91 protein-coding genes and 1 rRNA gene are annotated in these 104,036 nt (G+C 33.6%); 41 read left to right on the top strand and 51 right to left on the bottom strand.

Annotation, left to right across the window (positions count from 1 at the left end):
* Together EOD40_RS18005 and EOD40_RS16920 are read left to right on the top strand one after the other, a co-directional pair.
* A partial coding sequence (locus EOD40_RS18005; RefSeq protein ID WP_164905502.1) for a hypothetical protein occupies positions 1-1,712 on the top strand: 1,712 nt, incomplete at its 5' end.
* A gap of 165 nt (positions 1,713-1,877) precedes the next feature.
* Positions 1,878-2,396: a hypothetical protein gene (locus EOD40_RS16920; RefSeq protein ID WP_128197567.1), complete on the top strand. Its 519-nt coding sequence runs from the start codon at positions 1,878-1,880 to the stop codon at positions 2,394-2,396.
* A 52-nt stretch (positions 2,397-2,448) separates the two neighbouring features.
* On the opposite strand, the gene EOD40_RS16925 is transcribed toward EOD40_RS16920, so the two are convergent.
* Entirely contained in the window at positions 2,449-3,399 is a 951-nt protein-coding gene (locus EOD40_RS16925; protein WP_128197569.1) for a TerC family protein, read from the bottom strand.
* Between the two features lie 126 nt (positions 3,400-3,525).
* Positions 3,526-4,539, bottom strand: a complete 1,014-nt coding sequence (locus EOD40_RS16930; RefSeq protein ID WP_128197570.1) for a glutamine synthetase beta-grasp domain-containing protein — start codon at positions 4,537-4,539, stop codon at positions 3,526-3,528.
* A gap of 275 nt (positions 4,540-4,814) precedes the next feature.
* On the opposite strand from EOD40_RS16930, the gene EOD40_RS16935 reads away from it, so the two are divergent.
* Positions 4,815-7,004 (top strand): glutamine synthetase III family protein, encoded by a 2,190-nt coding sequence (locus tag EOD40_RS16935; protein ID WP_128197572.1) that lies wholly within the window; start codon positions 4,815-4,817, stop codon positions 7,002-7,004.
* Between the two features lie 110 nt (positions 7,005-7,114).
* Here EOD40_RS16935 and EOD40_RS16940 read toward each other — a convergent pair whose 3' ends face one another.
* Entirely contained in the window at positions 7,115-7,387 is a 273-nt protein-coding gene (locus EOD40_RS16940) for a DUF4242 domain-containing protein (RefSeq protein WP_128197574.1), read from the bottom strand.
* A 282-nt stretch (positions 7,388-7,669) separates the two neighbouring features.
* Here EOD40_RS16940 and EOD40_RS16945 point away from each other — a divergent pair, with 282 nt between their 5' ends.
* Together EOD40_RS16945 and EOD40_RS16950 are read left to right on the top strand one after the other, a co-directional pair.
* Entirely contained in the window at positions 7,670-8,848 is a 1,179-nt protein-coding gene (locus EOD40_RS16945) for an AIR synthase related protein (RefSeq protein ID WP_128197711.1), read from the top strand.
* 97 nt (positions 8,849-8,945) lie between these two features.
* Positions 8,946-9,308 carry a hypothetical protein gene (locus tag EOD40_RS16950; RefSeq protein WP_128197575.1) on the top strand — a complete coding sequence of 121 codons (363 nt, stop codon included), beginning with the start codon at positions 8,946-8,948 and terminating at the stop codon, positions 9,306-9,308.
* 47 nt (positions 9,309-9,355) lie between these two features.
* On the opposite strand, the gene EOD40_RS16955 is transcribed toward EOD40_RS16950, so the two are convergent.
* Together EOD40_RS16955 and EOD40_RS16960 are read right to left on the bottom strand one after the other, a co-directional pair.
* Positions 9,356-10,828, bottom strand: coding sequence for a PAS domain-containing protein (locus EOD40_RS16955; protein ID WP_128197577.1), 1,473 nt, complete (start codon positions 10,826-10,828; stop codon positions 9,356-9,358).
* A 131-nt stretch (positions 10,829-10,959) separates the two neighbouring features.
* The gene (locus EOD40_RS16960; protein WP_128197579.1) at positions 10,960-12,855 is read right to left on the bottom strand and encodes a heavy metal translocating P-type ATPase; all 1,896 of its coding nucleotides are present in this window, start codon (positions 12,853-12,855) and stop codon (positions 10,960-10,962) included.
* A 332-nt stretch (positions 12,856-13,187) separates the two neighbouring features.
* Between EOD40_RS16960 and EOD40_RS16965 the strand changes: the two genes are divergently transcribed.
* Positions 13,188-13,628: a hypothetical protein gene (locus EOD40_RS16965; protein WP_128197580.1), complete on the top strand. Its 441-nt coding sequence runs from the start codon at positions 13,188-13,190 to the stop codon at positions 13,626-13,628.
* A 59-nt stretch (positions 13,629-13,687) separates the two neighbouring features.
* On the opposite strand, the gene EOD40_RS16970 is transcribed toward EOD40_RS16965, so the two are convergent.
* The 8 genes from EOD40_RS16970 to EOD40_RS17005 form a co-directional block, all read right to left on the bottom strand.
* Positions 13,688-13,999 carry a hypothetical protein gene (locus EOD40_RS16970; RefSeq protein WP_128197582.1) on the bottom strand — a complete coding sequence of 104 codons (312 nt, stop codon included), beginning with the start codon at positions 13,997-13,999 and terminating at the stop codon, positions 13,688-13,690.
* Positions 13,996-14,394: a hypothetical protein gene (locus tag EOD40_RS18010; protein WP_164905503.1), complete on the bottom strand. Its 399-nt coding sequence runs from the start codon at positions 14,392-14,394 to the stop codon at positions 13,996-13,998. Before EOD40_RS18010 ends, EOD40_RS16970 begins: the two co-directional genes overlap by 4 nt.
* A gap of 290 nt (positions 14,395-14,684) precedes the next feature.
* On the bottom strand, positions 14,685-15,839 hold the full coding sequence (locus EOD40_RS16980) for a peptidylprolyl isomerase (protein ID WP_128197585.1): 1,155 nt from the start codon (positions 15,837-15,839) through the stop codon (positions 14,685-14,687).
* 29 nt (positions 15,840-15,868) lie between these two features.
* Positions 15,869-16,987: a peptidylprolyl isomerase gene (locus EOD40_RS16985; RefSeq protein WP_128197587.1), complete on the bottom strand. Its 1,119-nt coding sequence runs from the start codon at positions 16,985-16,987 to the stop codon at positions 15,869-15,871.
* 17 nt (positions 16,988-17,004) lie between these two features.
* Positions 17,005-17,676 carry a gliding motility-associated peptidyl-prolyl isomerase GldI gene (gldI, locus tag EOD40_RS16990; protein WP_128197589.1) on the bottom strand — a complete coding sequence of 224 codons (672 nt, stop codon included), beginning with the start codon at positions 17,674-17,676 and terminating at the stop codon, positions 17,005-17,007.
* Between the two features lie 4 nt (positions 17,677-17,680).
* On the bottom strand, positions 17,681-18,685 hold the full coding sequence (locus tag EOD40_RS16995) for a DHH family phosphoesterase (protein ID WP_128197590.1): 1,005 nt from the start codon (positions 18,683-18,685) through the stop codon (positions 17,681-17,683).
* A gap of 68 nt (positions 18,686-18,753) precedes the next feature.
* A complete protein-coding gene (locus EOD40_RS17000; protein ID WP_128197592.1) occupies positions 18,754-20,001 on the bottom strand; it encodes a voltage-gated chloride channel family protein in 1,248 nt (415 codons plus the stop codon).
* A gap of 95 nt (positions 20,002-20,096) precedes the next feature.
* Positions 20,097-20,483: a RidA family protein gene (locus tag EOD40_RS17005; protein WP_128197594.1), complete on the bottom strand. Its 387-nt coding sequence runs from the start codon at positions 20,481-20,483 to the stop codon at positions 20,097-20,099.
* Between the two features lie 236 nt (positions 20,484-20,719).
* On the opposite strand from EOD40_RS17005, the gene EOD40_RS17010 reads away from it, so the two are divergent.
* The 12 genes from EOD40_RS17010 (at position 20,720) to EOD40_RS17065 (ending at position 35,212) form a co-directional block, all read left to right on the top strand.
* Positions 20,720-21,337, top strand: a complete 618-nt coding sequence (locus EOD40_RS17010) for a hypothetical protein (RefSeq protein ID WP_128197595.1) — start codon at positions 20,720-20,722, stop codon at positions 21,335-21,337.
* Between the two features lie 134 nt (positions 21,338-21,471).
* Positions 21,472-22,164, top strand: a complete 693-nt coding sequence (locus tag EOD40_RS17015; protein WP_128197597.1) for a hypothetical protein — start codon at positions 21,472-21,474, stop codon at positions 22,162-22,164.
* Between the two features lie 124 nt (positions 22,165-22,288).
* Positions 22,289-23,818, top strand: a complete 1,530-nt coding sequence (guaA, locus tag EOD40_RS17020) for a glutamine-hydrolyzing GMP synthase (RefSeq protein ID WP_128197599.1) — start codon at positions 22,289-22,291, stop codon at positions 23,816-23,818.
* A 115-nt stretch (positions 23,819-23,933) separates the two neighbouring features.
* On the top strand, positions 23,934-25,844 hold the full coding sequence (locus EOD40_RS17025; RefSeq protein WP_128197601.1) for an amino acid ABC transporter substrate-binding protein: 1,911 nt from the start codon (positions 23,934-23,936) through the stop codon (positions 25,842-25,844).
* A 14-nt stretch (positions 25,845-25,858) separates the two neighbouring features.
* Positions 25,859-26,092: a DUF3820 family protein gene (locus EOD40_RS17030; RefSeq protein WP_128197603.1), complete on the top strand. Its 234-nt coding sequence runs from the start codon at positions 25,859-25,861 to the stop codon at positions 26,090-26,092.
* Positions 26,093-26,235: 143 nt separating this feature from the next.
* Positions 26,236-27,852, top strand: a complete 1,617-nt coding sequence (locus tag EOD40_RS17035) for a CTP synthase (RefSeq protein WP_128197605.1) — start codon at positions 26,236-26,238, stop codon at positions 27,850-27,852.
* A 63-nt stretch (positions 27,853-27,915) separates the two neighbouring features.
* Positions 27,916-29,808: a membrane protein insertase YidC gene (gene yidC / locus EOD40_RS17040; protein ID WP_128197606.1), complete on the top strand. Its 1,893-nt coding sequence runs from the start codon at positions 27,916-27,918 to the stop codon at positions 29,806-29,808.
* 97 nt (positions 29,809-29,905) lie between these two features.
* Positions 29,906-30,619, top strand: coding sequence for a toxin-antitoxin system YwqK family antitoxin (locus EOD40_RS17045; RefSeq protein ID WP_128197608.1), 714 nt, complete (start codon positions 29,906-29,908; stop codon positions 30,617-30,619).
* A gap of 328 nt (positions 30,620-30,947) precedes the next feature.
* The gene (gene mnmA, locus EOD40_RS17050; RefSeq protein ID WP_128197610.1) at positions 30,948-32,135 is read left to right on the top strand and encodes a tRNA 2-thiouridine(34) synthase MnmA; all 1,188 of its coding nucleotides are present in this window, start codon (positions 30,948-30,950) and stop codon (positions 32,133-32,135) included.
* Positions 32,136-32,221: 86 nt separating this feature from the next.
* Positions 32,222-33,838 carry a S8 family serine peptidase gene (locus EOD40_RS17055; RefSeq protein WP_128197611.1) on the top strand — a complete coding sequence of 539 codons (1,617 nt, stop codon included), beginning with the start codon at positions 32,222-32,224 and terminating at the stop codon, positions 33,836-33,838.
* Positions 33,839-33,843: 5 nt separating this feature from the next.
* Positions 33,844-34,788, top strand: a complete 945-nt coding sequence (locus EOD40_RS17060) for an NAD(P)H-dependent flavin oxidoreductase (protein WP_128197613.1) — start codon at positions 33,844-33,846, stop codon at positions 34,786-34,788.
* 10 nt (positions 34,789-34,798) lie between these two features.
* A complete protein-coding gene (locus EOD40_RS17065) occupies positions 34,799-35,212 on the top strand; it encodes a hypothetical protein (RefSeq protein ID WP_128197615.1) in 414 nt (137 codons plus the stop codon).
* A gap of 65 nt (positions 35,213-35,277) precedes the next feature.
* Here the strand turns inward: EOD40_RS17065 and EOD40_RS17070 are convergent, their stop codons facing one another.
* The 4 genes from EOD40_RS17070 to EOD40_RS17085 form a co-directional block, all read right to left on the bottom strand.
* Positions 35,278-37,248 carry a DUF3857 domain-containing protein gene (locus tag EOD40_RS17070; RefSeq protein ID WP_128197617.1) on the bottom strand — a complete coding sequence of 657 codons (1,971 nt, stop codon included), beginning with the start codon at positions 37,246-37,248 and terminating at the stop codon, positions 35,278-35,280.
* Positions 37,245-39,182 (bottom strand): DUF3857 domain-containing protein, encoded by a 1,938-nt coding sequence (locus tag EOD40_RS17075; RefSeq protein ID WP_164905504.1) that lies wholly within the window; start codon positions 39,180-39,182, stop codon positions 37,245-37,247. Before EOD40_RS17075 ends, EOD40_RS17070 begins: the two co-directional genes overlap by 4 nt.
* Complete coding sequence (locus EOD40_RS17080) at positions 39,157-42,411, bottom strand: toxin-antitoxin system YwqK family antitoxin (RefSeq protein WP_128197620.1); 3,255 nt, start codon at positions 42,409-42,411, stop codon at positions 39,157-39,159. Before EOD40_RS17080 ends, EOD40_RS17075 begins: the two co-directional genes overlap by 26 nt.
* Before the next feature lie 68 nt (positions 42,412-42,479).
* Positions 42,480-42,917 carry a DUF4268 domain-containing protein gene (locus EOD40_RS17085; protein WP_128197622.1) on the bottom strand — a complete coding sequence of 146 codons (438 nt, stop codon included), beginning with the start codon at positions 42,915-42,917 and terminating at the stop codon, positions 42,480-42,482.
* An 87-nt stretch (positions 42,918-43,004) separates the two neighbouring features.
* Here EOD40_RS17085 and EOD40_RS17090 point away from each other — a divergent pair, with 87 nt between their 5' ends.
* From EOD40_RS17090 to EOD40_RS17100, 3 genes are all read left to right on the top strand, one after another.
* Entirely contained in the window at positions 43,005-43,658 is a 654-nt protein-coding gene (locus EOD40_RS17090; RefSeq protein WP_128197624.1) for an NUDIX hydrolase, read from the top strand.
* An 80-nt stretch (positions 43,659-43,738) separates the two neighbouring features.
* Complete coding sequence (locus EOD40_RS17095; RefSeq protein WP_128197625.1) at positions 43,739-44,560, top strand: lysophospholipid acyltransferase family protein; 822 nt, start codon at positions 43,739-43,741, stop codon at positions 44,558-44,560.
* A 315-nt stretch (positions 44,561-44,875) separates the two neighbouring features.
* Positions 44,876-46,084, top strand: coding sequence for a 3-oxoacyl-[acyl-carrier-protein] synthase III C-terminal domain-containing protein (locus EOD40_RS17100; protein WP_128197627.1), 1,209 nt, complete (start codon positions 44,876-44,878; stop codon positions 46,082-46,084).
* Between the two features lie 10 nt (positions 46,085-46,094).
* On the opposite strand, the gene EOD40_RS17105 is transcribed toward EOD40_RS17100, so the two are convergent.
* On the bottom strand, positions 46,095-47,186 hold the full coding sequence (locus EOD40_RS17105; RefSeq protein WP_128197628.1) for a DUF3810 domain-containing protein: 1,092 nt from the start codon (positions 47,184-47,186) through the stop codon (positions 46,095-46,097).
* 106 nt (positions 47,187-47,292) lie between these two features.
* Between EOD40_RS17105 and EOD40_RS17110 the strand changes: the two genes are divergently transcribed.
* Positions 47,293-48,756, top strand: coding sequence for an aminoacyl-histidine dipeptidase (locus EOD40_RS17110; RefSeq protein WP_128197630.1), 1,464 nt, complete (start codon positions 47,293-47,295; stop codon positions 48,754-48,756).
* Between the two features lie 315 nt (positions 48,757-49,071).
* On the opposite strand, the gene EOD40_RS17120 is transcribed toward EOD40_RS17110, so the two are convergent.
* The 12 genes from EOD40_RS17120 to EOD40_RS17175 all read right to left on the bottom strand — a co-directional run bounded on the left by EOD40_RS17120 (position 49,072) and on the right by EOD40_RS17175 (position 60,253).
* The gene (locus EOD40_RS17120; protein WP_128197632.1) at positions 49,072-49,599 is read right to left on the bottom strand and encodes a hypothetical protein; all 528 of its coding nucleotides are present in this window, start codon (positions 49,597-49,599) and stop codon (positions 49,072-49,074) included.
* A 138-nt stretch (positions 49,600-49,737) separates the two neighbouring features.
* Positions 49,738-50,505, bottom strand: a complete 768-nt coding sequence (locus EOD40_RS17125; protein WP_128197634.1) for a carboxypeptidase-like regulatory domain-containing protein — start codon at positions 50,503-50,505, stop codon at positions 49,738-49,740.
* 89 nt (positions 50,506-50,594) lie between these two features.
* A complete protein-coding gene (locus EOD40_RS17130) occupies positions 50,595-52,460 on the bottom strand; it encodes a DEAD/DEAH box helicase (RefSeq protein ID WP_128197635.1) in 1,866 nt (621 codons plus the stop codon).
* A gap of 205 nt (positions 52,461-52,665) precedes the next feature.
* The gene (locus EOD40_RS17135; protein ID WP_128197637.1) at positions 52,666-53,244 is read right to left on the bottom strand and encodes a non-canonical purine NTP diphosphatase; all 579 of its coding nucleotides are present in this window, start codon (positions 53,242-53,244) and stop codon (positions 52,666-52,668) included.
* A 711-nt stretch (positions 53,245-53,955) separates the two neighbouring features.
* Complete coding sequence (locus tag EOD40_RS17140) at positions 53,956-55,464, bottom strand: FMN-binding glutamate synthase family protein (RefSeq protein ID WP_128197639.1); 1,509 nt, start codon at positions 55,462-55,464, stop codon at positions 53,956-53,958.
* A 162-nt stretch (positions 55,465-55,626) separates the two neighbouring features.
* Positions 55,627-56,424, bottom strand: a complete 798-nt coding sequence (locus tag EOD40_RS17145) for an NYN domain-containing protein (RefSeq protein ID WP_128197641.1) — start codon at positions 56,422-56,424, stop codon at positions 55,627-55,629.
* Positions 56,425-56,567: 143 nt separating this feature from the next.
* The gene (locus EOD40_RS17150; RefSeq protein WP_164905505.1) at positions 56,568-57,368 is read right to left on the bottom strand and encodes a polysaccharide deacetylase family protein; all 801 of its coding nucleotides are present in this window, start codon (positions 57,366-57,368) and stop codon (positions 56,568-56,570) included.
* A 162-nt stretch (positions 57,369-57,530) separates the two neighbouring features.
* On the bottom strand, positions 57,531-57,881 hold the full coding sequence (locus tag EOD40_RS17155) for a DUF2200 domain-containing protein (protein ID WP_128197645.1): 351 nt from the start codon (positions 57,879-57,881) through the stop codon (positions 57,531-57,533).
* Positions 57,882-57,962: 81 nt separating this feature from the next.
* Positions 57,963-58,364, bottom strand: a complete 402-nt coding sequence (locus EOD40_RS17160) for an OsmC family protein (protein ID WP_128197646.1) — start codon at positions 58,362-58,364, stop codon at positions 57,963-57,965.
* A 148-nt stretch (positions 58,365-58,512) separates the two neighbouring features.
* Positions 58,513-59,049: a YfiT family bacillithiol transferase gene (locus tag EOD40_RS17165; RefSeq protein WP_128197648.1), complete on the bottom strand. Its 537-nt coding sequence runs from the start codon at positions 59,047-59,049 to the stop codon at positions 58,513-58,515.
* A 154-nt stretch (positions 59,050-59,203) separates the two neighbouring features.
* The gene (locus EOD40_RS17170; RefSeq protein WP_128197650.1) at positions 59,204-59,614 is read right to left on the bottom strand and encodes an Imm51 family immunity protein; all 411 of its coding nucleotides are present in this window, start codon (positions 59,612-59,614) and stop codon (positions 59,204-59,206) included.
* 111 nt (positions 59,615-59,725) lie between these two features.
* Positions 59,726-60,253, bottom strand: coding sequence for a hypothetical protein (locus EOD40_RS17175; RefSeq protein ID WP_128197651.1), 528 nt, complete (start codon positions 60,251-60,253; stop codon positions 59,726-59,728).
* A 325-nt stretch (positions 60,254-60,578) separates the two neighbouring features.
* Here EOD40_RS17175 and EOD40_RS17180 point away from each other — a divergent pair, with 325 nt between their 5' ends.
* The gene (locus EOD40_RS17180) at positions 60,579-61,841 is read left to right on the top strand and encodes an aminotransferase class I/II-fold pyridoxal phosphate-dependent enzyme (RefSeq protein ID WP_128197713.1); all 1,263 of its coding nucleotides are present in this window, start codon (positions 60,579-60,581) and stop codon (positions 61,839-61,841) included.
* Positions 61,842-62,020: 179 nt separating this feature from the next.
* Here EOD40_RS17180 and EOD40_RS17185 read toward each other — a convergent pair whose 3' ends face one another.
* Complete coding sequence (locus tag EOD40_RS17185) at positions 62,021-63,139, bottom strand: GTP cyclohydrolase (protein ID WP_128197653.1); 1,119 nt, start codon at positions 63,137-63,139, stop codon at positions 62,021-62,023.
* 12 nt (positions 63,140-63,151) lie between these two features.
* On the bottom strand, positions 63,152-64,105 hold the full coding sequence (locus tag EOD40_RS17190; RefSeq protein WP_128197655.1) for a transporter: 954 nt from the start codon (positions 64,103-64,105) through the stop codon (positions 63,152-63,154).
* A gap of 120 nt (positions 64,106-64,225) precedes the next feature.
* Here EOD40_RS17190 and EOD40_RS17195 point away from each other — a divergent pair, with 120 nt between their 5' ends.
* The 5 genes from EOD40_RS17195 (at position 64,226) to EOD40_RS17215 (ending at position 70,227) form a co-directional block, all read left to right on the top strand.
* A complete protein-coding gene (locus tag EOD40_RS17195) occupies positions 64,226-64,507 on the top strand; it encodes a DUF4834 family protein (RefSeq protein WP_128197656.1) in 282 nt (93 codons plus the stop codon).
* A 44-nt stretch (positions 64,508-64,551) separates the two neighbouring features.
* Positions 64,552-66,984 carry a YfhO family protein gene (locus tag EOD40_RS17200; protein ID WP_128197658.1) on the top strand — a complete coding sequence of 811 codons (2,433 nt, stop codon included), beginning with the start codon at positions 64,552-64,554 and terminating at the stop codon, positions 66,982-66,984.
* A gap of 35 nt (positions 66,985-67,019) precedes the next feature.
* Positions 67,020-68,312 (top strand): glycosyltransferase family 4 protein, encoded by a 1,293-nt coding sequence (locus EOD40_RS17205; protein ID WP_128197660.1) that lies wholly within the window; start codon positions 67,020-67,022, stop codon positions 68,310-68,312.
* A gap of 14 nt (positions 68,313-68,326) precedes the next feature.
* Complete coding sequence (locus EOD40_RS17210; protein WP_128197661.1) at positions 68,327-69,796, top strand: lipopolysaccharide biosynthesis protein; 1,470 nt, start codon at positions 68,327-68,329, stop codon at positions 69,794-69,796.
* A gap of 137 nt (positions 69,797-69,933) precedes the next feature.
* A complete protein-coding gene (locus EOD40_RS17215) occupies positions 69,934-70,227 on the top strand; it encodes a hypothetical protein (RefSeq protein ID WP_128197663.1) in 294 nt (97 codons plus the stop codon).
* 60 nt (positions 70,228-70,287) lie between these two features.
* Here the strand turns inward: EOD40_RS17215 and uvrA are convergent, their stop codons facing one another.
* Complete coding sequence (gene uvrA, locus EOD40_RS17220; protein ID WP_128197665.1) at positions 70,288-73,095, bottom strand: excinuclease ABC subunit UvrA; 2,808 nt, start codon at positions 73,093-73,095, stop codon at positions 70,288-70,290.
* Between the two features lie 284 nt (positions 73,096-73,379).
* On the opposite strand from uvrA, the gene EOD40_RS17225 reads away from it, so the two are divergent.
* Together EOD40_RS17225 and EOD40_RS18015 are read left to right on the top strand one after the other, a co-directional pair.
* Positions 73,380-73,964 carry an RNA polymerase sigma factor gene (locus EOD40_RS17225; protein ID WP_128197715.1) on the top strand — a complete coding sequence of 195 codons (585 nt, stop codon included), beginning with the start codon at positions 73,380-73,382 and terminating at the stop codon, positions 73,962-73,964.
* Positions 73,965-74,019: 55 nt separating this feature from the next.
* Complete coding sequence (locus EOD40_RS18015) at positions 74,020-74,163, top strand: hypothetical protein (protein WP_164905506.1); 144 nt, start codon at positions 74,020-74,022, stop codon at positions 74,161-74,163.
* Positions 74,164-74,223: 60 nt separating this feature from the next.
* On the opposite strand, the gene EOD40_RS17230 is transcribed toward EOD40_RS18015, so the two are convergent.
* Positions 74,224-74,871, bottom strand: a complete 648-nt coding sequence (locus tag EOD40_RS17230) for an endonuclease III domain-containing protein (RefSeq protein ID WP_128197667.1) — start codon at positions 74,869-74,871, stop codon at positions 74,224-74,226.
* A gap of 132 nt (positions 74,872-75,003) precedes the next feature.
* Between EOD40_RS17230 and bcp the strand changes: the two genes are divergently transcribed.
* The gene (bcp, locus tag EOD40_RS17235; protein WP_128197668.1) at positions 75,004-75,456 is read left to right on the top strand and encodes a thioredoxin-dependent thiol peroxidase; all 453 of its coding nucleotides are present in this window, start codon (positions 75,004-75,006) and stop codon (positions 75,454-75,456) included.
* A 177-nt stretch (positions 75,457-75,633) separates the two neighbouring features.
* Here the strand turns inward: bcp and EOD40_RS17240 are convergent, their stop codons facing one another.
* The 4 genes from EOD40_RS17240 to EOD40_RS17255 form a co-directional block, all read right to left on the bottom strand.
* Positions 75,634-76,386 (bottom strand): DUF2971 domain-containing protein, encoded by a 753-nt coding sequence (locus EOD40_RS17240; RefSeq protein ID WP_128197670.1) that lies wholly within the window; start codon positions 76,384-76,386, stop codon positions 75,634-75,636.
* Positions 76,387-76,552: 166 nt separating this feature from the next.
* Positions 76,553-77,152 carry a hypothetical protein gene (locus EOD40_RS17245; RefSeq protein WP_128197672.1) on the bottom strand — a complete coding sequence of 200 codons (600 nt, stop codon included), beginning with the start codon at positions 77,150-77,152 and terminating at the stop codon, positions 76,553-76,555.
* Between the two features lie 37 nt (positions 77,153-77,189).
* On the bottom strand, positions 77,190-77,708 hold the full coding sequence (locus EOD40_RS17250) for a YcxB family protein (RefSeq protein ID WP_128197674.1): 519 nt from the start codon (positions 77,706-77,708) through the stop codon (positions 77,190-77,192).
* Between the two features lie 151 nt (positions 77,709-77,859).
* A complete protein-coding gene (locus tag EOD40_RS17255; RefSeq protein ID WP_128197675.1) occupies positions 77,860-79,314 on the bottom strand; it encodes a TonB-dependent receptor in 1,455 nt (484 codons plus the stop codon).
* A gap of 101 nt (positions 79,315-79,415) precedes the next feature.
* Between EOD40_RS17255 and EOD40_RS17260 the strand changes: the two genes are divergently transcribed.
* Positions 79,416-80,180 carry an MBL fold metallo-hydrolase gene (locus tag EOD40_RS17260; protein ID WP_128197677.1) on the top strand — a complete coding sequence of 255 codons (765 nt, stop codon included), beginning with the start codon at positions 79,416-79,418 and terminating at the stop codon, positions 80,178-80,180.
* Between the two features lie 10 nt (positions 80,181-80,190).
* Positions 80,191-80,691 carry a hypothetical protein gene (locus EOD40_RS17265; RefSeq protein WP_128197678.1) on the top strand — a complete coding sequence of 167 codons (501 nt, stop codon included), beginning with the start codon at positions 80,191-80,193 and terminating at the stop codon, positions 80,689-80,691.
* A 235-nt stretch (positions 80,692-80,926) separates the two neighbouring features.
* Here EOD40_RS17265 and EOD40_RS17270 read toward each other — a convergent pair whose 3' ends face one another.
* The 5 genes from EOD40_RS17270 to EOD40_RS17290 form a co-directional block, all read right to left on the bottom strand.
* Positions 80,927-81,880, bottom strand: a complete 954-nt coding sequence (locus tag EOD40_RS17270; RefSeq protein ID WP_128197680.1) for a transketolase family protein — start codon at positions 81,878-81,880, stop codon at positions 80,927-80,929.
* A gap of 120 nt (positions 81,881-82,000) precedes the next feature.
* Positions 82,001-82,855 carry a transketolase gene (locus EOD40_RS17275; RefSeq protein WP_128197682.1) on the bottom strand — a complete coding sequence of 285 codons (855 nt, stop codon included), beginning with the start codon at positions 82,853-82,855 and terminating at the stop codon, positions 82,001-82,003.
* Between the two features lie 425 nt (positions 82,856-83,280).
* Positions 83,281-83,838, bottom strand: coding sequence for an RBBP9/YdeN family alpha/beta hydrolase (locus EOD40_RS17280; RefSeq protein WP_128197684.1), 558 nt, complete (start codon positions 83,836-83,838; stop codon positions 83,281-83,283).
* A 194-nt stretch (positions 83,839-84,032) separates the two neighbouring features.
* Complete coding sequence (locus EOD40_RS17285; protein WP_128197686.1) at positions 84,033-84,542, bottom strand: hypothetical protein; 510 nt, start codon at positions 84,540-84,542, stop codon at positions 84,033-84,035.
* Between the two features lie 507 nt (positions 84,543-85,049).
* Positions 85,050-86,612, bottom strand: a complete 1,563-nt coding sequence (locus tag EOD40_RS17290) for a protein adenylyltransferase SelO (RefSeq protein ID WP_128197688.1) — start codon at positions 86,610-86,612, stop codon at positions 85,050-85,052.
* A 412-nt stretch (positions 86,613-87,024) separates the two neighbouring features.
* On the opposite strand from EOD40_RS17290, the gene tgt reads away from it, so the two are divergent.
* The 7 genes from tgt to EOD40_RS17325 all read left to right on the top strand — a co-directional run bounded on the left by tgt (position 87,025) and on the right by EOD40_RS17325 (position 96,379).
* On the top strand, positions 87,025-88,155 hold the full coding sequence (gene tgt / locus EOD40_RS17295; RefSeq protein ID WP_071183659.1) for a tRNA guanosine(34) transglycosylase Tgt: 1,131 nt from the start codon (positions 87,025-87,027) through the stop codon (positions 88,153-88,155).
* 112 nt (positions 88,156-88,267) lie between these two features.
* On the top strand, positions 88,268-89,356 hold the full coding sequence (locus EOD40_RS17300) for an LptF/LptG family permease (RefSeq protein ID WP_128197690.1): 1,089 nt from the start codon (positions 88,268-88,270) through the stop codon (positions 89,354-89,356).
* Complete coding sequence (locus tag EOD40_RS17305; RefSeq protein ID WP_128197691.1) at positions 89,343-90,242, top strand: DMT family transporter; 900 nt, start codon at positions 89,343-89,345, stop codon at positions 90,240-90,242. The genes EOD40_RS17300 and EOD40_RS17305 overlap by 14 nt, the downstream gene beginning before the upstream one ends.
* A gap of 80 nt (positions 90,243-90,322) precedes the next feature.
* Positions 90,323-92,257: an LTA synthase family protein gene (locus EOD40_RS17310; RefSeq protein ID WP_128197693.1), complete on the top strand. Its 1,935-nt coding sequence runs from the start codon at positions 90,323-90,325 to the stop codon at positions 92,255-92,257.
* A gap of 184 nt (positions 92,258-92,441) precedes the next feature.
* Positions 92,442-93,395 (top strand): acetyl-CoA carboxylase carboxyltransferase subunit alpha, encoded by a 954-nt coding sequence (locus tag EOD40_RS17315; RefSeq protein WP_128197695.1) that lies wholly within the window; start codon positions 92,442-92,444, stop codon positions 93,393-93,395.
* A 142-nt stretch (positions 93,396-93,537) separates the two neighbouring features.
* Complete coding sequence (gene dnaB / locus EOD40_RS17320; protein WP_128197697.1) at positions 93,538-95,082, top strand: replicative DNA helicase; 1,545 nt, start codon at positions 93,538-93,540, stop codon at positions 95,080-95,082.
* Positions 95,083-95,116: 34 nt separating this feature from the next.
* Entirely contained in the window at positions 95,117-96,379 is a 1,263-nt protein-coding gene (locus tag EOD40_RS17325; protein WP_128197698.1) for an asparagine synthetase B, read from the top strand.
* Here the strand turns inward: EOD40_RS17325 and EOD40_RS17330 are convergent, their stop codons facing one another.
* From EOD40_RS17330 to thrS, 8 genes are all read right to left on the bottom strand, one after another.
* A complete protein-coding gene (locus tag EOD40_RS17330; RefSeq protein ID WP_128197700.1) occupies positions 96,380-96,784 on the bottom strand; it encodes a hypothetical protein in 405 nt (134 codons plus the stop codon).
* 29 nt (positions 96,785-96,813) lie between these two features.
* Positions 96,814-97,098, bottom strand: a complete 285-nt coding sequence (locus tag EOD40_RS17335) for a hypothetical protein (protein ID WP_128197702.1) — start codon at positions 97,096-97,098, stop codon at positions 96,814-96,816.
* Positions 97,099-97,231: 133 nt separating this feature from the next.
* On the bottom strand, positions 97,232-97,900 hold the full coding sequence (locus EOD40_RS17340) for a response regulator (protein ID WP_128197704.1): 669 nt from the start codon (positions 97,898-97,900) through the stop codon (positions 97,232-97,234).
* A gap of 8 nt (positions 97,901-97,908) precedes the next feature.
* On the bottom strand, positions 97,909-99,639 hold the full coding sequence (locus EOD40_RS17345; RefSeq protein WP_128197706.1) for a tetratricopeptide repeat-containing sensor histidine kinase: 1,731 nt from the start codon (positions 99,637-99,639) through the stop codon (positions 97,909-97,911).
* 148 nt (positions 99,640-99,787) lie between these two features.
* Positions 99,788-100,132: a 50S ribosomal protein L20 gene (gene rplT, locus EOD40_RS17350; protein WP_035633036.1), complete on the bottom strand. Its 345-nt coding sequence runs from the start codon at positions 100,130-100,132 to the stop codon at positions 99,788-99,790.
* A gap of 100 nt (positions 100,133-100,232) precedes the next feature.
* A complete protein-coding gene (rpmI, locus tag EOD40_RS17355; RefSeq protein WP_011921545.1) occupies positions 100,233-100,430 on the bottom strand; it encodes a 50S ribosomal protein L35 in 198 nt (65 codons plus the stop codon).
* Between the two features lie 100 nt (positions 100,431-100,530).
* Positions 100,531-101,082, bottom strand: coding sequence for a translation initiation factor IF-3 (infC, locus tag EOD40_RS17360; protein WP_128197708.1), 552 nt, complete (start codon positions 101,080-101,082; stop codon positions 100,531-100,533).
* 22 nt (positions 101,083-101,104) lie between these two features.
* On the bottom strand, positions 101,105-103,051 hold the full coding sequence (gene thrS, locus EOD40_RS17365; protein ID WP_128197709.1) for a threonine--tRNA ligase: 1,947 nt from the start codon (positions 103,049-103,051) through the stop codon (positions 101,105-101,107).
* A gap of 882 nt (positions 103,052-103,933) precedes the next feature.
* Between thrS and EOD40_RS17370 the strand changes: the two genes are divergently transcribed.
* Positions 103,934-104,036, top strand: a 16S ribosomal RNA gene (locus EOD40_RS17370); the annotation flags it as partial.

The raw sequence follows: 104,036 nt of genomic DNA on the forward strand, positions 1-104,036 counted from the left end.
AAGCAGGTACAGGTTCGGCTCTATCATGGACTGGTTTAAATGCAGGAACAAACTATAATGTGGTTTCTACAGGTGCTGCTCCAACGAATTGTCCGGGTTCAAGCAATAGTGTGAATATTGTTGAGGTTGCTAATCCAGTTGCTCTTGTATTAACCGGAAGTTCTATTTGTGCTTCTAATCCAGGCACAGGCACAGTTAGTTCTAGTACTTCACAATCAGGAGTAAGCTATCAGTTAAGAATAGGTACGACTAACGTACAAGCACCACAAGCAGGTACAGGTGCTGCTCTTACATGGACAGGTCTAAATGCAGGTGCAGCTTATAATGTGGTTTCTACAGGTGCCGCTCCAACCAACTGTCCAGGTTCAAGTAACAGTGTCAATATAACTGAGATTGCTAATCCAGTGGCTCTAGTCTTGACAGGAAGTTCAATTTGTGCTTCTGCACAAGGAACAGGAACGGTAAGTTCTAGTACTTCACAATCAGGAGTGAGTTATCAGTTAAGAATAGGTACGACTAATGTTCAGGCTCCAAAAGGAGGTACAGGTTCGGCTCTATCATGGACTGGTCTAAATGCAGGAACAAACTACAATGTTGTTTCTACAGGTGCCGCTCCAACAAACTGTCCGGGTTCAAGCAATAGTGTGGATGTCGCTACTGAAGTTTGTGGTGGTCCATTATGTACTTATACTCAAGGTTATTATGGTAATGATAGAGGTAAATCATGTGCGCCTGATCCTAATAATCCTGGCGAATTTAAGCTATATACCACCCAAGAACTTATAGCAAGAGCTTTAGGATCTTATCCTGGAATTCCAGGAACAATGGTAATAGGTTCAGGGTTAAATAATGTGAAACTTAGTAACACTCAGGCAGATATATTGGCTATAATAGACAAATTACCTGGAGGAGGAGGAGGTAGTTATGCATTAACAGGTAGTTACTTTATAAGTGATCCATTTTTCCCAGCCAGCTATTTGACTAAAAAAGGAACTCTTAATAATACTTTATTGGCTCAAACGATCACTTTAGGTCTTAATATAGGCATTAATGGAGCTCTTAGTGATTTTGAATTACAAGCTGGTGTGTTAGTTACCGCGGATGCTGAAGGAGGTTGTGGATCTGATATTGCAAAAACTCGTCAATGTATTTATGATGAATTTGGTAATTTTGTTAAGGTTATTAATGACTACCATTATTATGAAATTCCAAGTAATGTGATTACTGAATTAAATGGTAATGCAACTGTGCAAGGATTATTTGCATTGGCAAATAAAGCTTTAGGAGGAGATCTAGTTGGTGTGCCTCTTGAGACTATAGCAGATGTGGTTGATAAAATCAATAATGCTTTTGATGGTTGTAAAATCTTTATAGGTTATGATGTGCCAAGATGTAACGGGGATACTTCTTCTATTACTGCTTCTGTGACTACAGCAAAAATAGCTGAAACTGCCGGTTTTATATCTTATCCAGTTCCGATTGATGGTCAATTGTTAGTTCAATGTACTTTTGGTTATACTTCTGATGTGACAATTGAAGTGTTTGATAGTAAAAATCAATTGGTTTATACTAAAGCACAAGCCAAATGTTCTAATGGTACGGTAATTACATTAGACTATAATTTTAATAGCGAACAACAACAGATTTTCTATATAAGATTGACTACTAGTCAAGGATCTACAACTCATGATGTAATATCCGCGGCTAAATAGCTTAAATAGTAAATCTAATTTAATGGAGCACCCGTTTTATAGCGGGTGCTTTTTTATTGGTAGTAGTTTTATAATTGATGTAAAGTAGAAATCTTGATTAAAAATAAACTTTGGCACAATTAATGAATAACTGATTTTAAACCTTAACCATTTAAATTTATTACCATGAAAAAAATAATCACACTTTTCGCATTTGTTAGCTTTTTAGCTATTTCTAGTTGTACTACTGAGGATAACTTTCAAGAAGATAATGATACTATTCCCGAAGCTTTCGAAATAAAGAATGTTAATTTAGCTAAGGTGGCTAATAATGAGTATAATTTTAAAAGTACTTTTCAGTATGAGATTGGAGGGAATTTATATGATGATGAAACTGTTTTGATTTATCGATTAACAACTTTGATTAATTCGACTACTCCGGTTTGGCAATTAATTCCAAGAACTATTTATTTTGATAATGGACAGGAATTGGATTATGATTATGATTTTAGTAAAGTAGATTTTATAATTACTGCCAGAGGAACTTATAATTTGTTAGATACACCCGGATATATCAATAATCAGACTTTTAGAGTAGTAATTGTTCCTTCGGTTTTAGCAGCTTCTATGGATACCAGTAATTATAATGAAGTAATGAATACTTTGAAAATTAGTGAAAGTCAGGTTCAAAAAGTAAAATTGTAAGCTTAATAGAAATATAAAAAAAAGGAAATCTCTTGATTTCCTTTTTTTGTTTTTATGCTTTTTGGCTTCGTTTTTCCTTTTGTATTGAAGCAATAATTCCTGATAATAGAGCAACTGCAATAAATGATAAGGAAGCCCATTCCGGCAGATTGATAAAATCGTGTAACAACATTTTTAGTCCTACAAAGCTTAATATGGCAATCAGGCTGTACTCCAGATAACTGAATTTTTCGAGCATATTGGCTAAAAAGAAATACATAGAACGTAATCCTAAGATGGCAAAAATATTCGAACTAAATACAAGAAAAGGATCTGAAGTTATCGCTAAAATAGCCGGTACACTATCTAGTGCAAAAATGACATCCATTACTTCAATAAGAATTAAGGTAACAAATAAAGGAGTGGCGGTATTGATGTTTTTAATTTTTATAAAAAAATGCTCACCGTCAATTTTTGTTGTAATAGGTGTTAGTTTTCTTAAGAATTTGTATATCATTGAATTATGAGGGTCGTATTCGTGATCCTCTTTTGTAAAGAACATTTTGATGGCTGTGTAAATTAAAAACGCACCAAATAAATAAGCTGTCCAAGCGAATTTGTTGATGATCAAGACGCCAAAATAGATCATAAGACCTCTGAAAATAATAGCACCAATGATTCCCCAAAATAATACGCGGTGTTGGTATTTTTTAGGAATTCTGAAAGAAGAAAAGATAATCGCAATTACAAAAATGTTATCGATACTAAGGGAGAGTTCGATTAGATAACCCGTAATGAATTTCATTGAAGCTACCAGAGGTTTTAATTTGTCTGGATTTTCGACATAATTATTTTGGTATAGCCAATAGACTACTGCCGAAAACAGGAAAGATAATGAAACCCAAATTCCAGTCCATTTCCCGGCTTCTTTTGAGCTGATTTCATGTGGGGTTTTGTTGAGAATTCCTAAGTCTAAAGCCAGAAATAATAAAATAGCACTTATAAAGCAAATCCAAACTATCATGGTGTCAGTTTTGTGTTTTTACAAAGATACTTTTTTGTGTTTTACTTTTAATAAAGGAATTTGACTTATGACATAAAAAAAAGTGCTTTCATTTCTGAAAGCACTTTTGAATTGTATAAAAAGGAATTACAATGCAGATTTAACTGTTTTGATAATTCTTGCAGCGATTTTGTATGGGTCACCGTTTGAAGCTGGTCTTCTGTCTTCTAACCATCCTTTCCATCCTTTTTGAACAGTCATTAAAGGAATACGGATAGAACATCCTCTGTCAGATACTCCGTAAGAGAAGTCATTGATAGAAGCAGTTTCATGTTTACCAGTTAAACGTTGCTCGTTGTAAGCTCCGTAAACAGCAATGTGCTCTTTAGTTACAGGACGGAAAGCCTCACAGATTCTTTCGTAAATTTCCTGAGAACCACATGTTCTTAATACTTCGTTAGAGAAGTTAGCGTGCATACCTGAACCATTCCAGTCAGTATCACCTAGTGGTTTTGGGTGGTATTCAATATAGTAACCATATTTCTCAGTCAAACGGTCTAATAAGTAACGAGCAACCCAGATTTCGTCTCCAGCTTTTTTAGCTCCTTTAGCGAATAATTGGAATTCCCATTGTCCACAAGCAACCTCTTGGTTGATTCCTTCAAAGTTGATTCCTGCAGCGATACATAAATCAGCGTGCTCTTCAACTAAATTTCTTCCGTGTGTGTTTTTTCCACCTACTGAACAGTAGTACATCCCTTGTGGTGCAGGGTATCCTCCTACAGGGAAACCTAATGGTAATAAAGTTTTAGTATCCATGATGAAATACTCTTGTTCGAAACCAAACCAGAAATCTCCATCATCGTCGATAGTAGCTCTTCCGTTTGATGAGTGAGGAGTACCGTCAGCATTCATAACTTCAGTCATTACTAACCATCCGTTGATACGAGTTGGATCTGGATAGATAGCAACTGGTACTAATAAACAATCAGAAGATCCACCTTCAGCTTGTCTTGTAGATGAACCATCAAAAGACCAGTTTCCGATTTCTTCTAAAGTTCCTTTAAAATTTTCGTGCTCTTCAACTTTAGTTTTACTTCTAAGATTTTGAGTTGGTTCGTATCCATCTAACCAAAGGTACTCTAACTTTATTTTTGCCATAATAATATAAATTAATTTTCTTGATTTAAATTGAGTTGCAAATATAGAATATTTTTTTTAGTGCTGAAAACCTTGGGGTGTCTTTTGTTTGAATGGATGTTATTTTTCACATTACTATATTTTGGTAGGGGGTATATTTAAAAAATAGCAATTTTGGAGCTAAATAAAATATAATTTGATAATGGCTTAGCGGGCTATTTTAGTGTAAGATTCTTTATCTTTGTGTTTTTAAATTATAAACATTGATTATTAACAGTTTAAAAAATACCTTAATAATGTCAACAATACGTTTTCAGGCGCTAAGAGAGGCTTCAAATAGAAAAGCAATTCATTTTGAAGAGGCAAATAGAAAATCAACCATTTTTGGTTCGAATGTGTTTAATGAAAAAGCAATGAAGCAATATTTGACTTCAGATGCTTATAAAGCTGTGCAGGGAGCAATCCAACACGGTACTAAAATAGATAGAAAACTGGCTGATTATATTGCCATGGGTATGAAAGAGTGGGCTTTAACTAAGGGAGTTACACATTATACGCATTGGTTTCAACCACTTACAGGAACTACTGCTGAAAAGCATGACGCTTTTTTTGAAACTTCTTATGATGGAAGTGATCCGGTAGAGAAATTTGGAGGTGCCCAGTTAGTGCAACAAGAACCAGATGCGTCCAGTTTTCCTAACGGAGGTATTAGAAATACTTTTGAAGCCAGAGGCTATACAGCCTGGGATCCAACTTCACCGGCTTTTATTTACGGTACTACTTTGTGTATTCCTACTGTTTTTATTTCTTATACAGGAGAAGCTCTAGATAATAAAATTCCTTTGTTAAGAGCTTTGGCTGTTATGGATGAAGCGGCTACTGAGGTTTGTCGTTATTTTGATAAAAATGTAAAAAAAGTTACAGCAACCTTAGGTTGGGAACAAGAATATTTTTTGGTAGATAAGGCTTTGGCTCATTCCCGTCCTGATTTGATGATGACAGGAAGAACTTTGCTAGGACACACTTCTGCAAAGGGGCAACAATTAGATGATCATTATTTTGGTTCTATTCCTACTCGTGCGTTGACTTATATGCGTGATTTGGAACAAGAATGTATGTTGCTTGGAATTCCGGTTAAAACCCGTCATAATGAGGTGGCGCCTAATCAATTTGAATTGGCACCGATTTTTGAAGAAACTAATTTAGCAGTGGATCATAACTGTCTTCTGATGGATATTATGCAAAAAGTCGCCGAACGTCATGACTTTAAAGTGTTGCTACATGAAAAACCTTTTAAAGGAGTGAATGGTTCCGGGAAGCACAATAACTGGTCATTGGCAACTGATACCGGAGTGAATCTTTTGAGTCCAAGTAAAACGCCAATGAGTAATTTGCAGTTCCTGACTTTCTTTATCAATACCATCAAAGCGGTAAATGATTACGAAGAATTGTTGCGTGCTTCAATTGCAACGGCTAGTAATGACCATCGTTTAGGAGCAAATGAAGCGCCACCGGCAATTATTTCTGTATTTATTGGAGAACAATTAACGAAGGTTTTGGCCGAATTAGAAAGTGTAACCACAGGTAAATTATCGCCAGAAGAAAAAACCGATTTGAAATTAAATGTAGTTGGGAAAATTCCAGAGGTAATTTTAGATAATACCGATAGAAACAGAACTTCTCCATTTGCGTTTACAGGAAATAAATTTGAGTTCAGAGCAGTAGGTTCTTCGGCAAACTGCTCGAATGCGATGACAACTTTAAATACTATTGTTGCTAAGCAATTAAGAGATTTTAAAGTAGAAGTGGATGCTTTGATTGATTCAAAAGCAATGAAAAAAGACGATGCAATTTTTAATGTCTTGAGAGAATATATCAAGGTTTCTAAAGATATTCTTTTTGAAGGTGACGGTTATAGCGAAGCTTGGGAAAAAGAAGCTAAGAAAAGAGGATTGAGTAATTTTAAAACAACACCTGAAGCCCTAAAAGCGAGAGCATCAAAACAAGCGCTTGATTTGTTTTCTGAATTAGGAATTATGAATCATGTGGAAGTAGAAGCACGCTACGAAATTGAATTGGAGGAGTACACTAAGAAAATCCAAATTGAAAGCAGGGTTTTAGGAGATATTTCGAAAAATCATGTTATCCCAACAGCCATTCGTTATCAAAACACTTTGATTGAAAATGTAAAAGGTTTGAAAGATATTTTTGGAAAAGAATTTGAATCGATTGCTAAAGAGCAAATTGGTTTGATAAAAGAAATTTCTACTCATATCGAAGGTATTAATGCAAAAGTAGAGGAGATGCGTAACGAAAGAAAAAATGCGAATGCTCTTGATAACGCTCAAAAAACAGCAGAAGCTTATTGTAATAAAGTAAAACCTTATTTTGAAATCATTAGAAATCACTGTGATAAATTAGAGTTGTTAGTTGATAATGAATTATGGACACTAACTAAATACAGAGAATTATTGTTTACTAAGTAATTAAGATATAGTTTATTGTAGAAAATGCCTATTCGTTTTGGATAGGCATTTTTTAATTTGTTGTTAAGGATTTGTTTTTTTTGTGAAACTGATTTCATTGATAATGTGATTCATTCAGAAGTCGTTGGGTCAATAATTGTGGATACTTTGCTTACCGAATTCGCCGGAAATCCGCCTAGTTTGGCATGCTCGCGAACCATTTCTTCATTCTTGGCAATGTAAACACAATAGATTTTGTCTGTTGTTACAAAACTGTTTACCCATTGGATTTCAGGTCCCATTTTGTTCAATACCTCGCAGGAAGTTTGTGAAATACCTTTGAGCTGTTCTGCGTTAAGGTTGCCTGCGCCAGGTAAGTCTCTTTCAATTACATATTTTGGCATCTTTTAAAAATTTAGTTTCCTACTCTTTTGGCTTTTCGGAATAGCCCCGTTTTTTATCGTGGTCGCTGGTTTCCACTTTATTGTGTTTTGAAATCTGATTTTTTTATATATCGAATTGGTTTTTAGTATTCTATATTAAATTTAGTGAAATAAAATGGGATTCTGAATAATGATTGCAGATTTTAGAAAACGCATAGAAGAATGGGACGGGATAAACCCAAAAAAATAATTATCTTTGCCGCAAAACCAAGTTGCTCCATTGCAACTACACAATTACAATTCATGAGTTCAGATACTTCAAAAAGATATGCGCAACGTGGTGTTTCGGCATCCAAAGAAGATGTACATAATGCTATAAAAAATATAGATAAAGGATTGTTTCCTCAGGCATTTTGTAAAATTGTCCCTGATTATCTAACCCAAGACGATGATTATTGTCTTATTATGCACGCCGATGGAGCGGGAACTAAATCCTCATTGGCTTACATGTATTGGAAAGAAACAGGGGATATTTCGGTTTGGAAAGGAATTGCCCAGGATGCATTAATCATGAATATTGACGATTTATTATGTGTAGGAGCAACGGATAATATTTTACTTTCTTCAACAATTGGAAGAAATAAAAACCTAATTCCTGCCGAAGTAATTTCGGCAATTATCAACGGAACTGAAGAATTAATTCAAGAGTTGGCTTCTTTTGGAGTGAGTATTCATTCTACTGGTGGAGAAACTGCCGATGTAGGTGATATCGTTCGAACAATTATTGTTGATTCTACTGTTACGGCTCGAATGAAACGTTCTAAGGTAATTGATAATGCAAATATTAAAGCAGGTGATGTAATCGTTGGATTGGAATCTTTCGGTCAGGCTTCTTATGAAAAAAGCTATAATGGCGGAATGGGAAGTAACGGATTAACATCGGCTCGTCATGATGTTTTTGGGAAATATTTGGCAACAAAATATCCTGAAAGTTACGATGCTGCAGTTCCTGAAGAATTAATTTATTCAGGTCAGGTACAATTGACCGATGCGGTGGAGAATTCTCCAATTGATGCCGGACAATTAGTGCTTTCGCCAACACGTACTTATGCACCAATTATCAAGAAAATTTTAGATCAATATTCTTCGAATGAAATTCACGGAATGGTGCACTGTAGTGGTGGAGCGCAAACTAAGATTTTACATTTTGTAGATAATTTACATATTATAAAAGACAATTTATTTGCAGTTCCTCCATTGTTCAAATTAATTCAGGAACAATCAAAAACGGATTGGAAAGAAATGTATCAGGTTTTCAACTGTGGACATCGTATGGAAATTTATGTTCCTGAAGCCGTTGCACAGGATATTATTGCTATTTCAAAATCGTTCAATGTTAATGCGCAAATTGTAGGTCGTGTTGAAGCTGCTGATACTAAGAAATTGACTATTTCCAGCGAATACGGTACTTTCGAATATTAATATAGGCTAGAAGCTAATCCCGCTATCGCTATATCTTTATCTTTTTAAAGAAAAAATATAAAGGATGTCGCTACTATCGGGGCTAAAAAATAAAAAGATGTACGAATTACTTTTTTGGAATTATTTAGAAGGTGTTTATTTAAACCATCAAGAGGTTTATGAAGCTATCGATGAGCAAGAAACTATCGAGGGTTTAGAAGAACTTCCTGTTGCGGTTATTATCAACCGAATTGCTTCGGTGTTTTCTAAATGGGAAAGAGTAGATGAGAACAGTTGGAAAAATAATGATGGAGTAGGTGCTTTTCAAGTGAAAACAACTCCTCAAACCGTTCAAATAGATTGTTACGGAACAGAAGGCAAAACAATGGATGTTTTAGTAGGTGTCATGGAAGAATTCAAATGTCCACTTTATGATCCACAAATTCCTGCCCGTTACGACGAAATGTACGAGGAAGAATAAAAAGAATACAAAAGCGTTAAGTTTTAAAACTTAACGCTTTTTTTATGCTATTCTAATGGTTTTTTCTTGTCTTTGTCTCCTTCTTTCTCTTCGTTTTTAAAACCAATGAGTTTGCGGTATTTGGTTTCTGTTTCTTCGAGTTCTTCTTCCATTTTTTTGTATTTGCTAATGTCTTTAATGGTTATAACGGCAGCTACAATATTGTTGTCCTGGTCGATTAAAGGACGGCCGCTAATGAGAACTCTTCTTTTTTCGCGCGAAGCAGGATCCCAAAGCACCACATCTACATCATCGGTTACTTCTCCATTGAAGGCGCGTTCCATAGGTAAATTTTGAGCAGGAAAGATGGTTTTTTCGTCTGGAAAGTAGAGCTCGAAATGAGTGGTGAGATCCATCGAAATTTTATCGTCTTCTTCAATTCCAAAAATATCATTGGCCATATAATTAGCAAGAATAACCTTTTTGTCGGCATTGGCTACAATAACACCTTCGCCAATGTTTTCTACAATCACACGTAGTTTTTCTTCGTTTTCATAGAGTTCATCAACGGCTTTTTGTTGTTCTAGTCCTAATTCAACGGTTTCGGTAATATCGCGGGCTGCTGAATAGATGATTCCTTCTTTCAGATCAATATTACTGTTCCAGTCCAGCCATCGGTAAGAACCGTCTTTATGGCGGACTCTGTTTTTAAAACTAATCACAGTTTTTCCTTTTAGTATTTCGGTTAATACTTGGTCAGAAGTAGTGCGGTCATCAGGATGGGTAAGATCCATGAATTTGATTTCATCCATGTCCTTTTGTGTGTAGCCTAAGGTATTGGTAAAAGCAGCATTTATTTTAATAAAATGGTCGTTTTTGGCCACGGTAAAAATGTCGAAAGACATATTAAAGAAAGCATCTGTTGCTTTTAGGGAATCTTCGAGTTTTTTCCTTTCGGTTATATCGGTTGATATGCCTCCGATGGCATAAATCCTTCCTGTGGAATCATACAAAGGGAATTTAACTGCTATATAGGTATGAGCGCCGTCTTTTTGCTGAATATTTTCTTCTGATTTTAGTTCGACTAATTTCTTAGCTACTTCTAAATCCGAACTTCGATAGCTTTCGGCAATTTCTTTAGGTAGAAAATCAAGATCGGTTTTACCAATAATTCGTTCGTTAGTTGTTCCAAATAATTCGCCAAAATTCTTGTTGATTAATAAATATTCGCCATTTAGTTTTTTTATGAAAATAGGATTTGAAGTGTTGTCAATAATAGATTGCAGTAGTTGTTTGTTTTCTTCTAATAGTTTTTGGGCTGCTTCTTTAGCTTTTAATTGGCTTCTAATGATAAAATAAACCACAATTAACAGCAGAATAGAAAGTGCAAACAAACCTATTTCGATGGCTTCGAGTTTTGCATCTATTGTAATATCCCGTTCTGAATTTATTCGGGCTAAAAAAATCCACGCAGCTGCAATGACAATTACAACATTAATGATAAATCCTAGAAATATTTTTTTTCCAAAAGAGATATTCATGGTTTTCTTATTTTGATTGAAGACTCTAAAAGACTGTTTTTGATTTTTTGCAATAGGAAAGTTAGTGAATAATGTCTTGATTGTTAGTCTTATTCTTCTTTTTTTCTGCTGAAAGTGTTGAAAAATAGTTTTTAAGCTTTGGTATTTTCAAATCGCATTAGATTCAAACTAAACAAAACTACTATTAAGGTTACACCCACATCGGCAGCAATGGCTAAGACTAAATTGCTGTATCCAAAAAAGGCAAGGAGAATAAAAACAAGTTTGGTAGCTACAGCACCAATGGTGTTGATTTTTATTTGTTTGATGGTTTTTTTGCTTAATCGAATTAGAAATGGAATTAATGAAAGTTGATCGTTCATTAAAGCAATATTCGCAGTTTCTATGGCGGTGTCGCTGCCTGCTGCTCCCATGGCTATTCCTACGGTGCTTAAGGCTAGTGCAGGAGCGTCATTTATTCCGTCGCCTACCATAGCTACTTTGTCATATTGTTGTAAAAGAGCCTTCATTTCTTCTGATTTTTCTTCAGGTAGTAAACCACCAAATACCTTTGTGATGCCTACTTGTCTTGCGACATAATGGGCTGCTTTTTCGCTGTCGCCTGTTAGCATAATCACGGCTATGTTTTGTTCCTGTAATTCTTGTATTGCAGAGAAACTATCTGGTTTGATTTTGTCTGTAAGACCAATAATTCCTGCTACGCCTTTACCAAAACTCACCAATACACTTGTTTTTCCTTCGGTAGCTAATTGTGCTTCTATTGCTTCTACTTCTTCGGTAATATCGTGGTATTCTCTAATGAATTCCAGTTTGCCCACAAGTACGGTATCTACTTGGCAAATTTCACATCTTGCAGTAGCTCCTTTACCGATGATACTTTTAAAATCCCTGGCAGTATGAGGCTCAAAACCTTCATTTTTAGTTGCAGTGATTATGGCTTGGGCCAAAGGATGTTCAGAGAATAATTCGGCTCCGGCGGCACAAGAGAGTAATTCTTTTCGGCTGGTTCCTATCAGCGGAAAAACATCTGAAACCACAGGGGTTCCATAGGTAATGGTTCTGGTTTTGTCTACGGCAATTGCTTTAATTTCGGCTAAGGCTTCAATGTATTTTCCGCCTTTTATCAAAGCGCCTTTTGAAGAAGCATTACCAATAGCGGCATAAATGGCAACAGGAGTTGAAATAACTAAAGCACAGGGACAGGCAATAACTAATAGTGTAATGGCTTGTTTTAACCAATGATTAAAATCCTGATCCATCACAAAAACGGGAAACACAAAAATTATGATGACTAATCCAATGATTATAGGAGTATATAATTTAGAAAACCGCTGGATGAATTTTTGGGTTTCACTTTTGGCTGCTCCAGCTTCAAATGTAAGTTGGATAATTTTAGCAAAAGTGGTATCGTTTGCCAGTTTGGTGGTTATTATTTCGATAAAACCATTGGTGTTGAGCGTGCCGGCAAATACAGTGTCGCCTGCTTGTTTTTCTTTTGCAATAGGTTCGCCGGTAATAGCCGATTCGTCAATTATACTTTCTCCAAAAGTAATTTTTCCGTCCAGAGGAATAATATTGCCGGTTTTGACCTGGATGACAGTGCCAATTTCAATTTCGTTAATAGAAACTTCTTTATTTAGTTTTTTTACAAATGCTGTTTTGGGTACGCTTTGAATTAATTCGTCCAGCGCCGATTTTGAATTTTCCAGTCCAATGTCTTCTAAGCGTTCGCCTAAAACATAAAGAACAATTACAACTGCTGCTTCGGGATATTCGCCTAAATATAAGGCTGCAGTAACCGCAATGGTCATTAGTAAATTGATGCTGCTAAAGTTGAGTTTAACAATAGCCTGAAGTCCGTTAAGGATAACCTCATGCCCAATGATAATAATGAAAAGAGTAAAAATAAATGGTGCATAAGGCATTGGCAAATGAATTCCTAAAAGCGATAGTATTTCTAAAACGATTACGACACCAACTGATAAGAGCAGGAAAATAAACTTTTTATCTTTGAAAGGTAGGTTCATAAGAATTAATTTTTTTTTCGAAAACCAATTTAGACAGGGCATGGTATTTTCGATTTTTTAAAGCAAAATTGTTGTTATCATTAAAGTAACATTACATATTAAATTTACTGAAAAATTATCTTATCCAGTTTGGCTTTAGTAAAATCTTAAGATTATAAACGACTAAAGATGCCCGAGATGTGAAAAAGTTTGCGAACTTTGCGCAAAAATTAGAGATATGAAATCGCCACTAAGAATAAGTTTGCGAAAGCAAACACTGCTAAGTAAAAAGGCGATAACATACCTGCCTGTCGGCAGACAGGTCTGATCGCTAAAAAATAAATTTTACATATATGAAAATAAACCTTAAAAACGGAATTGATAAACTCATTTTCGGTATGAAACAAAAAGATGTTGAAGCCGTTTATGGAAAGCCAGATAGAAATTATAAAGACGAAGATGAGAATGTTATTTTTGTGTATAATAAGTTCAAAATGCGTTTGACTTTTTACAAAGAGGAAGATTTTAAAATGGGTTATATTGTAGCCTCTAGTGCCGATTTGGAATTGTTTGGCAATAAATTGATTGGAAGAAATATCAAAGATGTTAAAAAAGATTTAGCTCAAAAAAGCATTACTAAATTCACACAGGAAGAATTTGATACTTTTGAAAACTATTTTAACGAAGACAATTGGTTATTGTTTCAAACAGAGTTTGAAGAGGTAGTGAAACTTGAAGTAGGAGCTATCATCAATGATAAAGATGAATTTGACTGGAAGTTTGGAAAAAAATAGCTTGCTGTTTAAAAAATATTAAAAGCCCTTTCATTCTTTGGAGTGAAAGGGCTTTTGTTTTAGTTATTATAGCTATGTTTTTCGAGTTCAATTTTTGATAAATCGACTAAGTTTAAAAATGACTTAGCATATTTATTGGCAATTGGTTCTAAAATTTCTTCTACGTTCAAGTTTCTGTTTTTCTTGACAAGCTTTGTTAGATTAATACTTACTTGTCTTTGAAAACTCCTGAATTCACGGTTAAATTTAGGATAGTCTTCAGGTTTTAAGCTGTTCTTCTTTTCGTTAAACGAGGTTTTTTCAATTAGATTTGCTTTATGAATTAAGAATAGCTTCTCACATTCTTCAGAAAAAAAATCTTGAATTCTCATATTTTCTTTTTTTTAATAAGGCTTTTAAAATGTTTAGTGAAAATAGAAAAAGAATTTTTATCAATGAAAAAGGGCTTGGCTTTTTTTTCTTTTTTTTGAGTGTGTTTGATTTTTTTTGTTTCCACGGTCTTAATTTTTTCTTTTTCTTTCTTTTTTTCCAAATGTTTAAACCAACCACCATTTTTAGCAATATCTTTTCCGAAATCGGTTAAAATACATTTGTTGCTTTCTATTCTGATTAGGTTTTCGTTTTCCATGAGTTGGAAAAGTTCCATTATTTTTCCAAGTTTTTTACCGTTTTTATCTTTAAATTCCGAGAATTTCAAAGATTGGCTTTTGGACTGAAATATAAGTTCCAGATTGATGTCTATTATTTCATTAATTTGATGAAACATATAATTTATAAATTTTCGATTTATAATATATTTTAGCAGTTTTCAGTATTGAGCCAAGTTGAGGAATAATACTCATCTCTGAAATACTCAGAATATTTTGTCAAATATATAAAAATAAGTTTGTTTAAATAAGAAAAGTTGTATTTTTTAATTTGTTTTGCTATTGAAAAAGCTTACAATCGAATTTTGATAGTGTTGAGTAACTTTAATTTTGACTAAGCCGTTTTTTACAAAAAAAAAAATCCGACTGGTTTTACACCAATCGGATTCCTAATCAGGAATTCTTGATTTTATTTTGTTGCTGTTTGTTTGTCGAAAATTTCAAGTTCGAAAATCAAAGTAGCATTTGGAGGAATCACTCCACCTGCACCGCTTTCTCCATAAGCTAATTTAGCAGGAATGAAAGCAATCATTTTGTCTCCAAAAGAAAGTAAGTTTATGGCTTCTAAGAACCCTGGAATCATACCGTCTTTTTTACCTATTTCAAACGGGAAAGGATTGTAACCACCTTGCATGGCGCGCATTTCGTTGTATTTGTCATAGTTTTTAGCTATTTCTTCACGGCTGCTGTCAAATAAGTTTCCGTCTTCAAAAAAGCCTGAGTAATGAAAATAAACGGTAGTTCCTGCAGCTGGTTTTGCACCAGTTCCTTTTTGCGTTATTTTATACATTAATCCAGAAGGAGTAGTGGTTGCATTAACTTTTTGATTGTTGAAATAAGTTACTTTTTCAGTGTTTAAAGCCGCGATTTTTTCTTTTTGAATTTTTTCAGCTGCTGCCTTTGCTTCTGCTTCTTTTCTTTCTTCTTCGGCTTTGTTGTTGAAATAGTTAGCAAATACTTTTTGGGCATTGAATTTTTTTGCCAAAGATCCTTTTTGAACGATAGTGATGTTTTTAATTACATCATCCTGGGCAATGCTGTTCACTACATCCATTCCCTGAACTACATGTCCAAAGATGGTGTGTTTTCCGTTTAACCAAGGCGTGTCTTTGTGAGTAATAAAAAACTGACTTGCATTGGTTTTTGGACCTGAATTAGCCATAGCCAAAATTCCGCCTTTGTCAAATTTTAACTCAGGAATGAATTCGTCTTTAAAAGAATAACCTGTTCCGCCAGCTCCAGTTCCTTGTGGATCACCACCCTGAATCATGAAATCCTGAATAACGCGGTGGAATTTCAAACCATCAAAAAATGGTTTCCCTTTCAATTTGCTGTCGGTTACAAATTCGTTTTTACCTTGGGCAAGGCTGATGAAATTGGCAACAGTAACGGGAGTTTTTTCGAATTCCAATTGTAAAACAATGGCTCCTTTGTTAGTGTTAATAGTTGCAAAAATGCCCTCTTCTTTTATAGGAGCTGTTTTTTTTACTACTTTTTTTGAAGTTTCTTGAGCCTGAACTGAGATTAAGGCAAAGAATGCTAAAAATAATATTCTAAATTTCATTGGGTTGTGTTTTTCTAATAGTTGTAAAATTATTGGACTTTGATTAATTCGATTTCGAAAATAAGGTTAGTGTGGGGCGGAATTATATTTCCTGCACCTCCAGAGCCATAGGCTAAATAAGAAGGTATAAATAAAATGGCTTTGTCTCCAAAAGACATTTTTTCAAGACCTTCAGTAAATCCGGGAATTATACCATCTCTTTTTCCTACTTGAAAAGGGACTGGTTGGTAAGCGTTTTGAGCAGCACGTTGCGGATCCAGTTTCCCAAAAGCTTTTGCTACACCTTCGACAGTCGTATCATAAAGTTCTCCATATTCTGAAAAGACAGCATAATTGACGTTAACTTTAGTTCCGCTTGCCGGTTTTTTACCATTTCCTTTTTGAGTGATGATGTATTTTAATCCAGAAACGGTTTTGGTTGCTTTTTCTTTTAAAGCTCCAAAATAGTTGATTTTATCTACAATTGTTTTTCCGTATTTTTTATCATACATTCTCTCTTTTTGCGCTTCAATATCTCTTAGGACTTTTTGGTTTTTAGATTCGATAACAAAATAATCATCGAATATTTTTACTGCATTGAATTTCTTAGCAGCTTCTCCTTTTCGAATAATAATAATCGATTTAACAACATCGTCCTGATTAATATTATTGACTACTTCCATGCCATTGCCAATTACATGACCAAAAATGGTGTGTTTTCCGTTCAGCCAGGGAGTAGGATTGCGCGTGATAAAAAATTGACTGCTGTTTGAGTCAGGACCATTATTGGCCATAGCCAAAACACCTTCTTTGTCGAAAAACTGATCGTTAAATTCGTCTTTAAATTTATAGCCCGAATTGCCTGTTCCTGTTCCTTCGGGATCTCCGGTTTGAATTACGAATCCTTTGATAACACGGTAAAATTTCATGCCGTCATAAAAAGGGCGTCCTTTTACGTAATCAGCAGTAACAAAATTATTGTTTCCTTCGGCCAGTGTAACAAAATTAGCTACTGTAATAGGTGCTTTTTTGTAATCCAGTTCTAAATAAATGATTCCTTGATTGGTTTCAATTTTAGCATACAAACCATCTGCGAAATAATCGCTTTCATTTCTACAAGAATAAAAACAGCTGATAAGAAGTACTACAAATAGAATGCTTTTTTTCATTGTTGCTATTTATTGTTTTATTGTTCCAGAGTATCTTGAGTTGTTGGTTTTGCTTTTGAAACTGCTTTTTTAGGCTTTTTTATGCTGTCGGCTGAAGCCAAATTATTTTCTATATTTTGTTCCAATTCTTTTTTGTAAACTGACTCAGGCTTGAAATCATTTAAAGTTACAGTGCAAATTAAAGGTTGGTTAACGCCAATTTTTTTGTTGTCACCATGATAGCCGTAGGCAATGTGTGAAGGAAAATAAAAGTTTAATTTTTCACTTTTATGCATCAATTTGATTCCGTCCCTTAATCCCATCATGATGTCTTGTTTGTCTACGCGGTACACCTGTGGTCTTAGCTCTACTTCCGAATAAATAATTGCACCTTTTAGGTCTTTTAATTCGTAGTTAAAAAAAGCAACATCGCCCTTTTTAGGAGTTAAGGTGTCAATGTCATTTTTGATTTCATAAGAATACCAATAGCCTTTAGTCGAAGCAATGTAGCTGATTTTGGGATTTTTTTTCATCAAAGCCTTGATTTGATCTTCTTCAGAGGCAATGAGTTTTTTATTTCTTGCAATTGATTTTTTCATAAAAACACCTGAAGCTCTGGAAATCGGGCGTCGGGCGTCCTGATGCTGTTTGCAGGCGGTAAAACCTAGGCATAAGAAGCAACTTAGAATAATAAATTGGATAGCTTTCATGGTGTTACAGCGTTAGTTTATTTACTAAATTTTCAAATTTATCTATGGTTTCTTCCATCGATACTTCCGATTTTCCTCCGGCAGCATTGCGGTGTCCACCTCCGTTAAAATGCTCTCTTGCAAATTCATTTACATCAAAATCACCTTGTGAACGGAAAGAAATTTTAATGATTTTTTCGTCTTTATTTTCGATAAAAATGGCAGTAAATTGGATTCCCTTGATGCTTAAACCATAATTAACAATGCCTTCAGTATCTCCTTTTTCGTAGTTAAAATTATTTAACTCCTCCTGACTTAACTTAGTGTACGAGGTTTTATGTTCGGCTAATACTTTTAAATTTTGCAAAGCCCTCCCTAATAATTGCAATCGGTTATAAGAGCTGTTGTCAAAAAGTAAATTAGGGATTTTAGTGTTTTCTACCCCTAAATCAATCAACTCGGCTACAATTCGATGGGTGTTCCCGGTAGTATTTGGGAATTTAAATGAGCCTGAATCGGTTAAAATACCAGTATAAATGCAGGTTCCTATGATTTTGTCAATTTGGTCTTTTTGATTTAAAAAAGAAATAAAATTATAGACCATTTCGCAGGTAGAACCAAAAGAAGTATTCGAATAAGTATAGGCTGCATAATCATCCGGCTTTTGATGATGGTCAATCATAATGTAAGTGGTGTCGAGTACTTCGAGTACTTTTTCCATTTCGCCTACACGGTGAAAAGCATTGAAATCAAGAGTGAAAACAATGTCGGCTTGTTCTAATATTTTGGTGCAATTTTCTTTGTCTGTTTCAAAAACATGAACCATTTCAGAGCCAGGAAGCCAAGCTAAAAACTCAGGGAATTCGTTTGGAGAAATAACCGTTGCTTCGTGGTTGTTTTTTCTTAAAAAATGGTATAATCCTAAGGTAGACCCCATGGCATCACCATCAGGATTTCTATGTGGAATAATGGCAATTTTTTTTGGAGTAGCCAATAAAGATTGTATCGCTTGTATGTCTTGTATTTTCATAGGTTGCGAATTTACATTTTTTTAGTGTAATCTATGAAATCATTTAAAAATTAACTTCTTTTTAAAGTTTAAAAATCATCGAGTTTGTTTCTTTTGAATTTTTCATACAAATGATATTTTACTCCCTTTACAGTCTGCGCATGATAAATACCTACTGAACCCGAAGAGAGATAGGCAATGAAACAGGAAATTGCGATAAAAACAGCGCTTTCGATCCCAAATAGTTCGATTCCCATAACGGTACAAGCAACAGGAGTGTGAGTAGCTCCCGAAAACACAGCTACAAATCCCATTCCAGCCAAAAGAGCAATGGGTAAGGGGATAAAAAGGGATAAGGCACTGCCTAAGGTTGCACCAACGAAGAATAAAGGAGTTACCTCGCCGCCTTTGAAACCTGCACCTAAGGTAAATCCGGTGAATAGTATTTTGAGGAGAAAATCGTAGTATTCGCTTGGTTTGTTAAAGGCTTCTACGATGGTGGGAATTCCTAATCCCATGAATTTAGCAGAGCCAAAGTAATAGAAAATTAAGGCTAAGATAATTCCGCCTATATACGGACGTAATGGCGGGTAAGTGATAGTTTTTGAAAATACAGCACTCCAAAGGTGAGCGCTTCTTGAAAAAAGCATAGCTGCTAAACCAAATAAAACGCTGGCAGGAATTATCCAAAGTAAATTTTTCAGGTTCATTTCCGGAATAAGCGGGATGCTATAATGGGTGTGATGGACAGCCCAAAGTTCTACGGTGTAGTAAGCAAAAAAGGCAACTACAAAAGAAAGAATACTGCTTTTTAGACTGATTTTGCAACAGTAAAGTACTTCTAAAGCAAAGATGGCACCTGCAAGTGGTGTTCCGAAAACAGAAGCAAAACCGGCACTGATCCCTAAAATAATCAGTGTTTTTCTATCGGTTGTATCGAGCTGGAATATTCGGCTGAATTGGTCGGCAATGGCGCCTCCCATTTGTACAGCAGTTCCTTCACGACCTGCTGAACCTCCAAAAAGATGCGTAATGATGGTTCCTAAAAGTACAAAAGGAGCCATTTTTAACGAAATTATTTTTTTAGGAGTTTCGTATTCTTCTAATAAAAGGTTGTTTCCTTTAACTACGTCTTTGCCGTAATAATGATATAGGAATCCTATCAATAGTCCACCGAGAGGTAAAAACCAAACAAGCCAGCTGTTTTGTGTTCTAAGCTGTGCTGCCCATTCTAAAGCGACTAATAAAAATGCAGAAGCCGAACCGGAAAAAAAGCCAATCAATGCACAGATTAAAATCCATTTGAGAGAGAGTAGTATTGTCTTTTTTAAGTTCATTGGTCTTTGCAGTGTAAAGTATTCGAGCGCAACAAAAGCAGTTTTAGTTTTCTAATTGCTTTTATTGCGCTCGAAGAGTAATTTTAGAAATTTAATTATTCAGCTAATACAGCAGTCAATTCAATTTCAACTAAGTATTCAGGAGCTACTAATTGGTTGATTCCGTAGAAACCAGTTGTAGGCTTGATGTCTTTGAAAAAAGTAGCATGAGCTGTAGCAACTGCTTCAAATGTGCTTACATCAGTAGTGAAAATACGAGTACGGATTACATCTTTCATACTTGCGTTTAAATCTTCAAGTACTTTTTCAACTCTTTCTAAAATATTTAAAGTTTGTGCGTGAGCGTCATCAGCTTTTACTTTGTCGCCATCAACAATTGCAACAGTTCCTGAAACTTCGATGATGTTTCCAATACGAACTGCACGACAATATCCCATTTTGTCTTCCCATGGCGATCCTGTTAAGATGTTTTCTCTTTTCATTTTGATGTATTTAATTAGTTTATAGAGGAATACACCTCTGGTTAAAGTTTAGAATATTTTGTGCAATTTATAAAAAATAGTAAAATAAAAAACACTGATTTTGATAAACTCAAATTGTATTATGGTGTTTTTGATTACCTTTAGATATAATAAATGAAAAACTTTATTGTTATCTATTTGGAATGGTTTGGTAAAAATCGTTTTTTTGAATGTAGTTTTTTAATTAAATATATATAATGATGAGTCAATATTTTAGTTTTAAAGGTCAGGTTTTAATTTTGGGTTTGATGTTGGGAACACTGTCAACAGCTTATTCTCAGGAAGAGTTTGGAGGGAAGTTTAAAGTTGTTAAAGCTGCCCCAATAAAAAAGGAGGTTAAGGTAAAAGAAGTTAAAGAGAAAGATGTGAAAGTATCTAAGGCTGATTTTAATAAAATTAAATCCTATGTGATAAGTGATATTGGGGAAAATAAATATGAAGTCCCTAAAAAAGAAGAAACTGATCCTGAAAAGTTAGCTAAGAGAGATCAGGATTTAGGAGTGGTTAAAACTGCTTCGGGAACTGCTAAGGTTAGATATAGAGATGCCGCTTATGTTGACGGGGATAAGGTGCGTGTGTATTTGAATTATGTAATTGTTGAACCTGAGGTACTTTTAAATGGAGAAACTCAAGGGTTTGATATTACATTGCAAAAAGGAGTGAATCGTATTGATTTTGAAGCTATCAATGAAGGTTATGCTGCTCCAAATACAGCCGAATTTAAAATTTATGATGATAAAGGAACGGTGATTTCGTCTAATCAATGGAACATTGCTCAGGGCTTTAAGGCTACCATCATAGTAGAGAAAGAATAGATTTTGGGCTTTTAACAGCATTCTTTTTGGTTAAAATTTCTTTAATGTTCCATGTTGATTTTGTTTTATAAATACAAAGCTTGGTATATTTGTTGATAGTTAGGAGATTATTAATGAACCAAAGTAAGTATATTATGAAGCAAGTCTTGTTGTTTTTTATGATGTGTTTTGCCATTAGCAGCTATGCTCAAAATGAGTTTAGTACTAAGTTTAAAGCAATTTCACCATTGAAAATTCCTGCGACTCCTAAAAAAACAGTTCCTTTAGCTACAGAGGCTCCGGTTATTAAAGCACCAAATCTTTTTAAAAAACCCGATGTTGTTTTGCCTTCAAGTTCCAAATACCAAATAGGGGAAGCAAAACAAATTTCGATGGAACAAACGAATGATTTTGTAAATCCGGGAGACAGGATTAGGGATAAAATGACTAAGGATTTAGATAAAACTTTGGTTCGGGAAGGTTTGAAAGAAGACGACCGACTTTTGGTGAAAATTGATAAAAACTTTGGAGAAATCCGAACCAAATCTAAATACTTTACCGTTCAATATCGCGATTTTATTTATGTCGACGGCGATTTGATTAAAGCAACAATCAATAATCAAATGATAGGTGGAATCATGGAGCTGTATTCAAGTTACGGTCAATTTGTTTTTAATCTGAGTGAGGGTATAAATACTTTTGAGATGGAGGCTTTTAGCAAAGGAACATCAGGAGGAAATACTTGTGAGTTTAAAATCTACGACGACAAAGGAGTTTTGGTACGTTCTGAGTTTTGGGATAACTGGGATAAAGGCGTTAAGGGGAAATTTGTTATTGTAAAAGAGTAAGAAAGAGGTGTGTTGATTAAGCTGTTTTTTGTGAAATTAAAAGAGTGAAAATAGAAAATAAAAAAAATAAAAAATTTCAAAAATCCACTTTTGCAATCCAAATTTAAAAAGTAATTTTGCGCCCATGCAACACAACGTACTTATTTTAGATTTCGGTTCGCAATACACTCAGCTGATTGCGCGTAGAGTTCGCGAATTAAATATATTCTGCGAAATTTTCCCATACAATAATATTCCATCAGATTTGTCAAGCTACAAGGCTGTGATTTTAGGAGGAAGTCCATTTTCTGTTCGTGCAGAAGATGCTCCACATCCTGATTTATCTCAAATTAGAGGAAAATTACCAATGCTTGCTGTGTGTTATGGTGCGCAATATTTATCTCATTTTAGCGGAGGTGAAGTTGCTGCTTCAAACACCAGAGAATATGGTAGAGCAAACTTGTCTTATATTAAAGAAGATGAAGTTTTCTTTGAAGGAGTTTCTCTAAACAGTCAGGTTTGGATGAGTCATAGTGATAGTATTAAGGCTTTACCGGCTAATGGTGTGAAGTTAGCAAGTACACATGATGTGGAATTTGCAGCTTACAAAATTGAAGGTGAGACCACTTATGCTATCCAATACCACCCGGAAGTGTATCATTCTACTGATGGGAAACAAATGTTAGAGAATTTTTTAGTAAAAATTGCTCACGTTCCTCAAAATTTTACGCCAAATGCCTTTGTTGAGGAAATTGTAGCTGAAATGAAAGAGAAAATCGGAAACGATAAAGTTGTTTTAGGTCTTTCAGGAGGTGTGGATTCAACTGTGGCAGCGGTTTTATTGAACAAAGCAATCGGGAAAAACCTGTATTGTATTTTTGTTAATAATGGTTTGCTTCGTAAAAATGAGTTTCAAAGTGTTTTAGATCAATACCAAGGAATGGGTTTGAATGTAAAAGGAGTGGATGCTTCTCAACGTTTTTATGATGCTCTGGCAGGAGTTACTGATCCGGAATTGAAAAGAAAAGCCATCGGAAATGCTTTTATCGAAGTTTTTGATGATGAATCACATAAAATTGAAGATGTTACCTGGTTAGCCCAAGGTACAATATATCCTGATGTTATCGAATCGGTTTCTGTAAAAGGACCATCGGCAACAATTAAATCGCACCATAATGTGGGTGGTTTGCCGGATTATATGAAATTGAAAATTGTAGAACCTTTGCGTATGCTTTTTAAAGATGAGGTACGTAGAGTAGGAGCATCTTTAGGAATTGATCCTGAATTGTTAGGAAGACATCCTTTCCCGGGACCTGGATTGTCAATCAGAATTTTAGGAGATATTACTTTAGAAAAAGTACAAATTTTACAAGATGTAGATAAAGTTTTTATCGACGGATTGAAATCTTGGGGATTGTATGATAAAGTTTGGCAGGCTGGAGCAATTTTGCTTCCTGTAAATAGTGTTGGGGTTATGGGTGATGAGCGTACTTACGAAAAAGTTGTTGCGCTACGTGCTGTAGAATCTACCGATGGTATGACTGCTGACTGGGTTCACTTACCGTATGATTTCTTGATGAAAGTATCTAATGATATTATCAACAAGGTAAAAGGGGTGAACAGAGTAGTGTATGATATTAGTTCAAAACCACCAGCAACAATTGAGTGGGAATAATAGAAACTTCTTAGTTGACGTTTCTTAGTTATTATAAAAACGGTATCAGATTTTGGAATAAAAATTTGGTACCGTTTTATCTTTAGAGTAATAATTTTTTAAATAAAATAATCGAATGAAGTATTTTTTTGCAATTTGGATTCCTGTTTTGATGTTTACCAATCTTGTTATTTCGCAAGGAACGATAACGCATAAAGTAGAAAGCGGAGAAACTATAAATGATATTGCTAAGAAGTATCAAGTAACTCCTTATGATATTTATAAATTAAACCCCGATGCTCAAAGAAAATTAAGTCCTAAAACGGTGCTTTTGATTCCTGCTAAAGTGGCTGTGAAAAAGGTAGTTACTCCGGCGCAAATAACGCATAAAGTAATGCCTAAGGAAACTTTGTTTGGAATAGAGAAAAAATACAATGTTTCGGATGCTGATTTGAAAAAAGCGAATCCTTTTTTAGAAACAGAGGGTTTGCAAATAGATCAGGTTTTAGTAATCCCATCTAAATATGCTGCTAAACCTAAGGTGGTGCTTCAGGAGAAACCTTTGTATCATGATGTGCTTCCTAAAGAAACTAAATTTTCAATTGCTAAGAAATACGGTATTACTATTGCTGAATTAGAAAAGAAAAATCCTGAAATCGTAGCTAATTTGACTGTTGGTTCTCATTTGTTGATTAAAGGAGCTCCTGTTAAAACTTCTGTATTGCCTCAAAAAGAAACGGTTAAGCAGGAGGTTGCTGTTGTTCCGGTTAAGAAATATGCAACTTATGAAGTGAAACCTAAAGAAACGTTGTATAGTTTGTCAAAAACGTTTGACATGAGTCAGGAAGAATTACTGGTTTTAAATCCTGAACTTAAAAATGGTGTTGAAACGGGGATGCTTTTAAAAGCGCCAGCTAATTTGACGTTTCCAAAAGTACAGGAAAACAAAGTGTATGTTGATTTAGTTCCTAAGGCTAATTTTTCGGGACGTAAAAAAATAGCATTGCTTTTACCGTTTAATGTTAGCAGAGTTGAGGGAGATACTTTGAATTCGGTAGTGTCGAGATTGAAGAAGGATAAGTTTTTAAATATGACCTTAGATTTTTATGCCGGGGCTTTGATGGCAATAGATTCGGCTAAAACGTTGGGGCTTCCTATAGATGTTCAGATAGTGGATTCGGAAGAAACGAAGTATGGTTCTGATATAGCAACAATTGTTAAGAATAATAATTTACAAACAGCTGATGCGGTTGTTGGTCCGTTTTATCAAAATAACGCCGAAACGACGGCTCGTTTGTTAGCGGTTAATAATGTGCCTGTGATTTCGCCATTGTCAAAAGATGCTGGAAATCCAATTGCTAATTTGTACCAAACCATTCCTTCTAATGATGTTTTGAAAAGCGCTATGTTCAATTATATGCGTTCTAAAAAAGGGAATGTTATTGCTGTAGTTGATAAAAAGAAAGAATCTGTAATTCAGTATATAAAACAAAATCAGACTGATGTGAGGCTGGTTCCTTTGACTGAAAAGGGTGGCGTGGCTGCTGAAAGTTTAAAAGGAATGTTGGTTGCCGGGCGAATGAATTATGTGGTGCTTGAAACAGCAAACACTTTGATGATTAAGGCTACCATTGCGGCAATGTTAAGTGCTATGCCTGATTATCAGCTTCAATTAGTGATTTTGGAGCCAAATGCTACTTTGGATACTGATGAGATTAATTTCTCTAATTTGGTGAAACTGAAATTAATGTATCCTTCAGTAATTAGAGATAATAATTCTCCGGAAGGTGTTATTTTCGAAAATAAATTTAGAAAGATAAATCTAATTTCTCCAAGTGATTATGCTGTGAGAGGATTTGATGTGACTTTTGATACCATGATGCGTTTGATGCAAAATAAGCCTTTTGAAGAAACAGTGAATGCAACTGCAACAGAGCAATTTGAGAATAAATTTGAGTATTATAAAAAAGATAATGCTGGATATGTAAATAAAGGGGTTTATATCTTGTATTATGATACTGATTTGACTGAAAAAGTAGCCAATTAATCAGTAGTTTTTAGATGGATGATAATCAAAAAAAACTCGTGAAGTTGGCATATACTAAAATGCCTTTTGGTAAATATGAGGGTCGATTTTTAATTGATTTACCCGAATATTATGTGGTTTGGTATCACAATAAAGGTTTTCCAAAAGGAGAATTAGGAGAGCAGTTACAATTGATTTACGAACTAAAGTTGAACGGTTTAGAAGAATTGATACGAAATATTAAAAAAAGATATCCGAAACCTCATTGATTTGTGAATTTAATGAGGTTTTTATTTTTGTATTAACAAAAGTCAATTTTAGAAATTATCTCATTTCCAAATTAGCATAATCTAAATTTATAATCGTATTTTTGCCACGTTTTTTACACAACTACAATACAAACTAGAACAGCATGAATCAAACAAAATATATTTTTGTTACTGGAGGGGTTACTTCTTCTTTGGGAAAAGGAATTATAGCAGCATCATTAGCAAAATTATTACAGGCAAGAGGGTACAGAACAACTATTCAAAAATTTGATCCCTACTTAAATGTTGACCCGGGAACATTGAATCCTTATGAACATGGGGAATGTTATGTAACCGATGATGGAGCTGAAACTGATTTAGATTTAGGTCACTACGAGCGTTTTCTGAATGTTCCGACTTCTCAGGCTAATAACGTAACGACTGGTAGAATTTATCTTTCGGTTATTGAAAAAGAAAGAAGAGGGGAGTTTCTGGGAAAAACGGTTCAGGTTGTTCCTCATATCACTAATGAAATTAAGGACAGAATGCAATTGCTGGGGCAATCCGGTGATTATGATATTATTATTACTGAAATTGGTGGAACTGTAGGGGATATTGAATCTTTGCCTTATATTGAATCTGTTCGTCAATTAGTTTGGGATTTAGGTGAAAACAATGCTATTGTAATTCACCTTACTTTAGTTCCTTTCTTAGCTGCTGCTGGGGAGTTGAAAACAAAACCTACTCAGCACTCAGTGAAAACTTTGATGGAAAGCGGAATTAAGGCTGATATACTGGTTTGTAGAACTGAGCATGAACTTTCACAGGAAATACGCAGTAAACTGGCTTTGTTTTGTAATGTAAAAAAAGAAGCAGTTATTCAGTCTATTGATGCTTCGACTATTTACGAAGTGCCTAATTTAATGCTTGAAGAAGGATTGGATATTGTGGCTTTGAAAAAATTAGATTTACCTAAGAAAGCAGCTCCGGATTTGAAAAACTGGAATACTTTCTTAAAAAGATTAAAAAGCCCAAAACATACCGTAAATATTGGTTTGATTGGGAAATATGTTGAAATGCAAGACTGTTACAAGTCTATTTTGGAAGCATTTATTCATTCGGGTGCGGCTAATGAAACTAAAGTAAATGTAGTTTCTATTCACTCAGAATATATCGATGACGAAAATATTGCTGATAAATTAAAAGATATCGACGCTATTTTAGTAGCACCGGGATTTGGTGAAAGAGGAATTGAAGGTAAAATTGCTGCGGTGCGTTATGCACGTGAAAGCAAAATGCCTTTCTTCGGAATCTGTCTTGGAATGCAAATGTCGGTAATTGAATATTCAAGAAATGTATTAGGATTAGCAGAAGCTAATTCGACTGAGATGAATGACCAAACGGCTCATCCGGTTGTGAACTTGATGGAAGAGCAAAAAAATGTAACCGACAAAGGAGGTACAATGCGTCTTGGAGCCTGGAAATGTGAAATAAAACCAGATACTTTAGCTTATAAAATATATGGTCAAACAACTATTCACGAGCGTCACCGTCACCGTTATGAATACAACAGTGCTTACGTTACTCAATTGGAAAAAGCAGGATTAAAAGCTTCAGGGGTGAATCCGGATACAGGATTAGTGGAAATTGTAGAAATTGAAGAGCATCCTTTCTTTATTGGAGTACAATACCATCCGGAATATAAGAGTACTGTGGCAAATCCACACCCTCTTTTTGTGAACTTTGTGGCTGCAGCAGTAAAAGCAAGAAAAAAACAATAGTTTTTCTAGTAATAGAATCAAATAATTTGGCTGAATAAGCTAATAAAAATAAGTCGTGTAATAATGGAAGAAAAAAAGTTTGACCCTAATTCGTTAATAGGTTTTGTATTGATTTTTGGTATTTTACTTTGGATAATGTATCAAAACAAGCCTTCTGAAGCAGAACTTGCTGCAGAAAAAGCCAAAAAAGAATTGGTCGTTAAAGATGCTAAAGTTCAAGAAAATGCTGCTAAACTTAATGCAGCCCCAGTTGCAACTAATGACACTTTGAAATTAGCGCAGTTGCAAAAATCTTTAGGAAGTTTTGCTTATTCGGCTACTTTAGCTTCTGCTAAAGACGAATATACTACAATTGAAAACAAATTAGTAAGACTTAAAATTGCTAATAAAGGTGGATATATTGTAGAGGCAACTTTAAAGAATTATGAGCGATTTAAAAAAGGTTCAGGTAAATTAGTGCAATTGGTAAAAGACAATAATGCACAGTTTAATCTTCAATTATTAACAAAAGACAATCATACTTTAAATACTAAGGATCTTTATTTTGAACCAACTTTGACAAAAAATGGTGAAGACCAAATTTTGACAATGCGTTTAAAAGCAGCTGATAATGCTTATTTGGAATACAAATATGTATTAAAAGCGGCTGATTATATGTTGGATTTTGATATTCAAACGCAAGGATTGAATAGTGTTTTGAAAACAGAAAAACCATTACAATTAGAATGGAATCTTAAGACTTATGCTAATGAAAAAAGTATTACTTATGAGAACCGTTATTCTGAATTGTATTTCGAATATGAAGAAGGTAAAAAAGACTATTTAGGTCAGGGGAATGACAAGACTGAAACTGCTGAAGATGTTTCTTATGTAGCCTACAAACAGCATTTCTTTTCTTCTATTTTATTGTCGTCAACTCCGTTTAAAACAGCTGAATTACACTCTAATAATTTAGTAAAAGATGCCAATGTTGATACAACTTATACTAAACAATTCAAGGCAGTTATGCCATTGGCTTTCAAAAATGGAGAGATTGACCAAAAGATGAATTGGTATTACGGTCCTACAGACTATAAATTGTTGAAATCTTACGATAAACATTTAGAGGATGTTGTAGCCTTAGGTTGGGGAATTTTTGGATGGATTAACCGTCATGCTTTTATCCCTATGTATGGATTGTTGAGTATGTTTATCTCTCAAGGTTGGGCAATTGTATTGTTTACTATTTTGGTAAAATTAATCATGTCGCCTATAACCTATAAGTCTTTCCTTTCTCAGGCAAAAATGAAAGTGTTGAGACCTGAAATTACTGAAATTGCTGAAAAATTCAAGGATGAGCCTATGAAAAAACAGCAGGAAACAATGAAGTTATACAACAAGGCCGGGGTAAACCCAATGGCTGGATGTGTGCCTGGTTTATTGCAGATGCCTGTTTTCTACGCCTTGTTCCAGTTCTTTCCATCGGCTTTAGAGTTAAGACAAAAAGGCTTTTTATGGGCAGATGATTTATCGTCATTCGATTCAGTTTACAAATTGCCTTTCCATATTCCTGCTTATGGAGATCATATTAGTTTGTTCCCAATTTTAGCTTCAATCGCCATTTTCTTTTATATGAAAATGACCACTGGAGACCAACAAATGGCAACACCACAACAAGAAGGAATGCCTGATATGGCGAAGATGATGAAAATAATGGTGTACATTTCGCCATTAATGATGTTGTTGTTCTTTAACAGCTATGCTTCAGGATTGAGTTTGTATTATTTTATTTCTAATACAATTACAATTGGAATTATGTTAGTTATCAAAAATTACATTATTGATAGCGATAAGATTCACGCTGAAATTCAGGAAAACAAAAAGAAAGAGCCAAAGAAACAAAGTAAGTTTCAACAAAAGCTTCAGGAAGCTATGGCGCAACAGGAAGCTATGAAAGCTCAAAACAAAAAAAAATAATAAGTATCAAAAAAATCTCGTTCATTCGGGATTTTTTTGGTTTTAGAGATAATTTATAATTTGGTTCAGACGTTTTAAGGTATAAAGAAATAGTTTTATGAAAACATTGTATAGAGTAAGTTTGCTTGTATTTATGATTTTAAGTTTTTGTGGTCTTCAGGCTCAAAATGCTTTTAATAATTTAGATGTCAATGGAAAAAAAGATGGTTTGTGGAAAGGTTTTTATCCGGAATCCAAAAGACTTCGATACGAAGGAACTTTTTCTCATGGTAAAGAAATAGGTGAGTTTAAGTTTTTTGATGATACCAAGGCTGGAACTGTTATAGCAACGCGGACTTTTAATCCTAATGATAATATGGCTTACACAGTTTTTTATGACCAAAGTAAGAATAAAGTCAGTGAAGGAAAGGTAGTCAATAAATTGTTTGAAGGCGAATGGAAATATTACCATCAGGCTTCTAAAACGATTATGACAATCGAAAATTATAAAAACGGAAAACTGGAAGGTTTGCGATCAGTGTATTTTCCAAGTGGTAAAATTGCCGAGGAAACAAATTATAAATTGGGTTTAAAGAATGGTAGTTCTAAAAAATATTCTGAAAAAGGAATTGTCTTAGAAGAATCTAATTTTAAAAACGATCAATACGATGGTATAACCGTTTTTAAAGATGTAGATGGAAATGTAGTTTCCAAAGGTAAATTTATAAACGGAAAGAAAACAGGAATTTGGCAATTTTTCGAAAACGGAAAATTAACACAGGAAGTCAATGAGAGTAATCCTAAAAAAGTAAATGCCGCCAAAACAAAGTAATTTTTTACGTCATTTAAATGTCCTTAGCTTTCGCAGTCGAGTGTCAAATGTTTGAAGAATACGTAAAAAGAAAATCTGTTTGAGCGAAGCGAGTTATTTTCTTTTAGTATTCGAAAACTAATTTGACCGACGAGGAAGCGTAAGACTTGATTTTTTTGTTTCTTTTTTGATCAAGCAAAAAAGAAAATTGTTAAAACATATTCGTTTTACAATAAAAACTCAAACAGTTTTTTGATGATAATCTAACGGCTTTAGAATTAACAATAGTTAGGGATAAGAATCGGTTGAAAACTTTGTACCTTTGCAGCCTCATAAAACAAATTTTATTATGAAGCGTGTTGTAGTAGGGCTTTCCGGTGGTGTCGATTCTAGTGTTGCGGCTTATTTGTTGCAACAACAAGGCTATGAGGTTATTGGCCTTTTTATGAAAAATTGGCATGATGATTCGGTTACGATTTCAAATGATTGCCCGTGGTTAGAAGATAGTAATGATGCCTTGTTAGTAGCTGAGAAATTAGGAATTCCATTTCAAACCGTTGATTTAAGCGAACAATACAAAGAAAAAATTGTTGATTATATGTTCAGCGAATACGAAAAAGGGAGAACTCCAAATCCTGATGTACTTTGTAATCGCGAGATAAAGTTTGATGTTTTTATGAAAATCGCCTTAAGTCTTGGTGCCGATTATGTTGCAACGGGACATTACTGCCGAAAAAACGAAATTGAAGTTGACGGAAAGCCGGTTTATCAATTGCTTTCAGGAGTAGATAACAATAAAGATCAGTCTTATTTTCTGTGTCAATTATCGCAAGAGCAATTGTCAAAATCACTTTTCCCAATTGGAGAACTGACTAAACCACAAGTGCGCGAAATTGCAGCCGAAATGGAATTGGTAACTGCCGAAAAGAAAGATTCGCAAGGATTATGTTTTATTGGGAAAGTACGTTTGCCAGAATTTCTACAACAAAAATTACAACCTAAAGATGGCGTTATTGTCCAAATTGATAAAAGTAATCCGGTTTATGATACTATAATTCCGGAAGGATTGTCAGAAGAGGAAACTTTGGCTTTAGCTGCAAAACCAATTCAATATTCGCCTGAAATGGGTAAGACGGTAGGAAAGCATCAGGGAGCACATTATTTCACCATAGGACAGCGAAAAGGATTGAATGTGGGCGGTACTGCCGAAGGTTTATTTGTCATAGCAACTGATGTAGTTTCGAATACTATTTATACAGGAATGGGAAGCCATCATCCGGGTTTGTTTAGAAAAGCATTATTTATAGAAAAATCAGAAGTGCATTGGATTCGTGAAGATTTGGCTTTAGCCAATGGAGAAACGATGAAAGTAAAAGCAAGAATTCGATACAGACAGCCTTTGCAGGAAGCTACTTTGCATCAGTTTGAATCGGGCATGTATGTTTCTTTTGAAGAACCACAATCAGCTATTACCGAAGGACAATTTGTAGCCTGGCATCTGGGTGAGGAATTAGTCGGCTCGGGAGTGATTTCTTAGTTGGACTTTCGAAAAAAAACAATAAATTTAAGTGATTAATTCTTTTAGAAGATTAATCACTTTTTTTTTCTGCTTATATTGGTACTATGAAAAAGTTTGTTTTGTTGTTTTTAATATTTGTCCCTCTTTTGGTTTTTTCGCAAGAAGAAGCCTGGGTGTATTTTAATGCCAAGGCAAATGAGCAATATTTTCTGGATAATCCTTCGATGATGTTGTCTCAACGTGCTTTAGACAGACGGAGCACTCAAAACATCGCTTTGGATTTTAAAGATGTTCCCATTAATCAAAGCTTTATCAATACTGTTAGTGCTGTTTCAGGAATTAAAGTGATGGCTAAATCCAAATGGCTGAATGCAATTCATGTGAGAGGAACTCAAAGCCTAATTAATTCTTTAAAAAACTTTGGTTTTGTTGCCAAAGTTGATTTTGCTGATAAAACTTTGAATACTACCAATAAGATCGTTACAACTAAATCTGTAGAAATACAAAAAAGCGATTTAAAAAAAGAGAAAACGGTTTATGCTTATGGTGGATCGGCTGTACAAGTAGAAATGTTAAACGGACAGCTTTTGCATCAGCAAAATTATACAGGTTCGGGAAAAATAATTGCTGTTTTAGATTCGGGTTTTCCGGGTGTTGATAAAGCACTTCCTTTTAAGCGCTTAAGAGATAATAATCAAATTTTAGGCGGATATAATTTTGTAAAGAGGAATGATGATATTTTTTCTCAGGATTCGCACGGAACTTTTGTACTTTCAACTATGGGAGCTTATGTCGATAATGTGTTGATAGGTACTGCTCCTGGTGCTTCTTATTATTTATTTATTACTGAGGATGTTACTTCAGAAAATCCTGTTGAAGAATCCTTGTGGGTTGAAGCGGCTGAAAAAGCAGATAGTTTGGGAGTGGATATAATCAGTAGTTCATTAGGATATACTGATTTTGATAATCCGGCATACAATCATAATTATAGCGATAGAAATGGGACGAGCACTTTTATTTCTAAAGGAGCTGAGATTGCTTTTAGTCGTGGGATGTTGGTGGTAGTTTCTTCCGGCAATGACGGAGGAACTAAAAGTCCTTATATAGGAGCTCCAGCCGATGCTCCTTCGGTGATTGCGGTGGGCGCGGTTAAGGCAGATAAAACGATAGCCGGTTTTAGTTCGATAGGGCCTTCTTTTGATGGTCGCATAAAACCTGATGTGATGGCTCAGGGAGAAAAAACAGTTGTTTCAGACGAAAACGGAAATAGCATTTTTTTAAGTGGAACTTCTTTTTCGGCTCCCATAATTTCAGGTATGTTAGCCTGTTTATGGCAAGCTTATCCTGATAAAACCAATCAGGAAATAAAAGAGTTGATGCTTGAGTCGGCAACAAAGTATGCTGCACCAGATAATCAATATGGTTATGGAATTCCTGATTTTGGTTTGGCGTTAAACAAAGGAGTCTCATTAAAAAGCGAAAAGATTGAATATTATGTTGCTTATCCTAATCCTGCTTCCGATGTTATCGCTGTAGATTTTCCTCCCAGTTTTAATTCGGGGAAAGTTTTGTTTTATAATGTTTTAGGGCAAAAAGTTTTGGAGAAAAAAGTAGAGAGTATACATACTGATTTTTCTTTGGAGTCGTTAAATAGAGGGATTTATTTTTATCACATCGAATCAGATTCGGTTTCGAAGAACGGAAAAATAATTAAAAAGTAGTTTTGATGAATAGAATAACCACACTTTTCAATATTAAATATCCCATAATTCAGGCAGGAATGGTTTGGGTAAGTGGTTATAAGTTGGCCAGCGCGGTAAGTAATGCCGGAGGTTTGGGCTTATTAGGAGCCGGTTCGATGTATCCGGAAGTTTTAAGAGAACATATTCAAAAATGTAAAAAAGCAACTTCAAAACCTTTTGGAGTGAATATCCCGATGTTGTATCCCAATATCGAAGAAATTATGAAAATTATTGTTGACGAAGGAGTCAAAATTGTTTTTACATCAGCCGGAAATCCGATGGCATGGACGCCTTATTTAAAAGAAAATGGCATTACGGTAGTGCATGTGGTGAGTAGTACAAAATTTGGATTAAAAGCTCAGGAAGCAGGTGTAGATGCTATTGTAGCCGAGGGTTTTGAAGCAGGAGGGCATAACGGTAGGGATGAGACAACCACTTTTACTTTAATCCCTATGGTGAAAGAACAAATAAAAATTCCTATTATTGCAGCTGGTGGTATAGCTAATGGAAAAGGAATGCTGGCAGCAATGGTTTTAGGAGCTGATGGGGTTCAAATAGGCAGTCGGTTTGCGGCTTCAAAAGAATCTTCGGCACATGATAATTTTAAGCAAGTGGTTCTAAACACAAAAGAAGGTGGTACGCATTTGACCTTGAAAGAGCTAACTCCGGTGCGCTTGATTAAGAATAAGTTTTTTGAAGATATTCAGGAATTATATACTAAGTGTCCTACGAAAGAGGATTTGTCCCAGTTGTTAGGAAGGGCGCGAGCCAAAAGAGGCATTTTTGAGGGGGATTTAATAGAAGGAGAATTGGAAATAGGTCAGATTGCAGGATTAATTCACGAAATAAAATCTGCCGAAACCATAGTTTTAGATACGATACAGGAATATCAGTTAGCCAAAAAAGAAGTCGCTAATTTTTTATTTTAAAATAATTGAAATGACAAAAATCAAATGCTTTTACATAAGCTTACTATTTTTAGGACTTGGAGTACAGCAATCCTATAGTCAAACCTATAGATTCAAGACTTCCGGTTTTAGTGTTTTAGAAAAAAACGAAAAAGGGAAATGGGGAAAATGGTCTGATTTGAGTCTGGTTAACATACTGGTTACCTTGGATACCAATAAAAACAGGATTTTAGTTTATTCTCAAAATATTCAGCTATATGAAATTTTAAGCTATCAGCCGGAGTCAGAAAGTGAAAGCGATTTGGTTTATTCTTTTACTTGTAAAGACAATGATGGAATTGATTGTACCGTTTCTATAATTACCCGAAAAAAGCAAGAAAATCGAAAGCAATTATACATTACCTATAACGATCATGTGATTGTATATAATATTTTTACGATGTAAAAGACAATTAAAAAAGGCAGTTGTTAACTGCCTTTTTTAATGTAATAAAAAAATAAAATTCTAATTTAGTTAGAAAGTATTACTACAATTTTATTAAAATCTGCTGCTGCATTTATTACAGCTTTATAATCTTCAAAACTTGCTAATGGATAGTTTATGATATTATAGTATTCAGAGTTTTCAATGACAATCTCATTATTTTCTTTATTGTATTTGCTTATAAATGCAGCTTCCGGCTTATTATTAATTATTGTTTTGAAATCCATATTGAATTTTTCCAAATTTTGGATTGTAGTGTTTTTAGGTAAAATTATCTTTATTTTACGTGTGTAAAAATGAGGGTAATCTATTTCTACTGGTAATACTCTTTTATTTTCTTGATAAAATTCCATTTGACGACCTATTATTTGGCCAACTGAAAATAGATATTTATCACCCGCCATTTGAATAAGATCTTTTCCTTCGAAAGTTAAATCTAAAACAAATGGTTTTTTTCCAATATTTTCAATTCCATCATTACTAGCATTAAGAGTTTTATATTCTGTTTTAACAGTGTAATTTTCTGCAATGTTTTTAAGTATTGTTTGATATTGCTCAGCTGGATAAAAATCTTTGATAGGTTGCATATTCAATCCTGAATAACCTCCAAATGAAAGCTTACTGGATATAAAAGGATTACTAATATCTTTTGTGAAATCTACTATTATGTCCATGTAATCATGGGAAATGTCATTTCCTGGAATTTCAATAAAATTAACTTCACTAATTGCCATTGAGACTCCTGCAAATTCTTTTTCTTTTATAAATAATCCATAGTTATTACCTAAATATTTAGGAAAAAGAGGGATCCTAAATTCTATTTCTTTAGGACTTAAATATTTCTTAATGCTTGGGAAGTAAATTAAGAAATCATTTAAATTTTCATAGCTTTCAAAATCTACATCAAAAGGTATTTTGTAGCGACTTGATGTAAATACAATATGATTTTCTATTTTGAAATTTTTTAAAACGGCTTTATATAATTTTAAAATATCGACTTCATTAGCTTGTTTTGATTTAATAACATCTGTTAAACTTTCTTTCGAATCAATAAATTTTTCAAGAGTGATTGTTTTTTTGATTCTATTTTCAATATTCCAAATTTGTTCTTGCTCGTCACTTGATTTTGTAATTGTAGCACAGAAATCATCGATTGATTTTTGCTGTTTTTTGTCTAAAATTACATTAATACGGTTATGGACATTTGTAGCAAATTCTTTGTAATTGTATAGGTTCTTTGCTCCATTATTATTGTTTCCTTCTAATTTGTATCTAAAAAGTTTAATTTTAACATCCCAATTTGAATATTTTTCATCATCATTTAAAGCAGCTATATTTTGTTCATTGAGAGTAAGTTTAGTTTTGCCTTCTATTAGTGAATCGTTTAAGACAGGATTACTTAAGCCGTTATAACTTTTGGTTTTGAATATTAAGTTTTTTGGATAAATTAATTCAAAACTTAGATTAGAAATAGGGAATTCAGATTGCATCTTTACGGTGTTTCCTTTTAAATCAGGATTTTCTTCAATTATATATAATTTTTCAATTATAGCACCCTTTTCTAAACCATTTACAGCAAAGTAATTGTATTTGACACCTCTTTCTTTATCTACTTCCTCTTTGATGTCTTCAGGGTTTAATGTGATAATATTACCGTTTTTTAATATTACCCTTACTTTATTAGTTAGTATGTTTTCATTATTACCAAATGAGATATAAATTTTATTATTTCTTTCAATGGCTTCATCTGAATTTATAAATATTTTTTCGTGATTAAGATGGTATTGTTTGGCAGTATTTCCAGTTACAATAATTTCAATTTTTATTGTACGATCAAGAATTACTTCTTTGCTGTCTTTGTATAAAGCAGGTATTTCAGTCATGATTGGTTTTTCCTGCCAATCATAATTTTTAAAGGAGAAGTCTTGGGCAAAATTTATTGCAACATTTGCTAATAAAAGTAATGTTAAGATTGGTTTTAAGTTTATTCTATTCATATTTTCTTTGATATTATGAGTACTTGGTTATAATTTGTTTTTAATTTTTTGATGCTTTCATTCCAAATTTCAAAATCTGCATTTTCAAGGGTTAGTTTTTTTTGAGTTAAATTAATATTTAAGCTTAAAACATCATTTTTTAATTCGTAAATAAAATCAGCTTTTATATAATCATTGTCTAGACTAAAATTCTTAGGGATTTGTTTGATGGAAAAGTTTTTAGGAATGTCTAAAATATACTTATTGTTATATTGGGTTAGATATTCAAAATCAAATTTAGATACTCGGTCTTTTTCGATCATAAGATTTTCAAAGAGTTTGTCCAGGAATAGATTGATATAAATATCTGAATCCAATTTTATTATATAATTATCTAAATCAAAGGTGTAATTTATAATATAAGGCTTGTCTTTGTCATCTCTGTTTTCTTCTGAGTATTCAATTAAGTTAAACTTATTATTGCCTTTTAGAATCATTTTTTTGATAGATTCAAATCTGGTTTTATTATAAGTATCTCCAATTTTCATTAATGTATGACTTCTGTTATAACCTTGTAGTTCTATTTTTCCGGAGCCAATTAATTTGCTATCATTTAAAGTTAGTTTTACAATATCTGTGATTTTATTTTTTTCAGCAGGAACAACAGGAACTTTGATGATTTGATATTTTTCATTTTCATAAAGTAATGCTTCTTTACCTTGAATAAATGCTGTAGGTATACCATAATTAGTTTCGTTATCTGTGGCATCTAGAAAAATATAATCATTATCTTTTTTAAAAACTGCAATCATATGATTGTCAACTGCAGGAGTTGCTAAGTCATTGTATGAATAGGGAATACTGCGTGTGCCAATCCAAGCCATAGTTACATTTTTGATATTAGCATATTTAGCCATGCAACTAATAATACTTCCCATGTCTTTACAGTCTCCGAATTTTCTTTTAAATACTAAACTAGCTTCACGTGGAATAAAACCTTCATAGCCATTTTCAAAAGCTATGTATTTTATATTGTCCTTTACCCAATAAAAAATTGTTTTTATTTTTTCTTCATCAGTTTTTTTATCTTTTATAATTTCTAGGGTTAAATTTTTAAGTAAAGTATCTTCGTCTTTATTTAAGTCTTTAATAAAACTTTTATAATAGGTGTATAGATTATCTATGTTTCCTAATATGTTATTAGTTTGATTATCTACTACATATTTTTTGATATAAAAATTAATATGAGGAACTAGATATAAATATCCTGGAGCATTATTTTCATATTTTAGAGGTTTTATATCTGTTAAAGTCCATTTGTAAATCCATTTTCCTTTTTTTTCTGTTTTTGTAAATGCAATACTATTATTTGGATCATTAAAGATTTTATATCCAATTTCAATGTTCTTTTCGGTAGTTATTTCAAGTGTTGAATTTTGAATTGGTAAATCATCACCAAAAATAAACTTATGTAATAAATAAGGGTCAATAAATTCAGTTTGATAATTGTACACTTTTTTGGAACCTGTTTCCAGATTGTTAAAGGTGAGTTCACGTACCATTACATCATCAAAGAAAACGTTTCCGTTTTTTGAAGATTTTTCATTGGATTGGGATACTTTTATTTTTTTTTCTTTTCCATTATCATTAAAAAGTGCATAAGCATCATAGCTGTTTAGTTTTACTAAATTGGAATAAGAAAATGATTCCCTATTGTTTTGAATACCATTTTCAGAAAGAATCATTGATTCAAAATGGTTGTCTTGTATTATTTTTAATTTTTTATTTTCTATAGATATGTTATATGATTGTTGGTTGTTGATTATAAGTTCATTATAGTCAGGATATGTTTTTTTGTATTCCGTGAGCGTATTTTGAGCAAGAGTACTTAAGCTAAAAAAACACGATAAGAATAAATAATTAAATAGCTTATATTGAAATTTCGAGTAATTCATTAGAATCATATTTTTTAGTTGATTTAAGTTTTCCGTTAGTATAAATTAAAGTTTTACCATTTAGTTCGTTATTCTTATATTCTGCGGATATTTTTAGTTGCCCATTTTCATCAAAAAAATCCTGAATCCCATCATAATTATCGTTTAAGAAACGCTCTTTTCTATAAATATTTCCATTAGAATAATATTCAATTCGTTCGCCGTTCATTAGACCGTTGGTATAATTACATTGGTATTCGGTTTTCCCTTCAGCATTGTTAATTATGAATTTCCCATCAGTCTCGCCATTAATCAGATTAATTTGCATGGCTATTTTTCCATTAGAATAATAAGCTACAATGTTAGTATTTTCTTTGTTAATGATAGTTTTAGATAATGGGTCATTGTTTTTATTTCTAGCAATGTAATATACCGGACTATCGTTTTGGTAAGCTACTGTAAGAATCAATTCTCCTTTTTGATTGAAATAGGAATAGTCTCCTTCTTTGGAATCATTTGTTTTATTGTACTCAGAAAGTTTCGATTTATTATGATAGTAATACGTTATTTTTCCATTTTCAACACCATGAGTAGAGGTATATTCAGATCTGAGATTTCCATATAAATCATAATTTTTGGATGTGCCATTAGTGTATCCTAAGAAATAATTGCTTTCATATTTTATAGTTCCTAAAGGGCCATAATATTTATAATTACCATGTAAAAGACCGTTGATATAGTTTGCATCTACAATAGTATTGCCTAACTTGTCTTTTTCAGTATAAGTGCCATTGAAAATACCATTTGCAAGTTGAAAACTACGTGTTATTGTACTGTGAAATAATTTAGTGGTAAATATTCCTGTTTTGTTTTTATAGTCAAATTCATTTTCAAGTTCTCCGTTTTCATTATGTATTTTAGTATTTGTAGCAATTCCTTCAATATAGACTGAATGTTTATAAATATTTCCGTTTTGCCAATATGATTTATAATCATAATTTAAATTCCCATCAATATAGTAACCTTCTTCTTGTAAAGTGCCTTCAGGATGATTAGTTTGGTAAGGACCTTGTTTTATGTCATCTGTATAGTTGTAAGTAGAAGTTAATTTGCCATTTTCATAAACTTCATATTTCCCGTTGATTTTATCATTTGTAAAGTTTTTTATACTACTTAAGCTTCCGTTTTTGTTTATAGTTTTACTAATGCCGTTTAGAACATTATTGGTGTAATTTTCCTCTAACTTTTTAGTGCCTGAAGGATAGTAGTATAGCCAAAGGTTATTCTTTTTTCCATCACTATAATTACCGGAAACAATTGTGGTTCCATTATAATCGTTGATGTTGAATTTGTTATTCAACAAATTAGTTTCAATTGGTTTTGGGGTGTTTAATGAATATTGTATACCTGAATTGATTTCTCCAGATTTAAATTTTTCTGTATAATATAAATTTCCCTCAATATCGTAGTAATTATAATTTTCCAGTTGTTCTTTGTCATTGTAAAAGGCCTGACTGGATTTTTTTCCATTAGAATAATAGTTCGTTAGATTCTTTAATTTTCCATCGATATAATTAAATTCTTTTTCCAATAACGAATTTGTATAATAAGTTTTATAGAAATCTTTTATTTTACCTTTATTATAGATTGCTTCAGATTTGATAGTTTTGTCGTTATAATATTCAAAATATTCTCCATCAAGTATATCATTCTCATAATTCTCGATTGATACTAAATTGCCTAATTCATTATAAGTTTTGAAACTTCCATTTAGTTTTCCATTTAAATAACTAATTTCAGATTTTTGTTTGCCGTTTTCAAACAAACATTCATATTTTCCATTTCTTTCTCCATTTGTAAAGTTAACTTCACATTTTTTTCCTCCAGTAGGATAAAATGAAGTGCTGATGCCTTCTAAGATTCCATTTTGGTAATTTTCTATAACATTTACACTTCCATTTTGATAATAAGTAGTTCTGGCGCCATTTAATTTTCCGTTTTTAAATGTTTTTTCTTCAGTTATTTGACCTTCATCATTATAGTATTTTTGGAGTCCATCTAATTCATTGTTCACAAAGTTTAATTCACCAATAAGAAGACCATTTTTATTCAGGTATTTGTATTTTCCTTCGTATTTTCCGTCTATTACCTTTCCTACAAGGTAAGGCTCGTTATCTTTTAAAAAAGTAATGACATCTTCCTGTTTTCCAAATAAATCTTTTTTACGTTTTGCGAAAAAATACCAAAAATCTTTATTGTAAAAATTCTCTTCAAAGTATGTTATTTTTTTCTTTTGCTTATTTAGTTCTTTTTCTAGTTTGTCTTTATAGGATAAAAGCATGTAGTATGAAAATCCTTCAAAATAGTTTTTCTCAATCATTTCTTTAATCCATGGGATGTAAGTGGTTTCAAAAAAACCATCCCTCATTTTATGTTCAAGAGTGTATTCGGATACTGCTTGTACTTGTCTGATGATTACATCATCAATTTCAGATTTTATTTTATAAGCTTTATTTAGAGGTAATTGGTTTCTTAAAATAGTTTCTATTTCTTCGAAATTATCTCCAGTTTTAGAAAAAACGAAATTATTTTTAGTTAGATAGTTTTCACCATATTTAGCATTTAATTGAAGAACTGCTTTTTCTGCAAATTTTCCATTTGGAGTAAGTATAAGATAACTCATTAAAGCAAGAGTTCCTTCGGTTATTTTTCCATTTTCAAAAGCAATTAGACCTAATAAATAATGTGCAGAAGAATAATTTGGATTGATAGTTATGACTTGTTTAAGTAAATCAATGGATTTTTGATTTTCCTGTTTTCTAATGTATAGAATCGCAAAATTGTATAGAAAAGAAGCAGAATTTGAAAGGTATTGTTTTCCTTCGTTAAAGATTTTTTCTGATAATTCATATTCTTTATTGTCACTTAAAAACACCCCATATAATGTATAGAGTTCTGGACTTTTTTGCATTTGTTTGGTCAAATACAAATTTTCTAAAAATAACTTAAGTTCTTCTTTTTTATTTAAAGCATTTAAACATAATGCTTTTTCATATTGTGCAGAGAGATATTTAGGATCGTTAGGACTGATCTTATTGTATTCAATGATAGCTTGGTCAAATTTTTCTAAATCATATAAATTGATTCCTTTCTTTATAATAGAATCATTATTGTAAACATCGGAAAAATCGTTTTGAGAATATGACTTAGAAATAATACTAATTAATACAATTAAGAAAAAATGTTTCATTTTGAATTTTTATTTATATTTTTCAAATATAAATTTTTTTTCTTTATTGTAAGAATATGATTCTTTTTTTAATTTTCAATATCCTTTATAAACTCATCATATTCCAAATAAAAACGTTCCAGAGCATCCATTTTTTCATTGTAGAAATCAAAAATGCTATCCCAATAATTACGGTTACTAAAACCAACACCTAATTTTTCTACCCAAATACGACTGATTGTTTTTCCGTTTTCTAAAACATAGTCTTTTTCGAAAACTAAATCAGTAATAAATTCTTCTTCTAAAATATTTTTTAAAGCTTCCAGTTTTTCAAAATAAGCGATTCTCTTTTCGGTATTGCGGGGTTCAATATCAATAAGAACTTGTGCCTTTTTATTGTCAACAAAAAATTTAAAAGAGAAGTCTTTAATTTTAGTGTCGTACAACATCCATTTTCTAGGATATTTTTCGGCAAATGTTACCCAGAATTCTCGTTTTAATCTTTGTGTTTCTTCTTTACTGTACATTTTATGAATGCTTTGGTTTTAGAAAACTTGTGGGAACTGGTTTTCTAAAGTATATTTATGTTTTATTTGCAAAAATAGGTTTTGATTATGGATTTTCAATATTTTTTAAAATTTATACCTCAATTAATTCAAGAGGAACTTCCTGCGGCTGTTTCTCATGAGAAGATGATACCATTACAAAGAAAGGAGCTTTTGGGAAAAATAAATTTTAAAGAAATAAATCCCAAAGAAGCCGCTGTGACCATGTTGTTTTATCCTAAAAACAAAGAAACGCATTTGGTTCTTATTGTTCGAAATTCATACAAAGGAGTGCATTCGGCTCAAATTGCTTTTCCAGGAGGGAAATTCGAACCGGAAGATGCCGATTTTCAAACAACCGCATTGAGAGAAACGGAAGAGGAAATAGGAATTAGTCGTGATAAAATTGAAATTATAAAAGCATTTAGTTCGTTGTATATTCCACCGAGTAATTTCATGGTGTATCCATTTTTAGGAATATGCAGGGAAGAAATCCAGTTTAATCCGGATCCTGCCGAAGTAGCCGCAATTATTGAATTGCCTCTGAAAGTTTTTAGGGATGACAGTATTTTAACCATCGAAAATTTATCAACTTCTTATGCTTCTTTAATTGAAGTTCCCGCTTTTAAGATTGACGGACATATTGTTTGGGGAGCAACAGCCATGATGTTGAGTGAATTGAGGGATGTTTTAAACTCGGTTTTAGTTGATGAAAACAAGTAGTTTAGAAAGGGTAGGATCAGGGTTCTCAAATAATATTTTTGTAATTTTACAGTTCGTTTTTTAATTTCAAATCACAGTTTATGGGACTTATTAAAAGAAATCCGTTTGGACATATCTTATTTTTGAAAAAATGGCTTATCCGTTTTTTTGGAAGCTGTACCCATAGACGTTATAGAGGGTTTAACGATTTACAAATCGAAGGTTCGGAGATTATCCGAAATTTGCCCGATACCAATGTACTTTTTATCTCCAACCATCAAACCTATTTTGCCGATGTGGTGGCGATGTTTCATGTGTTTAATGCCAGTTTAAGCGGTCGGATTGATTCGATTAAAAACATCGGATACCTTTGGCAGCCCAAGATGAATATTTATTATGTGGCAGCCAAAGAAACCATGCGTTCAGGATTATTGCCTAAAATATTGTCTTATGCCGGAGCAATTCCTGTTGAGAGAACCTGGCGTTCGGAAGGTGTGGATGTTGCCGAAAAAAAAGCGGTCAATCCTAATGATACCGAAAATATTAAAAAAGCATTAAATGATGGTTGGGTAATTACTTTTCCGCAAGGAACAACCCGTTCCTTTAAGCCTGTTCGAAAAGGAACGGCTCATATTATCAAACAGCATCGCCCAATTGTAGTTCCTATTGTGATTGATGGTTTTAGACGTTCTTTTGACAGAAAGGGAATTCGAATGAAAAAGAAAGGAATACTACAGTCGTTTATCATTAAAGAACCACTTGAAATTGATTATGATAACGATACAATTGACGAAATTGTAGAGAAAATAGAATATGCTATCGAGCAGCATCCTTCTTTCTTGAAGGTAATTCCAGTAGAAGAATTAGAAGAGCAGGAGCGATTGAATAAACTGCGTCAATGGGATATTAAAGAAGAAATTTAATTTATGTTAAAATTTATTATTAAAATCTAATTTTTCCTATTTAGTTTTTTTAACTTTATAGTATTCTAAAAATGGTTTTTGTCTAATTTATTACCTAATAATTAGATTATGATTGTGGCATTCTTGAATTAGTTCAAGAATTTGGGGGTGTGTTGTTATCTTAATTGCCCCGATTTAACAATACTTTTTCGGTTTGTTTTTTGCGTATTTTTTCTAATAATTTTAACTATTGTTATAAAATTACTTGCATTTTGACGTGCGTATTTAAAAGAAATACCAAAAAACATCTTCGTTGTTAATCAAAATTTCAGATTAATGAAAAGTACTGTAATTTTCAATTTTCACCCGATTATTTTGGGGAAATTGATGGATCAATCAAAATTAAATCAGTATACTAAATTTTTATATTATCATTTTCAAAAGTTACATATTCAATCCTTGGCTGGGGAAAATCAATTTATGCAATTTGATGAAGTTTCAGATCAAGTGGATAAGTATGCGATTCCTTTTGAGAATATCAGTAAAAGGCAAATTTTGATTTTTGACGAAGTAGAAAAATTTATTGAAGATGAGATGGCTAATACTCCATTTTTAGAATATCCCATACCATCGTGTTTGGATGCTCATCCTGATGATGTATTTGGTCCTAAGATAGGTGTTAGGATGGAATGGTTTAAGAGACACATGGATCATGTTTTTGATGAGTTTTATTTAAAAAACGAAACACAGCCTGAACATCTTATTCATGTTACCTGTTCAGGATATTCTTCCCCTAGTGTTGCCCAGCATGCCGTAATTAAGAGAAATTGGGAAACCACTAAGGTAACCCATTCGTATCAGATGGGGTGCTATGGAGCGTTTCCTGCCATAAGAACTGGAAGTAGTCTGTTGTGTGCAAGTCAGGATAAAGGGAGGGTGGATATTGTTCATACCGAACTGTTGTCGGCGCATTTGAATCTTACCGAGTTTTCGGCCGCTAATACGATGATTTGCTCCCTTTTTGCCGATGGTTTTATTGGGTATTCTCTTTGTGACGAAGAGGTTCTTAAGAATGATAAGACCTTTGATGACAAGAAAGGAATGCGAATTTTAGCCTCTCATGAAGTCATTATTCCTGATACTTTGGAAGATATGTCCTGGGACTTAGGAGAATATAATTTTTTGATGACACTTTCTAAACGAGTACCAGTTTTTATTAGAAAAAACATCAAACATTTTTTAGAGGTACTTTGCCAAAAAGTAGGCATTGTTATGGATGATGAAAAAGACAAAATGTGTTTTGCAATACACCCCGGAGGGCCTAAAATAATAGACTATGTGGTTGAGGCTGTAGGGATTTCTAAAGAACAGGCAAGATGGTCTTATGATATTTTGTATCGTTATGGAAATATGTCTTCATCTACAATTCCTCATGTTTTAGACGAAATGATTCATGATGATACCATTGCCTCTGGAACTAAAATTTTAGCGATGGCTTTTGGTCCGGGACTTACCGCTACAGGTTTGTTGTTGGAAAAAACTTAATTCAAAAAAATCAGAGTGCTTTTGTTTTGTAATAATTCACCAGTAAATTGACAAATTTGCTGTAGCTGTCTATTCCTTCTTTTTGCTGGTTTAGTTTTAAATAGCGGTCGTAGAATGCATGAAAACCTTTTTCTATAGGGGTTTGATACTGCATCCAGAAATTTTCACTTTCTTCGAAATTTTTTAGAATTCCGGGATGAACAGTTTTTAATAATTTTTGGAGTATTTTTTCGTTTCTAGTTTGCCAATTGCCCAAACAATAGCGCAAGGCAAAACTGTAACCTGAATATTTAAAGTACAAATCGTCATTGTTTATCGAAGCAAGAAATCCGATGAAATTGCATTCGCTTTCTCTGCCATAACCCATCTGATGCGCCATTTCGTGACAACTTGTTGTGGGGAAATTGTACATTGGCATTAAAGAGTTTACTTGGGCTTCATTGGTAAAAGGATTTAAATAACCACCAAAACCCATATAGGTTAGCGGTAAACTAAATAACGATTTTTTGATACTTAAATTCGAATAAGCAAAAAACGGATATTGAGCAGCCAGATTTTTATAGCCATATAAGTTTTTGATAAAAGCGACTTCTTTTGAGTAGGGAAAAACTACTTTCAGACTATCATTTTTGGTAATTTGCCTGTGAATTTCATTGGTTTTGATAATGATTTTTTTTGTGAAATTATACAAATCAGCATCCGAATAATCACGTTCAATTTTTATTTTTTCGAAAAGGGGAATTCTGTAATAGTTGATTGCCCAAAGAAAATGAAAGAAAAAATAAAACACGGAGAGTACGCTTAAAATGGATAGCGATAGGTCTTTCCAATTCGTTTTAGTACCGTTTTGTCCGACCTTGCTTCGAGTCCAGTTTTTTCTATTATTCCAAAACCATTTTACTGCCAATAAAATCAACATAAAATACAATACATCACCTATTGAAAACGGAATCCAGCCTAAAATGATTCTGAGGAAATTGGATAGATAAGGATAGAATCCATTGCTGTAAAATACTTCTACAGTCTCAGGGAAAAAGCGAATTATTTTGAGAATTAAAATCTGAATAAGGAGTAAAAAAGGGAGTAGGTATTTCCGTTTCAAAATAACATTTTTTTAAGCGTAAATATAATTACAATAATCAATTATAATGCTAAAAAAGGATTTTAAACTTTGTAACTTTGAGTTTTTTAAATCGAAAATACAAGATATGAGTCAAGAGATACGGAATTTAGAACCTAAGGCATTGTGGAATAATTTTGTCAATTTGAATGCAGTTCCAAGACCTTCAAAAAAAGAAGGACGCGTTGTGGAGTTTATAAAAAGCTTTGGTGAAAGCTTAGGTTTGGAAGTTTTTGAAGATAAAATTCATAACGTAATTATTCGAAAACCAGCCACGGCGGGGATGGAAAATCGTAAGCCGATTGTGTTGCAAGGGCATTTGGATATGGTGCATCAAAAAAATGCCGATACTGTTTTTGACTTTGCTAATCAAGGAATCGAAATGTATGTTGATGGCGACTGGGTTCGTGCCAAAGGAACAACTCTGGGTGCTGATAACGGCCTGGGGGTGGCTGCTATTATGAGTGTTTTAGAAAGTACCACTATTGCACATCCTGCTATTGAAGCCTTGTTTACTGTTGATGAGGAAACCGGAATGACAGGTGCGATGCATTTAAAAGGCGGTTTACTTCAAGGCGAGATTCTGTTGAATTTGGATACCGAAGAAGACGATGAAATAGATATTGGTTGTGCAGGAGGAATTGATGTTACTGCGGTGGCTGAGTACGATGAGGAGGAAACTCCGGATCATTCTGTGGGATATACTATTACCGTAAAAGGACTCAAAGGAGGGCATTCGGGGATTGATATTCACAAAGGTTTAGGGAATGCCAATAAAATCATGAATCGAGTTTTATATGATGGTTTTGATAATTTTGGTTTGCAAATTTCGGAAATACATGGAGGAAGTTTACGCAATGCTATTCCGCGCGAAAGTGTGGCAAAGGTTGCTATTGCTTCGGTTTATGATGAGGCTTTTGTTTTTGATATGCAGCAAATTGTCAGCGAAATTAAAAATGAACTAAAAACTACCGAACCTAATTTAGAAATTGTTTTCGAGAAATTAAAAAAGGCACCGTCAAAAGTAATGCCTCCAATGGCGCAATATTATTTTGTGCGTTCGATGGCGACTGCTGCTAATGGTGTACACAGAATGAGTGCCGATTTTGATAATCTAGTCGAAACTTCTAATAATATAGCTAAAGTTGCTGTTGGTAAAGGGAAATTATCCGTGCAATGTTTGACACGTTCTTCGGTTGAATCGGCTAAGTTTGATTTGGCTAACGACCTGCGTTCGGCTTTCGAATTAATGGGTTGTGAAGTGGAAATTTCAGGTTCTTATCCGGGTTGGACTCCTAATCCTGATTCGACTATTTTAGCAACCTTGGTTCCAATTTATGAAAAATTAAACCGAGAAAAACCAAAAGTAGTGGCTTGTCACGCTGGTTTAGAATGTGGAATTTTAGGAGCAAATTATCCTGATATGGATATGATTTCTTTTGGACCAACAATCCGTGGTGCGCACTCACCTGACGAAAGAGCCAGTATTGTTTCTTCTCAAAAATTCTGGAAATTTTTAGTCGAAATTTTGGAGAATATTCCAGTAAAATAAGAAAGTGTTGAGTAATCAGAATTTAGTGTTCAGCTCGTTTGTAACTGAATACTAAATTCTGAACACTGCTCACTAAATTTAGTCTCTTTTGGGACTGTTTTTTTTCTCTCTTTTTTCTTCTTTCTTCTCTTTTGCTGTTTTTAACGGTTCTTTTTTAACCGTCTTTTTAGCGTCTTGACTTTTTGCCATGGTAATTGTGTTTTGAGGTTGTGTTTTAGTAAATGTAGGGCTTATTGTGTTTGTTTTTCTTTTTATCTAAAAAAAATCCCCAACTACTTTGTAATTGAGGAGATGTTTTGTTTGATTTCGAATGGATTAATCTTTTAAACTATATAGCGTATTTTGAAAATCAGCTTTGAATTTATCTTTATTTTCTAAGTTTGTCCAAGAGAGAACTTTATAAAAATGTGATTTACTTTCAACAATGCCTACCAGATAATAAATTCCAATCTTTGCTTCCTTGTCGTAGTATGACGCATCAAATTCAATAAAATTGATGTTATTTTTTGATTGGGAAGTAGGTTTAGAAATATTTCTTTTTTCTTCATCTTTTAAAAAATCTTTAATAAACTCTTCGTGAAATTCATTTATTGATGAGTAGTGCAGATCTACTATTGCAAGATCTTCTTTACTATCTTCGATAACAATAGTACAAACATCTTTTACACTGTTTTTGTATTGTATCGCAGCATCATTATTAAGTCCAATAGTTCTATTCATATAATCAGGTACATCTATGTAGAAGATATGTCCTGCTTTTTGTTGAATAAATTTTGTTTGACCAATACAAAATGTTGGGTTTAGTGTGAAAAATATAATTAAGACTGTAATTGAGTATTTCATTTTTATAAGAATTATAGTTTGTTTTTTTAGTCAAAAATAGAAAAACATTATAATCTATATTGGTAAAAATAAGAAAAATCCTCAACTACTTTTGTAATTGAGGACTGAAATCTGATATCTAAATTCTGAAATTTTAGTTTATTTCTTCTTCAAGACTTTGTATTGTTCATAGCATCCGCTTATGGCATCCATGATTTGTAAGTCGTTTGCTGTTTGAATAAAAGATTCCGAGTAATTGCATCTTTGCAGTATTTCAGGGATTTCTTTTTTATCGATACCTAATAAAACGGCTAATGTCTCACGATCAAATTTAGATTCCAGAAGATTTCTAACGGTATCGTCTTTTTTCATTTCCCTAAGTTTTTTTAGCTCTGTCGATTTTTTACCAAAGAAGTTGTACAGCATATCGGCTGGGTTAAAAATAGAACCCAATACTTTTCCAAATGCTCCCGGCGAATATTCTCCTGCTTCGTAGCCGCTATTTAATCCTGAAATATTATAACGGTAGTTTTGATTTATAGGGATGGTTTTCGAGTCAACTTCCAGATAGCCTGTCAGGTTAAATGGTCGGATAACCACTTCTTCTAAAGCGATGGCTTTTTCAGTTAAGAAAATTTTAGCGACCTTGTTTTTGATCCAGTCATTGGTTACTTTAACTCTTAATGATTGGAATCCTAAAAAGGAAAAATGTAAAGTATCTGTAGGATGAACATCAATTTCAAAATATCCTTTTGAGTCGGTTACAGCGCCTCTTACCTTGTTGATGTTTATAATGTTAACTCCTGTTAAGGGGGCTTTTGTATTATCGTTATAGATGTAGCCTGTTACCTTTTGGTAAGGAGTTGTAACTTGAGCAAAAGAGGCTGCAGATAGTATTAAAAAAAAGAAAACTACAAAATATTTCATAAACTGGTTTAAAACTTTAAAAGTAATAAAACGGCTTTAAATATTTTGTAGTTTATTATTTTAATTATAAGAAAATTAACAGTGGTCTGTTAGTCTCTTCTTGGTCTTCTTGGTCTCGGTGAATCACCGAAACTTTCAGAACGTCTAGGAGCTCTATCAGAAGAACCTTCTCTTCTAGGAGCTGAACTTCTTTCGCTTCTGAAGCCGCCTTCTCTTGGAGCTGAGTTTCTTTCACTTCTAAAACCACCTTCTCTTCTTGGAGCAAAGTTACCTTCACGTCTTGGAGCAGAACTTCTTCCTCCGGAATTTCTTCCGTTATGGTCACGTCTTCCGCCACCATCATTTTTAGAAATCTCTACATTGATACGACGTCCTTCTAATTGTACGTTGTTCAATACTTCCATTACTTTATCAGTGTGTTCAGGGTCAGTGTTAAAGAAAGAGAATCCTTCTTTTACGTCTACTTTGAAAACGTCATCACGACCTAAGTCTAATGTTTCTTTCAGGTAATCTTTTAATGACATCCAGTCAAAATTATCTCTTGAACCAATGTTCACGAAATAACGTGTAGCACCACCATTGTTGTTTTCTCTTGGAGCACGGTCATCACTGCGTTCACGTCTGTCTCCTGATTGAGAAGAAAGATCTCTGGTTTTCTTGTAGTAATTTATGAAACGGTTAAATTCAACAGAAACCATTTTCTTGATCAATTCTTCTTTAGATAAACCTTCTAATACATCATTAATAGCCGGTAAGTAGTTGTCAATTTCGTGATCAACTTCAGTATCTTTAATTTTGTTGGCTAGGTGTAATAATTGGATTTCGCAAATTTCGATTCCTGAAGGAATTGTTTTTTCTTCAAATTTTTGTTTGATGATTCTTTCGATAGACGAAATTTTACGCAATTCACTTTTAGTAACAATTACGATAGAAGTTCCTAATTTACCAGCACGACCAGTTCTTCCTGAACGGTGGTTGTAAGTTTCAACTTCATCAGGTAATTGATAGTTTACTACGTGAGTTACGTTGTCAACGTCAATTCCACGGGCAGCAACGTCAGTAGCAACAAGCATTTGGATTTGTCTTCCACGGAAAGATTTCATTACACCATCACGTTGTGCCTGAGATAAATCTCCGTGTAATGCAGCAGCGCTGTATCCATCTTCGATTAATTTTTCGGCAACAGCCTGAGTGTCACGTTTTGTTCTACAGAATACTACTGAGAAAATGTCTGGGTTAGCATCGGCTAAACGTTTCAAAGCTTCATAACGGTCACGGGCATTTACTAAGTAAAATTCGTGAGAAACCGTTGCTGAACCTGAGTTTTTAGTTCCAACAGTAATTTCTTGAGGATTGCTCATGAATTGTTTTCCAATTCTGGCAACTTCAGCTGGCATGGTTGCAGAAAATAACCAAGTGCTTTTTTCGTCTGGGGTTGTTGAAAGGATATTTACGATATCATCATAGAATCCCATGTTCAACATTTCGTCTGCTTCGTCAAGGATACAATAGTTGATTTGAGAAATGTTTACCAATCCTCTGTTAATCATATCCTGCATTCTTCCTGGAGTTGCCACAATAATTTGTGCACCTCTTTTAATTTCTCTGGCTTGTTCTGTAATACTAGCTCCGCCGTAAACTGCTACCACATTAATACCTTTTACGTATTTAGAGTAGTTTTTAAGTTCGTTGGTTATCTGTAAGCAAAGTTCGCGCGTTGGAGATAAAATCAACGCCTGCGTATTTCTATTGTCGGCATCAATTTTTTGGATAACTGGAAAACCAAAAGCTGCCGTTTTCCCTGTCCCAGTCTGAGCCAACGCAACTAAATCTGTATCTTTTTCCAATAATAGGGGAATCGCTTTCTCCTGTACTTCTGACGGATTCTCAAATCCTAGATCAATAATCGCCTTCAGTAACGATTCACTTAATCCTAATTGTTCAAATTTATTCATATGTATTTTTAAAATAGGGTGCAAAATTACTGTTAATAATCCACATAAACTAATGCAATTTTAAGTTTTAATGATTTAATATGTTTTGATTATCAGAAAGTTATGTTTGAAAACTAAAAATAAAGCTTTAGATTTTTGAATTTTAGCAGCAAACAATGGGGATGCCTATGAAAAAAATGGACAAAAAATATTGAATTCCAAATGATTATTTTATTTCGTTTAAGTGCGAAATCAGTAATTGGGTTGCTTTTCCTCTATGGCTAATTTGATTTTTGGTTTCCAATGCTAAATCGGCAAAGGTTTCCTGAAATCCTTCGGGCTGGAAAATAGGATCGTAGCCAAATCCTTGATTACCTGATTTTTCGGTAGTAATTTTTCCTTTGGCAATTCCTGTAAACAGCTGTTGTTTGCCATTAAGGTTTAGAGCAATAACGGTTTTAAATTGGGCATTTCTATTGGTTTGCTCTGCTAAATTTTCTAATAAAAGATTCATATTGTCTTCGGCATCGCGTTGTTCTCCGGCATATCGGGCAGAATATACGCCCGGTTCTCCGTTTAAGGCTTCTACCTCCAGACCGGTATCATCTGCAAAACAATCGTAACCGTATTTTTCAGTTACATAATTGGCTTTTAGAATAGCGTTTCCTTCAATAGTATTGGCAGTTTCAGGGATTTCTTCATGGCATCCAATAGCTTCCAGGCTTAGAATTTCAATTGAAGCAGGAAGTAATTGCTGAATTTCCCGGATTTTATTTTTGTTGTTTGAGGCAAAAACGAGTTGCATAATTTTTTTGTTGTGATTTTGTGCAAATGTAATAATTTTTTGAGCCGTAATCAGGAGATTGATATAAGCTAGGCGGTTGGCTGTAGAGTGTTTTTTTAGTCTGAATCAGATTGAATTCTTAGGGTTTAAATTAATAATATTTTTGTAATCGGTTAATAATCAGTTAAAAGAGTGGTTTTTGGTTAAAGAGAATAAAGTTATTCGTATCTTTACTTCGTGGTTTTGATTAATTACTTGAAAGTGTTAATCTTCTACGTTCTACGTGAGATAATATTTCAATAGTCAGCTATACTGGTATATGTATAAGGTGATAATGATAAATCAAAACTAACATAGGGGGGCTTTAATAGCCCCTTTTTTTATGCTATAAACCGAAAAGATCGTTTCTAAACGATGAAATTTAGGCTGTTTTTTCTAAAATAACTCTGAATAAACCTTGGTAAAAAAGATTAAAAATGAGAATTTCTTTGGGTAGTGATTTGGTGTGTTAATTGTCTGGTTTTAAGTTAATTATCTATTAAAATATTTGCTGTAATTTGCTTTTGTTTCAATAATAGTTGTACCTTTATGCTGTGGTTTTGATTCATTATGTGTGTATGTTAATTTGGGTAGAAAAATGAGAACACAATCAGCAGCAGAATTTAGTTAATTATAAGTTGAGAATAGTAAATCAAAACCAATTTTGGAGGGCTTTAATAGCCCTCCCTTTTTTTAATGCTTGGTGACATTTCCTAAATTATCCGGGAAATACAAATCAGACAGGTGTGTAAATTCATCTCCACGCATAAAAATTGAGCCATCTACTTCTTCATAACTCGTCTTTCCTGCGGCAGCCAGCAATTCATTGGCAGCATGCAAGGTGTTTTTATGAAAATGATATACTCTTTCAAACTTATCCGATATTACCAATCCTTTTTCGAGCATTCGGTCTTGGGTGGCTACTCCTACAGGACATTTATTGGTGTTGCAGCGCAAAGCCTGGATGCATCCCAATGAAAACATGAATCCGCGGGCACTATTGCATAAATCGGCTCCCAGGGCAATTGCTTTAAGTATTGCATGTCCTGAGATTATTTTTCCGCTACAGATAATACGCATTTTTTCACGAATGTTTAGTCTGATTAATGTTTTGTTTACAAAGATTAAAGCGGGTTCTAAGGGCATGCCTACACCATCCGAAAATTCTAAAGGAGCTGCACCCGTACCACCTTCGGCACCATCGACCGTTATAAAATCAGGGTAGCAATTTTGTTCCATCATTTCCTGACAGATGGCTTCAAATTCTAAGGTTTGACCTATACAGAGTTTGAATCCAATGGGTTTTCCATTGGCTAATTCGCGTAAGTGGGCAATAAATTCGATCAGGCCTTTTGGGGTGTTGAAAGCAGTATGACAAGGTGGTGAAAGTATTTCGGTATGCGGTTTTACACCTCTTATTTTTGCGATTTCCTCGGTATTTTTTTTGGCAGGTAATACGCCTCCATGTCCGGGTTTGGCACCTTGCGAAAGTTTAATTTCAATCATCTTTACAAAAGGATGATTGGCTTTTTCTTTGAATTTTTCGGCATCAAAATTTCCTTCATCATTGCGACAACCAAAATATCCTGTTCCTATTTGCCAGCAAACATCTCCACCTTGTAAATGGTATTGGGTGAGTCCGCCTTCGCCGGTGTTGTGGTAAAAATTTCCCTTTTGTGCACCTTTATTCAGTGCTATAATGGCGTTTTCGCTCAATGAACCAAAACTCATCGCTGAAATATTAAATAAAGAAGCCGAATAAGGTTGTTTGCATTCAGCGCCACCAATGGTTACACGAGGTAATTCATGGTTTACTTTTGCCGGAAAAATAGAGTGTTTTAAACCTTCGTAAGAAGAATTGTTGATGTCCAGTTGGGTTCCAAAAGGAGTTGTGTCGCTAATGTTTTTAGCACGTCGATAAGCCAGAGAACGTTCGTTTCTGGAAAAAGGTTTTCCATCAGTAGTTCTTTCGATAAAATATTGCTGAATTTCAGGAGCTATTTCTTCAAAAATATACCTAAAATAACCTAAAACAGGAAAATTTCTAAGAATGGTATGTTTGTGCTGAAAACTGTTGAAGATGCCGATAATTAATAATATGAATATAGAAATGGCAATTAACAAACTGGTTTTGAACAAAAAATGGGCAGCAAGACTTAGGATAAAAAGACCAATGCCGATGGTGAAAAATTCTTTTCTCATGATAGATATGGGTTGTGGTTATCTAAAATAAGAAGAATAACCAAGAATTAAATAAATACCTGGAATTTTAATATTTATTTAATGTTTTGGCGAAAGCTGTACGGAATGAATTTGTATTGTGTTTTTAGAATTTTATCTGTTTTCTAATGTGTGTAACAAAATTTAACTGAACAATAAGCGCACATAAACATGCTTAATTCCTTTTTTATCGGAATCTCTTTCGTCGATTTCAAGAATGTCAGTAAGCGATTTTAGCATAGGAGTCAGTTTTGAAAAGCCATAATTTCTAGGGTCGAATTCCGGTTTTTTCTTTACAATCAGGTTTCCTACATCGCCCAGGAATGCCCAGCCGGCATCATCGGCAAGATCTTCAATGGTAGATTCGATTAATTCAATAGTGGGTTCGTCAATTTTGTTGAGCGGTTTTTGTGTTGGTTTTTCAGGAGTTTTAGTAGTGGTTTTTTCGACTGGTTTCTTGGTGTCGATGATAGTTTTAGGCGCTTTTTTCTTGATAGCTCCATCTAAAACTTCGATAAATATAAATCGGTCACAGGCGCTGATAAATGGTTTTGGTGTTTTTTGTTCGCCAATTCCTATCACTCTCATTCCTGATTCCCGAAGACGAATAGCCAGACGTGTAAAATCGCTATCGCTGGAAACGATACAAAAACCGTCTAATTTTCCGGAATACAATAAATCCATTGCATCGATAATCAAAGCTGAATCAGAAGAATTTTTACCAGTGGTGTAGCTGTATTGCTGAATGGGCGTAATGGCGTGTTCCAGTAAAACCGATTTCCATCCGCCGGCATTGGGTTTAGTCCAGTCGGCATAAATGCGTTTGGTGGTAGGAGTACCAAATTTGGTGATTTCTTCCATCATTCCTTTTACATTGCTGTAGGGAACATTGTCGGCATCAATCAGAACGGCAAGTTTTAATTCTTTTGGATTATTTGACATGGATTGAAGTATTGAGATAGCACTTCAAAGATATGGCTTTATTTTTAAAGCTTGCCGCTTAGTTGCTGTTTCGCAAAGGTTTTTTTATTGTTTTGCCTACTCAATTCTTGCTGTTGATAACTGTTATTTTACCCAATTAGTTTTTAAATACTTTTTTGTAAAGCATATAATTCGGATGTTTTGTAAAATTTCATTTTATTCTTTTTTACATAATTACATATCTCAATTAGTGTTTTAAACTCGGTTTCGTAATTGTTTTTAACAGTGGAAACCGGTTTATGGGCATAGAAAATCACAATTTTGTTGTTGTTTTTGGCGTATTCTAAAAGTGATAAGAAGTATGAGACACTAAAATGGGAGTAATTATTATCGATGCCAAGACCAAAAACCAATCTGTTATTGTCAAAATAACAGTTTTGATAAGCCGGATTTATCATGTCATAAGTTGTTCCTCTAATAATTTGGAATTCACTAAGAAGCAGGTTGTCGGTAGCTTTGTCTCTTGCACCGTAAGGATAAGCAAAGGAAGTGGGAGCCAAATTGTTTTCACGCATTGCATCCAACATAGGAAAAATTTCGTCATTCATATAAGCAGCCGTTCCATTTGCAGAAATATAATTGGGAGCATTTAAATGATTTACCCCATGAGCTCCAATTTCGTGTCCCTGACTTTTTAAATCCTTAAGCTCCTGAATTTTGGCTCCGGATAATTGATTGAATTTTGTTACAAAAAATGTGGCTTTCCAATTGTAAGGCTGTAGAAGTGTATTCGCTTCGTACCATTCGTCCACATAATCATCATCAAAAGTAAGTACAACGCCTGATTGCGGGCCTGCGGTTTGATCGGTAGTTTGTTCGGCTGGTTGTTCTGCGATGTCGTCGTCCTGGCTACAGGAAAATAATACTAAGGTTAAAATAAATAGAAGGTAGTTTTTTATTCTCAAAATAAGGGTTTGTGGTTAGTTGGTAATAGTTTGTTGGTTTGCTCATTGTAGGTTTGTTTTGAGGTTGGGTAGGGGTTGTAGTGTTTTGTAAGCTGTTTGTATTTAGTGGGTTATTAATGTTGTGGTGCCGACAAATATATAAAGATTGAGTTAAGAATTGATTTATTTCCTCAAAATTTTATCCATTGACTTTCCTTTTGCTAATTCGTCAATCAATTTGTCTAAGTAACGAATTTGCTGCATGAGTTTGTCTTCAATTTCTTCTACACGGTAGCCGCAGATAACTCCCGTAATTTTAGAAACATTTGGATTGATTTGTGGTGCCTGGGCAAAGAAAGTCTCAAAGTCGGTTTTGTTTTCGATTATTTGAGATAAAGTTTGTTCATCGTACCCTGTTAGCCAAAAAATAATTTCATCTACTTCGGCTTTGGTATGTGCTTTTTTCTCCGCTTTTTGAATGTAATGCGGATAGACGGAAGCAAAGGACATTTTGTAAACTTTGGTGTTATTCATTTTTGTTTTTAGTTGTAGAATGAGCAATCACTCACGAAATGAAACTTTTAATATATGAAGGATTGGTTTAACAGTAGTGTATTATTTTATTAATGTAACGTTTATGCCTTGCCGCAAAGTATTGTGAATTTCTGCAATCTTGTCCACTTTCTCAATTAGATCACAAATTTGAGCATCCGAATGTTTTTTTGCTTGAATCTGTACTTTATAAATGATGTTTTTAGCAGGCTCGCCTTCACTGCCAAATTCCCCTGAAACAATAATTTCTGCGGTGTCAATTTTTATATTTCTCTTGGCTGCTTCTCGATATAAATCATTACAAAAGCATGTAGCCAGAGATAAGAAAAGTAATTCTCCACCATTAATTGACGAACCATAACCTTCTGTTTTCGGGCTTATCGAAATGCTTTTTTTATTATTTTCGGTTTCAACATTCACTTCATGGAGTTGAAAAGAACTTTTTATTGATGCGGAAATTTTCATAAGTTATTTTATAGGATTGTTGCACTTGCTGGTGTGAACGTGGCGCTAGCTGGATAGGTTTTGTTATAGAATGCATTTATAAATATTCGTGAAATCAGAAACTTAATCTGCTACTGCTTTCTGTTGACTTATTTTTTACTGACTATTTTTATTTCCAGTTGTTACGTTTTTTTGTTTCTGTGATGTGAGCCAAATGATGATTGCAATGCCATGCATAGACTCCGATGTTTTCGTCTATTCTAAATGTTTTTCCGTGTTCAGGATGAATAAAGATTCTGCTGTTTTCTTCTTCTGTGAGGTGGTTTAATAAGGCTGTCCATCTTTCGTGGATGCCTTCTATCATTTTTAAGGCGGGAGCAATAGGCATTTTTTTACTGTCGATAAGTTCGGCCCATCGTTCTTCGAAATAGGGTTTGATTGTGGGTTGGTCTTCGGTTAGAGTAAGTTTCAAACGGGTTAAGCTGTTCATGTGGCTGTCGGCACAATGGTGAATGACTTGCCTGATTGTCCAGCCGTTAGGCCTGTATTGAGTGTCTAACTGTTCATCAGTTAAATGATTGACTTCATTTTTTAGTCTTGTTGGGAAAGATGAAATATCCGAAATCCATTGTGATAAAATGTCTTTCGTGATTGTTAATGGTTGCTCAAACTTTCCAATTGGATACTTTAGTTGTTCTAGTGTCATAATTAGTTTGTTTATAGTTGTATTGCTAATTTTTTAATTCTTAATCTATTCCCGCAAACTTGTCTTCCCGACGTAGGAGGGAACTCCATAAGTAGCTCCGTATTGATTTAGAAACCTACCACACGAAAGGATTCGTGCGGTAGCGAAGGAATTTTTAGTCTTGATTCCATTTAATTAGTTTTCCATCGTTCTTAATTTCCATTAATAATTTGGATTCATTTTCTATTAATTCTATAATTATTTCGATTAATTTATCTGCTTTTTTTTCATTTGTAGCACTTATTTCATAATAAGCAACATACATTCCGGCTTCTGGATCTGTTTCCATGTTTTGTAAAACTTCGGGATGATTTTTTTGTAGATAATAATTTATAAAACCTTTCCAGTTATAGCCGTTCATTTCTGCTACATTTGGAAATAATCTTATTATAAATTTTCCAAAAGTATTACTAACAGTTTTCTTTATTTTTTTTCCAATCTCTATAACATTGTTTTGCTCAATAAAAAAACAAATAGAAATGCTATTAGCGCTTTCTGTTATTATTTTTGTTACGTAATCTGCCATTTATTTTAGATTTTGTTTTTTATATTTATGAGTAAAATATTTTGCACAACTCCTCTTGCTAGTGCTAGCGTCACGCTTTCTAGAGCTTCTGTGTTCTCAAACTAATATTAATTAATGAAATTCAGAATTTAATAATTTAGTAAGTTTTTTTTCAAGTGTTATCAAAAAAACGTTTCGATACAATTCCATAGGCTCAAGTTGTTTTTTAAGAGCTTCAGAATTCCATTGATGATATTCGGATTCTATTGGACAATTGTCAAGCAGACTTTCGTAACCAATTGCCAATTCAATTGAAATAAATGGCTCTCTAATTTCTTCTTCTTGTTCAAGATATAGTTGTCTTAATTTACGAGTTGCTAGGACAAATTCAATATTACCAGTTTTTATTTTTTCAAGTAGTTCAATAGTTCTCCATTTTTCAAATTCTTGCCAATCCAAGTGTTTTTTTACTACTGATTTTATATAGTTTCTAGTTTCTGTACTTTTATAATTAAATGCTAGCAAATCAATGTAATGGTCTTTTTGAAAAAGTTTTTCAAGCTCTTTGTTTTCATAAATCCAATGCTCTAATGATTCCTTTGAAATGTCTCCATTTAGGAATTTATAAAATGTTATTCTATTCGGATTTATTTCTTTCATTCGAAGGTTCGACGCTAAAATTGCAGGTAACTAGTTAAATGCCGATGTTTATTTAACTTCAAATATATTTATTTTTTCTTACAAATAATAAGTAGTTTTTTTATTATCAGTCGTTTTGGAAACAAATTCTTCTTTAATAGCCCTGATAGAGCCGATATCCTCCTGTAGCGGAGCGAAAGGAGATAAAGGCGAAAGCAGGAGTAAAAGTGGTTTTAGATGACCATTGTTTTGCTCCTAAAATAAATTTAGCTTAAAAGCCGCTAATAAAATTTAAATAATTATTTTTGCAAACTGTTAAAAATTAATGTTATTACATCACGATAGTATGGTAAAAGATTTATTCGAAAGAATTCAGAGCAATAAAGGACCGTTAGGAAAATGGGCTTCGCAAGCAGAAGGATATTTTGTATTTCCAAAATTAGAGGGAGAACTAGGGCCTAGAATGAAGTTTGCTGGAAAAGATATTTTGAACTGGAGTTTGAATGACTATTTAGGTTTAGCGAATCATCCTGAAGTACGTCAGGCTGATACTGATGCTGCGATTCAGTTTGGTGCTGCCTACCCAATGGGAGCTCGTATGATGAGTGGACATACTACTTATCACGAACAATTAGAAAAAGAATTGGCTGAATTTGTAATGAAAGAATCGGCTTATTTATTGAATTTCGGTTACCAGGGAATGGTGTCTATTATAGATGCTTTGGTTACTAAAAATGATATTATTGTGTATGATGTAGATTCTCATGCTTGTATTATTGACGGTGTTCGTTTGCATATGGGTAAGCGTTTTACGTATAAGCACAATGATTTGGAGAGCATGGAGAAAAACCTGCAACGTGCTACTAAAATGGCTAAAGAGACCGGAGGAGGGATTTTATTCATTACTGAAGGTGTTTTTGGAATGCGTGGGCAACAAGGAAAGTTGAAAGAAATTGTTGCGATGAAAGAGAAATACAATTTCCGTTTGTTAGTTGATGATGCGCACGGTTTTGGTACACTTGGAAAAACAGGTGCCGGAGCAGGTGAGGAGCAAGGTTGTCAGGATGGAATTGATGTTTACTTCTCGACTTTTGCAAAATCGATGGCTAATATTGGTGCTTTTGTAGCTGCTGATAAAGATGTTATTGATTATTTGAAATACAATTTGCGTTCGCAAATGTTTGCCAAAGCTTTGCCAATGATTCAAACTATTGGTTCTTTGAAACGTTTGGAATTGTTGCGTAAATCTTCGGAAATTAAAGATAAGCTTTGGGTTAATGTAAACGCATTGCAAAATGGTTTAAAAGAAAAAGGATTCAACATTGGGGATACTAATACCTGTATTACTCCGGTATATCTTGAAGGAAGTATTCCTGAAGCAATGGTAATGGTAAACGACTTGAGAGAGAATTATGGTATTTTCTTGTCTATTGTGGTTTATCCGGTTATTCCAAAAGGAATTATCTTGTTGCGTATGATTCCTACGGCTTCACATACTATTGAAGATATTAATGAAACATTGACTGCTTTTGAAGCTATCCGTGAGAAATTAGTTAACGGAACTTATAAGGCTATTGCTGAGAAGACTACGGTTGACATGGAAGCATAAAAAAAAGTGTTCAGTGTTCAGGTTTTTAGTTTTCAGTTTTGAAAATTAATTATTAATTAGGATACTATTATCATAAAACAGAAAAACCATTCACCGCGGTGAATGGTTTTTTTTATGTCTCATTTTTTTACTGCTCACTTATAACTGTCCCGATAGTTATCGGGAACTGACTACTTTTTTTAAAGTTCTTTTTTGAATGTTTTTCTGCGACAATGTACTTTTGGGTCAAAATGTTTCCAAATGTTGTGAATAGCCACGTTATCTATTAATTCAGGGGTTCTGATACAGTTTTCAATTCCTTTTGCTTTAAAAGTCTCGTAGTATTCGTTAAAAATTACTGCAGTTACTGCCTTGTTTTGGTATTCAGGATGTACACCAATAAGGTAGAAAATTAAATCTTTACTTTGTTTTTTAGCTTTCAATAAATGAAATATTCCAAAAGGGAATAACTTTCCATTGGCTTTTTGCAAGGCTCTGGAAAAAGATGGCATTACAATTCCAAAAGCGATGATGTTTTTGTCTTTGTCTTCAATGAATTTAATGTATTCCGGATTGATGAAACTGATGTATTTCTTTTTGAAATATTCTTTTTGTACATCGGAGATAGCTACAAACGAAGATAACTTCGAATAGGATTCATTAAATAAGTCAAACATTTTATCTACATAAGGCATCACTTCTTTTGTAGATTTAAAGTTCAAAGGAGTTAATTGATATCTCTTTTTTACCAATTCATTTGCTTTTTGGAAAAACTCGGGCTGTACATTTGAAAAAGGGAATTTACTTTCGATATATTCTTTTTCTACCACATACCCCAGTTGTTCAAAATGAGAGGCATAATACGGATGGTTGTACCAGGTAATCATGGTTCCCAGTTGGTCAAAACCTTCGGTTAAAACCCCCACTTTGTCCAGATTTGAAAACCCCATTGGACCTTCAACATATTCTAAGTTGTTTTTTCGGCCTAATTCGTATACTTTTTCCAGTAGAGCTTCGGTTACATTGATGTCGTTGATAACGTCAAACCAGCCAAAACGCACTTTTTTCTTATGCTGGTCGTTTACTTCTGCCCAATTGATGATGGCTGTAATTCTACCTGCAATTTTTCCGTCTTTGTAGGCCAGATAAAAATAGGCTTCGGCATTTTCAAAAGCCGGATTTTTAGTTTTGTCAAAACTTTCTAATTCGTCAGCAATCAATGGCGGAACCCAGAATTCATTGTCTTTGTATAAGGAAAAAGGGAATTTAATATATTCGGTCAGTTCTTTTTTTGTCTTTACTTCTTGTACTGTAATCATCGTTTTGTGTCTTTATTCTATTGCGTCTTTTCGTTTTTGATCTCTTTTGGCAGCTTTTCGAACCGATCTGGGTTGGGAAGGAGCGTCGTCCAGATTGATTCGGACTTCTTTGTAATTGGTGTCATATCGCCATGAAAAACCAACACCTCCATAGAAAATGCTAGGAGTGTCTTTTAGATTGTGGCTGACAGAAGCGTCTATCTGCATGTTTTTGTTTAGTGAAAAAGCGGCTCCGCCACGCATGATGGCATCGCTGTAAAAATCGCTTTTATATCCTTGGTTTTCTATAAAACCAGACCATTTTCGGCTAAAACCTTTGGTTAAAGTAATGATGTAGCCATAACTGGGATAATCGGTTGCAATGTAATCGGCAATGATATTGGTTACAAAAACCCAGGAACCATCTCCTAAGTGGTTTTGTGTGATTATCATCGCTTTTGGCGAAATCATGGCTTCCGGAGAAAAGGCATAAGGATTGTTTTTCATTGTAAAATTAGCCCCTGCAAAAACAGAAACAGCAGGAATTAATTGGTGCCAGTTGAAAGAATGATTGGCTTTCCAGCTATATACATTGATTTTTTTTTCGTAATTTTTATAAGGGTCGTAGATGAGGTATTTGGCTCCCAGAACCGTTTGTTTTAATGCCGATTTGCTGTATTGGTCAAGAGGCAGTGTGAAATCTTCTTTTTGGTATTGGATGTCGGCAATTGCTTCCAGTTTTTCCATTAAAAAACCATAACGCAAATTCAAATCTAATCCATATCCGTTAGCGTCATAACCTAATAAACGGTGGTTTTCGTTAATGCCGTAAACGCCCGTTTCTACTTGAATCACTGATTTTCCAACGGCATAAGCCGACATGGTTTCTCCGGGTCTGTTAGAATTAATCTCATCGGTATGTTGTGCGTAAATTTCTTTGGCAAACATACTTAAGGCTAAAACTAATAAATATTTGAATTGAGACATGATGTTTGGATTTTAAAAGTAATAGGCTTTCCAAATGTACTATATTTTATTATTTATTTAAGAATGATAATCTGTTTTTGAATCCAGTATTTGTTAATTTTGCTAAAAAATATTTTGATTATGCAGGAAGCTTCTTTTACAGGATTTATAAGAACATTATTTATCATTATATCTTTCTATTATATTTTTAGATTTTTGGCAAAATTGTTTTTGCCGGTATTGGTTAAAAAGGTAGTGGAAAAAGCTGGTGAGAATTTGCATCAGCAACAACAGCGTCAATATCAGGATTCATGGCAAAATACCCGTGAAGGTGAAACCTCTATTTATAATACTCAAAACGTAAAAAAACCGCGAGAAACCAAAAAAGTAGGAGATTATGTGGATTACGAAGAAATAGATTAAATTTGCCCCACAAGTAATCCAAATTTTAATAAAATTCCCGAAAATTGAAAATAATAAATAGGTTATACCCGCACGCTATTGCCATTCTAGGTTTTGTATTAGTTTCACTAATTTATTTTTACCCGGTACTTCAAAGAAAACAAATTTTTCAATCGGATATTGCCCAATATACGGGTATGGCGAAAGAACAAAATGATTTCAGAGCCGCCGAACACATCGAACCTTATTGGACAAATTCAGCTTTTGGGGGGATGCCTACTTATCAGTTAGGGGCCAAGTATCCTAATGATTTTGTGGGGGCAGTAGATGATGTTTTACGATTTTTACCTCGTCCTGCTGATTATTTATTTTTATACTTCTTAGGATTTTATGGTTTGCTTTTAGTTCTAAAAACCGATCCTTTAAAAGCGTTTTTTGGAGCCGTTGCCTTTGGGTTTTCCACTTATCTTATCATTATTTTAGGCGTTGGTCACAATGCCAAAGCCCATGCTATAGCTTATATGCCATTGGTAATAGCCGGTTTTATATTGGTTTACAGGAAGAAATATGTTGTGGGTGGTTTGCTGACAATGATAGCAACAGCATTAGAAATTAATGCCAATCACTTTCAAATGACCTATTATTTGTTGATTTTCCTGTTGATTCTTTCTGCTTATTTTATCTATTTGGATGTTAAAAACAAAGAAATCAAAGCATTATTGACTTCTCTGGGAGTTTTAGCTATTGCAGGGATTTTTGCAATAGGAGCCAATGCCACTAATTTATTGGCTACAGCCGAATATGCTAATTTCAGTACCCGTGGAAAAAGCGAATTGACTTTTAATCCTGATGGTTCTAATAGTACCGATACCAGTGCTATGACTCGTGATTATATAACGGAATACAGCTATGGTATTACCGAGAGTTTTAATTTGATTGCACCAAGACTTTTTGGTGGTTCAAACCACGAAGCTTTAGGGACTGACAGCAGCATGTATGATTTTATGATTAGCCAGGGTGTTCCTGCCGGACAAGCTGCTGATTTTGTCAGCGGAATGCCAACTTATTGGGGAGACCAACCTATTGTGGCTGCTCCGGCCTACATTGGTGTGGTGGTTTTCTTTTTAGGGATTTTAGCTTTAATTATTGACGACAGAAAAATTAAATATGTATTTCTTTCGGGAGCAGTTGTTGCTTTAGTGCTTTCATGGGGGAAAAACTTTCCGGCATTAACGGATTTCTTTATTGACCATATACCCATGTACAATAAGTTTAGAGCCGTTTCTTCTATTCAGGTCATATTAGAATTGTGTTTTCCTGTTTTAGCGGTAATGGGACTGCAATCCTTTTTTAAGGCTGATAAAAGCAAACAATGGGAAGGATTGTGGCAAACAGCGGCTATTGGTTTAGGAACTATTGTGATTTTGTTTTTATGCAAAAGCATGTTTAGTTTCTCAGGTGCCGGTGATAGTTATTATACCGAAAGTTACGGGCCTAGCTTTGTTGATGCGCTTAAAAGTGACAGAAGAACCTTGTACAGTGCCGATTTATTGCGTTCTGCTTTTTTAATCGTTTTGACTGCGGGTGTTTTGTGGATGCTTATTAAAGATAAAATTGCCCAAAATACAGCTATCATTTTGGTAGGTCTATTTATGGTTGCCGATTTGTTTTTTGTAGATAAAAAATACGTTTCGGCTAAGGATTTTGTCAGTAAGATTGAAGTTGAGGTTCCTTTTCAGCAAACAGCTGCTGATGCCCAGATATTGAGAGATACTACACATTATCGTGTTTTTGAAGTAAACGGAAATTTCTCCAGTGCGAGAGCTTCTTATTTCCATAAATCAATTGGAGGTTATAGTGCCGTTAAACCTCGCAGAATGCAACAGTTATTTGATTACCAGATTGCCAAAAACAATTTGGAAATATTGAATATGTTGAATGTTAAATATGTTATTCAAACGGATAAAGACGGTAAAGAGTTCCCAACTTCTAACCCGGATGCTAATGGAAATGCCTGGTTTGTAAACGATGTGAAATTGGTTAATAATGCCAATGCCGAAATGAAAGCATTAGATCATTTAAACACCAAGAAAGTTGCTGTGTTTAACGCGCAGTTACATGGCGATAAATTTAAAAACGCCTCTTTAAAACACAATTTAGATACAACAGGAACGATTCAGTTGCGAATGTATAAGCCTAATTATATCAAATATATTTCGAATAGTAAAAGCGAAGGCGTAGCTGTTTTTTCTGAGATTTATTATGAGAAAGGTTGGAATGCTTATGTTGATGGTGTAAAAACCGATCATTTTCCGGTAGATTATGTTTTAAGAGCAATGGTACTTCCTGGAGGCATTCATGCAGTAGAATTTAAATTTGAACCAGAAGTTATTAAAACAGGTAGTACAATTACACTTATTAGTGGTGTAGGAATGTTATTGTTGTTAGTGGGAGGAATTTATTACGAGCGAAAAAAAGGATTTAAGATTGTTGAATAACAATTTTCTCTTTCTGTCATTTTTAAAAAAGTAAATTGGAACAAAAAAAAGTCCTTATCATCACTTATTATTGGCCACCTGCGGGAGGACCAGGAGTTCAGCGTTGGCTTAAATTTGTAAAATATTTGCCTGATTTTGGCGTTCAGCCTATAGTTTATATTCCTGAGAATCCTACTTATCCTATTGTTGACGAAAACTTAGTAAAAGAAGTTTCAGATAAGGCGATTATTCTAAAACAGAAGATATTTGAACCTTATCAATTGGCTTCCTTTTTATCGAAAAATAAAACCAAGAAGATGAATTCGGGGATTATTCCCAATCAAAAAAAACAATCCTTTTTGGATAAAGTTTTTCTATGGATTCGCGGGAATTTATTTATTCCCGATGCCCGTTTTTTTTGGGTGAAACCTTCCGTTGCTTACTTAGAGAAATACATTGCTGAAAATAATATTGATACCATTGTTACTTCGGGACCACCGCATAGTTTACACCTTATTGGGCTGGAATTAAAACAGAAATTAAATGTAAAATGGTTTGCCGATTTTAGAGATCCCTGGACAACCATAGGCTATCATAAATCCTTGCGTTTGTCAGATACTGCGGCTCAAAAACACAAAGAATTAGAGTCCCAGGTTTTGAATACGGCCGATACCATTATTGTTACCAGTAAAACCACAAAAACCGAATTTCAGGCGCTTACCACAAAGCCTATTGCTGTAATCACAAATGGTTTTGATGTAGAAAAAGTAGAGAAACAAACATTGGATTCTAAATTTTCTCTGGCGCATATCGGTTCTTTTCTTTCGGCTAGAAATCCAAAGTTACTATGGGAATCCATAGTCGAATTAGTAGCTGAAATTCCTGATTTTAAATCCCATTTAGAAATTAAATTAATTGGTGCAGTAAGTCAGGAAGTCTTAGATTCTATTGCAGAGTTCGGTTTGAATGGCTATTTGAATAACTTAGGTTATGTTTCCCATGCAGAAGCAATAGCGCATCAAAGAAAATCGCAGGTTTTATTACTTATCGAAATTGATTCAGAAGAAACTAAGAGTATAATTCCCGGCAAATTGTTTGAATATATGGTTTCCAATAGACCAATTATCGCTATTGGACCTAACGGTTCTGATTTTGCAGAAATTATTACCAATACCAATACCGGAGTATTTTTTGATTATTCTGAAAAAGTAAAGCTTAAAAAGTTAATTTTGGACTTTTATAATCAATACCTCGAAGGGAAATTGCAATCTCATGGTATAGGATTACAAAGATATTCAAGAAAAAATTTGACTGAGCAACTGGTACAACTTCTAAATTCTAACCTTTAACTTCATACTCATAAATGGGACTTGTATTAAATCAGTCATTAAAAAATACAATACTTACTTACATAGGTTTTGGGATTGGGGCGGTAAACACCATTTATTTATATCCCTTTTTTTTAGGAGCTACTTATTATGCCTTAAATAATTATATTCTTTCGGCAGCAGCTATAATAATGCCTTTATTGGCTTTTGGAATGCAAAATACATTGGTTAAGTTTTTTTCCCAATGCAGGAATGATAAGGAAGAAGATCAGTTTTTGTCTTTTGCTGTTTTAGTTCCTATGTTGTTATCCATTCCGTTGTTGTTGATTTGTTTAATTTTTTACAATGATATTTCAGCTTATTTGTCAAAGGTAAATCCTATTGTTAAAGATTTTTTATGGTTAATCCCATTCATTGGTTTATGCATGGCTTATTTCGAAATATTTTATGCCTGGGCCAGAGTACAAATGCATTCGGTTTTTGGGAATTTTATTAAAGAAGTAGGTTTACGATTATTTTCGTTAATAGCTTTGGTTGGGGTGTATTACAACTGGATTAGTGCTATTGACTTTATTTATGTAACCGCAGTAATTTACTTTATAGCTTTTTTGGCTACGATGTTTTATGCTTTTTATCTAAAGAAACCTAATTTTCAACTTTCCGTTCCTCATAATTCAAAGGATATTTTGGTGTATACCTTTTTCATCATTTTGTCAGGAGGTGTGGCAACTTTGTTGTTAGATATTGATAAGCTGATGCTGAATCAATATATCAAAATCGAAAATATTGCCTATTATTCAGTTGCAACTTATATCGCTTTGGTGATTTCGGTTCCCAGTAGAGCCATGCATCAAATTGTGTACCCCATAACGGCAAAACTGATGCATGAAGAAAAGCATGATGAGTTGAATGATTTGTATAAAAAGACCTCAATTAATTTGCAAATTGTGGGTGGTTATGTCATGCTGTGTATTTTTGTAAATATCAGTCAGTTGTATGAAATGATTCCGAAAGAATATGGAGGAGGAATTTTGGTTGTTTTTATGATAGGATTATCGAAGTATTTTGATTTGATTTTAGGGAATAATAATGCCATCATATTCAATACAAAATATTACAGGGCTGTTTTGTTCTTGGGTGTTGTTTTGGTTCTTCTTACTGTGGTGTTAAACATGATTTTTATTCCAATGTATGGCATTATAGGATCTGCATTTGCCACTTTATTGTCAATCACATTGTATAGTTTAGCTAAATTAATGTTTGTTGTAAAAAGATTGCACCTGTATCCGTTTACCAATCAAACGCTTTATTCTATAGGGCTTACTTTTATTTTATTTGTGTTGTTTTATTTTTGGCAGTTTCCTTTAAATCCGATTATCGGTATTATTTTAAAATCGATTTTAGTGAGTATCGCTTATGTGTATTTGAATTATAAGTTTGTTATTTCGATTCAAATTAACGAGGTTATCGATAATTTGTTGAAAAAGCTTAATATAGTAAGATAAACTCCATAGTTATTCTTGTTTTCGAAATTGTTAATCACCGAAAGTGGGTATTGTAAATGTAGATTTGTGGTATTAAATTTGTGGTAAGTTTATTTTTATTAATAAAATATCAATTTTTTCATTAATACCCTCAAATTATGAAAAACATCTCGCTTATTAAAAATGAAAATTTAAAATTATCCGGCGTTTTAGCTCAAAAGATTAAGAAAGGATTTGTGGTTGAAGAAGTTAATGATAAATTACCTTTTGTAGTTTTGTCTAAAAAGCCTGCAAAGGTAAATCATCGTTTGAATTTTTGGATTTCCTGTGCTACTTTTGGTTTGTGGTCTATTCCTTGGGCTTATAAATGTTTAGAAGCTAAAAAAGAAAGAAAAATTATAATTGCTATCGATGAAGACGGAAATCCTTTTGAGGAAAAATGTTACGGTTAGTAGTTGATTTTGAAATAATAAAAACTCCGTCCCGATAGCTATCGGGACGGAGTTTTTGTTTTATAGCTTTTCCTTCAGGTATTTAGCGGTGATTGATTTTTTGTTTTTTACAATTTCTTCGGGTGTACCTACTGCTAATAATTGCCCTCCGTTTTCGCCTCCCTCCGGACCTAAATCAATAATCCAATCGGCACATTTAATCAGGTCGAGATTGTGTTCTATAACCAACAAAGAATGTCCTTTTTCTATCAGGGCATCAAAAGAAGCCAATAGTTTCTTGATATCATGAAAATGCAAACCTGTCGTAGGTTCGTCAAAAACAAATAAGGCTTTTTCTTTGGAGGCACCTTTTACAAGAAAAGAAGCCAGTTTGATACGTTGCGCTTCACCACCGGAAAGGGTAGAAGAAGATTGTCCTAATTGTACATAACCCAGACCAACATCTTGTAATGGTTTTAGTTTTTGGGTAATCTTATTTTGCTTGTTGGTTTCAAAAAACTGTACGGCATCATCGATGGTCATTGTTAAAATGTCATTGATGTTTTTGCCTTCAAAAGCCACTTCGAGCACTTCTTTTTTAAAGCGTTTTCCATTACAGGTTTCGCATGGCAATTGTACATCGGCCATAAAGACCATTTCTACATTAATGGTTCCTTCGCCACTGCAGGTTTCACAACGACCGCCATCTACGTTAAAAGAAAAATGTTTGGCCTGATAGCCTCTTATCTTTGATAGTTTTTCTTTGGCAAATATGTCTCTGATCTCATCATAGGCTTTAATGTAAGTTACCGGATTAGAACGAGAGCTTCGGCCTATCGGATTTTGATCCACGTATTCGATATGTTTTATTTGCGAAAAAGAGCCTGATATTTCGGTAAACTGACCTGCTTTTTCTCCTGCGTTATCCAGCTTCTTTTGCATAGCAGGAAACAGGATTTTCTTGATTAGCGTACTTTTTCCACTTCCGGAAACTCCGGTAATTACGGTAAGCACATCCAGTGGAAACGTAACATCAATGTTTTGAAGATTGTTTTCTCTGGCACCTTTTATTTCGATGTGATTTTTAAAAGTACGACGTCTTTTAGGAACAGCAATTTCTAAATCGCCATTGAGGTATTGTGCAGTGAGCGAAGTCGAACGAAGGATTTCTTCAAAATTGCCTTGAGCAACTAATTCCCCTCCAAAAGTTCCCGCTTCAGGACCGATGTCGATAATCATATCGGCGGCTTTCATGATGTCTTCATCATGCTCCACAACAATTACGGTATTTCCTAAATCACGTAGGGACAACAATACTTTTATCAAACGTTCGCTGTCTTTTGGGTGCAAACCGATACTAGGTTCGTCCAAAATATACATTGAACCTACTAAACTACTTCCAAGCGAAGTAGCCAGGTTAATTCGCTGCGATTCTCCTCCGGAAAGTGTCGACGAATTTCGATTCAATGTTAAGTAATCTAAACCAACTTCGGTTAAAAAGGACAAACGATTATTGATTTCGACTAATAATCTTTTGGCAATTTGTTTTTCGTATTGGTCTAAATCTAAATTTTTAAAGAAATCAACTAAATGTTTAATAGGTAAATCGACTAAGTCAGAAACGGTTTTGTTATTTATTTTAACGTAAGAAGCTTCTACACGCAGGCGTTTTCCTTTGCAGGTCTGACATTTGGTTTTTCCCCGGTAACGCGATAGCATCACCCGATTTTGTATCTTATAATTTTTCTCTTCCAGTTCTTTGAAAAAATCATTCAGACCTTGAAAATAGGAGTTTCCGGTCCAAATTAATTCTTTTTGTTCTTCCGTTAATTGAAAATACGGTTTGTGTATAGGGAAATCAAATTTGTAAGCATTGTTGACTAATTCGTCTCGAAACCAGCTCATGCTTTCGCCACGCCAAGGGAAAATAGCATTTTCGTAAATCGATAAACTCGTATTAGGAACTACAAGTTCGGCGTCAATCCCGATGATGTTTCCGTAACCTTCGCAGCTAGGGCAGGCACCATAAGGATTGTTGAAACTAAACAAATGAAGATTAGGTTCTAAGAACGTAATTCCGTCCATTTCGAAATTATTCGAATATTCGAATCGCTTTTCTGAATTTAATTCCTGTAAATAACAGATTCCTTTGCCTTCGTAAAAGGCGGTTTGCACCGCATCGGCAAGACGGTTATAGAATTCCTCTTCGTCTTTGACTACAATTCGGTCAACAATCAGCAGAATGTCTTTATGGTCAAAACTATGTTTTTCTGTCACTTCGAGCGAAGTCGAGAATTCATCCAGACGTACCGTTTCATTATTGACTAATATTCTGGAAAAACCCTGTTGAAGCAATACTTTTAATTTGTTTTCCAGCTGTCTCCCTTCTTCGAGATGGATAGGGGCAAGAAGCAACCATTTGCTGTTGAGCTCCAGATTTTTCACATCGCTGATAACATCCGAAACTGTATTTTTTTTTACTTCACGCCCTGAAACCGGAGAAAACGTTCTTCCTATTCGGGCATACAATAATTTCATGTAATCGTAAATCTCGGTCGAAGTTCCTACGGTAGAACGGGCATTTGTTGTATTGACTTTTTGTTCAATGGCAATTGCAGGAGCAATTCCTTTAATGTATTCTACTTTTGGTTTATCCAATCGTCCCAGGAATTGTCTCGCATAAGAAGATAAACTTTCTACATAACGGCGTTGGCCTTCGGCATACAAAGTATCAAATGCTAAACTGGATTTCCCAGAGCCCGAAAGTCCTGTAATCACCACTAATTTATTGCGCGGAATTACGACATCCAGGTTTTTTAAATTGTGTACCTGAGCTCCTTTGATTATTATATTTTTTTTGGGATCTATTTTAGAAAAGTCAACTTGCATAAAAAATATTGGATTTTTACAAAAGTAATCATTTTCCAGCTGAGAAAAGAACTCCGGCAAGTCATAAATAACTATGAAATTGGAGTATTTGCAATAATCGAAAAACGCTTATTTTTTTGTAAATAATTGTTTTTGCATAATTTTTCTGTTTTTTATTTGCCGTACAAGACAATTATTCGTTAAATTTGAAGAATCATTCATCTTTAAAAATAGAAGCGCCTATAGTATAAAACTACTTTTTAGAAAATTCCCCAATTTAACTCATACTAAAAAGTATTACTATGATAGCTAATATTGAAATTCCAGACGCCTTGTTGGTACAGGATTATGTGGCAGGTAACGAAGAAGCCTTAGCTACTTTAATCAAAAGACACGAATCTAAAATTTATGGTTTTATATATTCAAAAGTATCCGATAGAGATGTATCTAATGATATATTTCAGGACACTTTTATCAAAGTAATTAAAACCTTAAAATCGAATTCCTATAACGAGGAAGGCAAATTTCTTCCTTGGGTGATGCGCATAGCTCATAATCTTGTTATTGATTATTTTAGAAAAAACAAAAAAATGCCGATGTATCGGGAAACCGAAGAGTTTTCGGTTTTTTCCATTATGACTGATGATGCACTGACTATCGAAAATCAGTTAATTGCAGATCAGGTAGAATTAGACATTCAGAAACTAATTGAAGAACTTCCAGAAGACCAGAAAGAAGTTTTGATTATGCGAATGTACAAAGACATGAGTTTTAAAGAAATTTCAGAACTCACAGGAGTAAGTATTAATACTTCTCTAGGTAGAATGCGTTATGCTTTGATGAACTTGAGAAAAGTAATTGACAAACACCAAATTATTTTAACCAATTAGACAATAATTAAATAATAGTCACGTTCTATTCTAACAAACAAAATAGAAATAGTATATGGCGAAAATTTACTCTAAGAAAAATCTAGTTACTACAAAGATGAAACCTAAAAAAGAAGTCGTTTCTTTTCTTTTGAATTATTCAAAAGCATTGCATCTAATTAAAATAGATGATAAAAGTTTTGAAATTATTACAAATTAATTAAGCTAGTAATAGCTGTTTTGGTAAATCTCACTAATCGGTTTAGGAATTTAGTGAGATTTACTTTTTATAGCCGTTTAAGTCCTTTTTTCGTCCAATAGTTCTCGTAATAATATCTTTCTCTAAGTCCAAGCCACGAGCCGGCGAATATTCACGTCCGTACCAAATAATTTGCAGATGCAAATCATTCCATAGTTCTTCAGGAAATATACGTTTGGCATCTTTTTCGGTTTGGACCACATTTTTTCCATTGGTTAAATTCCAACGATACATCAGTCGATGAATGTGGGTGTCTACCGGAAAAGCAGGTACGCCAAAGGCTTGTGACATCACTACACTGGCGGTTTTATGTCCCACGGCAGGTAGTTCTTCCAAAGCTTCAAAACTCTGCGGAACCTGACCATTGTGTTTTTCGATTAGAATTTGTGATAAGCCGTGAATTCCTTTAGACTTCATTGGCGATAAGCCACAAGGACGAATAATCTCCTTGATTTCTTCCACCGACATTTTTACCATATCATACGGATTATCGGCTTTAGCAAAAAGCAAAGGCGTAATTTGGTTGACTCTCACATCGGTGCATTGTGCCGAAAGTAGAACAGCAATTAACAGCGTATAAGGGTCTTTATGGTCTAGCGGAATCGGGATGGTAGGATAAAGTTCTTTTAACGTATTTATAACAAATGTTACCCGTTCTTGTTTGGTCATTTTAGTTTAATTTTGGATTGTAAAGAAAAGGAATTTCAATTGCAATGGCAAAAAATCAATGACAATGTCAATTTTAAATAATTAATTTTTACGCTCCAAAACTCATAACTAACAACTCATAACTCAAAAATTATGACAACATTAAAAAAAGGCGATAAGGCTCCCGATTTTTTTGGCGTAGACCAAGACGGAAAGCCACATCAATTAGAAGATTATAAAGGAAAAAAATTAGTGGTTTTCTTTTATCCAAAAGCCAGCACGCCGGGTTGTACCGCCGAAGCCTGTGATTTAAGAGATAATTTCGAGCGTTTTCAGGCTAATAATTACGCCTTGTTAGGTGTAAGTGCCGATTCGGCAAAAGCGCAAGCCAAATTCAAAGATAAATATGAATTTCCTTTTCCTTTATTGGCAGACGAAGATAAAGAAGTTATTGAGGCATTTGGTGTTTGGGGACCTAAAAAGTTCATGGGACGCGAATATGATGGCATTCACAGAACTACTTTTGTAATCGATGAAAACGGAATCATTGATGAAGTCATTGAAAATGTTAAAACAAAAGAGCATGCCGCTCAAATTTTAAAATAAACAAAAACGCCACAAAGAAATTCTTTTGTGGCGTTTTTTGTTGTTGAATAGGTATGCGAAAGGATTCGCGCACCAGCTGGGATTAAATTAAGCCATTCTTCGGATTTGCTAAATCATCCCAAATACAAAACCACTAAAACCCCAATTTTGCAAAACGTGTGTTAGCGGTAGTGTTTTTTAGTAAATAGGTTCATTGTCTAAAGAAGAATTAATAACATTAAAATCAAATCCAAATTTTACACAAGTTTCAGAAACTAAATCCGAAAACCATTTTGGTGAATCTGGAGAAACAAAAATATTTTCAACTAAATCATCTAGATTTATTTTAATTTTACAACCTCCATTTTGTAAGTCAATATCTTTAGTATTTGCTGGAGCTTCAACAGGTATAATTGCTCTAAGTTCATTTTCGTGAGAAAAACTTTTTCTTTTATGAACGAAAGGTGCAAATCCATTTTCAAATATTATATCATCATTTTCATAATCAATATACTTTACAGTTCCAATGAAGAATTCAAATTGTGAACATTTTAGAACTTTATTTAATTTTTTAAAACTAGATTGGATTACTATTCCTTCATTAGACTTCAAATATAATTTCCACATTGCTGCTGATTCATAATCATTCATATGCCAACAATTTACACCAAAATCTTGTCTGCTTTTTTTTTTAAAGTCACTATATTTTTGGACATCTTCAAAATTATCTACTACTTCACCATTTATAATTTCTTGTTGAATTGCAACTTTTCTCGATTTAAATGTTTTTAATGGTACAGAACCTTCAAAAATATCTTCAAATTTATCAACTCTTGTAAAGTATAAAGATTGCGAATTGAGCAAATCTATAAATTTTGTAAAGTCAACATATCTCCAAATTTTTTGATTTTGATTTTTTGGCTTTAAAAATGAAGAATGTTTAAGTATCATTTAATTCTCTTTTATTGTAATGTAAATCATTCTTTTTGGCAATATTACCGCTAACTTGTATATAGATCTGATAAAGTCATACTTATCAATGCTTTGTCTAATAAATATCAGTGTTTGATTATTTTCAAAAATAGGATATTTATTTCAAAAATTATTAAAGGAACATTTATAAATAATCTACATCGTTGTTAAGGCTGTTATAATTTCTGGCGAAATTTAATTGAGATTTTAAATAGCCTACTTCTTTTAGATTTTGGTATTGTTCTAATTGAGGTAATATTGTTTTGTGAAATTGTTCTTTTAATGATTTGAATTGATCAACGTTTTCGATATAAAATCGATATTTAAATTTTTGCCCATTTTTGATGAATTTTATTGTATTTTCAATTCCGTCATAGCTCTTACTGTGATGATTTTCGTCATGGCCATAAACTCTACCTCTGTAAGCAAATATGTCAATTTCAATTTCCTGTAAATCACTCCAATTGTGCACCGTGCTATTTTGATTTTCGTTAATTTCAATGTTGTCTTGGGAAAAACTGATTGATATTGTTTTTTGAATGATTTTTGGAAGAGTGAACTTGCCTTTTGTAGCTATATTGTATAATTTAAGGCAAATAATCCCCACAATCATACTAAGACAAAATACAGGTTGCTTAGTTTTTATTCCATAAGCGAAAGGGATGAAAGTAATTGCAAGTATGATTGTAATAAAAAATATTTCTAGTATTGTTGGTTTTTGGTGAATAACAAGTGGAAAATTCATTTGGTTTTTATAAGGAATTATTTGATTGAAATAAATATTACTGTTTGATTTTATTTTCTAGAAAAGTTATTATTTGCTCAAACTTTTCACTTCCCACTTCTTTTTTAGATAATATAAAACGGATTCCAATATTAGTATCAAGAAATATTGTTTCATCTATTTTTTTTAAACTGGAAAAAGCATTCCATTTTAGTGTAGAATCTTGTTTGTAATTTTTGTAACGGAAATAATCTTCTTGAAATTCCCATATTTCATTATCAGCCGCTAGTAGACATTCTTCAGCTTCAGTATTTATTATGTCAAAATAGGTTTTTTTGTTTTTAATGTAATAATCATTAGCTCTGTAGCAAAACATAAGGGAAAGAATACCCATGCCAATAAAAATGACTCCAATATTATTTTGACCAATTATAATTAAAATTCCAAGTGTAATAAGTATAATTCCTAAAATTAGATTTTCTCTTCTTCTTTTTAAATTTTTACTCCAAGCTAAATCAAAACTTAATTTATTTTGTTCTTTATGAATGTTTTTGTCAAAGGGAATTTCAAATTTCATTTACTTTAGTTTTAAAAAAGAGTGTTTTTCTATATTTTTATTTCAAATATATAACTTTTTAATATACTGAGTTTTTTCTGATATTTAAATAAGCTAAAAACGCCACAAGAGAATTTTCTTTGTGGCGTTTTTTTATAAAAGTTTTACTTTTTTATTCGGCTAAAGTCTTGTTTGGATCGTAACCAAAAAGACGTTGTTTTTTGATGATTTCAGAAACTCCTTCAGGAAGCATTGGTTCCCAGCCTGGTATTCCATGGTTGATCATTTTAAGGACTTCACGTGAAAATACTTTTAGGTTTTCTGGATTGTAATCTTTAATGTCAATTACTTTTCCGTTGAATTTAAAGAATTTGTACAATTCTTTCATTCGTGGATGTACTTTTAAGTTTTCAGAAGTAGTGATTTCTCCATTTTCGTCTAACATTGGGTACAATAAAACCTTCATGTCTCTAAAGAATAATTTACCAAAAGCTTCCAGGATTCCACCACTTAGGTGACGATAGTACTTTTCGTCAAAAATATCAACCAGGTTGTTAACCCCCATGGCAAGTCCCATTCGAGCTTTAGTATAATTAGCAAAATATTCTACTACTTTATAGTATTCCTGGAAATTAGAAATCATTACCGTTTGTCCCAATGAGCAAAGCAGCTCGGCGCGATCCATGAAATCTCTTTCGTCAATTTCACCATCCGAACGCAAGTTAGATAAGGTGATTTCGAAAATAACCAAGGTGTTTTCTTTGTCAACTTTGTTTTCTTCAATAAACATGCGCATCGATTTCTCGTACATGTCCATGTTTACCTTAGTAACCGGACGGAAACTTCCTCTTAGCGCAAGAATATTTTTCTTGTATAAAATAGTGGCAGGAAGAATGTTTTTTCCTTTTGGGTTGAACATTACAGCATCGGTCATTCCGTTTTTAACTAATTGCAAACTGATTAAACGGTTGTCTACATCAGCAAAACGGGGACCTGAGAAATTGATGGTGTCAATCTCCAGTTGGTCTTTGTCCAGGTGATCGTATAGATAGCGTAATAGTTTTTTAGGATCGTTGTACTTGTAAAAAGCACCGTAAATTAAGTTTACGCCCAGAATTCCAAGGGTTTCCTGTTGGAGTTTGGCATCCGTTTCTTTAAAACGGATATGAAGTATAATTTCGTTGTAATCTTCGTTAGGGTCAATTTGGTAACTGATACCTACCCATCCGTGTCCTTTAAATTGTTTAGCGAAGTCAATTGTAGCTACCGTATTGGCATAACTAAAAAACATTTTGTTGGGGTGTTTCTCTCTGCTTAATCGTTTTTCAATTAAGTCAACTTCGTGCGAGAGCATTTTCTTCAGTCGGTTTTCAGTAACATAACGGCCGTCTTTTTCGACACCGTAAACGGCATCACTAAAATCTTTATCGTATGCTGACATGGCTTTTGCAATGGTTCCCGAAGAACCACCTGCTCTAAAAAAATGTCTTACTGTTTCTTGTCCTGCGCCTATCTCAGCAAATGTTCCATAAATATTTTCGTTTAAATTGATACGTAGTGCCTTGTCTTTAATTGAAGGGACTTGTGCAATGACTCTGTCACCTTTTAGTTTTATTTCGCTACCCATTTTTTAGTTTAATTTTATGTATTTGCCTGATGTTACAAAGTTAATTAAATAGCTAGCCTAATAAAAGGGAAATAATCCTATTTTTGTGAAAAAAATAAGATTTGAAGATATATTTTTTAGGTACAGGTACTTCTCAGGGCATTCCGGTTATAGGGAGCGATCATCCCGTATGTAAAAGTACGGACAGTAAGGATAAAAGACTTCGCGTTTCGGTTTTGATACGCTGGGATGATTATTCGTTTGTTATTGATTGTGGTCCTGATTTTAGGCAGCAGATGTTAACTTCCAACTGTAAGAAAGTAGATGGGATTGTTTTTACCCATGAACATGCCGATCATACCGCCGGTTTAGACGATATAAGACCTTTTAATTTCAGGCAGGGCGAGATGCCTATTTATGCGCATCAGAGAGTTCTGGATGATATGCGAAGTCGTTTTGGTTATGTTTTTGAAACGGTGAATAAATACCCGGGAGCTCCTTCGGTAAAAACGATAGAAGTGGTTAATGATGTTCCGTTTCCATTAGGGAATAAAATAGCTATTCCTGTTGATGTCATGCATGGCGATCTTCAGGTTTTTGGTTATCGGATAGATGATTTTGCCTATTTAACCGATGTGAAAACTATTGAGGATGTCGAAATCGAAAAGCTTAAAAATCTGAAAGTTTTAGTGGTTAATGCATTGCGTGAAGAACATCATTTTTCGCACTTTAATTTACAGGAGGCTTTGGATTTTATTGCCGTAGTAAAACCGGAAAAAGCATATCTGACTCATATCAGCCATGTTTTAGGATTTCATGAAGAAGTACAACAAAAACTTCCTGAGAATGTATTCCTAGCTTATGATAATTTAGAAATCACCCTATAATATTTTTACAATGAAAAAGTCATTCACGCTCTACGCCTTTATTTTGCTGGTATTGATTAATGTTTTTACCTATATGTTTTTAAGTAAAGAAGTAGAATTTGAGCAGAACAGATACGAGAAAACCACAAAAAAGTTGAAGGATAGTTTGAATTCGATTACCACAAAGTTAAATGATGCCAATTATTTTTCTTTAGAAAAAAATGAGAATGCCCAGAATTATTTTGATTCGGCTATAGCCAATAAAACAATTCCTTACGAAAAATTGATTCCTGTATTAAAGGAAAAATTGATGGATTTTAATGCCAATCCAAAAGGAAATCCTTATGTGGGACAAGATCAGATAGGGGCAAATAAATTTGTAATTAACAAAGTAAAAGTCCTAAACCATCGCTGGATTATTGCTGATTATAGTGATGGCAAAATGTGGGGAGAAGTGCTGTTGAAATATTTTGTCAATGAAGACGAAAGTATTTCTTTTGAAGTGATGCAGTCTTTGCTTTATGCGCAATAAAAATATAAGTCATATAAGTTTTAGGTTTAAACTTATCTCTTTTGTAGTTTAATGATTCCAACGACTTTAACTTATGGATCTAATTAATAAAACAGAAGCAAGAAACTAGATAAACAAAGGCTTATATGGCTTATATGTTTTAAAAGCTATTCCTTAAAATTAAAATGCTTCTTCAAAACAAAAATCCCATCTCGTTTAGAACAAGATGGGATTTTTAATATATTTTAGAATCGAATTATTTTCTAGCAATAACTCTTTCTACAGCTTCAACAATAGCTTGATTGTTTAATTTGTATTTTTCCATTAATTGCTCAGGAGTTCCAGATTCACCAAAACTATCTCTAACAGCTACAAATTCTTGTGGGGTAGGATTGTTTACAGCTAATACACCTGCAATACTTTCTCCAAGACCACCAAGGTAGTTGTGCTCTTCAGCTGTAACGATACATTTAGTTTTAGCTACCGATTTCAAAATAGCTTCTGCATCTAATGGTTTAATCGTGTGGATATTGATTACTTCAGCAGAAATTCCTTTTTCTTCTAATTTCTCAGCAGCAATTAAAGCTTCCCAAACTAAGTGACCTGTAGCAACAATAGTTACATCAGTACCTTCGTTTAATAGGATTGCTTTTCCAATGATGAAAGGTTCGTCAGCAGGAGTGAAGTTAGGTACAACCGGACGCCCAAAACGCAAGTAAGCAGGACCATGGTGATCAGCAAGAGCAATTGTAGCCGCTTTAGTTTGGTTGTGGTCACAAGTGTTGATTACAGTCATTCCTGGTAACATTTTCATCAATCCGATATCTTCAAGGATTTGGTGAGTTGCTCCATCTTCTCCTAAAGTTAATCCGGCGTGAGAAGCACAGATTTTTACGTTTTTATCAGAGTAAGCAACCGATTGACGAATTTGGTCATACACTCTTCCTGTAGAAAAGTTAGCGAAAGTTCCTGTAAAAGGAATTTTTCCACCAATAGTTAATCCAGCAGCAATTCCAATCATGTTTGCTTCAGCAATACCAATTTGGAAAAAACGCTCCGGGTGATTTTTCTTGAAATCATCAAATTTTAATGATCCAATTAAATCCGCACAAAGTGCTACTACATTTTCATTTTTCTGACCTAATTCAGTCATTCCCACTCCAAAACCTGAACGGGTATCTTTACTTCCTGTATTTATATATTTTTTCATTTGTTTTTTTTGAGTTACTGAGCCTCTAAGACTCTAAGATGCTAAGTTTTAAAATCTAAAATCAGAAATCGTTACCCGAGCCTGAAAGGCGAACAGGCGAAGCAATCTCTAATCTGAAATTCAATAATCTGAATTGCCTCCAGTATTATAATTTTGTCCTAAAGCGTTTTCAAGTTGAGCATCGTTAGGTGCTTTACCATGCCAAGCATGACTGTACATCATGTAATCAACTCCATTACCCATTTCAGTGTGTAGTAATACACAAACTGGTTTCCCTTTTCCAGTTCTTGCTTTTGCTTCAGCCATTCCTCCAATGATAGCTTCAACATCATTTCCTTTAGTGATTTCAACCACTTCCCAATCAAAAGCTTCAAATTTAGCACGAAGACTTCCCATTGCTAAAACTTCGTCAGTAGTACCGTCAATTTGTTTTCCGTTAAGGTCAACAGTTGCAATTAAGTTATCTACTCCTTTAGCAGAAGCATACATGATAGCTTCCCAGTTTTGACCTTCCTGTAATTCACCATCACCGTGAAGTGTGTAAACGATATGCTTGTCGTTGTTTAGTTTTTTAGCTTGCGCTGCTCCAATTGCTACTGATAATCCTTGACCTAGAGACCCAGATGCAATACGTACTCCCGGCAAGTTGTCGTGAGTAGTTGGGTGTCCTTGCAATCTTGAATTTAATAAACGGAAAGTTGCCAATTCAGAAACTGGAAAATAACCGCTTCTTGCCAGAACACTATAAAAAACAGGAGAGATGTGTCCGTTTGATAAGAAGAATAAATCTTCACCAATACCGTTCATGTCCCAACCTTCTTTGCGGTCCATTATGTTTTGATATAAGGCTACCAAAAATTCAGTACAGCCTAGAGAACCTCCCGGGTGACCTGAATTAACAGCGTGAACCATTCGAAGGATGTCTCTTCTTACTTGGATAATTAAATCGTTTAATTGTTGAGTGTTAGGTTTCATTTTGAGTGTAAAAGTTAATAAACTTTTGCAAATGTAATTTTTATTTTGCCGTAAGACAAATGATTTTTATAATTGTTTGATTGCAATTGTATTAGGAATAACAGCTCAAAATGAGGTTTTGGTTTCTTTATGGAGAAAATAGATGGATTTTATAAATGTAAATTACACACTAATTTTTTTTAATTGATACTTATCGAGTCATTGCTATTAGTGATTTGATGGAATTTGATGTCTAAGTTAGCGTCTTTTAATTTTTCCAGTACTTTTAGTTTTTTAAATTCATTTTCAGAATTATTTTAGAGAGCAATTTTTTTTGGAAGATAGCTGTGTTTTAACAATTTTATTTATGAATGTTAGAAAATGATTTTATGTAGTGTTTTTAGAAAACGTTATAGTAATAAAAAAGCACCGGATGAGGCTTTCGTTTAATTCTTATTTTCAGTAATTAGCTGTAGTAAAGTTTGTAATATTTCTTGTCCTTCTTCCCAAAGTCCCAGTTGTGAATCCAGATTCAAATGTCCTTTTGGGCCAACATTGTAAAACAGACTTCCCCATTTTTGAGCTAAAAATTCGGCTCTTTCTGTCGAAATGTAAGGGTCGTTAGAGCTGGTGATTACGATAGATGGATACTTTAATTTGTCTAAAGGAATAGGAGCAAAGTTCCAAATTTCCTCAGGTGTATGTTCTGATGATTCTACATCGGCGGGAGCCACCAGTAAAGCACCTATAATTTTTCTGGTATCATTTTGTTGTGACCAATGAGCCACTAACGAAACCGCCAGACTGTGAGCCACAATAATAATGGGTGTTTCTATACTTTTGATCGTTGCATCCAGATTGCTTAACCAATCCTGTAATTGCGGTTGATTCCAATTGTCTTGAACCACTTTTTTTGCATTTGGGAAATAATGTAACCAATTGTCTTGCCAATGTCCTGTTGTCGAATCGCCTAATCCGGGAACTATTAATACGCTGTACTCCATATTGTTTTTATAATACTATAAGAATAGTACAAAGCTATGAAATCCCAATTTATTATATCAAATTAGTCTAATAAAAGTTGATTTGAATAAAATGTATAACTGTCTATAAAAACACGATTACGAAAAGTCAGGAGACGGTTGCGGAATTTTGTGTTTTAAAAGTACTCTTTAAAATAGCTGATTTTTTCAAAAAATTATAAAGAATCCCAAAAATCACGTTCTATAACATTAACTTTTCCGTTGTTTATTTTTTTGATAAACTCATCTTCAAATAATTGTATGAGTTCAGGATGTTCCTCTTTATTTTTGTAGTTTATGTCAAAAAGTTGCGATTCTGAAGTGGTAACTCCAATAAATTCAAGCCAAGGTATACTGCTTTTTGAATGACGTTCTTCTGTTTTGAATTTGTAATCTGGATCACTATTTGTTATGAACCAAAATCGTAACGAATCTTTTCCTAAAACAACAATTCTTGTGTCAAATTGTTTATCTCCTTTTTGTTGTTTGCTATTTAACTTAAAAACTCCTCTTAATTCAGTTGATTTTAATTTTGAAATCTTAGTTTCTAATTGTTCATATGTCATATTAGGAAATTGATATTCCATAATAGGTTCTGCTGGTTTCATAAAGAAATACATAAAAACCAAGTAAGCTAGAACTAATAGAATTAAGCTACCAAGTGAAGCTGATATAATTTTAATCATTTTTTATTTTTTTTAGTAAATTCTAAGATGCTCAGGTAATTTTGTATTTATTCTTTGTAGTAAATAGGGTGCTAATAGTATACCTGATAAATTACATATGAAAGTATATTCAAAAAATAAATCAGACATATTTTTTAAAATCAAACTAATTATAATTGATATTGAAATGAAAATTATAGTATTAGTATAACAGAAGAATTTAACAGTAAATTCTTTTTCTCTGCAATAATAAATTATTAATAACAGCCAATAATAGTAGAAAGCATGAAATGTTTTTAGTAAAAGTATTGGCCAAATATTAATATGTTGTGTAAATATCTCTATTATGAAATATAGTATACAGGATATTAATGTTTCTGTAAACCAAATTATTGCTAATGTCTTTAAAACGTCAGAAAGTCTCATTCTTGTTTAATTCTTTAATCAAATATAAAAAAAGATTTCTTACAAAATAAAAAAGTACAGCTTTCACTGTACTTTTAAGATTTAATAGTTTGTAATCGGAAATTAAGAACTACACGACAGCATAGAACAACCTACTTTGTTTCTTGCCCATTCGGGACGTTTAGCGAACCATTTTTTTTGGTCTTTTTGTTCAGAGTAAGGGTTTTTAAGTAAGTTGAAAAGTTCATCAATCAGGTTGTAATCGCCTTTGTCGGCAGCATCGATGGCTAGTTGCGCCATGTAATTTCGCAATACATATTTTGGATTGATAGTATTCATTTTTTCGGCACGTTCTGAATCTGTTTCTTTTTCTAATTGCAAACGAATACTGTATTTATCGAACCATTTATTCCATGCTTCAGTTATTTCAGGCAATTGTTCGATGGAACCATAAAAAGCATCCTGAATAATCGTGATGCCTTGTCCCGGATTTTCTTTTGAAAAACGACTTAGGTTTCTAAAGAAAATGGTCATATCCGTTTCGCTTAAATGCAAATTGTTTTCTAATTCCTGAATGAGTTTTTGATCGCTTTCGTTTTCGGTGAGAAGACCAATTTTAGAGCACATCATATTTAAATATTTGCTTTCGAAATTAGTACCAAAATCAGCTAGAATTTTTTCTAATCCTGCTGTTTCTTCGATTAATGGAAATAAGGCATTCGCGAGTTGGTATAAATTCCAAAGGACTATATTAGGTTGGTTTCCATAACGGTAACGTTTGTGTTGAGAATCGGTTGTGTTGGGTGTCCAGCCATAATCATAGCCTTCGAGCCAGCCGTAAGGACCATAATCAATGGTTAGTCCTAAGATTGACATATTATCAGTATTCATCACTCCGTGTACAAAGCCCACACGTTGCCAGTGAATAACCATTTCCAGGCTGTTTTCGGCTACTTTTTTGAAAAATTGGAGATAGCTTTCTTTGGAAGGCACACCTAATTCGGGATAAAAATGCTTTACGGTATAATCAACCAGTGTTTTTAGTGTTTCAATGTCATTGCGAACAGCGAGGATTTGGTAATTTCCAAAACGCAAAAAGCTAGGCGCAATCCGGCTTACGATAGCTCCTTTTTCGTAAGCGGGATTTCCATTATAAAGTACGTCCCTTAAAACTTCGTCACCCGATAAGGCTAAAGATAAAGCTCGGGTAGTAGGAACGCCAAGATGAAACATAGCTTCGCTGCATAAATATTCCCGGATGGAAGAACGCAAAACGGCTAATCCATCGGCGGTTCTGGAATAAGGCGTTTTTCCGGATCCTTTGAGTTGGATTGCCCAACGTTGCTTGTTATGTACGATTTCGGTTAGATTAATGGCGCGACCATCACCGAGTTGTCCTGCCCAGTTTCCAAATTGATGTCCACCGTAGCACATGGCGTAAGGCTGTGTATCAGGCAAAATTTCGTTTCCGGTGAAAACGTTTTTGAATTCGTCAGTTTTTGCATCAGATGTTGCTAATCCTAAATTTTCCAGCATTTCCGGTGAAACGTGGATGATTTGAGGATTTGCTGTTTTTGTTGGTGTTATAAATGAAAAACAAGCATTTTCAACCTGTCTGACATAGTTTTCTGTAATTGGGTCGGCGGGTAATTCTTTGTTGAAAGTATCTTGGATGTTGAGTTTCATTGTATTTGTAATTATTGATACTACAAAGTTACAAATATTAATACCACTTTTTTAAACCATATAATTCATAGAAGTTTGCTGTTCTATAGTTTTTTTCAATAAGTTCATATAAGTATAAATGGTGGAACATTTTTTTATTACTTAATGACTCTTAACTCCTTAATGTTAAAAAAATATAATGTTTAGAATCTTTTTTTGCGTGAGGGATAGTAGTGAAAATCCTTTTATTCTCTTGTTTTTTTAACGGGAGAATAAAAGATTGTAACGAATAGCCCGACACTACTGTAACGGAGTGGAAGTAGTGGCACGCCCCAATGGCGTTTTTTAAGCGTTACTTTGCTGTTAAAAAAGGGTAACATTTTCTAAATTAAACTATCTTTGCCAGCCGAACAATCGGAAGAAAAACCTTAGTATGAAGTTTGATTTATTACAAAAAGACCCACTTTCTAAAGCCAGAGCGGGAAGCATTACCACAGATCACGGTGTAATTGAAACGCCTATTTTTATGCCTGTAGGCACTGTTGCCTCGGTAAAAGGGGTGCATCAGAGAGAATTAAAAAACGATATTAATCCTGATATTATTCTTGGAAATACCTATCATTTGTATTTGCGTCCGCAGACTAAAATTTTAGAAGCAGCGGGTGGTTTGCATAAATTTATGAATTGGGATCGTAATATTTTGACTGATTCCGGAGGTTATCAGGTATATTCTCTTTCGAATAGCCGAAAAATTAAGGAAGAAGGGGTGAAGTTTAAGTCGCATATTGATGGTTCTTATCATGTGTTTACGCCCGAAAATGTGATGGAAATTCAACGTACTATTGGAGCTGATATCATTATGGCTTTTGACGAATGTACGCCTTATCCTTGCGATTATAATTATGCGAAGCGTTCGATGCACATGACGCATCGTTGGTTAGACCGTTGTATCAATCATTTGGATAAAGTGCCGGTGAAATATGGTTACGATCAAGCTTTTTTTCCTATTGTTCAAGGAAGTACTTATAAAGATTTAAGACGTCAATCGGCGGAATATATTGCTAATTCAGGTCAGGTTGGAAACGCTATTGGTGGATTATCTGTTGGAGAGCCTGCTGAGGAAATGTATGCGATGACTGAGGTGGTTACTGAGATTTTGCCGGAAGACAAACCGCGTTATCTGATGGGAGTGGGAACGCCTATTAATATTCTGGAGAATATTGCGTTAGGAATTGATATGTTTGATTGTGTGATGCCTACCCGTAATGCCCGTAACGGTATGTTGTTTACGGCTAATGGTACTATAAATATCAAGAATAAAAAATGGGAAGCCGATTTTTCGCCAATTGACGAAATGGGAATCACATTTGTGGATACTGAATATACAAAAGCCTATTTGCGTCACCTTTTTGCTGCTAATGAATATTTAGGAAAGCAAATTGCTACGATTCATAATCTTGGTTTTTATATGTGGTTAGTGCGCGAGGCCAGAAAACATATTTTGGCTGGCGATTTTAGACCATGGAAAGAGATGATGGTAAAAAATATGAGCCAAAGGTTGTAAAAAAGTTATGAGTTATGAGTTGTCAGTTATGAGTTTAATGCTTTTTAGTTTTAACTTCTGACTTCTAGCCTCTGACTTTTAACCTCTGACTTCTAACTTCTAACTTTAAAGTATGTTGACAATATTAGATAAATACATTCTGAAAAGATATTTAGCCACTTTTGGGGCTATGTTGTTGATGTTTATCCCAATTGGGATTATAATTGACGTTTCGGAGAAGATTAATAAAATGATTGAGAACAAAGTTCCATTTACGGACGTTGCGATCTATTATTATAATTTTACCATCTATTTTGCGAATGCTTTATTCCCAATATTTTTGTTTTTATCTATTATTTGGTTCACCTCAAAATTGGCTAACAATACCGAGATTATAGCTATTTTGGGTTCGGGAATTTCATTTACCCGTTTTTTAAAGCCTTATATCATTGGTGCGTCAATTGTTTCTGTTATGGTTTTATTAATGGGATTTTATGTGGTTCCAAGAGCTAGTGAGGGATTCAATAATTTCCGCTATACCTATTTAAGATCTGGTGGAAAAGAGCTAATGGCTGGTGATAATACCGATGTTTACAGACAGCTGAATGATAAAGAGTTTTTGTATGTAAGTAATTATAATACTGAGTCAAAAATGGCTTTTAATTTCTCTTTGGAAAAGTTTGAAAAAGAGAAAATGATTTCTAAAATCACAGCCAGCAGGATTAAGTGGAATGAAAAAGACAGAACTTATACCTTGTATGATTACACTAAAAGAACAGTTGGGAAATTAGGCGATAAGATTGAAATTTTACCCGAAAAAAAAGTCAAGTTTAAATTTGAACTTAAAGATTTAACCCCCGTGGTTTATATTGCCGAAACCTTACGTCTTGATGAATTGATTGATTTTATTGACACCGAAAAAAAGCGTGGTTCTTCAAATATCAATGTTTATATGGTTGTTTTATACAAGAAGTTTAGTGTTCCTGTTTCAGCCTTTATTTTGACCATTATTGCCGTTGCAGTTTCTTCTATGAAACGAAGAGGAGGAATGGGGATGAATTTAACGATAGGGATTGCCGTAGCTTTTGGTTTTGTGTTTTTTGATAAGATTTTTGGAGTATTAGCCGAGAAATCTACTTTTTCACCGTTTTTAGCGGTTTGGTTCTCTAATATCATTTTTGGAATTTTAGCTGTATATTTATTACGCAATGCCAAACGATAGACTTAAAAGCTATTTAAATCTTCATCTCATCGTTTTTATTTGGGGATTTACAGCCATTCTTGGTGCTTTGATTACTATTTCGGCAGATGTAATTGTTTGGTATCGAATGCTTTTTGCAGCCTTGTTTTTAGGGGTTCATTTATTCCTTTCTAAAAAATCTTTTCGTATTCCCTGGTATTCTTTGCTTAAATTAAGCTTTGTAGGATTATTGATTGCGCTGCATTGGATTTTTTTCTTTCATGCAATTCATGTTTCTAATGTATCAATTACCTTATCGGTTTTTTCACTGGGTGCTTTTCTGGCTTCATTGTTAGAGCCGTTGTTTTATGGACGAAAAGTACTTTGGTACGAAGTATTCTTTGGACTAATTATAATTGCGGGATTGTCAATTATTATGCAGGTTGAGGTGAATTATTTTGAAGGAATGTTATTTGCTTTGGTTTCGATAGTTTTAGGGGTTTTGTTTACCTTGTCTAATGGAAAACTTATCCAGAGTCATGATTCGGCTGTGATTACTTTTTATGAGTTTTTAGCTGGAATATTTTTCATAAGCTGCTATTTCTTTTTTCAGAATAAATTTACTGTTGACTTTTTCGATGTTTCTTTCAATAATTGGGTTTTATTACTGGTTTTATCGAGTGTTTGTACGGCTTATGCTTTTACGGCTTCGGTAAAGGTTATGAAACAATTGAGTCCTTATACCGTGATGTTAACAACTAATTTGGAACCTGTTTACGGAATTGTTTTGGCTTATTTTATTATTGGAGGAAAAGAAAAAATGAGTGCTTCGTTTTATATCGGAGCAGTTATTATTATTCTGACGGTTATTTCGAATGGTATTGTAAAACACAGAAAGAAAATTAGAAAAGTGCAGAATAGTAATTAATAATGATTCACATTTTTTATTAAAAAACACAGCGTTATACATATCCAGATTTATCTTTTACATTCTTAATTTTGAATAAAATGAAAAAACATATTTTTATTAAACCGGTAATTAATTTCTTCTTTATTGGTTTGTTAATTACTACAATCAGTCGTTTAGTATTGTTTTTCATTTTTATGGGACGTGTAACTCAAACACCTGATTATTGGATGATTTTCCCTATTGGTTTGCGTATGGATATTATTCTGTTGTCGTATATCTCATTTTTACCAACTTTATTATTAGCCTTTTTACCGGATAATTATTTGCAAAAAATAAAGAAGTTTTTCAGTTTTTATTTTATCACTTTTTTATTCCTATTGCTTTTTATGGAATTAGCGAGTTACGATTTTATAAAAGAATACGATACACGTCCTAATAAATTATTGATTGATTATTTGATTTATCCTAAGGAAGTAGTGGGGACTTTATTGAAGAGTTATATGGCTTCGATGCTGTTTTCGTTTTTTGTTTTAGGTATTGCCTTATATTATAGTATTAAAAAAGCTGCTTTTTGGTTTTATCCCAAATTTGTAGCTTATCGTACTAAATTAGTGATGTTTCCTTTGGTAGCTTTCCTTTTGTTTTTTGGAGCGCGTTCCAGTTTGGTATCAAAAAGACCTATTAATGCTAGTAATGCTATCTTTTCTACAGATCAATTGACTAATAATTTAGGTTTGAATTCATTATACACTGTTGGGTTTGCTTTGTATTCGCTTAAAAATGAAGTTAGTGCTGATAAGATGTATGGTAAAATGGATGCTAATGAAGCCATTAGTCGTGTGAAAAAATATATGAATGTTCCTCCGGCTAATTTTACCGATGCTGATTTACCACTGATGCATTTGCAAAAATCAAATGAGAAACTTGCAAAACCTTATAATGTTGTCATTTTTTTACAGGAAAGCCTTGGTGCGGAATATGTGGGGAGTTTAGGAGGATTACCATTAACATCTGAATTTGATAAACTGACTAAAGATGGAATGTTGTTTACCAATTTATACTGTACAGGTACCCGAAGTGTAAGAGGTATTGAGGCTGTGGTTACCGGATTTTTACCTTCGCCTTCTGAGAGTGTGGTGAAATTGAGTAATTCGCAAACAGGATTTTATACACTTGCTGAAAATTTAAGAGAGAAAGGATATCAAACCAGTTTTATTTATGGTGGGATGGCAAATTTTGATAATATGGCTGCTTTTTTTAATGGGAACGGTTTTAGTAAAATTATTGATGAAAAAGATTATGATGCATCTAAAGTTGCTTTTAAAGGTACTTGGGGGTATTCTGACGAGGATTTGGCTACCAAAGCCAATAGTTATTTTAAGTCAATGGGATATAAACCATTTTTTTCTTTAATGTTTTCTACTTCAAATCACGAACCATTTGAATTTCCTGATGGAAGAATAAAATTATATGATAAAAAGAAAAACACGGTAAACAATGCAATGAAATATGCTGATTTTTCTATTGGGAAGTTTTTTGAAATGGCTAAAAAAGAAGCCTATTTTAAGAACACTATTTTTCTTGTTATTGCAGATCATAATACCAGAACTTATGGTAAAAACTTAGTGCCAATCAATAAATTTCATATTCCTGCTCTGCTTATTGGGCCTAATGTTCCTAAAGGAATCGCTTATAAAAAGTTGTGTAGCCAGATAGATATCGCACCTACATTATTAAATTTTATAGGAATGGATATTAACAATACTATGCCTGGAAGAAATTTAATGAGTTTAGCAGCTAATGTTCCTGGGAGAGCTATTATGCAATTTCATGATAATAATGCTTTTAGAGTTGAAAATCAGGTTGTTGTTTTACAGCCTAATACAAAACCGTTACAGTTTGAAATGAAAAATGATACGGTGTTGATTCCTGTTAAGCTAAATCCTGAATTGGCCAAGGATGCTTTGGCACATGTTACAACGGCATCTTATCTGTATAAAGAAAGAAAATACAGAATGAAAGGGCAAAAATAGATTTTGAAAACAGAAGTTTTTTAGGTTGATTTTCAGGGGAATTACCTTTATAATGAGCCTGATACAAGAATGAGAATATAGGTTGTATCTTTGCTAAGTAATACTAAAATAAAAAATAAGAGGGTGTAAATGATTTAATATTTTATATTTGCACTTCCAAATAAAATAAAAACGCACAAATCCTATGGAATATTTAGATTTTGAGCTTCCAATAAAAGAACTTGAAGATCAGTTAGAAAAATGTCAAGTTATTGGGCAGGAATCAGATGTTGATGTAACTGCTACATGCAATCAAATCAACGCTAAACTGATTGAGACTAAGAAGAATATCTATGAAAACCTTACCGCTTGGCAACGTGTTCAATTATCAAGACATCCAAGCAGACCTTATACTTTAGATCATGTAAGAGGACTTTGTGGAGATACATTTTTAGAGCTTCATGGAGACAGAGGTTTTAAGGATGATAAAGCCATGATAGGTGGTTTAGGAAAAATAGGTGGTCAATCTTTTATGATCATTGGTCAGCAAAAAGGATACAATACTAAAACACGTCAGTACAGAAACTTTGGGATGGCTAATCCTGAAGGATATCGCAAAGCTTTGCGATTGATGAAAATGGCAGAGAAATTCGGTATTCCGGTAATTACTTTGGTTGATACTCCGGGAGCTTATCCGGGTTTAGAAGCCGAAGAGCGCGGACAAGGTGAAGCTATTGCAAGAAATATATATGAAATGGTTTTACTTAAAGTGCCTATTATTACCATTATTGTTGGTGAAGGTGCTTCAGGTGGAGCTTTGGGAATAGGAGTTGGAGATCGCGTTTATATGCTTGAAAATACTTGGTATTCTGTAATTTCTCCTGAGTCTTGTTCTTCTATTTTATGGAAAAGCTGGGAATATAAAGAAAAAGCAGCTGAGGCATTGAAATTGACTTCTGCTGATATGAAAAAACAAGAATTAATAGATGATATTATTCCGGAACCATTAGGTGGTGCTCATTATGACAGAGAAACAACTTTTAGAACAGTTGAGCAATATATCTTAAAAGGATATAACGAATTGAAGGATTTATCAACAGCTGACTTAATTGCTCAAAGAATGGATAAATACAGTAAAATGGGTGAATTTAAAGAATAACGAACCTATTTTTTAATATTATAATCCGAAGCCTTACCGTTTCGGATTTTTTTTGGGTTATAAACAAAAAAAGACTAGTTATAAACATGCTGTTGTAATAACTAAACTGTGTTTTTTTTAAAATTTATATTACTTTCGTGGTATGGAAAATTTCAAAAATGTTAAGCCTGTTAAGGTGGATAAATCTACAATTATAAACCTGGAAAAAGGAAAGTTACCTCCGCAAGCAGTTGAATTAGAGGAAGCTGTTCTGGGAGCAATGATGATTGATAAAAAGGGGGTAGATGATGTAATTGATATTTTACAGTCTGATGCGTTCTACAAAGAATCGCATAAACATATTTTTGAAGCAATTGTTCAGCTTTTTACAGAAACGCAGCCTATCGATTTATTGACGGTTTCGGCACAGTTAAAGAAGAACGGAAAATTAGAGTTAGCAGGAGGCGATTTTTATTTAATTCAACTAACACAAAAAATATCTTCTTCGGCTCATATCGAGTTTCACTCAAGGATTATTCTTCAAAAATTTATTCAACGCAGTTTGATTCGTATTTCTTCTGAGATTATCGAAGATTCTTATGATGAAACTACCGATGTTTTTGATTTATTAGACAAAGCCGAGTCTAAACTTTACGAAGTTACCCAAGGAAATATTAAACGTAGTTCAGAAACTGCACAGAGTTTAGTATTACAAGCCAAAAAGAAAATTGAAGAAATTAGTAAACAGGAAGGATTAAGTGGGGTTGAAACAGGTTTTACCAATTTAGATAAACTAACTTCAGGCTGGCAACCAAGTGACTTAATTATTATTGCAGCCAGACCTGCGATGGGAAAAACAGCCTTTGTATTATCAATGGCTAGAAATATGGCTATTGACTATGGTCATGGTGTAGCTATATTTTCTCTTGAGATGGCATCGGTGCAATTGATTACCCGTTTGATTTCGTCTGAAACAGGTTTGTCATCCGAGAAATTACGTACCGGAAAATTAGAACCACATGAATGGACTATGCTAAGTACTAAAGTTAAGGACTTAGAAAAAGCACCATTGTTTATTGATGATACGCCTTCGCTTTCTATTTTCGATTTGAGAGCTAAAGCCAGACGTTTGGCTTCACAGCATGGTATCAAGATTATCATTATTGATTATTTACAGTTGATGACAGCCGGAGGAAACTCAAAAGGAGGCGGAAATCGTGAGCAGGAGATTTCGACTATTTCCCGAAACTTAAAGGCACTGGCTAAAGAATTGAATGTTCCGGTAATTGCACTTTCTCAGTTATCGCGTGCGGTTGAAACGCGTGGTTCCAGTAAAAGACCTTTGCTTTCTGACCTTCGTGAATCGGGAGCTATTGAGCAGGATGCCGATATTGTATCGTTTTTATACCGTCCTGAATATTATAAAATTGATGAATGGGATGATGATGAAGCATCTCCTACAGCGGGGCAAGCCGAAATCATGATTGCAAAACATCGTAATGGTGGAATCGAAAACGTTCGTTTGAAATTCTTAGGTCATTTAGGTAAGTTTGATAATTTAGATGATTATAGCGGAGGTTATGATGACGATTTGCCTTCGGCAATGAATCAGGATGATAATTCGTATATCACTAAAAATTTACCTTCTCCTCATGAAGCTTTTGGAAGTAATTTGAATGATGACGACGATGATGATATGCCATTTTAAGATAAAAGTGCTATATTTGAAATAAAACATTCTAATGGTTTTTAGAAAAATAGCCTTACTTATTATTATCTTATTTTCTTTCTCGGTAAAGGCTTCATTTATTTTGTTGCCAATGGATGAAAATTCGCAGCAAAATCATTTAAAAGCCTATGGAATTACTTATTGGTGTTTGGATAAAAAATATAAGGCAAGTTGGTTGCTTAATTATAGAGGAGGTTCTTTTTTATTACCCGATGCTGCCGAAATTCGAAAAGAGTGCCAAATTAGAGGCGTAAGTTTCGAAATTTTATCTGATAATGAACAACAGGCTATTTTAAACGAAATTGCAAGTCCATCCCAAAATATGGAGAATGTAATTCTGGAAAAAGCACCTAAAATAGCGGTTTATACACCTAAAGGAAAACAGCCTTGGGATGATGCTGTGACTTTGGTTTTAACCTATGCTGAAATTCCATTTACCGCTATTTATGACGAAGAAGTTTTAAGTGACCAGTTGGTTCTTTACGATTGGTTGCACTTACATCATGAAGATTTTACCGGACAGTATGGTAAATTTTATGCTTCTTATCGAAATGTACCTTGGTATATAGAACAAAAAAAAGATGCCGAAATTCTTGCTGCTAAGTTGGGTTATGCTAAAGTTTCGCAAGAAAAAGGAGCTGTTGCCAAAAAAATCAGGGATTTTGTTATCGGTGGCGGATTTATGTTTGCCATGTGTTCAGCAACTGACAGTTTTGATATTGCTTTATCAGCCGATGGTGTAGATATTTGCGAATCGATGTTTGATGGAGATCCTAGCGAAGCTAATTATCAATCAAAACTGAACTATAATAATTCATTCGCTTTTAAAGATTTTATATTAGAAAGAAGTCCAGAGAAATATGAGTTTTCAGATTTAGATATGACTGAAAAAAGAATTGTTCCTATGGAAAAGGATTATTTTACGTTAATGGAGTTTTCGGCCAAATGGGATCCTATTCCGAGTATGTTATGCCAAAATCATACCCAACTCGTAAAAGGATTTATGGGGCAAACCACTGCTTTTGATGCGAGATTAATTAAATCTAATGTTTTGATTTTGGGAACTTGTGAGCTAAATGGTGAAGCAAGATACATTCATGGGCAAAAAGGAAAAGGAATGTTTAGCTTTTATGGCGGACATGATCCTGAAGATTATCAGCACAAAGTAGGTGATTCACCAACAGTTTTAGATTTACATCCAAATTCTCCTGGATATCGTTTGATTTTAAATAATGTCTTGTTTCCTGCGGCAAGAAAGAAAAAGCAAAAAACCTAATCAATCCATTTTTAAACGATACATAAAACCATTTGCATCGGTCGCGATTATTTCTTTTGTATTGATTTGATCGCTGATAATTTCAATTTCTTTACCACTTTTAGCTTTTAGAATTCCAATGGCTATTTCGTTTTCAAGATTGATTACTCCATTTACATTTTTTCCGTTTTCGTCTATTCCTGTAACTTGACGATCGTATTTTCGATTATTTGCTGGAGAATAATAATAAAACTGATGGTTATCAGTGAGGTAGTTTTTTTTCTTCGATTTATTGGACTCACAATCTTCCGATTGGTGTTTTATATCTAAAGTTTGTTTGTTATTATCTTCCTTTTTACAAGAAATAGAGCAGATTAGTAATCCAAAAAAGCTAAGCTTGAAAATAGTATTGATGTAGGTTGTCATAGCCAATTAGTTTAATGTTTTTAATAGACTTAAGTGATTTTCACCCAATTGCTGGCAATCCAGTCTAATAATATTTCTTTATTGGTTTCTTCTTCGATTAAGCTATTTTGCAAAAAATATTCAACTTTTTGAAAACTGGCTTTCGTTTTTGGGACGCGATATTGTTTTAAAAATTGATTACAGAATTGAATAACTTCCACTTCATCAGTTTTGTTGATATGGATTTTATTTTCTAATGGAGGAATTAGATTGTCTGAATTTGGAGTTGCATTATAGCCAGCATAAGCTAAATCTTTACTTGAAAAATGGGGCATTTCAATCAGTATTAATAAATTTAAAGACCAAATCTATTACTAATAAAAATGATTTTTTTACGGAAAACCGTAAACGGAATATTTTTTTGGAAGGAATTCTAATAAGAAGCAAACGTTTAGTATGGACTTGATTTTAGATTAGTCCCATGTCTTTTGCCATAGCAATTAGATGCACGTTGTTGTTTGCTTTGAAGTATATTTTTAGTTTGTTAATTCGTTTTTCAATACTGCTATTGCTATTTGGTATTATTGTTGAATTTTTAAATTCAGTTGCAATTTCGTTTACCATTAAACCTTTTGAAAGTAATGTTAATAATGAAATGTCATAAGGCTCAATTTCGATTATTGATTTCTCGGTTAGTGTATTTGTTGTTTTTGGTAATAGTATTCCAGTTTCGTTATTGTAAATGCTGTTGATTGCTTTTTTGAGTTCCTCTATACTGTTTCTTCCTTTTATCACGTAAGCATTAATTTCCAAATTGTTAAATAATGATTTTATTTTAAAAGATTTATCTTCAATGGAAAATACAATTGTTTTGATGCTAGGTTGAAAACTTTTTACAGCAGCAATAAGTTCTTCACCATTGATAAGCTTATTTTTTCTATGGTCTTGTTTAAATGACAAATCGGTTATTAATAAGTCGAATGGCTCGTTTTCTGTCTGGGCTTTTTTAATTTTAATATAAGCATCATCACAGTATTTTACCTGCTGAATATTGGTTATAGATAGTTCTTCTAAGGTATGTATGATGGTTTGGCTAATAGAATCTAAATCCTCAGCAATTAATACTTTTTTAAACATATTGTAAGTTATATTGGAATGGACATATTTATTTTAACTCCATTGTTTATTTTGTTATCAAAAGTGATTGTTCCGTTGACAGCTATGATACGATTTTCTACATTTTGAAGACCGTTTTTCTTGATTTTTTCGTCAAAATTTATGCCTATTCCGTTGTCAAAGTAATTTAGAAGTAAATTGTTTTCCTGCTTTTTAAATGATACAATGGCTAAACTGCATTGACTGTGTTTTTTCATGTTTACTAAGAGCTCTTGAAGAACACGATAGATTGTTATTTTTTTAAAGTTTTCTATGTTTGTCCAGTCTATTTCTTCCAATCCGTTAATCATAAGATTTATCGAATGAGTATCAAAACCCGATATCATGTCTTTTAAGTTGGATGAGAAAAGACTTCCTGTTTCGATTAGGTTATTTTCTCTCGAAATATTTCTTGTTGTAGCGTAAATACTATCTAGATTGTCAAGTAGTTTTTCGGCATTGTTAGGAGTGGATAAATCTTGAGTTTCTGCAAAAGCAATAGTTTGATAGATGTCATTGGCTAACTCATCATGCAGTTTTTTTGCTATTCGAATTTCGGTATTGTAGGCTGTTTGAATTTTTTCTTTTTTACTCTTCTCAATTAGATAGTAATAAATAAATCCCGAAACAATTATTATAATTACAATGATAAAAATAATTACTATGTTTTTGTTTTTTTCTAATTCCTGCTGAAGCTCTTTTTCGGCTTTTAGTTTGAGGTTTTCTTCTTTTTCTTTTTTCGAATCGTATTTTAGTTTAGCAAAATAATTCTTTGCCTTTTGTCTAACTTTAGTAATACTGTCATTAATACGGATATAATTAAGGGAGTATTTTTTTAATTTTTCTCCGGTGCTATGTTTTATTAGAAGACTTAAGGCTATTAAACGATCGTCTGGATTGTTGTATTCTGAAGCTTTTTGATAAAGTAAATCAGCATATTTAATTGCTAATTTTTCATCATTTTTTAGGTAGTAATCATGCAAGTAAAAATAGTTGGCTGTTAAGCCATAATCGTCATCAGCTGTTGAATCCATATTTAAATTCATTTGTAATGATTGATTTAAAAAGGTAATTGCTTTTGGATTTCCAATTTTAAAATAACAATAACCTAAATTGTTTAAAATACCAGAAGAATAATTTTTATTTTTTTTTATTTCTTTTTCCTTTAGTAAAGGAAGTAATATTTCAATAGCTTTTTTGAATTGTTTTTTTTCTTTATAAATATAACCAATATTGATTATTGCCAATAACTTACGTCTTTTGTTAGTATTATAAGACATTGTTTTTTTGTAATAATATAGAGCGTCATCATAATTTCCTTGTGACATATAGTTAAATGCCAGCATATTGTAGAATTTCCATTTATATTTATCGTTATTTGATTTGTTCATGAAAGAAAGCGTTTCAACAATTGCACTTTCGGCACCAGAATAATCTCCTTGTAGTTGTTGAGATGTTATCAAAATAAACATTGTAATGGTATATTTTTTTAATTCTTTTTCAGGGTTAATTATAAGCTTAGTTTTATTAGCATAATAAAAAGCACTGTCATATTTTGAATCGTCATAAAATTTGTCTGCAAGTTTGAAGTATTTATCAACTTGTTTTGAATTGTAATTTGTATTGTTAATAGCTTCTTTTTTTTTCTCACAGGATTGTAAAGTGAAAAAAATAATGATTAAAATTATATGAATAGGGAAGAGATTTTTTTTAAGTATCATACAACGAAAATACAGATTTATCCGATGTTATAAAAATGATTTTTCTTTGTTTGTTAGGGTTCTTTGTCAGTACAAATAAAAAAATCCCTTATCGTTTGATAAGGGATTTTATATAAGTAAGTAGTCTTAAATTGAGTTGATAAAACGTTTATTTTACTTTATTAAGTACAGCTTTGAAAGCTTCTGGGTGGTTCATAGCTAAATCAGCAAGAACTTTTCTGTTCAATTCGATTCCGTTAGCTTTTACTTTCCCCATGAATTGTGAATAAGACATTCCTTCTAATCTAGCTCCAGCGTTGATACGTTGAATCCATAAAGCACGGAAATTTCTTTTATTCACTTTTCTGTCACGGTATGCATAGCACATTGCTTTTTCTACCGCATTCTTTGCAACTGTCCAAACGTTTTTACGTCTACCAAAGAAACCTTTGGCTTGCTTCATTATTTTTTTTCTTCTTGCTCTTTTAGCAACTGAATTTACCGATCTTGGCATAATTTTATTGTTTTTTTGTAGCAGGCGTCCCGAATTTAATCAAGGGAACTTATGGCCATACTCCAAGGTTATAATTTAATTGTTTTAACCTAAAGAACTATTAGATAATTCTTAATTGTTGTTTGATGCTTTTCTCATCTGTTTTGTGAACTAGCGCTGAGTGAGTCAAAGCTAATTTACGTTTTTTAGATTTTTTAGTCAGGATGTGACTTTTAAAAGCGTGTTTTCTTTTAATTTTTCCAGAACCAGTAACTTTAAAACGTTTCTTGGCGCTAGATTTGGTTTTCATTTTAGGCATTTTTTCCTAGTGTTTTAATTTATTCTTACTTACTTGTCTTTGCGAGCTTGCGAAGCAATCTCCTCATATTTTCTGCAATCTGCTTTCTGCAAACTGAATACTATTTCTTCTTCTTCGGAGCAATGAACATAATCATTCTCTTTCCTTCAAGAACAGGCATAGCTTCTACTTTACCGTGTTCTTCTAAATCCTGAGCTAATCTTAATAATAAGATTTGGCCTTGATCTTTATAAATAATAGAACGTCCCTTAAAGAAAACAAATGCTTTTAATTTAGCACCTTCTTTTAAGAATTTTTCAGCGTTCTTTCTTTTAAATTCATAATCATGCTCATCTGTTTGAGGTCCAAAACGGATTTCCTTAACGACAACCTGTGAAGATTTCGCTTTTAGAATTTTTTCTCGTTTCTTTTGCTCATAAACAAATTTTTTGTAATCCATGATTTTACAAACCGGTGGATCTGCATTTGGTGAAATTTCAACTAAATCTAGTTCAAACTCGTCAGCTAATCTTAATGCTTCGGAAAGTTTGAAAACTCCAGGCTCAATGTTTTCACCTACAAGCCTTACTTCTTGCACTCCACGAATATGATTGTTTATTCTGTGTGCATCTTTTTTTTCTACGCGAGGTTGAAAACCTCTGTTGCTTCTTATTGCTATGACTTTAAAATTTAAGTTAAACTGTAAATACTTTTAATGTTTTGTTTATTTCTTCGTTTACAATCGAAGCAAATTCTTCTATTGTTACGCTAATATTTCCTTTCCCTTCCTGACCTTGACGACGGATTGAGATAGTACCGTTTTTCTCCTCTTCCTCACCTACGATAAGCATAAACGGGATTTTTTGCAATTCAGCATCCCTAATTTTCTTACCAATTGTCTCGTTTCTGTTGTCAATTAGCCCGCGAATTTCGTGAATTTCCAGCAATTCTAAAACTTTTTTAGCATAATTTTCATATTTCTCGCTCAAAGACAATATAATAGCCTGTTCAGGCATTAGCCAAAGAGGGAAATTTCCTGCTGTATGTTCCAGTAAAATAGCGATAAAACGTTCCATAGATCCAAAAGGAGCTCTGTGGATCATCACTGGTCGGTGTAATTCGTTATCAGAACCTTTGTAAGTTAATTCGAAGCGCTCAGGTAGGTTGTAGTCAACCTGGATTGTTCCTAGTTGCCATTGTCTTCCCAGTGCGTCTTTCACCATGAAATCTAATTTTGGTCCGTAGAAAGCAGCTTCACCATATTCAACAACGGTATTTAATCCTTTGTCTCTGGCAGCGTTGATAATTGCGTTTTCTGCTTTTTCCCAGTTTTCATCTGTACCAATATATTTCTCTCTGTTCTCTTTGTCTCTTAATGAAATCTGAGCCGTAAAATTTTCGAAACCTAATGAGCCAAATACATAAAGAACAAGATCAATTACTTTTTTGAATTCTTCGTCTAATTGTTCAGGAGTACAGAAAATATGCGCATCATCTTGAGTAAATCCTCTTACACGAGTCAAACCGTGTAATTCACCAGATTGCTCATATCTATAAACAGTGCCAAATTCAGCATAACGCTTCGGTAAATCTTTGTACGACCAAGGTCTTACATTGTAGATTTCACAATGGTGAGGACAGTTCATAGGTTTTAATAAAAACTCTTCGCCTTCGGCAGGAGTATTTATTGGTTGGAAACTATCAGCTCCGTATTTTGCATAGTGACCAGAAGTTACATAAAGTTCTTTTTGACCAATATGTGGAGTAACTACTTGCTCATAACCAGCTTTCTTTTGTGCTTTTTTCAAGAATTGCTCTAATCTATCTCTTAAAGCAGCTCCTTTTGGTAACCATAAAGGTAGGCCTTGACCCACTTTTTGAGAAAAAGCAAACAATTCCAATTCTTTTCCAAGTTTACGGTGATCGCGACGTTTTGCTTCTTCAAGAAGTAAAAGGTACTCAGTCAAGTCTTTTTGTTTAGGGAAAGAAGTTCCGTAAACACGAGTCAGCTGCTTGTTTTTTTCATCACCTCTCCAGTAAGCACCAGCAACACTCATCACTTTCATTGCTTTGATAAGACCAGTGTTTGGAATGTGGCCTCCACGACATAAGTCGGTAAAAGTATCGTGATCACAAAAAGTGATTGTTCCGTCTTCTAGATTCGAAATCAATTCAGTTTTGTATACATTGTCCTTATATAGTTCTAAAGCTTCTGCTTTTGTAACTGGGCGTAATTTAAATTCGTGTTTTCCTCTTGAGATTTCTAAAACGCGGTCTTCGATTTTCTTGAAATCGGCTTCGGTGATTTTTTGATCTTCAAAATCCACATCATAATAAAAACCATTAGCGATAGCTGGACCAAGAGTTAATTTAATTCCTGGGTACATTTCTTCAAGAACTTGAGCCATCACGTGAGAAGTAGAATGCCAAAAAGCTTTTTTGCCTTCTAAATCATTCCATGTATATAATGTAAGACTGCCGTCCGTCGTTAAAGGAGTTACTGTTTCTATAGTTGTACCATTAAAAGAAGCCGAAATTACATTTCTTGCAAATCCTTCGCTAATGCTTTTAGCAACATCCATCGGAGTAGCGCCTGGCGCAAACTCTCTAACTGACCCATCGGGCAAAGTAATCTTAATCATTGTTAGTTTAATTTTGAGAATGCAAATATATAGTATTAGAAAAATACATACAATATATATTATAGTATGTTTCGCGTAATTCAAGTCTAAATAAAATGCTTACCTATATATGTATTCTTTTCTGGAGCTATTTCCTGCTATTCGTTTCAATTTTTTGTGCCGAACGCCGGCACAAAAGGATTTTTACTTCTATCAGGGCTAGGGATTGTGTTTGAAATAGCGAGATGTACTAATATATTAGTATGGTTTATTAGAAAAGTCTTTGCGGGCTTTGTGTCTTCTTAGTGTTCTTTGTGTTTAAAAACAGTATTGATTTATCTAAAATCCTACAAACGCTAAAAAAGTCAAAAAATAAGAATCACGTTTTCAGTAGATTAAAAAATAGTTTTAAAATAGTTTGAAAAATCTATTGTAGAAACGAATAAAGGTTCTACTTTTGCACCCGCAACAATGCAGACGTTCATTAAAATACTGACAAATACTAAATCGGAATTAGGGATTTATTTCTAAAAAAAAAAGGTTTAAAAAAGTTTGTGAGATTTAAAAACAGATGTTACATTTGCACCCCGCAAAAGCGACAAGTTATTTGAAAAATTGCTGAGAAATTAAAAAGAAACGAAGAAAAAAAATCTTTAAAAAAAACTTTAAAAATTTCTTGCGAGAATAAAAAGAAGTTGTACTTTTGCACCCGCTTCGAGAAACACATCAAATGTGAAAAACGAAGAGAGAATTAAGAAGACACGTTCCTAGACATATTGAATTGACAGCCGTCTTTATCGAAAGATAGAGACAAAAGAATAAGAGTAATAGAATCGAGAGATTAGAATAAACCACTAGAGTCTTCAGTCAAATAAATAAAGAGATGAAAATCTCAAACAATATACGATGAAGAGTTTGATCCTGGCTCAGGATGAACGCTAGCGGCAGGCTTAACACATGCAAGTCGAGGGGTATTGGTTTTCGGACCAAGAGACCGGCGCACGGG

This window comes from Flavobacterium sufflavum (assembly GCF_004016525.1).
In the GTDB taxonomy this organism is placed as follows: Bacteria; Bacteroidota; Bacteroidia; order Flavobacteriales; family Flavobacteriaceae; genus Flavobacterium; species Flavobacterium sufflavum.

Excerpts from the sequence above, each read along its gene's own strand:
- EOD40_RS17290 (WP_128197688.1), bottom strand. The coding sequence starts at position 86,612 with ATGAAACTCAACATCCAAGATACTTTCAACAAAGAATTACCCGCCGAC.
- EOD40_RS17230 (WP_128197667.1), bottom strand. The coding sequence starts at position 74,871 with ATGACCAAACAAGAACGGGTAACATTTGTTATAAATACGTTAAAAGAA.
- EOD40_RS17030 (WP_128197603.1), top strand. The coding sequence starts at position 25,859 with ATGGATGATAATCAAAAAAAACTCGTGAAGTTGGCATATACTAAAATG.
- guaA (WP_128197599.1), top strand. The coding sequence starts at position 22,289 with ATGCAACACAACGTACTTATTTTAGATTTCGGTTCGCAATACACTCAG.
- EOD40_RS17025 (WP_128197601.1), top strand. The coding sequence starts at position 23,934 with ATGAAGTATTTTTTTGCAATTTGGATTCCTGTTTTGATGTTTACCAAT.
- EOD40_RS17305 (WP_128197691.1), top strand. The coding sequence starts at position 89,343 with ATGCCAAACGATAGACTTAAAAGCTATTTAAATCTTCATCTCATCGTT.
- EOD40_RS17000 (WP_128197592.1), bottom strand. The coding sequence starts at position 20,001 with ATGAACTTAAAAAAGACAATACTACTCTCTCTCAAATGGATTTTAATC.
- EOD40_RS17145 (WP_128197641.1), bottom strand. The coding sequence starts at position 56,424 with ATGTCAAATAATCCAAAAGAATTAAAACTTGCCGTTCTGATTGATGCC.
- EOD40_RS17300 (WP_128197690.1), top strand. The coding sequence starts at position 88,268 with ATGTTGACAATATTAGATAAATACATTCTGAAAAGATATTTAGCCACT.
- rplT (WP_035633036.1), bottom strand. The coding sequence starts at position 100,132 with ATGCCAAGATCGGTAAATTCAGTTGCTAAAAGAGCAAGAAGAAAAAAA.
- EOD40_RS17155 (WP_128197645.1), bottom strand. The coding sequence starts at position 57,881 with ATGAATAACACCAAAGTTTACAAAATGTCCTTTGCTTCCGTCTATCCG.
- EOD40_RS17170 (WP_128197650.1), bottom strand. The coding sequence starts at position 59,614 with ATGGCAGATTACGTAACAAAAATAATAACAGAAAGCGCTAATAGCATT.
- EOD40_RS17075 (WP_164905504.1), bottom strand. The coding sequence starts at position 39,182 with ATGAATTACTCGAAATTTCAATATAAGCTATTTAATTATTTATTCTTA.
- EOD40_RS16995 (WP_128197590.1), bottom strand. The coding sequence starts at position 18,685 with ATGAAAATACAAGACATACAAGCGATACAATCTTTATTGGCTACTCCA.
- EOD40_RS17195 (WP_128197656.1), top strand. The coding sequence starts at position 64,226 with ATGCAGGAAGCTTCTTTTACAGGATTTATAAGAACATTATTTATCATT.
- EOD40_RS17180 (WP_128197713.1), top strand. The coding sequence starts at position 60,579 with ATGGTAAAAGATTTATTCGAAAGAATTCAGAGCAATAAAGGACCGTTA.
- EOD40_RS16965 (WP_128197580.1), top strand. The coding sequence starts at position 13,188 with ATGAAAATAAACCTTAAAAACGGAATTGATAAACTCATTTTCGGTATG.
- bcp (WP_128197668.1), top strand. The coding sequence starts at position 75,004 with ATGACAACATTAAAAAAAGGCGATAAGGCTCCCGATTTTTTTGGCGTA.
- EOD40_RS16985 (WP_128197587.1), bottom strand. The coding sequence starts at position 16,987 with ATGAAAAAAAGCATTCTATTTGTAGTACTTCTTATCAGCTGTTTTTAT.
- EOD40_RS17005 (WP_128197594.1), bottom strand. The coding sequence starts at position 20,483 with ATGAAAAGAGAAAACATCTTAACAGGATCGCCATGGGAAGACAAAATG.
- EOD40_RS17330 (WP_128197700.1), bottom strand. The coding sequence starts at position 96,784 with ATGACAACCTACATCAATACTATTTTCAAGCTTAGCTTTTTTGGATTA.
- EOD40_RS17280 (WP_128197684.1), bottom strand. The coding sequence starts at position 83,838 with ATGGAGTACAGCGTATTAATAGTTCCCGGATTAGGCGATTCGACAACA.
- tgt (WP_071183659.1), top strand. The coding sequence starts at position 87,025 with ATGAAGTTTGATTTATTACAAAAAGACCCACTTTCTAAAGCCAGAGCG.
- EOD40_RS17210 (WP_128197661.1), top strand. The coding sequence starts at position 68,327 with ATGGGACTTGTATTAAATCAGTCATTAAAAAATACAATACTTACTTAC.
- EOD40_RS17215 (WP_128197663.1), top strand. The coding sequence starts at position 69,934 with ATGAAAAACATCTCGCTTATTAAAAATGAAAATTTAAAATTATCCGGC.
- EOD40_RS17110 (WP_128197630.1), top strand. The coding sequence starts at position 47,293 with ATGAGTCAAGAGATACGGAATTTAGAACCTAAGGCATTGTGGAATAAT.
- EOD40_RS17165 (WP_128197648.1), bottom strand. The coding sequence starts at position 59,049 with ATGACACTAGAACAACTAAAGTATCCAATTGGAAAGTTTGAGCAACCA.
- EOD40_RS17055 (WP_128197611.1), top strand. The coding sequence starts at position 32,222 with ATGAAAAAGTTTGTTTTGTTGTTTTTAATATTTGTCCCTCTTTTGGTT.
- EOD40_RS17265 (WP_128197678.1), top strand. The coding sequence starts at position 80,191 with ATGAAAAAGTCATTCACGCTCTACGCCTTTATTTTGCTGGTATTGATT.
- EOD40_RS17130 (WP_128197635.1), bottom strand. The coding sequence starts at position 52,460 with ATGAATAAATTTGAACAATTAGGATTAAGTGAATCGTTACTGAAGGCG.
- dnaB (WP_128197697.1), top strand. The coding sequence starts at position 93,538 with ATGGAAAATTTCAAAAATGTTAAGCCTGTTAAGGTGGATAAATCTACA.
- EOD40_RS17070 (WP_128197617.1), bottom strand. The coding sequence starts at position 37,248 with ATGAATAGAATAAACTTAAAACCAATCTTAACATTACTTTTATTAGCA.
- EOD40_RS17160 (WP_128197646.1), bottom strand. The coding sequence starts at position 58,364 with ATGAAAATTTCCGCATCAATAAAAAGTTCTTTTCAACTCCATGAAGTG.
- EOD40_RS17065 (WP_128197615.1), top strand. The coding sequence starts at position 34,799 with ATGACAAAAATCAAATGCTTTTACATAAGCTTACTATTTTTAGGACTT.
- EOD40_RS17045 (WP_128197608.1), top strand. The coding sequence starts at position 29,906 with ATGAAAACATTGTATAGAGTAAGTTTGCTTGTATTTATGATTTTAAGT.
- mnmA (WP_128197610.1), top strand. The coding sequence starts at position 30,948 with ATGAAGCGTGTTGTAGTAGGGCTTTCCGGTGGTGTCGATTCTAGTGTT.
- EOD40_RS17335 (WP_128197702.1), bottom strand. The coding sequence starts at position 97,098 with ATGCCCCATTTTTCAAGTAAAGATTTAGCTTATGCTGGCTATAATGCA.
- EOD40_RS17125 (WP_128197634.1), bottom strand. The coding sequence starts at position 50,505 with ATGAAATATTTTGTAGTTTTCTTTTTTTTAATACTATCTGCAGCCTCT.
- EOD40_RS17175 (WP_128197651.1), bottom strand. The coding sequence starts at position 60,253 with ATGAAAGAAATAAATCCGAATAGAATAACATTTTATAAATTCCTAAAT.
- EOD40_RS17310 (WP_128197693.1), top strand. The coding sequence starts at position 90,323 with ATGAAAAAACATATTTTTATTAAACCGGTAATTAATTTCTTCTTTATT.
- EOD40_RS17080 (WP_128197620.1), bottom strand. The coding sequence starts at position 42,411 with ATGAAACATTTTTTCTTAATTGTATTAATTAGTATTATTTCTAAGTCA.
- EOD40_RS17015 (WP_128197597.1), top strand. The coding sequence starts at position 21,472 with ATGAAGCAAGTCTTGTTGTTTTTTATGATGTGTTTTGCCATTAGCAGC.
- EOD40_RS17035 (WP_128197605.1), top strand. The coding sequence starts at position 26,236 with ATGAATCAAACAAAATATATTTTTGTTACTGGAGGGGTTACTTCTTCT.
- EOD40_RS17060 (WP_128197613.1), top strand. The coding sequence starts at position 33,844 with ATGAATAGAATAACCACACTTTTCAATATTAAATATCCCATAATTCAG.
- EOD40_RS16955 (WP_128197577.1), bottom strand. The coding sequence starts at position 10,828 with ATGAATATCTCTTTTGGAAAAAAAATATTTCTAGGATTTATCATTAAT.
- thrS (WP_128197709.1), bottom strand. The coding sequence starts at position 103,051 with ATGATTAAGATTACTTTGCCCGATGGGTCAGTTAGAGAGTTTGCGCCA.
- EOD40_RS17010 (WP_128197595.1), top strand. The coding sequence starts at position 20,720 with ATGATGAGTCAATATTTTAGTTTTAAAGGTCAGGTTTTAATTTTGGGT.
- EOD40_RS17135 (WP_128197637.1), bottom strand. The coding sequence starts at position 53,244 with ATGCAACTCGTTTTTGCCTCAAACAACAAAAATAAAATCCGGGAAATT.
- EOD40_RS16925 (WP_128197569.1), bottom strand. The coding sequence starts at position 3,399 with ATGATAGTTTGGATTTGCTTTATAAGTGCTATTTTATTATTTCTGGCT.
- EOD40_RS17285 (WP_128197686.1), bottom strand. The coding sequence starts at position 84,542 with ATGATTAAAATTATATCAGCTTCACTTGGTAGCTTAATTCTATTAGTT.
- EOD40_RS16920 (WP_128197567.1), top strand. The coding sequence starts at position 1,878 with ATGAAAAAAATAATCACACTTTTCGCATTTGTTAGCTTTTTAGCTATT.
- EOD40_RS17185 (WP_128197653.1), bottom strand. The coding sequence starts at position 63,139 with ATGATTACAGTACAAGAAGTAAAGACAAAAAAAGAACTGACCGAATAT.
- gldI (WP_128197589.1), bottom strand. The coding sequence starts at position 17,676 with ATGAAAGCTATCCAATTTATTATTCTAAGTTGCTTCTTATGCCTAGGT.
- EOD40_RS17095 (WP_128197625.1), top strand. The coding sequence starts at position 43,739 with ATGGGACTTATTAAAAGAAATCCGTTTGGACATATCTTATTTTTGAAA.
- EOD40_RS17325 (WP_128197698.1), top strand. The coding sequence starts at position 95,117 with ATGGTTTTTAGAAAAATAGCCTTACTTATTATTATCTTATTTTCTTTC.
- EOD40_RS16960 (WP_128197579.1), bottom strand. The coding sequence starts at position 12,855 with ATGAACCTACCTTTCAAAGATAAAAAGTTTATTTTCCTGCTCTTATCA.
- EOD40_RS17100 (WP_128197627.1), top strand. The coding sequence starts at position 44,876 with ATGAAAAGTACTGTAATTTTCAATTTTCACCCGATTATTTTGGGGAAA.
- EOD40_RS17315 (WP_128197695.1), top strand. The coding sequence starts at position 92,442 with ATGGAATATTTAGATTTTGAGCTTCCAATAAAAGAACTTGAAGATCAG.
- EOD40_RS17240 (WP_128197670.1), bottom strand. The coding sequence starts at position 76,386 with ATGATACTTAAACATTCTTCATTTTTAAAGCCAAAAAATCAAAATCAA.
- EOD40_RS16950 (WP_128197575.1), top strand. The coding sequence starts at position 8,946 with ATGTACGAATTACTTTTTTGGAATTATTTAGAAGGTGTTTATTTAAAC.
- EOD40_RS17120 (WP_128197632.1), bottom strand. The coding sequence starts at position 49,599 with ATGAAATACTCAATTACAGTCTTAATTATATTTTTCACACTAAACCCA.
- EOD40_RS16935 (WP_128197572.1), top strand. The coding sequence starts at position 4,815 with ATGTCAACAATACGTTTTCAGGCGCTAAGAGAGGCTTCAAATAGAAAA.
- EOD40_RS17090 (WP_128197624.1), top strand. The coding sequence starts at position 43,005 with ATGGATTTTCAATATTTTTTAAAATTTATACCTCAATTAATTCAAGAG.
- EOD40_RS16980 (WP_128197585.1), bottom strand. The coding sequence starts at position 15,839 with ATGAAATTTAGAATATTATTTTTAGCATTCTTTGCCTTAATCTCAGTT.
- EOD40_RS17140 (WP_128197639.1), bottom strand. The coding sequence starts at position 55,464 with ATGAGAAAAGAATTTTTCACCATCGGCATTGGTCTTTTTATCCTAAGT.
- EOD40_RS17085 (WP_128197622.1), bottom strand. The coding sequence starts at position 42,917 with ATGTACAGTAAAGAAGAAACACAAAGATTAAAACGAGAATTCTGGGTA.
- rpmI (WP_011921545.1), bottom strand. The coding sequence starts at position 100,430 with ATGCCTAAAATGAAAACCAAATCTAGCGCCAAGAAACGTTTTAAAGTT.
- EOD40_RS16945 (WP_128197711.1), top strand. The coding sequence starts at position 7,670 with ATGAGTTCAGATACTTCAAAAAGATATGCGCAACGTGGTGTTTCGGCA.
- EOD40_RS17275 (WP_128197682.1), bottom strand. The coding sequence starts at position 82,855 with ATGAAACCTAACACTCAACAATTAAACGATTTAATTATCCAAGTAAGA.
- EOD40_RS18010 (WP_164905503.1), bottom strand. The coding sequence starts at position 14,394 with ATGTTTCATCAAATTAATGAAATAATAGACATCAATCTGGAACTTATA.
- EOD40_RS17245 (WP_128197672.1), bottom strand. The coding sequence starts at position 77,152 with ATGAATTTTCCACTTGTTATTCACCAAAAACCAACAATACTAGAAATA.
- EOD40_RS17270 (WP_128197680.1), bottom strand. The coding sequence starts at position 81,880 with ATGAAAAAATATATAAATACAGGAAGTAAAGATACCCGTTCAGGTTTT.
- EOD40_RS17250 (WP_128197674.1), bottom strand. The coding sequence starts at position 77,708 with ATGAAATTTGAAATTCCCTTTGACAAAAACATTCATAAAGAACAAAAT.
- yidC (WP_128197606.1), top strand. The coding sequence starts at position 27,916 with ATGGAAGAAAAAAAGTTTGACCCTAATTCGTTAATAGGTTTTGTATTG.
- EOD40_RS18015 (WP_164905506.1), top strand. The coding sequence starts at position 74,020 with ATGGCGAAAATTTACTCTAAGAAAAATCTAGTTACTACAAAGATGAAA.
- uvrA (WP_128197665.1), bottom strand. The coding sequence starts at position 73,095 with ATGCAAGTTGACTTTTCTAAAATAGATCCCAAAAAAAATATAATAATC.
- EOD40_RS17345 (WP_128197706.1), bottom strand. The coding sequence starts at position 99,639 with ATGATACTTAAAAAAAATCTCTTCCCTATTCATATAATTTTAATCATT.
- EOD40_RS16930 (WP_128197570.1), bottom strand. The coding sequence starts at position 4,539 with ATGGCAAAAATAAAGTTAGAGTACCTTTGGTTAGATGGATACGAACCA.
- EOD40_RS17255 (WP_128197675.1), bottom strand. The coding sequence starts at position 79,314 with ATGGGTAGCGAAATAAAACTAAAAGGTGACAGAGTCATTGCACAAGTC.
- EOD40_RS16970 (WP_128197582.1), bottom strand. The coding sequence starts at position 13,999 with ATGAGAATTCAAGATTTTTTTTCTGAAGAATGTGAGAAGCTATTCTTA.
- EOD40_RS17340 (WP_128197704.1), bottom strand. The coding sequence starts at position 97,900 with ATGTTTAAAAAAGTATTAATTGCTGAGGATTTAGATTCTATTAGCCAA.
- EOD40_RS16940 (WP_128197574.1), bottom strand. The coding sequence starts at position 7,387 with ATGCCAAAATATGTAATTGAAAGAGACTTACCTGGCGCAGGCAACCTT.
- EOD40_RS17190 (WP_128197655.1), bottom strand. The coding sequence starts at position 64,105 with ATGTCTCAATTCAAATATTTATTAGTTTTAGCCTTAAGTATGTTTGCC.